Raw genomic sequence first — 91,046 nt, forward strand, 5'->3', positions numbered from 1 at the left:
CGGCGCCCACCACCCCGGCCGCCCCCCCCCCCCCCCCCCCCCCCCCCGGCCCCGCCCCCCCCCCCGCCCCCCCCCCCCCCCCCCCCGGGGCCCCCGGGGCCCCCCCCGGGGGCCCCCCTCCCCGCGGGTGCGGTGTCAGACCGCGATGACGGTGACCAGGGCGATCAGGCCGAGCATGGTGGGCGCGATGACCCACCAGCACCAGCGGACCCGGACCGGGCCGGCCGCGGCGGGGCGGGCGGCGTTGCGTTCGGCCATCTCCTGGAGGACGGCGGTGACCTGGTCGGACCAGGCCCGGGTGGGGTCGGGCGAGCCCTGGACGACCGGGTTGGTGCGCTTGGCCAGTCCCATGCCCAGGCCGGTCCGGGAGGCGTGCTCGGCGGCGCTGGGGCTCTGCGCCCGGGTGGCCCGCTTGCGCTGGCGCAGCGACACCGGCACCGCCCAGACCTGGTACTTCTTCCCGCCCGCGAGCAGTTCGACCGAGTACCCGGCGCGCAGCGCGTCCACCGAGGCCCACGGCGCGACGACGGTCCGCCACGGGTTGCGCACCACCAGCCGGTCGCGGCCGGCCCGCACGGCCGGGCGCAGGGTGTACGCGATCACCGGGAAGGCGAACACCGGCACCGCCGCGAGCGAGACGTACGGGGTCTTCCCGGTGCCGCTGGCCACCGCGTCGCCGACCAGCCAGGCCGCGACGACCAGCAGCAGCACTCCGGAGATCACACCGGGGACAGAGCGGTACACCCGGTCGGCGTACTCGGGCTCCCCGTCGGGGGCGGCGGGGCCCTGGTCGGGCTTGCCGTCGGAATCGGTCATGGCGTCGATTCTGCCCCATGCCCCCCACCTGCGGAGGTCTCGGTCCGGCCACGATGGGTCGGCGGTCTAGCGGTCGGCTACGCGCGTAGATATGCTGGTCTGGTGACTATGTCCACTGTTGCAGCCAATGCCCTCGGCGTTGCGGGCAGCGGCCTTCAGGACGTTGCGGCGTCCGAGGCCTCGCTCCGCCGCTTCCTGCACGGCCTGCCCGGCGTCGACCAGGTCGGCCTGGAGGCGCGCGCCGCCGCTCTCGGTACCCGCTCGATCAAGACCACGGCGAAGGCGTACGCCATCGACCTGGCGATCTCGATGATCGACCTGACCACGCTGGAGGGCGCGGACACGGTCGGCAAGGTGCGCGCGCTGTGCGCCAAGGGCAGGACCCCCGACCCGACCGACCCGACCACCCCCCGCGTCGCCGCCATCTGCGTCTACCCGGACATGGTCGCCACCGCCAAGGACGCCCTGAAGGGCACCGACATCCAGGTCGCCTCGGTCGCCACCGCCTTCCCGGCCGGCCGCGCCGCCCTGCCGGTCAAGCTCGCCGACACCGCCGACGCGGTGGCCGCGGGCGCCGACGAGATCGACATGGTGATCGACCGGGGCGCCTTCCTCTCCGGCCGCTACCTCGACGTCTTCAACGAGATCGTCGCCGTCAAGCAGGCGTGCAAGCGCCCCGACGGCAGCTCCGCCCACCTCAAGGTGATCTTCGAGACCGGCGAGCTCCAGACCTACGACAACGTCCGCCGGGTCTCCTGGCTGGCGATGCTGGCCGGCGCCGACTTCATCAAGACCTCCACCGGCAAGGTCGCCGTCAACGCGACCCCGCCGGTCACCCTGCTGATGCTGGAGGCGGTCCGCGACTTCCGCGCGGCCACCGACGTCCAGGTCGGCGTCAAGCCCGCCGGCGGGATCCGCACCACCAAGGACGCCATGAAGTACCTGGTGATGGTCAACGAGACCCTCGGCGACGACTGGCTGACCCCGCACTGGTTCCGCTTCGGCGCCTCCAGCCTGCTCAACGACCTGCTGATGCAGCGCCAGAAGCTGGCCACCGGCCGCTACTCCGGCCCCGACTACGTGACGGTGGACTGATCACCATGGCCAAGAAGAAGAACACCGAGGAGCCCGTGGCCGAGCCCGCCGGCGGCCTCTTCGCCTACGCCCCGGCCCCGGAGTCCCCGGCCGCCGCGGGTGACATCGCCACCTCCTACGGCCACTTCATCGGCGGCGAGTTCGTCGACTCCTCCGGCAACGAGGCCCTGAAGACGGTCAACCCGGCCACCGAGCAGGTGCTCGCCGAGTTCGCCCAGGGCACCGAGCAGGACGTGGACCGCGCGGTCGCCGCCGCCCGCAAGGCCTTCGCCGACTGGTCGGCGCTGCCGGGCAGCGAGCGCGCCAAGTACCTGTTCCGGATCGCCCGGATCATCCAGGAGCGCAGCCGCGAGCTGGCCGTGCTGGAGTCGATCGACAACGGCAAGCCGATCCGCGAGACCCGCGACGTCGACCTGCCGCTGGTCGCCGCGCACTTCTTCTACTACGCGGGCTGGGCGGACAAGCTGGACTTCGCCGGCTTCGGCCCGAACCCGAAGCCGCTGGGCGTGGCCGGCCAGGTCATCCCGTGGAACTTCCCGCTGCTGATGCTGGCGTGGAAGATCGCGCCCGCGCTGGCGACCGGCAACACGGTCGTCCTGAAGCCGGCCGAGACCACCCCGCTGACCGCGCTGCGCTTCGCCGAGATCTGCCGCCAGGCCGGTCTGCCGAAGGGCGTCGTCAACATCGTCACCGGTGACGGCCGCACCGGCGCCGCGCTGACCTCCCACCCGGACGTCAACAAGGTCGCCTTCACCGGCTCCACCCCGGTCGGCCGGGCGATCGCCAAGCAGCTGGCCGGCACCCGCAAGAAGCTCTCGCTGGAGCTGGGCGGCAAGGCCGCGAACATCGTCTTCGACGACGCGCCGATCGACCAGGCGGTCGAGGGCATCGTCAACGGCATCTTCTTCAACCAGGGCCACGTCTGCTGCGCGGGCTCGCGCCTGCTGGTCCAGGAGTCGGTCCAGGACGAGCTGCTGGACGCCCTGAAGCGCCGGATGGCCACCCTGCGGGTCGGCGACCCGCTGGACAAGAACACCGACATCGGCGCCATCAACTCGGCCGAGCAGCTGGCCCGGATCACCGCGCTGACCGACGCCGGCGAGGCCGAGGGCGCCGAGCGCTGGTCGCCGGCCTGCGAACTCCCGGGCACCGGCTTCTGGTTCAAGCCGACCCTGTTCACCGGCGTGAGCCAGGCCCACCGGATCGCCCAGGAGGAGATCTTCGGCCCGGTCCTGTCGGTGCTGACGTTCCGCACCCCCGCCGAGGCGGTCGAGAAGGCCAACAACACCCCGTACGGCCTCTCCGCCGGCATCTGGACGGAGAAGGGCTCGCGCATCCTCTGGATGGCGAACCAGCTCAGGGCCGGCGTGGTCTGGGCCAACACCTTCAACAAGTTCGACCCGACCTCGCCGTTCGGCGGCTACAAGGAGTCGGGCTACGGCCGCGAGGGTGGCCGCCACGGTCTGGAGGCCTATCTCGATGTCTGATGTCGCAACGCGTCTTGACGTCCTCAAGACCTACAAGCTGTACGTCGGCGGGAAGTTCCCGCGCTCCGAGAGCGGACGGGTGTACGAGGTGACCGACTCGAAGGGCGAGTGGCTCGCCAACGCCCCGCTGGGCACCCGCAAGGACACCCGCGACGCCGTCCTGGCCGCCCGCAAGGCGGTCAAGGGCTGGGCCGGCACCACCGCGTACAACCGCGGCCAGGTGCTGTACCGGGTGGCCGAGATGCTCCAGGGCCGCCGCGAGCAGTTCGCCGCCGAGGTGTCCGTCTCCGAGGGCGTCGGCCCGAAGAAGGCCGCCGCGCTGGTGGACGCCGCGATCGACCGCTGGGTCTGGTACGCGGGCTGGACCGACAAGGTCGCCCAGATCGCGGGCGGCGCCAACCCGGTCGCCGGGCCGTTCTTCAACCTCTCCACCCCGGAGCCGACCGGCGTGGTCGGGATCGTCGCCCCGCAGGCCGGCTACGGGCACTCGCTGCTCGGCCTGGTCTCGGTGATCGCCCCGGCGATCGCCACCGGCAACACGGTCGTGGTCGCGGCCGCCGCGGACGCCCCGCTGCCCGCGCTGTCGCTGGGCGAGGTGCTGGCCACCTCGGACGTCCCGGGCGGCGTGGTCAACATCATCTCGGGCCGGACCGCGGACATCGCCCCCACCCTGGCCTCGCACCAGGACGTCAACGCGCTGGACCTCACCGGGGCGATCGCCTCCGACGGCCCCGGCGCGCCGCAGGCGCTGGAGGCGGCCGCCGCGGATACCCTGAAGAGGGTGGTCCGTCCGGTGCTGGACCCGTTCGCCCAGGACTGGACCAATGCGCCCGGTACGGACCGGCTACTCTCGTTCCTGGAGACGAAGACGGTCTGGCACCCGATGGGGATCTGACCTCCGTCGCTCCGAGCGAACAACTCCACAGACTGGCCGTCCCCAGTGCCCTCACCCCCCAGGGCCCGGACGGTCATTGGACGGACCCGCGCCTCTCCCCCCCCTGGCGCGGGTCCGTCGCCCGTTCCGGCCCCCGCCGCCGGCGTTCCGTCGACTTTCGTCACTGCCCACCGCCGACTTTCGACGCTCCCGCACGCCCCGCCGGCCGGACCAGAATCACCGGAGACGGAAACGATCAAGGGGGACGGATGGGCGAGTTCATCGGCGAGCTGATGGCACTGTTCGCGGACGGCTTCTACCGCAGGTGGCACGTGGCCCGCACCACGCGGCGGCTGGCCGCCGGCCGCCCGGTCCGGGTGCCCTGCTCGGCCCGGCCCGAGCGGCGGACCGGGTACACCAACGGCAGCCTCCACATCACGCCCGGCGCCGACAGCGTGGCCCTGGTCTCCCGCGACGACGGACGCCTCGACCTGCCCGCCGGGGGCACCTTCCACGAGCCCGAGCCCGACACCTGGCACAGCCAGGACTGGGCCGCCACCGGCTACCTGCCGCCCGGCGCCGGGGAACTGGTCTACCTCCAGGTGGACAGCCGCTACCTGCCGATGGTGCACGTCGCCCTCGCCGACCCGCGGTCGCAGCGGACCGCCTGACGGCAGAAGACCCGTGCCGACCGGTTTCGGCAACCGGCCGGGATGCGTCAGACTGGTGTCCCGTGAGTGACTCCCCCATGAACCCCGCACCGGCCGCGCACGCCCGGGTGATCCTGCTCTCCGGGCCCTCCGGGTCGGGGAAGTCCTCGCTCGCCGAGCGCAGCGGCCTGCCGGTGCTCCAGCTCGACGACTTCTACAAGGACGGGGACGACCCGACCCTGCCGCGGCTGCCGGACGGCGCCGTCGACTGGGACTCCCCGCTGGCCTGGCACCGCGACCAGGCCGTCGCCGCGATCCGCGCCCTGCACGAGCACGGCCGCGCGGACGTCCCGGTGTACTCGATCCCGGACAACGGCCGGGTCGGCACCCGCGGCCTGGAGCTGGACGGGGCGGGCGCGTTCATCGCGGAGGGCATCTTCGCCGCCGAGATCACCGCCGAGTGCGCCGGACAGGGCCTGCTCGGCGACGCCCTGTGCCTGCGCAACGGCGCGCTCACCACGGCCTGGCGCCGGCTGCGCCGGGACGTCCGGGAGGGCCGCAAGTCGCTGCCGGTGCTGCTGCGCCGGGGCCTGCGGCTGATGCGGGCCGAGCGGTCCATCGTCGGCCGGCAGGTCGCGCTCGGCTCGTACGCGTGCGCCGGCCCGGAGGCCGAGCGGCGGATCCGCGCCGCGGCCCTGGCCACCGAGCTCTCCGCCGTCTGAGCCGACCGTCGGGGCCCGCGTCCGGAACCGCTTCCGAAACCGCGTCCGCGCCCGGCCCACGGCACGACGAAGGCCCGGTGCGTCTCCCCCGCACCGGGCCGTCGCCTTCCCCGAACGGTCCTCGGCTCCCCCACGGGCGTGCTCCCCCGAGCCGCTGCCCCCGGACCGTGACCGTCCGCTTCCCGTCCCCCGACGGGAGTCCTCTGTTACGCGACCAGCTCGCCGAACGCCCGGACGGTGTCGCCGGACTTGTTCAGGTGCTCGTCCTCGCGCAGCCGGCGCAGGGCGCGCCAGATGCTGCTCTTGACCGTACCGACGCTGATCCCCAGCACGTCGGCGATCTCCGGGTCGGTCTTGCCCTCGTAGTACCGCAGCACCAGCATGGTGCGCTGGTTCTCCGGCAGCTTCGCCAGCGCCTGCCAGAGCACGGTGCGCAGCTCGGTGCCGCCCATCGCGTCGGTGTCGCCGGCCGTCTCCGGCAGCTCCTCGGTCGGGTACTCGTTGACCTTGCGGCGCCGCCAGGCGGAGATGTGCAGGTTGGTCATGGTGCGGCGGAGGTACCCGCCGACCGCGGCCTTGTCGGTGATCCGGCCCCAGGCCCGGTACGTGCTGAAGAGCGCGCTCTGCAGCAGGTCCTCGGCCTCGTAGCGGTCACCGGTCAGGTGGTAGGCCGTGGCGTACAGGGAGGCGCGGCGCTCGCGCACGTACGCGGTGAACTCCGTGATGTGGTCCTCCGCGACGGCCGAGTGCTCCCCCTGCGCGCCTCCCTGTCCCGCCTCGGTGGTGCGCGCCGCCGCGGGGTTCAACCGCAGCAGCGTCGCACCGGCGGCCTCGCGACCGGTCGGCTCCCCCGAACCGACCGTCCGCAGACCGTTCCCCCCGGTCCCCCGGTTGCCCCCCGGGGCGTCCTTGCCCTCGACGCGGACGGGGAGGATCCCCCGCAGCGTGAGGGTGTTGGCGGAGTCGACCGAACTCCCCAGACGGCCGATCCCGTACAGCTCCCCCGTCCTGCCGCCGCCGCTCACCCGACGGGCGACAGGGTTTCCACCGGTGCTGTGCGCGCACCCCCGCACGGTCACGGCACCGGAGTTCTCGTCGGTCCTGACCTCGTACCGGGTCCGGTGGGACGCGGCTGACGAACGCGCGGTGCGGACAGCCGGGTTGGTCCGGGTCTGAAGCATGGCGTTCATCGTGCGCCCCCTGGGTCGGTACGAGCGGTTCCGGTAGCCGCCCTCCAGCCGGCCTTGCGGCCCGCTGTCCTGCGGCGACATGGAAAATCCTGCCCGCCGGTTGTGATGGCGCTGTCCGCCGACTGTCACAGGGGTGTCACAGGAGCGGGCCGAACGTCCCGGTCCGCCTCCCTCCGTAGCGGACGCCGGGGGCGCCCGTTCCGGTTCCCGGGGGGCCGGTGATCGGTCCGGGGGGTGATTCGGGGCTGCGGGTGGGCCAAAATGGGGCCGTGCCTTTCCTCCTACTGATCGAGGACGACGACGCCATCCGGACCGGCCTCGAACTCGCTCTCACCCGCCAGGGCCACCGCGTGGCCACCGCCGCCTCCGGCGAGGACGGTCTGAGGCTCTTCAAGGAGCAGCGACCCGACCTGATCGTGCTGGACGTGATGCTGCCCGGAATCGACGGCTTCGAGGTCTGCCGCCGGATCCGCCGCACCGACCAGCTGCCGATCATCCTGCTGACCGCCCGCTCCGACGACATCGACGTGGTGGTGGGTCTGGAGTCCGGAGCCGACGACTACGTGGTGAAGCCGGTCCAGCCCCGCGTGCTGGACGCCCGGATCCGCGCGGTGCTGCGGCGCGGCGAGCGGGAGAGCTCGGACTCCTCGGCCTACGGCAGCGTGGTGATCGACCGCGCGGCGATGACCGTCACGAAGGACGGACAGGACCTCCAGCTCACCCCGACCGAGCTGCGGCTGCTGCTGGAGCTCAGCCGCCGCCCCGGCCAGGCGCTCTCCCGCCAGCAGTTGCTGCGGCTGGTCTGGGAGCACGACTACCTCGGCGACTCCCGGCTGGTGGACGCCTGCGTGCAGCGGCTGCGGGCCAAGGTCGAGGACGTGCCGTCCGCGCCGACGCTGATCCGCACCGTCCGGGGGGTGGGCTACCGGCTGGACCCGCCGGCCTGATCCGAACGCCTCCCGACCAGCCTCCACCCGCCCCCCTTGAACTCCCGTATCACGACAGGCTCTTGTGACTGACCATCAGACGACTGCCCGGCGGTTCTCGACGGGCCGGTGGCGTCGGCTGCGCTCCCTGCGGGTGCGGCTGATCGCGGTGTTCGCGGCCGTCGCGCTGCTCGCCGCCGTCTCGGCCTCCGGCATCGCGTACTGGCTGAACCGCGACGCGGTGCTCAAGCGCGCCCAGGACACCGCGCTGAACGACTTCCGGGTGTCGCTCACCCGCAACGTCTCCGAGCTGCCGCTGAACGCGAGCTGCCAGGAGCTGGCCTCGCTGGCGTCCACCGTGGCCAGCTCCGGCCTGACCTACGACGTGGTGGTGGTCGACCCGGCGCACCCGGAGTGCACGGCCTCCTCCGACCCGGCGAACTTCACGCTCGCCGACGTCCCGACCGCCCTGCAGGCCACCGTCGCCAGGCCGCGCGAGGTCACCGAGAACAACCCGTTCCCGTACCACCTGTACTGGCAGCGGCAGAACCTGGGGGGCCGGCCGTTCGTGATCGGCGGCACCAAGGTGGTGCCGAGCGGCCCGACGGCGTACATGTTCAAGTCGCTGGAGAACGAGCGGGCCGACCTCAACACACTGGGCTGGTCGCTGGCCATCGCCACGCTGCTCGCGCTGATCGGCTCGGCGCTGCTCGCCCAGGCCGCCTCGGCGACCGTGCTGCGGCCGGTCAAGCGGCTCGGTGACGCCGCCCGGCGGCTCGGCGAGGGGCGCCTGGACACCCGGCTGGAGGTCGAGGGCTCGGACGAACTCGCCGACCTGGCGAGGACGTTCAACCGGGCCGCGGAGTCGCTGCACGAGCAGGTCGAGGAGCTGAGTGCGCGCGAGGCGCAGAGCCGGCGGTTCGTCGCCGACATGTCGCACGAGCTGCGCACCCCGCTGACCGCGATGACCGCCGTGACCGACATCCTGGAGGACGAGGCCGAGTCGCTGGACCCGATGATCGAGCCGGCCGTCCGGCTCGTGGTCAGCGAGACCCGGCGGCTGTCCGACCTGGTGGAGAACCTGATGGAGGTGACCCGCTTCGACGCCGGCACCGCCAAGCTGGTCGCCGACGAGGTGGACGTCGCCGACCTGATCATGTCCTGCATCGACGGGCGGGCCTGGTACGACGCGGTCGAACTGGACGCCCCGCGCGGCATCCTGGCGGTGGTCGACCCGCGCCGGCTCGACGTGGTCTTCGCCAACCTGATCGGCAACGCGCTGAAGCACGGCGGCTCGCCGGTGCGGGTCCGGGTCCGCCGGGACGGGGAGTCGGTCGTGGTCGAGGTCTCCGACAGCGGGCCCGGCATCCCGGAGGACGTGCTGCCGCACGTCTTCGACCGGTTCTACAAGGCGGACCGGGGGCGGGCGCGCTCGGAGGGCAGCGGTCTCGGCCTGTCGATCGCGATGGCCAACGCGCAGATACACGGGGGGACGATCACGGCGGCGAACGGGGAGGTCGGCGCGGTGTTCACCCTGACCCTGCCGCTGGCCCCGCCGCCTCCGCCGTCCGCGGGCGAGGCCGAGGGCGGCCCCGCCGGCGACGCCGCCGAGGACAAGGACGCCACGTGACCCCCCGCACCGACACCGCCGCCCCCCGCACCGTCCTGCGCCGCGGCGCGGGCGTGCTGCTGCTGCTCGCGCTGGCCTCCGGCTGCGGCATCCGGCCGACCGCCGTACCGGTCGACGCCGGCGCGCCCGCCAGCCGGACGGCCTGCCCGACCACCCCGCACATACCGCCGGCCCTGGCCACCCCGCCGGGACCGGCCCCGACCACGACGCCGGCCCGCGGCGGCAAGGCGGCCACGAGCCCGAGCCCGTCGCCCACCCCGGTGGCGCCGGGCAGTCCGCCGCCGGACAACGTGTTCGGCGCGGTGCCGACGGCCTCGCCCTGCAAGTAGGCCGCGGGGAAGGGGGCGGGAGGGGCGGCGGGGGCGCGTCCTGGAATGTTCACGCCCGGCGTGGAACCGACGTGGCGTCGGCCCACGTCCTTCCCCCCGTGCAGCGAGATGGCACCAGGACACGCGACGAGCGTTCCGGCGCGGGGACCGAGAGCAGCCCGGCGGCGGCCGTCCACCGTCCCCTGCGGTTGGCCGGGCTGGCGGGTCTCACCGGCCACCTGGCGCTGGTGCTCTGGCTGGTCCTGAGACCGCTGCCGGTGGCCTGGGTGTACGACGCCAACCTGACGCCGCTCGCCTCGCTCCGCTCCTCCAGCGGCTGGCAGGTGCTCGGCGAGCTCCTGCTGCTGGCCCCGCTCGGCGTCCTGCTGCCGCTGGCCGGCGGCCGGCTCCGGGCCCCCTGGCTGCCGTCCTTCCTGCGCACCACCGGCGTCTCCGCGCTGCTGGCGACCGCGCTGGAGTTCCTCTCCTCCTGGGCGCCCGGGCACGTCCTCAACGTGGACCACATCCTGTTCGCCGTCGCCGGCGTGGCCGTCGCCCACCTCGCGTTCGTCCCCGGCCTGCGGCTCCTGCTGCGGGACCGGCGGCCCCGGGCGCCCCGGCGGGCGGTGCGCTCCGTGCCGCCGGTGACCGCCGCCGGCTCCGTCCCGGCCGTCGGCTCCATCGCCGCCGTCGCGGCCGTCGCCTCCGTCACGGCCGTCGCACCCGCCGCCCGGCGGCGCGCCTACGCCGAGCCGACGCCGCCGACCGGCTGAGGCTCCCGGTCGCGGACCACCCGGCCGCCGACCTCGACCAGCCCGCCCGGGCGCGGACCGGCCAGCAGCCGCGACCCCCGCCCCTGGGTGACGGTCAGCGCCCGGCCGAGGCTCGCGGCCAGCAGCAGCGCGGCCGCGCCGGTGGCCTCGTCCTCGTCGATCCCGTCGCCCCGCCCGGGGAAGGCCCGGGCCCGTACGGTGCCGGCCGCCTCGTCCTGCCAGGCCCAGGCGTAGACCCACTCCCCCGGCGGCGGCACCTCCAGCGCCTCCACCTCGGCCGCCGAACCGTACTGCCGCAGCGTGCGCCCCGGGGCCCACTCCGGCCGGGCCGCGATCCGGGTCAGCCCGTCCTCGCGCCGCACCGCCACCTCTCCGGCGGCCGTGACCAGCCGGTCCACCCCGAGCAGCCAGGCGGCGCCCACGCACGGGTGGCCGGCGAACGGCAGGCGCACCGACGGGGCGTAGATGTCGATCTCGCCGCGCTCCGGATCGTCGACGAACACCGTCTCGCTGAAGCCGAGTCCGCGTGCGATCCGCTGCCGGTCCGCGCGCTCCGGCACGGCGGCGCCGTCGCGCACCACACCGAGCGCGTTCCCCTGGCTCCCGTCGGGCCCGCAAAAGACCCGCAGCACCTCAAACTCCGTCATTTCCCACCTCGTCGACTTCCGCTGCGGCACAGCGCAATGACACCGTGACGCAAAGACGGAGACGGATGTCGGCCGCCTCCAGTACTGTGCGCTCTCGTCCCCGAACGGTGCCCGCCGTTTTCGTCTTCCCCATCCCAGGAAAACTCCTTGAACAATCTCGACTTCAACGCCGAACCGCTCTTCTCCTGGTACGTCGTCGCACTGGCGGTCAGCGGCGTCATCATGGTGGTCCTCGGGGCCGTGGCCGGTGGGATGAAGGTCGGCCTGCGCATCCTCAACGTCGTCATCGGCCTCGCGTTCCTGGGGTACGCCTACTACCTGGCGTTCGTCTTCGAGGGCGGCACGTACACCATCTTCCTCAAGGTGTTCATCCTGCCGGTCCTGATGATCGTCGCCTCGGTGAAGGCGCTGGTCGAGCGCGGCAACGCCAAGCAGCAGCAGGCCGCCCAGGCGGCCGCCGCGTTCAACCCGCAGGCGCCGTTCAACCCCAACGCCCCGCAGGCGCCGTTCAACCCCAACGCCGCCCAGGCCCCGCAGGCACCGTTCAACCCCAACGCCCCGCAGGCGCCGTACGCCCCGCAGCCGGGCGCTCCCGTCCCGCCGCCGGCCGGTGCCCCCGTCCCGCCGGTCGCGCCGCCGGCCCCGCCGCAGGGCGCCGCGCCGTACCAGCCGGGTCCGCCGCCGCAGCCGGTCGCGGACAACCCGTACGCGCAGCCGCAGCCGCCGCAGCACCCGGTCGGCTGACCGCGCCGCACCGCCGTACGGCCGTCACCGAACCGACCGAGGCCCGCCCGTCCCCGCCACCCGGCGGGGACGGGCGGGCCTCGCCGTCCTCCGGGGTCAGTTCCCGGCGCCGCGCCGCACGCGGTCGCGGCGCCGCGCCACCACCAGGGTGCCGACGCCGAGGGCGATCGCGGCCGCACCGGTGATCGCCATCGGCTCCGCCGCCGTGCCGCCACCGGTGGAGGGCAGCCCGGGGTCGGCGGCCGGGGCCGCGACGGCGGCCGTCCGCACGCCGCCCACCGCCGGACTCGGCACCCCCGAGGAGGCCGCCGCGGGGCCGACCGGGGCGGTGGACGGCACCGCCGCCTCCGGGGCGGGGTCGGGGTCCGGGACGGCGCGAGCGGGCACCGCGGTGGCACGCGTCGCGGGCACGGTGATGAAGTCGGCCGCCGGGCCGTCCGCCTCGGCCGCGCTCTCGCCCGGCTCCGGCAGGGTGCCCGCGACGGCGACCAGGGACTCGAACAGGATCGGCGCGTCCTTGGTGAAGGCCAGCCGGAGGTCGACGGTGCGGCTCTCGCCCTTCGCCAGCGCGACGACGTCGGCGTTCCGGTCCCCGGTGCGCAGCCCGAAGTACAGCCAGGCCGGGTGCTCCGGGCTGCCGCCCGGGGTGGCCTCCCGCCACTGGCCGTCGGCGGTGCGGAACTCCAACACGACGGTCTGCGGGGGGAGTTCGTCCACCCCCTGGAACACCACCGCGGGCACCACCCGCAGGTCCCGGCCGCTCCGGTTGGTGAGGACCAGCCGGAACGGCTTCGCCTCCCCGCCCACCGTGAACGCGGTCGGCACACCGTCGAACCCGACCCGGGCGGTGGCCGCCGGGGCGGCCGGCGTGGCGCTCGGCGGAGTGCTCGGCGCCGCCGCCGGGGCGATGAGCAGATCCGGGTAGCCGCTGCCCGCCTCGGCGGCGCGCTGCTCCGGCGGCAGGGCCGGGTCCGAGACCACGGAGTTGAAGCCCGGCGCCACCCGCCCGGCCGGGGCGTCGGCGGTGACGGTGAGCCGCAGCCGGTAGCCGGCCTCGGCGCCGGCCGGCAGCGACAGCACGGCGGGCTGGTCGAGCGTCCAGAAGGCGCCGACGCCCCCCGCGTTCACCCTGGCGTCCAGCCACTGGGTGCCGCCGGGCGGCCGGTACTCCAGCCGGAAGTGGCCCTGCCCGACGCCGGCGCCGGTGTCGGCGACCACGAAGGCCGAGGAGGGGACGTCCAGCCGGTGGTCGGCGGTGTTCCGGAGCGTCGCGGTGAACTCCACCGGCGCGCCACCGGCCCGGACGGTGCCGGGAAGGCCGCTGAAGGTGATCGTGACCGGCGAGGGGCGGGACTGGGAGCCCGGGGCCGCCGCGACGGCCTCCGGCGCGGCGAGGACGGCCAGGGCCCCGGCGGCGGCCAGGCCGGAGGCCAGCGTGACGGCGGCGGTCGCGGTCAGGAATCTGCGATGCCGAATGTGCAATTCAACCCCACGAGAGAATTCGGGACAGAACCCATCAGGACGTGAAATCGCTTGCACGAGAGGTCGTTTCCACGACGAAGTCGGGCTCTTCCGTCCGCCCCCCGGCCGACCGCGATCGGCAGCATCCTACCGAGCCGCCTCCGGACGTCCGGACGGGCCCGGCCGGACGTCCGGCCCCCGGTCCTCAGGGTCACCCTGAGGAGGACCCCGACATTCGGCTACGACTCCCCGGTGACCCTTCGGGGCCCGGAATCACCTGCCGGACGGAGGACTGGGGGGCGGGTGGCGGCGGAGTATGGAAGCAGCCCGCCGGACCGGCCGGACCGGGCCGCCACCGTACGGAGAACTCATGAGCGCGCGCCTCGCCCGTCCCCGCCACAACCGCGTGATCGCCGGCGTCTGCGCCGGGATCGCCGAACGCTTCGGCCTGACCCCGTGGACCGTCCGGCTGATCTTCCTGCTCTCCTGCCTGCTGCCCGGCCCCCAGTTCCTCCTCTACCTGGCCCTCTGGCTGCTGCTCCCCCAGGAACCGTGAGCCCGGCGGCCCCGCGCACACGGCGACGGGCCGCCCACTCCCGGGGTCTCCGGGAGTGGGCGGCCCGTCGCCGTGCCGTGGGCTCCGGCTCAGCCGCCCAGGCCCGGGAGCAGGCCGGTCAGCCCGCCGATCGGGGTCTTGTCCAGTCCGGGGATGGACGGGACGGCGGCGCGCTGCTGGGTGACACCGGCCAGCGGGGTGTCACCGGCGGGGACGGCCTTGCCGACGCTCGGGGCGAGGGTGCCCAGGGTGTCGGTCACCTTGCCGGTGGCGGGCAGCTTGCCGGCGGTGTCGGTGACCGCACCGGTCACCGCCGGGTTCGTCAACACGCCGGTGGGCAGCCCGAGGCCGCCGGCCGCCTGGCCGTCAGCCGCGGACGCGGTACCGGCGCCGACCGCCGCGATGGCGATGCCGAGCGCCGCGGTGCCGGCGGCCTTGAGAGCCTGCTTCATGGTTGGTCCCCTTTGGGTCCTCGTCGGTGGCCGGGTTCACGCACGGGACCGGCGGACGTGCGACCGCCCGCCGCGACGTGTCGGCAATGACGGGCACACCGTAGTGAGCAGGTCGCGCGGCGACCAAAGGGCGTTCACTCACCCGAGTGAGTAGTCGGATGAACACCAACTCCCGTCCAGGAGAGCGGTGTTCATCCGACGGGCGGAGCGGGCGCACCGCCCCGGCGGCTCAGTTGCCGCCGGCACCCACGCTGAACAGCCACTCCGCCTTCAGCTCGGCGTAGCCCGGCTTGATCACGTCGTTGATCATCGCCAGCCGCTCGTCGAAGGGCAGGAACGCGGACTTCATGGCGTTCACCGTGAACCACTCCAGGTCGCCCAGGGTGTAGCCGAAGGCGTCCACCACGTGGCCGAACTCCCGGCTCATGCTGGTGCCGCTCATCAGCCGGTTGTCGGTGTTCACGGTGACCCGGAACTTCAGCCGGCTGAGCAGCCCGATCGGGTGCTCGGCGTACGAGGCGGCGGCGCCGGTCTGGATGTTGGAGGTCGGGCACATCTCCAGCGGGACGCGCTTGTCGCGCACGTACGCGGCCAGCCGGCCGAGCTCGACCGTGCCGTCCTCGCCCACCGTGATGTCGTCGACGATCCGCACGCCGTGGCCGAGCCGGTCGGCGCCGCAGCACTGCAGGGCCTCCCAGATCGACGGCAGGCCGAAGGCCTCGCCCGCGTGGATGGTGAAGTGGTTGTTCTCGCCCTTGAGGTAGTCGAAGGCGGCCTGGTGGCGGGTGGGCGGGTAGCCGGCCTCGGCACCGGCGATGTCGAAGCCGACCACGCCGCGGTCCCGGTAGCGGTTGGCCAGTTCGGCGATCTCGGTGGAGCGGGCGGCGTGCCGCATCGCGGTCAGCAGGGTGCCGACGCGGATCCGGTGGCCGGCCTCGCGGGCGTTGGCCTCGCCGAGGCGGAAGCCCTCCTGAACGGCCTCGACGACCTCGTCCAGGCTCAGTCCGGCCTCCAGGTGCTGCTCGGGGGCGTAGCGGACCTCGGCGTACACGACGCCGTCGGCGGCCAGGTCCTCGGCGCAGTCCGCGGCGACCTTGACCAGCGCCTCACGGGTCTGCATCACGGCGCAGGTGTGCGCGAAGGTCTCCAGGTAGCGGACCAGCGAGCCGGAGTCGGCGGCCTCGCGGAACCACTCGCCGAGCTCCTTGGGGTCGGTGGTGGGCAGGCCCTGGTAGCCGCAGGCGGCGGCCAGCTCGACCACGGTCTCCGGGCGCAGCCCGCCGTCCAGGTGGTCGTGCAGGAGGACCTTCGGCGCGCGGCGGATCTGGTCGGGGGTGGGGATGCGCGGGCCGGTGCCCGCGGTGGTGACGGGGATCTGCTGTTCCATTGCGGAAATATAGCCCCTACGCGCGTAGACCGACCACCGCGCGCACCGCCGGATGGTCCAAACCCGTCCCGGAATTCCACCGCCCGGTCCATACGATCCGCCAAAGCGCCGGCCGGCCCCGGCGAGGGCCTCAGTCGTGGTGCAGCAGCCGCCCGCGCCGGGACAGCACGAAGTCCCGGAACGCCCGCGCCGGCGGCGTCAGCGGCCGCCCCGCCGCCCAGGCCAGCCCGACCGCCCGCCGGGTGCGCGGCGCCGTCACCTCCAGCTCCACCACCCCCGGCCGCGCCACCAGGGCCGGCGGCAGCAGCGCCACCCCCAGCCCGGCCGCCACCAGTCCGCGCAGCGTCTCCGCCTCCTCCCCCTCGAACGCCAGCCGCGGGACGAACCCGGCCTGCGCGCAGAAGCCGTCCGTGATCACCCGCAGGCCGTACCCCTGCTCCAGCCCGACGAACGGCTCCTCGGCCACCTCCGCCAGCCGGATCCGCCGCCGCCCGGCCAGCCGGTGGTCCGCCGGGACGACCAGGTGCAGCCGCTGCTCGTCCAGCGGGCGGGCGGCGAACGCCTGGTCGTCCGGCAGCGGCGCGACCAGGCAGAGGTCCAACTCCCCGGCCCGCAGCCGCTCCAGCATCGCCGCGCCGTAGTCCTGCACCAGCTGGAAGCGCACCCGCGGGTGCTCCGCGCGGAAGCCGCGCAGCAGCGCCGGCACCGCGTCCGGCCCCATCGTGTGCAGGAACCCGAAGGCCACCAGGCCCCCCGCCGGGTCCGCCTCCGCCCGGGCCGCCGCCGCACCGCGCTCGACCTCGGCCAGCGCCCGCTCCACCGAGGCCAGCAGCAGCCGGCCCGCCCTGGTCAGCCGCACCGTACGGCCCTGACGGGCCAGCAGGTCCACCCCCAGCTCCTCCTCCAGCCGGGCCACCGCGCGCGACAGCGTCGGCTGCGGCACCCCGAGCAGCGCGGCCGCCCGGGTCACGTGCTCCAACCGGGCCACCGCGGCGAACTGCGCCAGCCTGGGCGCCAGCAGCACGGCCGGCTCCTCCGGCCCCAACTCGGCCTCCCGGTACCGCTGATCGCCGCCGTCCACCGGTTCCGGACCGGACATCCCGCCACCACCTCGACTCATACGCCAGTGCATCGATCATCCATGCTTCATGCATTGGACGCATCAAGCACGCCGGTCCTACGGTCGAGGACATGCAGCCCGCCAGTACCAGGGCATCCGTGCCCGCCCCGGATGCCCCCGCCACCGCCCCCTCCGCCGCCGCCCCCGGAGACGACCGCCACCGCCCCGGCGGGCGCGCCTTCCGCCGCGCCAACCTCGCCCTGTTCGCCGCCGGGGTCGCGACCTTCGTCCTGCTCTACTCCACCCAGGGCCTGCTGCCGGTCCTCTCGGCCGACCTCGACCTCACTCCCGGCCAGGCCAGCTGGACGGCCTCCGCCGCCACCCTCGGCCTCGCCCTCGGGCTGCTCCCGGCCAGCGCGCTCTCCGACCGGTACGGCCGAACCGCGGTGATGACCGCCTCCACCCTCGCCGCCTCCGTGCTCGCCCTCGCGCTGCCCTTCGCACCGGACCTCACCGCCCTCGTCGCCCTGCGGGCCCTCCAGGGCGCCGCCCTCGCCGGGCTCCCGGCCACCGCCATGGCCTACCTCGCCGAGGAGGTCCACCCCAGCGCGCTGCCCTCCGCGATGGGCCTGTACGTGGCCGGCAACAGCATCGGCGGGATGGGCGGCCGGCTGCTCTCCGGCTGGACCGCCGCCGGGCTCGGCTGGCGCTGGGGCCTCGCCGCCTCCGCCGTCCTCGCGCTGCTCGCCACCCTCGCCTTCCGGCTGCTGATCCCCGCCGCCCGGCACTTCACCCCGGCCCCGGTGGACGCCCGCGCGCTCGCCCGGACCGTCGGGCGGCACCTGCGCAACCCGCTGCTGGTGCGGCTGTACCTGCTCGGGATGCTGTTCATGGCGGTGTTCGGCGCGGTCTACAACACCGTCGGCTACCGGCTGATCGGCGCGCCGTTCCACCTGCCGGAGTCGGTCGCCGCCTCGATCTTCGTGGTCTACCTGGTCGGCACCGGCACCTCCGCCGCGGCCGGCCGGCTCTCCGGCCGCCTCGGCCGGCGCGGCGCCCTCTACGTCTCCATCGGCGTGACCGCGGCCGGCCTGCTGCTCTCCCTCGCCCAGTCCCTGGTCTGCGCCCTGCTCGGCCTGGTCCTGATCACCGCCGGCTTCTTCGCCGGCCACGCCACCGCCTCCTCCTCGGTGGGCCGCACCGCCACCGAGGGCCGCGCCCAGGCCTCCGCCCTCTACCTGATCGCCTACTACCTGGGCAACAGCCTGGGCGGCACCCTCGGCGCCGACGCCTACCACGCCACCGGCTGGCCCGGCGCCGCCACCGTCGGCCTCGCCGCCATGGCCCTCGCCGCCGCCGTCACCCTCTACGCCACCCGCCAGGCCCACGCGGCCCGGCGGACGGTCGCGGACGCTTGACAGCCACCGCCGATAAACTCCGGAACATGAGCATCGATCCTGCTGTGTACGCCCGGCTGCTCGAAATCGCGGATCAGCTGCCGAAGGTGCCGGGGATAGGGAAGATCGAGATCGCCGACGGCCAGATCGTCATGATGACGTCGCCCGTGAAGCGCCACGAACTCGCGGTGCTGCGCCTCTCCCGACAGCTCGACGCCCAGTTGTCGGCCACCCACCCGGGCCACATCGCGTACCACGGTGCGGATCTCCAGGACGCGGGGCTCGGCCGACTGCGCAACCCCGACCTGATGGTGTTCCCCGAGGCGACCCTGGAGGGCGAGCAGCGGGCGGTCCTGCCGCACGAGGTGCTGCTCGTCGTGGAGGTCGTCTCGAAGTCCAACCCCGAGAACGACTACCACGACAAGGTCCGCGACTACTCGGCGATGGGGATCCCGTTCTACCTGCTCGTCGATCCCCGCACGGGCACCGGAATCGTGCACTCGGAACCCGGTTACGAGGCCCGGGAGAAGTTCGTGTTCGGCGACCGGGTCGCCGTCGGTCCCTGGACTCTCGACACCAGCGGTCTGCTCACGTACGCCTGATCCGGCGTACGTGAGCAGACCTCGGGACCGTCAGGCGATGCGGTCCAGCACGATCGGGTTCGGGGTGAAGGCGGTGCCCGCCGGGGCGACCTCGATGCCGCCGGCCAGGGCCTCGACCGCGTAGTCGAAGCGCTCCGGGGTGTCGGTGTGCAGGGTCAGCAGGGGCTGGCCGGCCACCACCGTGTCGCCGGGCTTGGCGTGCATCTCGACGCCGGCGCCGGCCTGGACCGGGTCCTCCTTGCGGGCGCGGCCGGCGCCCAGGCGCCAGGCGCAGACGCCGACGGCGTAGGCGTCCAGCGCGGTGAGCACGCCGGAGGCGGGCGCCGGGATGACGTGCTGCTCGCGGGCGACCGGGAGCGGGGCGTCGACGTCGCCGCCCTGGGCGGCGATCATGCGGCGCCAGTGGTCCATCGCGGAGCCGTCCCGCAGCGCGTCCGCCGGGTCCTTGCCGTGCACGCCGGCCGCGGCGAGCATCTCGCGGGCGAGCGCCAGGGTCAGCTCCACGACGTCGGCCGGGCCGCCGCCCGCGAGCACCTCCAGGGACTCCCGGACCTCCAGCGCGTTGCCCGCGGTGAGGCCGAGCGGGGTGGACATGTCGGTGAGCAGGGCGACGGTGTTGACCCCGGCGGTGGTGCCCAGGCCGACCATGGTGCGGGCGAGCTCGCGGGCGTCGTCCAGGTTCTTCATGAACGCGCCGGAGCCGACCTTGACGTCCAGGACGAGCGCGCCGGTGCCCTCGGCGATCTTCTTGGACATGATCGAGGAGGCGATCAGCGGGATGGCCTCGACGGTGCCGGTGACGTCGCGCAGCGCGTACAGCTTCTTGTCGGCCGGCGCGAGGCCGTCGCCCGCGGCGCAGATGACCGCGCCGGCGTCGCGCAGCACGTCCATCATCTCCTCGTTGGAGAGCAGGGCGCGCCAGCCGGGGATGGACTCCAGCTTGTCCAGGGTGCCGCCGGTGTGGCCGAGGCCGCGGCCGGACAGCTGCGGGACGGCGGCGCCGCAGGCGGCGACCAGCGGGGCGAGCGGCAGGGTGATCTTGTCGCCGACGCCGCCGGTGGAGTGCTTGTCGCTGGTGGGCAGCGGCAGCGAGGAGAAGTCCATCCGGACGCCGGAGCGGATCATGGCGTCGGTCCAGCGGCTGATCTCGCGCGGCCCCATCCCGTTCAGCAGGATCGCCATCGCCAGGGCGGACATCTGCTCGTCGGCGACCTCGCCGCGGGTGTAGGCGTCGATGACCCAGTCGATCTGAGCGTCGCTCAGCTCTCCGCGGTCGCGCTTGGTCCTGATGACGGAGATGACGTCCATGCGTGCTCCAAGAGGGGTTTCAAAAAGCGTCAAAAGCGAAGAGTGCCGCGAGATGACCTGGTTCCGGCCCACTCGCGACACTCTACGCGCGTAACAGAAAAGGATGCTAGAGCCGCTCCGGCCCGAACGCGTCGGGCAGGACCTCGCTCATCGGCTTCACGCCCGAGGCCAGTTCGATCAGCAGCTCCGGCCCGCCGTGCTCGTACAGCAGCTGGCGGCAGCGCCCGCACGGCATCAGCAGGTCGCCGGCGCCGTCCACGCAGGTGAAGGCGACCAGCCGGCCGCCGCCGGAGGAGTGCAGCGCGGACACCAGCCCGCACTCGGCGCACAGCCCCAGCCCGTACGAGGCGTTCTCGACGTTGCAGCCGGTGACCACCCGGCCGTCGTCCACCAGCGCGGCCGCGCCGACCGGGAACCTGCTGTACGGCGCGTACGCGTGGCCCATCGCCTCGCGCGCCGCCGTCCGCAGCAGCTCCCAGTCGACCGGGCCGGCGGCCGGGGCCGTCACTTGCCCTGGCCCTTGCGGTAGATCTGGCCGTCCGCCTTCGGCATCCGCAGCCGTTGCGAGGCCAGCGAGAGCACCACCAGGGTGATCAGGTACGGCGTGGCGACGATCAGCGGGCGCTGCACCTGCTCGGTGAACGCGTACCAGCAGATCAGGCCCGCGGCCGCCGCGGTGGTGACCGCCGTCGAGACGTACTTGCGGCGGTACAGGTGCCAGAGCGCCAGCAGGACCATCGCGATGCCGACGATCAGGATCAGCACGTGCACCGACTCCGGGTCGCGCAGCTGGAGGCTGTCGGTGAAGCCGAACAGGCCGGCGCCCATGGCGAGGCCGCCGGGCATCCAGTTGCCGAAGATCATCGCGGCGAGGCCGATGAAGCCGCGGCCGGCCGTCTGGCCGTCCTTGTAGAAGTGCGCGGCGACCAGCGAGAGGTAGGCACCGCCGAGGCCCGCGAACGCGCCGGAGGCGACGACCGCGAGGTACTTGTACTTGTAGACGTTGACGCCCAGCGACTCGGCGGCGGTGGGGTTCTCACCGCAGGAGCGCAGCCGCAGGCCGAACACCGTGCGCCAGAGCGCGAAGTAGCTGACCACGATCAGCACGGCGGCGAGCACCACGACCACCGAGAGCTTGGTGACCATGCCGCCGAGCACCCCGGCGAGGTCCGAGACGAAGAACCAGTGGTGGCTCTCGATGTCCTTCAGCCCGGAGGACAGGCCCGGGATGGTGATGTACGGCAGCGGGTCCGCCGGCGGGGACTGGTTCTGGCCGGCGCCGGCCGAGACGTAGTCCTTGTAGTAGATCCGGTTGACGTACGCGCAGATGCCGGGGATCAGCAGGTTGATACCGACGCCGGAGACGATGTGGTCGACGCCGAAGGTGACGGTGACGACCGCGTGCAGCAGGCCGCCGAGCGCGCCGCCGGCCATGCCGGCCAGCAGGCCGACCCACGGGTTGACCAGGTAGCCCGCCCAGGCGCCGCAGAAGGTGCCGGCGACCATCATGCCTTCGAGACCGATGTTGACCACACCGGCCCGCTCGGACCAGAGGCCGCCGAGACCGGCCATGCCGATCGGCACGGCCGCGCCCAGCGCGGCGGTGACCTGCCCGGAGGAGGTCAGCGAGTGGTTGCCGGTGGCCAGGCCCACGGCGGAGAACAGGACCAGGGCGCCCGCGATCAGGAGCAGGACGACCGGCCAGGACAGCTTGCGCTTCTTCGCGGGCGCGCCCGGCGCCTTCGGACGAGCAGCGGTGGCGGTGCTCATGCCGACACCTCGCTTCGCTCGGCGCGTGCTTCGCACCACACGCGGTGCCTGATGGCTCGCTCGCTACGCTCGCTCACGACGCCACCTCCTTCTTCTCAGTGGCCGCGAGCTGGGCGGCGAGCTGGGCGCCGACCTTCTGCTGCTGGCGCTTCAGGCCGTAGCGGCGCACCAGCTCGTACGCGACGACGACGCAGATGACGATGGTGCCCTTCATGACGTCGACGATCTCGAACGGGAACTCGCCGTTCAGGGGCAGCGGGAGCACCGAGCCGGAGGCGTCCAGGAAGGCGAACAGCAGCGCCGCGAAGGCGATGCCGATCGGGCTGTTCCGGCCGAGCAGGGCGATCGAGATGCCCAGGAAGCCCAGGTTCTGCTGGAAGGTCTGGCCGAAGTAGTACGAGTTCTGCAGCAGTTCGGGCAGACCGATCAGACCGGCGATCGCACCGGAGACGATCATCGAGATGACGACCATCTTCTTGACGTTCACGCCGGACGCGGTCGCGGCGGACTCCGAGCGGCCGGTGGCCCGCAGGTCGAAGCCGAAGCGGGTGCGGGTCAGCACGAACTGGAAGACCACGCCGACCAGGACGGCGACGACCAGGAAGCCCCAGAGCTTTCCGCCGTCCGTCTCGATCGAGAAGAAGTGGCTGGACTCCGAGATCTTCTCGGTCTGGATCGAGTTGCTGGTGCCGCTCACCTTGGGCGCGAAGATGCCCGGGACGAGCAGCACGCCGACGATCGCGGTGGCGATCGCGTTCAGCATGATGGTCGAGATGACCTCGCTGACGCCGCGGTAGACCTTCAGCAGACCGGCGATGCTCGCGTACAGGCCACCGACCAGCATGGCGGTGATCAGCAGCAGCGGGATCTGGATGAAGGCCGGCAGGTCGAGCCGGCTGCCGACGAAGGCCGCGAACAGCGCCGCGACCTTGTACTGGCCCTCGACGCCGATGTTGAACAGATTCATCCGGAACCCGAACGCCGCGGCCGCGGCGGCCAGGTAGTACGTGGTGGTCCGGTTGATGATGTTCACCTGGCCGTCCGACTTGGTGGCGTACGTGATCATCACGTTCCACGCGTCGAACGGGTTCTTGCCCGAGGTCGCCAGCAGCACCGAGCAGATGGCGACGGAGAGCACGATCGCGAGCACCGGCGCCGCCAGCGCGAGCACGATCCGCTCGCCGCTGAACCGCTGCGCCAGGCCGGGCTTCGCGGCGGCGGGGTTGGGACTGGTCATGGGTTACTCCCCCGCCTGCGGGTCGTCGGCGGTGTCGGTGTGCGAGTGCTGGCCCTCGGCCTCGGTGCCCTCGGCGGCGACGGCCTGCGCCTCGGCGACGGCCTCCGGCTCGGACTCCAGGTGGCCGCTGGCGGCACCGGTCATCGCGGTGCCGAGGTCCTCGGCGGTGACGGTGGCCGGGTCGGCGTCGGCGACCAGGCGGCCGCGGTAGATCACCCGGATGGTGTCGGACAGGCCGATCAGTTCGTCCAGGTCCGCGGAGATCAGCAGGACGGCCAGGCCGGCCCGCTGGGCGACCCGGATGTGCTCCCAGATCTGCGCCTGCGCGCCGACGTCCACACCGCGGGTGGGGTGGGCGGCGATCAGCAGCTTGGGCTGGTGGCTCATCTCGCGGCCGATGATCAGCTTCTGCTGGTTGCCGCCGGAGAGCGAGGCCGCGGTGACCTCGATGCCGGGGGTGCGGACGTCGTACTCCTCGACGATCCGCTGGGTGTCCACCCGGGCAGCGGCCGGGTCGAGCAGCACGCCCTTGGAGTTGGGCGCCTCGGTGACGTGCCCGAGCATGCGGTTCTCCCAGAGCGGAGCCTCCAGCAGCAGGCCGTGCCGGTGGCGGTCCTCGGGGATGTAGCCGATGCCGGCCTCGCGGCGGGCCCGGGTCTGGACGCCGGAGAGGTCCTTGCCGTCCAGGGTGACGGTGCCGGCGTTCAGCGGCAGCATGCCCATCACGGCCTCGACCAGCTCGGCCTGGCCGTTGCCCTCGACACCGGCGATGCCGAGGATCTCGCCCTTGTGGATGCGCAGCGAGACGTCGTCCAGGACGACGCGCTCGACGCCCTCGGCGTCGGTCTTGGCGATCCGCAGGCCGTCGACGTCGAGCATCACGGCGTCGGTGACGGTCGACTCGCGGCTCTCCGGGGAGGGCAGCTCGGCGCCGACCATCAGCTCGGCGAGCTGGCGGGCGGTGACGGCCTTCGGGTCGGCGTCGCCGACCGTGGTGCCGCGCCGGATGACGCTGATCGCGTCGGCCACCGCGAGCACCTCGTGCAGCTTGTGCGAGATGAAGATGACGGTGACGCCCTCGGACTTGAGCTCGCGCAGGTTGTCGAACAGCGCGTCGACCTCCTGCGGCACGAGCACGGCCGTGGGCTCGTCGAGGATCAGGATCTTGGCGCCGCGGTACAGCACCTTGAGGATCTCGACGCGCTGGCGGTCGGCGACGCCGAGGTCCTCGACCAGGGCGTCCGGGCGCACGCCCAGGCCGTACTGGTCGGAGATCTCCTTGATCTTCGCCTTGGCCCTGGCGCCGATGCCGTGGATCTTCTCGCCGCCGAGGACGACGTTCTCCCACACCGTGAGGTTGTCGGCGAGCATGAAGTGCTGGTGCACCATGCCGATGCCGCGGGAGATGGCGTCGCCGGGGGTGTTGAACTCGCACAGCTCGCCGTTGATCGCGATGGTGCCCTCGTCCGGCTTCTGCATGCCGTAGAGGATCTTCATCAGCGTCGACTTGCCGGCGCCGTTCTCACCCATCAGGGCGTGCACGGTGCCGGTGCGGACGGTGAGGTTGATGTCGTGGTTGGCCACGACACCGGGGAAGCGCTTGGTGATGCCGCGCAGTTCGACGGCCAGTGTCGCCGTCCCCGCGCTGGGGGTGCCGTCCTCGCGCAGGGGGACGGGGTCGGATGCGGTGATGGCGATCTCCTGGTGGTCTGGAGGCGCGACGTTGCGCTCGGAGGGCCAAGGGGGAACGTGGGAGACGGAACGGGGCCCGGGGGTACGCGTTGAGCGCACCCTGCCGGGCCCCTCCCGTGAACTGTGTGGACGCGTCGCGCTGCCGGGCAGGCGGCAGGCGCCGCGGCGTCCGGGACGCGCGGTGCTTACTTGACCGGCGCGGTCGGGATGGTGGTGGCGCCGGACTTGATCGCGTCGGCGGCGGCCTTCAGCTTGTCCTGGATGTCGTCGATCTTGCCGCCGGTGGTGGCGAGCGAGACACCCTCGGCCTTCAGGTCGAACAGCTTGACGCCGGTCGGGCTCTGGCCCTGCTTGACCGACTGGATGTACGAGAACACCGCGGTGTCGACGTTCTTGACCATCGAGGTCAGGATGCTGTTCTTGTACTTCGCCAGGGCCGGCTGGCTGGCCTGGTCGGAGTCGACGCCGATGGCCAGCGCGCCCGACTTGTTGGCGACGGCCTCGATGGCACCGTTGCCGGAGGAACCGGCGGCGGTGTAGATGACGTCCGCGCCCTTGTCGAGCTGGCCCTGGGCGGCCTCCTTGCCCTTGTCGGGCGAGGCGAAGCCGGTGAAGTCCGGCGGGGTGGTCAGGTAGGTGGTCTCGACCGTGATGTTCGGGTCGACGGACTTCACACCCGCGGTGTAGCCGGCCTCGAACTTCTTGATCAGCTCGGACTGCACGCCGCCGATGAAGCCGACGTGCTTGGCCTTCGACTTGTTCGCGGCGGCGACGCCGGCCAGGTACGAGCCCTCCTGCTCGGCGAAGAGCAGCGAGGTGACGTTGGCCGGCTGGTCCTTGTCGTTCGAGTCGATGATCGCGAACTTGACGCCCGGGTTGTCCTTGGCGACCTTGTTGACCGCCTGCTGGTAGACGAAGCCGACCGCGACGATGGTCTTGTAGCCACCGTCGATCAGGTTCTTGAGGCGGGTCTCCTTGTCGGCCTCGGCCTCGCCCTGCTTGGCCTCGGCCTCGGTCACGGAGACGCCCAGCTCGGACTTGGCCTTGTCGAGGCCGCGGGCGGCGGAGTCGTTGAACGACTGGTCGCCGCGGCCGCCGATGTCGTAGGCCATGCCGACCTTGATCGAGCCGTCGCCCGAGCCGGAAGAGGAGGAGGTGTCGGTGCTCTTTGCGCCGCAAGCGGCGAGCGAGGCCATGCCCAGGGAACCCGAGAGCACAACCGCGGCGAGCTTCATTGAACGGCGCAAGGGGATATCTCCTTCTACACGCAACCGTTTGGCGTGGTCGGACGCCACCGTAACGCGCGTAGAACACGGTTGTGTTACGGGGTGCCGGAGCATTCGGGTTGTTATCAAACCGTGGTCTGATGCTCGCCCCGAGGCTCTGTCCCCTGCGCGGACGGTGGTCCGAGGTCGGTCCGGCCAGTCTACGGAACGGTTCCGGAACCCCCGGATCCGCGCGTTCCGCCCGTGTCGGCCGCACCGCCCCGGGTCCGTCGCCGGCCGTCGCCGCGCCGTCAGCTGCCGTCCGCCTCCAGGGCCAGCGCCGAGAACAGCTCCACGCCGATGCCGATCGACCGTTCGTCCACGTCGAAGCGGCCCTGGTGCAGGTCGCGGACGGTGGCGTCGCCGGGGGCGCGGACGCCCAGCCGGGCCAGGGCGCCCGGGGCGTGCTCCAGGTACCAGGAGAAGTCCTCGCCGCCCAGGCTCTGTTCGGTGCCCTCCACGACCACTGCGCCGTCCCGGCCGAAACGGTCGTTCATCACCTCGTCCAACCGGGCGACCGAGACCGCCTCGTTGACCACCGGCGGCACCCCGCGGTGGTAGTCCAGCGTCCACTTGGCCCGGTGGGTCTCGGCCAGCTTGGCGATCAGCTCGTGCAGCAGGTCCGGCGCCTCGCGCCAGCCGTCCAGCTCCAGGCAGCGGACGGTGCCCTCCAGCTCGGCGTGCTGCGGGATGACGTTGGCCGCGGAGCCGGAGGCGATCCGCCCCCAGACCAGGCTGACGCCCCAGCGCGGGTCCATCCGGCGGGCCAGTGCGCCCGGAAGGTCGGCGGCCGTCCGGGCGACGGCGGTGACCAGATCGGTGGTCAGGTGCGGACGGGCGGTGTGCCCGCCGGGGCCGTCCAGGTGGAGCACCAGGCGGTCGCAGGCCGAGGTGATCGCCCCGACCCGCAGGGCGATCCGGCCGACCTCCACCTTCGGGTCGCAGTGCACCGCGAAGATCCGCCCGACGCCCGTCATCCCGCCGGCCTTGATCACGTCCAGCGCGCCGCCCGGCATGACCTCCTCGGCGGGCTGGAACACCAGCCGGACGGGGCGGCGCAGTTCGCCGGTGCGGGCGGCCTCGGCCAGCACCAGGCCGGTGCCGAGCACCACCGAGGTGTGCACGTCGTGGCCGCAGGCGTGGGCCCGGCCGGGGACGGAGGAGCGGTACGGCACGTCGGTCTTGGCGTCGTCGATCGGCAGCGCGTCGATGTCGGCGCGGAAGGCCAGGAACTCCGTGCCCGGGGCGGTGCCGGGCGGGACGATGTCGACGAGCATGCCGGTGCCGCCGGGCAGCACCCGGGGTTCGAGGCCGGCCGCCACCAGCCGGTCGCGCAGCAGCCCGGTGGTTCGGAACTCCTGGCGGCCCAGCTCCGGGTGCCGGTGCAGATCACGGCGGAAGGCGATCAGCTCGGGCTCCAGCGCCCGTACCCGGTCGCGCAGATCGGCGGCGGGACGTGCGACGGCGAGAGTGGTGGCGCCCGACTGAGCGGGCTCAGGACGGTTCATCTCGCCAATCGTAGGCCTGTTGGGGGGATTTGGCCCGACTTCCGGAAAATTAGTCTCCGGATGGGTGCATACCGGCCGGACACGTGGGTATGACATCTTGTTTCAGCCGCCTTCCCCGGGTTGCGTGCCCTGTGCAACGATCCCTCCGGCCGGCGGTCACGGCCGCCACCGCCGGTACGGCACCGGCGGGTTGACGGCCGTTCAGCGCGAGGTCAGAAGCGCTCCACCGGGGCGTACGTCCCCCACACCCCGCGCAGCGCGTCGCACACCTCGCCGACGGTGGCCCGGGCGGCCAGCGCCTCCTTCATCGGGTACAGCACGTTCCCCGTCCCCTCGGCGGTGCGGCGCAGCGCGTCCAGCGTCCGGGTGACGGCGCCGGCCGAGCGCCCGGCCCGCAGCCGGGCCAGCCGCCGCGCCTGCCGCCGCTCGATCGCCGGGTCCACCCGCAGCGGCTGGTACGGCTCCTCCGTGTCCGACCGGAAGCGGTTGACGCCGACCACGACCCGCTCCCCGGAGTCGGTCTCCTGCTGGAACCGGTAGGCGGTGCGCTCGATCTCGCCCTTCTGGAACCCGCGCTCGATCGCGGCCACCGCGCCGCCCTGCTCCTCGACCCGGTCCATCAGCGCCCGCGCGGCGTCCTCCAGCTCGTCGGTGAGCGACTCCACGGCGTAGGAGCCGGCGAACGGGTCCACGGTGGCGGTCACGTCGGTCTCGTACGCGAGCACCTGCTGGGTGCGCAGGGCGAGCCGGGCGGCCTTCTCGGTGGGCAGCGCGATCGCCTCGTCGAATCCGTTGGTGTGCAGCGACTGGGTGCCGCCGAGCACCGCGGCGAGCGCCTGGACGGTGACCCGGGCCAGGTTGACCTCGGGCTGCTGGGCGGTGAGCTGCACTCCCGCGGTCTGGGTGTGGAAGCGCAGCATCTGCGAGCGCGGGTCCCGGGCGCCGAATCCGTCCCGCATGACCCTGGCCCAGATCCTGCGCGCAGCACGGAACTTGGCCACTTCCTCCAGCAGGGTCGTGCGGGCCACGAAGAAGAACGAGAGCCGGGGCGCGAAGTCGTCCACGGCCATCCCGGCGGCGAGCGCGGTACGGACGTAGGCGATGCCGTTGGCCAGGGTGAAGGCGACCTCCTGCGCGGGGTCGGCGCCGGCCTCGGCCATGTGGTAACCGGAGATGGAGATGGTGTTCCAGCGCGGGATCTCGGCCCGGCAGTACCGGAAGACGTCGGCGACCAGCCGCAGCGAGGGCTGCGGCGGGAAGATGTAGGTGCCGCGGGCGATGTACTCCTTCAGCACGTCGTTCTGGACCGTGCCGGTGAGCGCCGCCGGCGCCACCCCCTGGGCCTCGGCGACCAGCCGGTAGAGGAGCAGGAGCAGGGCGGCGGGCGCGTTGATGGTCATCGAGGTGGACACGTCGCCGAGCGGGATGCCGTCGAACAGCTCCGCCATGTCGTCGACGCTGTCCACGGCGACGCCCACCCTGCCGACCTCCCCGGCGGCGAGCGGCGCGTCCGAGTCGTAGCCCATCTGGGTGGGCAGGTCGAAGGCGACCGAGAGGCCGGTGCCGCCGCCGGCGATCAGCTGCCGGTATCGGGCGTTGGACTCGGCGGCGGTGCCGAAGCCCGCGTACTGGCGCATCGTCCAGGGGCGGCCGGTGTACATCGTCGGGTAGACGCCCCGGGTGTACGGGTACTCCCCCGGCCGTCCCAGCCGGGCGCCGGCGTCCCAGCCCGCCAGGGACTCGGGCCCGTACAGCGGCTCGATCCCGAAGCCCGACTCGGCGCGGCGCGGCTCGGCTGCCATGGGTGCCTCCTGCAACTGGGAGCGGGGTCCTCGCGGTGTCTCGCAATGTAGGGCCTGACCGGCCCGCCGGGGCGGCGACGCGGTTGAGATGATCGGGTGAACGACCGATGAGCCCCAGGGAGTGGCAATGACCGAGCAGAAGGTGGCCGTGGTCACCGGTGCCAGCAGCGGGATCGGCGCGGCGACCGCCCGCCGGCTGGCCGCCGAGGGTTTCGACGTGGTGCTGACCGCCCGCCGGACCGACCGCGTCGAGGCGCTGGCCAAGGAGATCGCCGACGGGGGCGGCTCCGCCCGGGCGGTCACCCTGGACGTCACCGACCGGGCCGCGGTGGACGCCTTCGCGGCCGCGGTGGGCCGGGTGGACGTCCTGGTGAACAACGCCGGCGGCGCGATCGGCGCCGAGACCGTCGAGCACGGCGACCCGGCCGACTGGCGGGCCATGTACGAGGTGAACGTGCTCGGCGTGCTGCACGTGACCCAGGCCCTGCTGCCGGCCCTGCGGGCCACCGGCGACGGCACGGTCCTGGTGCTCTCCTCGACCGCCGCGCTGGCCGCCTACGAGGGCGGCGGCGGGTACGTCGCCGCCAAGCACGCCGCGCACACCATCGCCGCCACGCTGCGGCTGGAGCTGTGCGGGGAGCCGATCCGGGTGATCGAGATCGCGCCCGGCATGGTGAAGTCCGAGGGCTTCGCGGTCACCCGCTTCCGCGGCGACGAGGAGAAGGCCGCCGCGGTCTACGCGGGCGTGGCCGAGCCGCTCACCTCGGAGGACGTCGCGGACACCGTGGCGTGGGCGGTCACCCGGCCCCCGCACGTGAACATCGACCTGCTGGTGGTCCGCCCCCGGGCGCAGGCCGCCAACCACAAGGTCCACCGCGGCTGAGCCGGGGGCCGTCCCGAGGGGCGGGCGACGACCGCGGGGAGGGCGCTGACGTGCAGGTGTCAACGTCACAACTTGATAGCTCGTCCGGATGAATTCGGCGCGCGCCCTCCCCAACTGATGACGGCTCAACTACCTTTGAGGCGCAGCCCGACCGGCGCCCGCGCGCCCCTCGGCAGCCCCTCTTCCACCCGCTCACCACCCCCCTTCACCGGCACCTTCCCGCCCTCACGAGGAGGACCCGCTGGCCAGCGACATCCCGTCACAGCGGCTCGACGTCAGAACAGAGCCGACCCTCCTCGGGTTGCACCGCTTCAACGAAGCGGACGCCGGCGCTGCCGAGGAGGCCCTGCTGGCCTGCTGCGGCAGCCACCGCTGGGCCCTGCGCCTCACCGCGCACCGGCCCTACCCCGACATCGAGTCCCTGCTGGCCGCCGCCAGCGAGGCCTCCTACGACCTCCGCCCGGCCGACCTCGCCGAGGCGCTGGCGGACGAGAGCTGGATGCCGCAGCCGCTGCTCGGCATGCGGGCTCCCGGCAGCCAGGCCGCCCACACCGCGCTGCGGGCGGCGCACGCCGCGTACGAGGCCCGGTTCGGGCACGTCTTCGTGGTCTGCCTGGAGCGGGTCGCCCCGGAGGAGATGCTCGACACCGTGCTCTCCTCCATCCGCACCCGGCTCGCCAACGACCCGGACGAGGAGCGGCTGATCGCGGCCGACGAACTCCGCCGGATCGCCCTCACCCGACTGGAGCACCTGGTCGCCACCCCCACAGAGGCCGCGGCGCACTGAGCCGCATCCGCACCCCGGCTTCACCCGTTCGAGTGACTCCACCTCTGAATCCGCTCGGACGGGTGAATCCGGGGCCCGCCGGAGCCGCACCGGCCCGAGTCCGCGACCGCCGCACCCCGCACCCTCCGGTGCGAGGCGTGAGCGCGCCCTCACCCACCGTGGCGACAATCGGTTCGGTTCCCGCCCCGCTAGGCCAGAAGTGCCTGATTGATCACACCTGGGGCCCCCGGAGGCGGTTCCAGAGAAGGCGTCGATAGGATGCTGGCGGCCGGTGGACCGTACCCGGCCGGGCTGACCGACACCGAAGCCGGCCGAGCCCCCAATCGCTTCCGGAGGGTTTTTCCGTGCCGGCTGGAACGCTGTACCGCGGCCGGGAAGGCATGTGGAGCTGGGTGGCTCATCGAGTCACCGGCGTCCTCATCTTCTTCTTCCTGTTCGCCCACGTCCTGGACACCGCCCTCGTGCGAGTGTCGCCGGAGTCCTACGACACCGTCATCCAGACGTACAAGACTCCGCTCGTGAACCTGATGGAGTACGGCCTGGTGGCCGCCATCCTGTTCCACGCCCTCAACGGCCTGCGCGTCGTCGCGGTGGACTTCTGGTCCAAGGGCCCGAAGTACCAGAAGCAGATGCTCTGGACCGTCGTCGGCGTCTGGGTCGTCATGATGGCCGGTTCCTTCTACGGGATCCTCCAGCACACGCTGATCTCCTGGTTCGGGAAGTGAGCCGAGACATGTCCACGGAAATCTCCGACGCCATCGTCGTCCCCTCGAAGCAGGCGCACACCGGCAAGGGACTGGGCACCGGCAACCCGGCCGACGCGTTCGTCATCGAGCCTCCGCGCAAGCGGACCAAGAAGACCCCGCGTCGCACCCGCACCAACTTCGAGATGCTGGCCTGGCTCTTCATGCGCCTGTCCGGCATCGTCCTGGTCGTGCTGATCCTCGGCCACCTGCTGATCATGCTGGTGCTCGACGGCGGCGTCTCCAAGATCGGTTTCGCCTTCGTGGCCGGCCGCTGGGCCTCGCCGTTCTGGCAGGGCTGGGACCTGCTGATGCTCTGGCTCGCCATGCTGCACGGCGCCAACGGCATGCGTCAGGTCATCAACGACTACGCCGAGAAGGACTCGACCCGGCTCTGGCTCAAGGGGCTCATGGGTACCGCCACGGTCTTCACCGTGCTGCTGGGCACCCTGGTGATCTTCACCTTCGACCCCAACATCTGAGCCGCGAGCACCATCGACCACCGGCAGAGGCCAGAGGCGAGTTAACCCCCCATGCAGATTCACCAGTACGACACCGTCATCGTCGGCGCCGGCGGCGCCGGCATGCGCGCGGCCATCGAGTCGACGCAGCGCAGCCGCACCGCCGTCCTGACCAAGCTCTACCCGACCCGGTCCCACACCGGCGCGGCCCAGGGCGGCATGTGCGCCGCCCTGGCCAACGTCGAGGAGGACAACTGGGAGTGGCACACCTTCGACACGGTCAAGGGTGGTGACTACCTGGTCGACCAGGACGCCGCCGAGATCATGTGCAAGGAGGCCATCGACGCCGTCCTCGACCTGGAGAAGATGGGTCTGCCCTTCTCCCGCACCGAGCAGGGCCGGATCGACCAGCGCCGCTTCGGCGGCCACTCCCGCAACCACGGCGAGGCCCCGGTCCGCCGCTCGTGCTACGCGGCCGACCGCACCGGCCACATGATCCTCCAGACGCTGTTCCAGAACTGCGTCAAGCACGGCGTCGAGTTCTTCAACGAGTTCTACGTCCTCGACCTGCTGATCAACGAGGGCAAGACGTCCGGCGTCGTCGCGTACGAGCTGGCCACCGGCGAGATCCACGTCTTCCAGGCCAAGTCGGTCGTGTTCGCCTCCGGCGGCACCGGCAAGTTCTTCAAGGTCTCCTCCAACGCCCACACCCTCACCGGTGACGGCCAGGCCCTGGTCTACCGCCGCGGCCTGCCGCTGGAGGACATGGAGTTCTTCCAGTTCCACCCGACGGGCATCTGGCGCATGGGCATCCTGCTCACCGAGGGCGCCCGCGGCGAGGGCGGCATCCTGCGCAACAAGGACGGCGAGCGCTTCATGGAGCGCTACGCCCCCGTCATGAAGGACCTCGCGTCCCGTGACGTCTGCTCCCGCGCGATCTACACCGAGATCCGCGAGGGTCGCGGCTGCGGTCCGGACGGCGACCACGTCTACCTGGACCTGACCCACCTGCCGCCGGAGCAGCTGGACGCCAAGCTGCCGGACATCACCGAGTTCGCGCGCACCTACCTCGGCATCGAGCCCTACACGGACCCGATCCCGATCCAGCCCACCGCGCACTACGCCATGGGCGGCATCCCGACCAACGTCGAGGGTGAGGTCCTGCGCAACAACACCGACGTGGTCCCGGGCCTGTACGCGGCCGGCGAGGTCGCCTGCGTGTCCGTGCACGGCGCCAACCGCCTGGGCACCAACTCGCTGCTGGACATCAACGTGTTCGGCCGTCGCGCGGGCATCGCCGCCGCCGACTACGCCAACGCGAACGACTTCGTCGAGCTGCCCGAGAACCCGGCCGAGAAGGTCCAGGCCCTGGTCGACGGCCTGCGCGAGTCCACCGGCACCGAGTCCGTGGCGCAGATCCGCAAGGAGCTGCAGGAGACCATGGACGCCAACGCGATGGTGTACCGCACCGGCGCCACCCTGAAGCAGGCGGTCGAGGACATCGCCGCGCTGAAGGAGCGCTACAAGAACGTGGCGATCCAGGACAAGGGCTTCCGGTACAACACGGACCTGCTGGAGGCCGTCGAGCTGGGCAACCTGCTCGACCTGGCCGAGGTGCTGGCGGTCTCCGCGCTCGCCCGCGAGGAGTCCCGCGGCGGCCACTACCGCGAGGACTTCCCGACGCGTGACGACGTGAAGTTCATGCAGCACACCATGGCGTACCAGGAGGTTGCCGAGGACGGCACCACCTCCATCCGCCTCGACTACAAGCCGGTCGTCACGACCCGCTACCAGCCGATGGAGCGTAAGTACTGATGAGCACTCCGACCGTGGAGAAGCACTCGGCCGCTCTGGACGCGGCCGAGGCGGGTGCCGTCCAGCTGATCACCGTCACCTTCCGGATCCGCCGGTTCAACCCGGAGGAGCACCCGGACCCGGTGTGGGTCGACTACCAGCTGGAGATGGACCCGAAGGAGCGCGTCCTGGACGCGCTCAACAAGATCAAGTGGGAGCAGGACGGCACCCTCACCTACCGCCGTTCCTGCGCGCACGGCATCTGCGGCTCCGACGCCATGCGGATCAACGGCCGCAACCGGCTGGCGTGCAAGACCCTGATCAAGGACGTCAACCCGGAGAAGCCGATCACGATCGAGGCCATCAAGGGCCTGACGGTCCTCAAGGACCTGGTCGTGGACATGGACCCGTTCTTCCAGGCGTACAAGGACGTCATGCCGTTCCTCATCACCAAGGGGAACGAGCCGACCCGCGAGCGCCTGCAGTCCGCCGAGGACCGCGAGCGCTTCGACGACACCACCAAGTGCATCCTGTGCGCCGCGTGCACGTCGTCCTGCCCGGTGTTCTGGAACGACGGCCAGTACTTCGGCCCGGCCGCCATCGTCAACGCGCACCGCTTCATCTTCGACTCGCGCGACGAGGGCGCCGAGCAGCGCCTGGAGATCCTCAACGACCGTGAGGGCGTGTGGCGCTGCCGCACCACCTTCAACTGCTCCGAGGCCTGCCCGCGCGGCATCGAGGTCACCAAGGCGATCCAGGAAGTGAAGCGGGCGCTGGTCACCCGCCGCTTCTGATCCCCGTCTGACGGCCCGAAGGCCCCCGGCCCGATCCACCGATCGGGCCGGGGGCCTTCGCCTTCCCGCCCGCCGGGTCAGTCGGCGGCCGGGGTGCGGCGGGTGGCGCGCAGGCCGCGGACGCCGACGGCGCCGACGGCGATGCCGAGCGCGAAGGAGGTGACGGCGAGGAGGAGGTGGACCCAGAAGAAGGCGGTGGGCCGGGAGTGGTCGCCGCCGGTGAAGGCCTGGCCGCCGGAGTCCTTCCAGAGGTTCTTGACGAAGGTCGTCCAGATGATGACCGACCAGACCCCGAAGGCGGTCAGGAACCAGGAGGTGCGGCGGCTGAGCTTCATGGGGGTTCCTCGGCGTGTGAAGACGGTGTGCGTCCCCAGTATGCGCGGCCTCCGATCGGCGTAGGGCGGGCCCCTCCTGCGGAGTGGACGGGCCACGGGGGGAGGGCGCGCGGAGCCGGGAGTGGGTACGGTCGGCTGGTGCCCACACCCCGTCACACGCTCGCGCGCCTGTGCGGCGCGCTCACCGCGGCCCTACCGGTACTGCTCGCCGCCCCGGCGGGCGCGGCCCCGCAGCAGCCGCCCCCGTCGGTCGCGATCGGCGGCGAGCGGCTCGGGCTCCCCGGGGTGCAGGTCGCCCCGATGGCGGGTGCCCCGCCACTGCCCACCGACCTCACCGGCCAGTCCTGGATAGTCTCCGACGCGGCGTCGGGAGAGGTGCTGGCGGCCAGCAACCCGCACCTGCGGCTGCCCCCGGCGAGCACCCTGAAGATCCTCTTCGCGGACACCGTGCTGCCCAAGTTCGACCGCGACGCGGTGCACCGGGTGGCCGACGAGGAGATCCAGGGGATCGGCCCCGGCAGCAGCCTGGTCGGCATCAAGGAGAACCTGGACTACCGGGTCGAGGACCTGTGGCGCGGGGTGTTCCTGAGCTCCGGCAACGACGCGGTGCACGTCCTGGCGCACATGAACGGCGGCGTCCAGCGGACCGTCGACGAGATGCAGGCGCGCGCCGACGCGCTCCAGGCGAGGGACACCAGGGTGGTCTCCCCGGACGGCTACGACATGGACGGCCAGGTCTCCTCGGCCTACGACCTCTCGCTGTTCGCCCGGGCCGGCCTGCGCAACGCGGACTTCCGGACGTACTGCGCCACCCGGGACGCGATGTTCCCGGGCGCCGTCGACCGGAACACCGGCCAGCGCGGCAGCTTCGGGATCGCCAACACCGACCGGCTGCTGGGCAGGTACCCGGGGCTGATCGGCGTGAAGAACGGCACCACCACCAACGCCGGCTCGACCTTCGTCGGCGCCGCCGAGCGCGACGGCCGCACCCTGCTGGTGACGGTGATGCACCCGGCCAACTACCAGAAGGTGTACGACGAGACGGCCGCCCTGCTGGACTGGGGCTTCGCCGCGGCCGGCAAGGTCCAGCCGGTCGGCAGGCTGGTCGACGAGCTCCCGCCCGGCGGTGCCGAGCCGACCGGCCAGGCCGGCGGCACCGGCGGCCCGCCCGCGCCGCCGCCGCACCCCTCGGCCACCGCCGCGCCGGCCCCCGCGGCCGCCTCGGCGCCCGCCGCGGCCGCCGACGGCGGCGGGCTCGGGCCCGGCGGCTGGTCGGCCGTGGCGTCGGCCGTGGTGCTGGCCGGGGCCGCGGCCGGGTACGGCGCCGTGGTGCTGCGGCGGCGCCGCTCCGCCGGCTGACCCACCGGTCGTCGGCGGGGTCCGGCCTCAGTCCGAGGGCCGGGCCCCGCCCTTCTCCCCCGTCGTCTCCACCCGCCCGGCCGCCGCCTCCGCCTTGTCGGCCGCCTCCAGCAGCGTCCGGCCGTGCGCCCTGGTCCGTTCCCGGGCGGCCACCGGGTCGGCCGTCGCGGTCCAGGCCACGCAGTACATCAGCAGCCGGGAGACGAAGTTGATCCACAGCAGCAGTGCCACCGGGGTGGCGAACGCCCCATACAGGCTCCGTCCGGCGACCGAACTCAGGTAGGAGGCGAGCAGGAGCTTCAGCAGTTCGAAGCCGACCGAGCCGATCAGCGCGCCCTGCACGAGGTCCCGGCGGCGCTGCTCGGTGATCCCCGGGAAGGGCGCCAGCAGGTAGGCGAAGAGCAGCATGTCGCACGCTATGGCGATCAGCACGCCCACCGCCGTCAGCAGGTAGCCGCTGCCCAGGCCGGCCGCGCCGGCGATCCGGCCGGCCAGCGTGGTCCCGACGGCGGAGACGCCCAGCGAGAACAGCGACACCAGGCCGAGGCCGGCCAGCACCACCACGTCCCAGGCCTTGCGCAGCACCGGGTTGCCGTCCTCCTGGGGCAGCTGCCACAGGTCGCGGATCGAGGTGCGCATGGTGTCCACCCAGCCGAGGCCGGAGACCAGCAGCAGCGCCCCGCCGACCAGTCCGACGGTGCCCGCGTTGGCCACCAGGGCGGGCAGGTCGAGCGCGTCCGAGATCCCCGGCAGCTGGTCGGAGATGTGCTCCTGCAGCTCGTGCACCCGGCTGTCGCTCAGCGCCGCGGCGGCGATCGCCAGGCCCACCGTGAGCAGCGGGAAGAGGGCGAGGAAGCCGAAGAAGGTGACGGCGCCGGCCAGCCGGTTGCCCCGGGCGGCGGAGAGGTACTCGTACACCCGGTACGGGCGGCTGCGCAGCACCCGGGCCACGAAGGGGCCGACGACCGGAAGTCGGGTCAGGAAGTCCACCCACCGGTTATACCGGCCTGTCCCCCGAATGGGCGTCAGGCGGGCCCAGGAGCCGGTCCGTCGGCCGCCGCGGCCCGGGAGCGCGGCGGGACGGGCAGGCTACCGCTTGACGAGCCGGCGGGCCTTGGCGAGGGCCCGGACGGCCTGGTAGGCGCCGTAGCGGCCGTGGCTGAGCAGCTCGGTGCGCACGCCGTCCACCCCGGCCGGCGGCCGGTAGCCGGCCGGCCGCAGCCGGGCGCAGTGCCCGGCGGCCCGGCGGAAGTACTCGCGGCGGTCGCCGGGCGGGACCCGGCCGGGCTTGGAGACCACGGTGTTGAGGTGGTGCAGCATCCGGCCGTAGACGACCGGGCGCCAGCGGTCCAGGTCGGGGCGGCCGTCGAGGAAGGCGAAGACCAGGTCGTACTGGGCGAACACGTCGAAGTGCTTGCGGCTGGCGGTGGCCAGGATGTTGCCGCCCTCCTGGCGCTGGCGGTAGTGCACGCCGACCTGGTCGAGCAGGGTGATCCGGGCGGCGGCGAGCAGCGCCGGGTACGTCCAGGGGGTGTCCTCGTAGTAGCCGGCCGGGAAGGCCAGCCGCTGCTCGGTGACGAACCCGCGGCGGTAGGCCTTGTTCCAGACGACCTGCAGCAGGTCGAGCAGGTCGGGGCGGGCGTCGAGGTCGAAGACGTCCGGGGAGGCGGCGCCGAAGACGTGCGCGGAGGCGGCCCGGGTGATCCGGCCGTCGGCGTAGGTGCGGGCGTAGTCGTAGACCAGGACGTCCGGTTCACCCGTGGCGGTGAGCCGCTCGTCGACGGCCTTCAGCAATCCGGGCGTCAGCGTGTCGTCGCTGTCGAGGAAGATCACGTAGTCCCCGGTGGCGACCTCCAGGCCGGCGTTGCGGGCCCGGCCGAGGCCGACGTTCTCCGGCAGGTGCAGCACCCGGATCCGGGCGTCGGCGGCGGCGGCCTCGTCCAGCATCGCGCCGCAGCGGTCCGGGGAGCGGTCGTCCACCGCGATCAGCTCGAAGTCCGGGCCGTCCTGGCAGAGCACCGATTCGAGGCACTCGGCGAGGTAGTCCTGGACCTGGTACACGGGGACGATCACGCTGAAACGGGACACGGCCCCAGCGTAGTGGCCCCCGGGCGGGCGAGGTCCCCGGAGGTAGGATCGGGGCGCACGTACGCACCGATCACAAGTGCGGCCAGGCCCCGTACGGGCTGCCACGCTCCTCCAGAGAAAGGCCTGCGTAGCCGATGGCTCCCCGCCTCTCCATCGTCGTCCCGATCTACAACGTCGAGCGCTACCTCGTCGAATGCCTCGACTCGATCGCCGCCCAGACCTTCACGGACTTCGAGTGCGTCATGGTCGACGACGGTTCGAAGGACGGCAGCGCGGCGCTCGCCGAGGCCTACGCGGCCGGGGACTCCCGGTTCCGGCTGGTCCGGCAGGTGAACAAGGGTCTCGGCGCGGCCCGCAACACCGGCATCCGGCACATCGACCCGGACTCCGAGTTCCTGTGCTTCGTGGACAGCGACGACTCGATGCCGCCGAGTGCGTACGAGCTGATGATCAACACGCTGGACGAGACCGGCTCGGACTTCTGCACCGGCAACGTGCTGCGCTTCCGCGCCGTGGGCTACTACCAGTCCGGCGGCCACCTGAAGCCGTTCAAGGAGACCAGGCTCAAGACCCACATCACCGAGATCCCGGCGCTGGTCACCGACCGCACCGCGTGGAACAAGGTGTACCGCCGCTCGTTCTTCGACGCGGCCGCCCTGCTCTACCCCGAGGGCATCCTGTACGAGGACGCCCCGGTCAGCGTGCCGCACCACTACCTGGCCAAGAGCGTGGACGTGCTCTCCGAGCCGATCTACCACTGGCGCGAGCGCGAGGTCGGCGAGATGTCGATCACCCAGATGCGCACCAACCCCAAGGGCCTGATCGACCGGGTCGCCTCGGTCGAGCTGGTCCGCGCCTGGCTGATGAAGCAGACCGAGCCGCGCTTCGCCGAGTACCTGCGCTCCTACGACGAGAACACCCTCGTCGAGGAGATCCCGATGTTCTTCTCCTCCCTCGTGGAGGGCGACAAGGACTACCGGGACGCCTACCTCCTGCACGTCGGCCGGCTGCTCCGGGCGATCGGCGCCGAGCGGGTCTCCCGGCTGCGCGCGCCGCTGCGGCTGAAGTACCACCTGACCCTGTCGGGCCGGATGGACGAGCTGGTCGAGCAGATCACGTACGAGCGCGAGAGCGGCGGCGGCGTCCAGGCCCGCGGTCTGCTGCGCCCGTACGCCGACTACCCGTTCCTGCGCGGCGGGCGCAGGAGCGTCCCGGCCGGGGTGCTCAAGCTGGACAACTCGCTGGTCATCCGCAGCCGGCTGTACGACAGCTCCTGGGAGGGCGGCAGGCTCCGGTTGACCGGGCACGCGTACCCGGAGCAGCTGGGCGCGGCCGGCAAGCACGACATGGTCCGCACCCTGGTGCTGCGCGAGACCAAGGGCCGCCGGGTCATCGCGGTGCCGATGCGGACGACGTACAGCCCCGAGGCCACCGCCAGCTGCCACCACGACCTGTACAGCTGCGACTGGTCCGGCTTCACCGTCGCCGTCGACCCGAGGAAGCTCCGGCACCGCGGCCAGTGGAAGGACGGCAACTGGCGCGTCCTGGTGGCCGGCGCGGGCAAGGGCGGGGTCTACAAGGGCCGGATCTCGGCCGGGTGGAGCGACAGCGCCCAGTTCCTCCCGTCGCACTGGGTCGAGCCGGACGTGCGGATCGTGCCGTGGGTCCGGGACAACTTCGTCTACCTCCGGGTGGAGACGGTCAAGGCCCGGGTGACCGGCCTGGCCGCGCACGGCGACCGGCTGGAGGTCTCGGGTGCGGCCCGCTCCGGCCCGAGCTTCGCCGGGGCGCGGCTGCGGCTCACCCACACCGAGTCGGACCGCCACGTGAGCTTCCCGCTGGAGCTGGGCACCCCGGTCGGCTCGCTCCAGCCGTTCACCGCGGCCTTCCCGGTCGCCGAGCTGACCGCCGTCCGCGAGGCCTGGGCCGAGCTGGACCCGCTGGCCGCCGAGCGCAGCCGCGACCACTGGGACGGCGCGCTGCTGCTGGCCGACGGCAGCACCGTCCCGCTGGCCTGGGACGACCGCAACGCGCCGGAGCGGCTGCACCTGGCGCTGAACCCGCAGGCCCCGGTCGCCGAGCGCCGGGCGCTCTACTCCAAGCCGTCCCCCGAGGGGCGCCTCCAGTTCACCGACCAGGTGCTCCAGCCGATGGTGGACGAGGTGTCCTCGCGCGGCGCCGACGGCTTCCTGCTCAGCGGCTCGTTCCCGCTGCCCGGCGCGCACCGCTGGGAGCTGGTGGTCCGTCACAAGTGGCGCGAGGAGGAGCACGCCTACCCGGTGGAGATCTCGGACGGCCGGTTCCGCACCGCGCTGCCCGCCGTCCCGACGGCCTCCTTCGCCGGCCGGGTGCCGCTCTCCCGGGGCACCTGGAACGTCGTCTTCCGGCCGGTCGGGGTGCCGGTGCCGGAACTGCCGGACGCCGCCGCGCTGGTGACCCCGGACTGCTTCGACGTCCTGCCGGTCGTGGTGGAGTCCCGCGGCAAGCGGATACTGCTGGAGCGGCGCAACCACGACGGGCTGTCGCTGGAGTCGGACTCGGTGCTGCTGCCCGAGGAGCGGGCCGGCTTCCGCCAGCGCCAGCTGCAGAGCGTGGACTACCCGGCCGCCCGCCGGCTGCCGGTGCGCGACACGGTGGTGTACCACACCGGCAAGTACGGCACGTACTCCGGCTCGCCGCGGGCGGTCCACGAGGAGCTGGTCCGCCGCGGCCTGCCACTGGAGCACCTGTGGGGCAACGACGACATGCAGGCCGAGCTGCCGCAGAGCGTGACCGCGCTCCGCTACCGCAGCCCGGAGTGGTACGAGGCGCTGGCCACCGCCAAGTACGTCGTGGCCAGCACCCATCTGCCCGACTTCTTCGTCCGCCGCCCCGACCAGGTGGTCCTCCAGACCTGGCACGGCACCCCGCTGAAGCAGATCGGCCTCGACTTCGAGAAGGTCTGGTTCACCGACTCCAAGTACCTCAAGAGCCTGGCCCGGGAGGTCCCGAACTGGAGCCTGCTGGTGGCCGGCAACCGCTGGTCGGCCCCGGTGCTGCGGCGCGCCTTCGACTTCAAGGGCGAGATCCTGGAGAGCGGTTCGCCGCGGAACGACCTGCTGTTCGCGGCCGACCGGGAGAAGACCGCCGAGCAGGTCCGGGAGCGGCTCGGCCTGCCCGAGGGCAAGAAGGTCGTGCTCTACGCGCCGACCTGGCGCGAGGACCGGCGCCGGCCGCAGGGCGGCTACCAGATCGACCTGCGGATCGACCTGGCGGCGGCCAGGGCCGCGCTCGGCGACGACCAGGTGCTGCTGGTGCGCCGGCACCACCTGATGTGCGGCCAGATCCCGGGCGCCGGCAACGGCTACGTCTGGGACGTCGGCAGCTACCCCGACATGGCGGAGCTGCTGCTGATCGCCGACGTCCTGGTGACGGACTACTCGGCGAGCGTGTTCGACTTCGCGGCGACCGGCAAGCCGATCGTGTTCTTCACCTACGACCTGGAGCACTACCGGGACAACCTGCGCGGCTTCAGCCTGAACTTCGAGGCGGAGGCGCCCGGCCCGATGCCGGCCACCTCCGAGGAGCTCGTCTCGGTGCTCGGCCGGCTGGACGAGGTCACCGAGGAGTACGCGGACCGGGCGGCCGCGTTCCGCGAGGCGTACTGCGACCTGGACGACGGCAAGGCCTCGGCCCGGGTGGTCGACGCGATGCTCCGCAAGGAATAGCCCCCGCGCGCGATCCGGAAGGCGCCCGGCACCCTCGGTGCCGGGCGCCCGCGCGTCTGCGGGCGCCGTGTGGGGGCCGGTCGGAGCGGGCCGAGCCCGCGCCGGGGCGGGACACCGGCGCCGGGTCACCGTTGCCGGGACACCGCCGCCGGGTCACGCTCGCCGGGTCACCCGAACGGGTAGCTCCGCCAGGGGCGCCAGACCTCGTCCGCGTCGAAGCGGGAGAGGCCGAAGCCCGGCACCGGGAAGTCCGCCCGGAAGCCGCGCGCCTGCTCGTACGCCTGGTCCAGCACGTCGTCGGACAGGCCGTGGGCGACCGTCACGTGCGGGTGGTACGGGAAGGCCAGCTCGCGGGCCAGCGGGCCGGAGCGGATGTCCGCCTCCAGCAGCCGGCACTCCTGCGCGCCCTCCTCGACCCGGACGTACACCACCGGGGAGACCGGGCGGAAGGTCCCGCCGCCGCGCAGCAGCATCCGGAACGGCCGGTGCGCGGCCGCCACCGCCGCCAGGTGCTCCTCGATCTTCGGCAGCAGCTCCGCGGGCACCTCGGTCGGCGGCAGCAGGGTGACGTGCGTGGGTATCGACCGGGCCAGCGGATCGCCGTGCCCGGCCCGGGCGTCCTGGATCGCCGCGCCGTACGGATCCGGGACGCTCACGGACACGCCGATGGTGACGACCTCGGGGAGGTCGCCACCACCGGGCAGGCGCGTGAGCGGAGTCACCGCTTGGCGGCCGGGAGGAAGCCGATCCGGTCGTACACCGTCTCCAGCGTCACCGACGCCACCGCACGGGCCTTGTCGGCGCCGATCGCCAGCACCCGGTCCAGCTCGGCCGGGTCGTCCAGGAACATCCGGGTGCGCTCCTGGAACGGCGTCACCCACTCGGTGAACAGCTCGGCCAGCTCGGTCTTCAGGGCGCCGTACATCCGGCCCTCGAAGTGCGCGACCAGCTGGTCGATCGTCTGGCCGCTGAGCGCGGAGTGGATGCGCAGCAGGTTGGAGACGCCGGCCTTCTCCTGCTCGTCGTAGGAGACGACGGTGCCGGTGTCGGTGACGGCGCTCTTGAACTTCTTGGCGCTGGCCTTCGGCTCGTCCAGCAGGCTCACCAGGCCCTTGGGCGAGGAGGCCGACTTGCTCATCTTCACGCCCGGGTCCTGGAGGTCCTGGATCTTCGCCGTCTCCTTGAGGATGTACGGCTTCGGGACGGTGAAGGTCGGGCTGTAGCGGGTGTTGAAGCGCTCGGCGATGTCGCGGGTGATCTCCACGTGCTGGCGCTGGTCCTCGCCGACCGGGACGGCGTCCGCCTGGTAGAGCAGGATGTCCGCGATCTGCAGGATCGGGTAGGTGAACAGGCCGACGGTGGTGCCCTCGGCACCGTACCGGGCGGACTTGTCCTTGAACTGCGTCATCCGGGAGGCCTCGCCGAAACCGGTGAGGCAGTTCATCACCCAGGCGAGCTGCGCGTGCTCGGGCACGTGCGACTGGACGAACAGCGTGCAGTCGTCCGGGTCCAGGCCGGCGCCGAGCAGCTGGGCGGCGGAGACCCTGGTGTTCTGGCGCAGCGTCGCCGGGTCCTGCGGCACCGTGATGGCGTGCAGGTCGACGACCATGTAGAAGGCGTCGTTGGCCTCCTGGAGGTCGACCCACTGGCGCACCGCGCCCAGGTAGTTGCCGAGGTGGAACGAGCCGGAGGTGGGCTGGATGCCGGAGAGCACCCGGGGACGGTCCTTGACCGGACCAGTGACCGCTGCGTTGACCATGCGGGCCATTGTTCCAGTTCCACCGCTCGCTCAGGAAACCTCCGCCCCCGCGGGGTCGGCCAGTGTGACCGCACTCACCCCCACCCGGGCGATCCGCCGGCCCTCGACCTTGGCCACCGTCAGCAGCACCCCGCCGCCGCCCTCGACCGGGACCCGCACCTGGTCGCCGTCCCGGGGCAGCCGGCCGAGGGCGGCGACCAGGCAGCCCGCCACCGTCTCGTACGGGCCCTCCGGCAGGGTGACGCCGGTCTCCTCGGTGAAGTCGCCGAGGTTGAGGAGACCGTCCAGCTCCATGCCGCCACCGGCCAGCCGACGGGTGGGGGCGGCCTCCGGGCGGTCGTACTCGTCCCGGATCTCGCCGATCACCTCCTCGACCAGGTCCTCCAGGGTGACGATCCCGGCGGTGCCGCCGTACTCGTCCACCACGATGGCCAGGTGGTGGCCCTCGCGGCGCATCTCGCCCATCGCCTCCAGCACCCGCTTGGTGCCGGGCAGCAGCTTGACCGGGCGGGCCAGGTCGCGGACCTTGGCGGCCTGCTCGCCGCGCGCGCCGTACAGGTCGCGGACGTGGACGAAACCGACCACCGCGTCGGCGCTGCCCTCGACCACCGGGTAGCGCGAGTGCGGCGAGGTGTCGGCCTGGTGCCGGACGGCGGCCAGCGGGCGCTCGGCGTCCAGGAAGGTCACCTCGGTGCGCGGGACCATCACCTCGCGCAGCTGGCGCTCCCCGGCGGCGAACACGTCGGCGATCAACGCCCGTTCGTCGCTTCCGAGTTCGGTGTTGGTGGCGACCAGGCCGCGCAGCTCCTCGGAGCTCATCGAGCCGCGGCCCGCCGTCGGGTCGCCGCCGAGCAGCCGGACCATCAGGTCGGTGGAGTGGCCGAGCAGCCAGATCGCCGGCCGCAGCACCACCGACATCACGTCCACCACCGGGGCGGCGACGACCGAGATCGACTCGGCGCGCTGCAGGCCGATCCGCTTGGGGGTCAGCTCGCCCAGCACCAGCGAGGCGTAACTGATCACCAGGGTGAGGCCGACCAGCGCCACCGCGTCGGACACGCCCTCGGAGAGCCCGGCCCGGACGAACAGCGGGGCGACCTTGCCGGACAGGGTGTCCGCGCCGAAGGCGGCGGACAGGAAGCCCATGCAGGTCACCCCGACCTGGACGGCGGCCAGGAAGCGGTTGGGGTCGGCGGCCAGGTGCGCGGCCCGCGCCGCGCGCCGGGTGCCGCGCCCCTCCAGCGCCCGGATCTGGCCCTCGCGCAGCGAGATCAGCGAGATCTCGGCGACGTTGAACAGCCCGCCCAGCAGGATGAAGACGAGGACGAGCGCGGCGTCCCCGAGTGTTTCGTTCACAGCGGGCCAGTGTAGGGCGGCCGGTACCCGCCGGCGCCGGACACGGCGGCGGGCCCGGAGGCCGGACGCGGCGGCGGCCCGCCGCTTCCGGGAGGGAAGCGGCGGGCCGCCGGTGGAGCCGTGCGGGGCGGGCTCAGATGAGGCCCAGCTCCTGGACCGCGTCGCGCTCCTCGGTCAGCTCCTTGACCGAGGCGTCGATGCGGGCGCGCGAGAAGTCGGAGATCTCCAGGCCCTGGACGATCTCGAACTTGCCGTCCTTGGTGGTGACCGGGAAGGACGAGATCAGGCCCGCCGGAACGCCGTACGAGCCGTCGGAGACGACGCCCATGGAGGTCCAGTCGCCCTCGGCGGTGCCGTTGACCCAGGTGTGGACGTGGTCGATGGCGGCGTTGGCGGCCGAGGCGGCCGAGGAGGCGCCACGGGCCTCGATGATGGCGGCGCCGCGCTTGGCGACGGTCGGGATGAAGTCGTTCTCCAGCCAGGCCTGGTCGGCGCCGACGGCCTCGAAGGCCGGCTTGCCGGCGATCTCGGCCTGGAAGATGTCCGGGTACTGGGTGGCGGAGTGGTTGCCCCAGATGGTGACGCGCTTGATGTCGGAGACCAGGGCGCCGGTCTTGGCGGACAGCTGGCCGACGGCGCGGTTGTGGTCCAGGCGGGTCATCGCGGTGAAGCGCTCGGCCGGGACGTCCGGGGCGTTGCGCTGGGCGATCAGGGCGTTGGTGTTGGCCGGGTTGCCGACGACCAGGACCTTGATGTCGTCCGCGGCGTGGTCGTTGATGGCCTTGCCCTGCGGGCCGAAGATGCCGCCGTTGGCCTGGAGCAGGTCGCCGCGCTCCATGCCCGCGGTGCGCGGACGGGCGCCGACCAGCAGCGCGACGTTGGCGCCGTCGAAGGCCTCGTTCGGGTTGTCGGTGATCGTGATGTCGCGCAGCAGCGGGAAGGCGCAGTCGACGAGCTCCATGGCGGTGCCCTCGGCGGCCTTCAGGCCCTGCGGGATCTCCAGGAGGCGCAGGTTCACCGGCACGTCGGCACCGAGCAGGTGGCCCGAGGCGATGCGGAAGAGCAGCGCGTAGCCGATCTGGCCGGCCGCTCCGGTGATGGTGACGTTGACGGGGGTGCGGGTCATTTCTACCTTCTCCAGCAAATCGCCAGGCGCCCCAGGCACACCGGCACTGGAGCCAGGATGATCTCTCTCGACGTCGAGAGACCGGCGTCAGGTTATCGCAAAGGGAAGCGTACGCCGGGTGTCCCGGCGTGGCTGATGCGTCACAGAAGAAAGGCGGCCCCCGCCCCGGCCCTGGGTTTCCATGGGCCGGGCGGGGGCCGCCTCGGACGTCGGGTCAGTGCCTGGGCCGGCCCATCAGCTGGCCGATGTTGTCGAGCAGCGGGATCTGCACCCACGGGTTCGGCTGCGCCACCAGGGTCAGCAGCACGATCGAGATGCCCAGGAAGCTCAGCACGATCACGTCCGTGAAGCGGCTGCGCACCGCCAGCATCCCGACCTCGGGCAGCACCAGCCGCAGCACCGCGCCGAGCAGCACGCCGCCGCCGAGGATCAGCAGCCCGTACTTGAAACCGTCCTTGAAGTCGGCGAACCAGGTGACCGCGAGGCCGGCGCCGACGACCAGCAGGACCAGCGTGATCGGCCACTGCCGCACCGGCAGGGCGTGAGCGCGCCCGAGGGCCGCGGCCGAGCCCTCGGGGGGCAGGGTGCCGGTGGTCCTGACCGGCCTGCGGCGGGTCCGTGCCGGTCGCGGTTCAGTCATGCTCGCCGTCCCTGGGGTGTCAGATGCCGGCGCGGCGCTCGGCCGCCTCGACGATGTTGTTGAGCAGCATCGCGCGGGTCATCGGGCCCACGCCGCCGGGGTTCGGGGAGATCCAGCCGGCCACCTCGGCCACGCCCGGGTGCACGTCGCCGACGATCTTGCCCTCGCTGCGGCTGACGCCCACGTCCAGCACCGCCGCGCCCGGCTTGACGTCCTCCGGCTTGACCAGGTGCGGCACGCCGGCGGCGGCCACGATGATGTCGGCCTTGCGCAGGTGGGCGCCGAGGTCCCGGGTGCCGGTGTGACACAGGGTGACGGTGGCGTTCTCGCTGCGGCGGGTCAGCAGCAGGCCGATCGAGCGGCCGACGGTGATGCCGCGGCCGACCACGACCACCTCGGCGCCGTCGATCTCGACGTCGTGGCGGCGCAGCAGCTCGACGATGCCGAGCGGGGTGCACGGCAGCGGGCCCTCGATGCCCAGGGCGAGCCGGCCGAGCGAGGTCGGGTGCAGGCCGTCGGCGTCCTTGTCCGGGTCCATCAGCTCCAGGACCGGGTTCTGGTCCAGGCCCTTGGGCAGCGGCAGCTGGACGATGTAGCCGGTGCAGGACGGGTCGGCGTTGAGCTCGCGGACGACGTTCTCGACGTCCTCCTGGGTGGCGGTGGCGGGCAGCTCGCGCTGGATCGAGGCGATGCCGACCTCGGCGCAGTCCTTGTGCTTCCCGTTCACGTACCAGCGGCTGCCCGGGTCGTCGCCGACCAGGACGGTGCCGAGGCCGGGCGTGACGCCCTTCGCCTTGAGGGCCGCCACGCGGGCGGCGAGTTCGGACTTGATCGCGGCGGCGGTGGCCTTGCCATCGAGAATCTGGGCAGTCATGACCCCATTCTCCCGGATCGCGGGGAGACTCCGTACCGAGGGCGTCCGACGGCTCCGGCGGCCCCGGGCGAGCCGACGGGCGGGTGGACGAACGGGTGGACCGCCGGGTGAACGGACGGACACGAAGGTCCGCCGCACGTTGCGGTTGCGCCACAGTCTTGACGCGGCGCGCGGAACCGGCTGGACAGGGCGCCGTCGTCCGGATGACGATAAGCGCGCATTCCCGCCGCGATACCGGCCCGGTGACGGGCCGACGGACCCCGCGGCGGGCGTACCCGGGGGAAAGAGCCAGTGAGCCGACCACAGCAGAACGAGCCGTCCGACCGCGCGGGCACCGTCCGCCCCGCGCCGCACCCGTCGGCCGCCTCGCGCCACTGATGCTCACCACGCTGCCGAGCCGCGGCGCCCGTCACCGCCGCCGGGCCGTCACCCCGCTCCGCTGACGTCCCCTTCGGCCGGTGAACCGACTCACCGACCGGCACCGGACCGTCCGTGTCCCGTCCCCGCGTCCCCGTAACCGCCCGGAGGCATACATGAGTTACCCGCCCGACCCGAACAACCCGTACGGCCAGCCGCCGGCCGCCCCGGGCTACGGCTACCCGCAGCAGGCCCCGCCGCCGGCCGCCGCGTACGGCTACCCGCAGCAGGCCCCGGCCTACGGGTACGCGCCGGTGGCCCCGCCGACCATGCCGGGCCTGGTGACGACCGCCCGCGTGCTGCTGTTCATCGTCGGCGGCGTGCAGACGCTCGCCGCGATCGCCTACATGATCATCGGTGCGGCCGCCAAGGACGTCACCAACGCCGGCCGGGCCGCGACCAACGACAACCCGATCACCGCGCTGGGCGACGCCGCCGCCGGTGTCCTGATCGTCGTCGCCGTGGTGTTCGGCCTGTTCGCCGCGCTCTCCATCACGCTGGGCGCGAAGTTCGGCAAGGGCGGCAACGCCGTCCGCGTCACCACCATCGTGTACGGCTCGCTCGGCGGCCTGGTCGGCCTGCTGATCCTGCTCGGCGCCATCTCCGGCGGCACCGCCGTCGGCCTGGTGATGGCCCTGCTCTGGCTGGCGGTCAGCATCATCTGGATCACCGCCATGTGCGTCCAGGACGGCGTCAACTGGTTCAACCGGCCGCGGTACTGACCGGCCCGCACGACAGAGCGGCCCGGCTCCCTCCTCGGAGGGGGCCGGGCCGCTCTGTCATGCCGTCACGCCGTGGGCGGGATCAGTGGAAGAAGTGCCGCGCGCCGGTGAAGTACATGGTCACGCCGGCCTCGGCGGCCGCCGCGACGACCTCCTCGTCCCGGATCGAGCCACCGGGCTGGACGATCGCCCTGACGCCGGCCGCGATCAGGATCGCCGGGCCGTCCGCGAACGGGAAGAAGGCGTCCGAGGCCGCGTAGGCGCCCTTGGCGCGCTCGCCGGCCCGCTCGACCGCGAGCTTGCAGGAGTCCACCCGGTTGACCTGGCCCATGCCGACGCCGACCGAGGCGCCGTTCTTGGCCAGCAGGATCGCGTTGGACTTGACGGCCCGGCAGGCCCGCCAGGCGAACGCCAGCTCGGCCAGCTCGGCCGCGGACAGCGCCTCACCGGTGGCGAGGGTCCAGTTCGCCGGGTCGTCGCCCTCGGCGTGCACCCGGTCGGCGTCCTGGAGCAGCACGCCGCCGGAGACCGGGCGCACCTCCCGGCGGTTGGCCGGGGCCTCGGGGGCGAGCAGCACCCGCAGGTTCTTCTTGCGGGTGAGCACCTCCAGGGCGCCCTCCTCGTAGCCGGGGGCCACGACGACCTCGGTGAAGATCGGGGCGATCTGCTCGGCCAGCGCGACGGTGACCGGGCGGTTGACGGCGATCACGCCGCCGTACGCGGAGACCGGGTCGCACTCGTGCGCCTTGCGGTGCGCCTCGGCGACGTCGGCGCCGGTCGCGATGCCGCACGGGTTGGCGTGCTTGATGATCGCGACGGCCGGCTCGGCGTGGTCGTAGGCGGCGCGCCGGGCGGCGTCGGTGTCGACGTAGTTGTTGTACGACATCTCCTTGCCGTGCAGCTGCCGCGCGCCGGCCAGGCCGCCGGTTCCGTCGCTGTACAGCGCGGCGCCCTGGTGCGGGTTCTCGCCGTAGCGCAGCACGTTCTGCCGCTCCCAGGTCGAGCCGAGGAACTCGGGGAACCGCTCGTCGCTGGGCGCGTAGCCGTCCTCGAACCAGGAGGCGACGGCCACGTCGTAGGCGGCGGTGTGGGCGAACGCGGCACCGGCCAGGCGCTTGCGGGTGGCCAGGTCGAAGCCGCCCTCCCGGGCCGCCTTCAGCACGTCGCCGTAGCGGGCCGGGTCGACCACCACGGCCACCGAGGGGTGGTTCTTGGCGGCGGCGCGGACCATGCTCGGGCCGCCGATGTCGATCTGCTCGACGCACTCGTCCGGGGTGGCGCCGGAGGCGACGGTGGCCTTGAACGGGTAGAGGTTCACCACGACCAGGTCGAAGGGCTCGACGCCCAGCTCGGCCAGCTGCGCGCGGTGCGACTCCAGCCGCAGGTCGGCCAGCACGCCGGCGTGCACGCGGGGGTGCAGCGTCTTCACGCGCCCGTCCAGGCACTCCGGGAAACCGGTCAGCTCGGAGACCTCGGTCACCGGGACGCCGGCGGCGGCGATCCGGCCGGCGGTGGAGCCGGTGGAGACGATGGCGACCCCGGCGGCGTGCAGGCCCTGGGCCAGCTCCTCCAGACCGGTCTTGTCGTACACGCTGATCAGCGCGCGACGGATCGGACGAACGTTCTCCGAAACGGGCGTGGTGGAGCTGGCACTCATGCTCCCACCTCGCTGCGCTCGGCGGGCGCTGCGCGCCAGGCACCTTCCTCGATGACTCGTTCGCTGCGCTCACTCATGTGCCGGAATCCATACCTTTCGGTCCTCGATGCGGTGACCCTCGCGGGCCAGCCGGCCCACGACGTCGACGAGCAGCTTGCGCTCGACAGTCTTGATGCGCTCGTGCAGCGCGTCGCCGCCATCGGCGTGGTCGGCGTCGACGACCTCGACGACGCCCTGCGCGATGATCGGCCCGGTGTCCACGCCGGCGTCGACCAGGTGGACGGTGCAGCCGGTGACCTTCACCCCGTACGCGAGCGCGTCGGTGACGCCGTGGGCGCCGGGGAAGGCGGGCAGCAGTGCGGGGTGGGTGTTGACGATCCGCCCGGCGAAGGCGGCGATGAACTCGGGGCCGAGGATCTTCATGAAACCGGCCGTGACCACCAGGTCCGGCTGGTACTCGGCGGTGGAGGCGGTCAGCGCGCGGTCCCAGGCGGCCCGGTCGGGGAAGTCCTTCACCCGGTGGACGAAGGTCGGCAGGCCGGCCTTCCCGGCGCGCTCCAGGCCGACGATCCCGTCCCGGTCCGCGCCCACGGCGAGGATCTCGGCGCCGTACGCCGGATCGGCCGCGGCGTCGATCAGCGCCTGCAGGTTGGTGCCGGAACCGGAGACCAGCACCACCAGGCGGGCCGGTCCGGGCGTACGGGGCGGGAAGTGCTGGGCGGGGGCGGCGGCCACTGCGCGTCTCTCCGTAGGTCGGGCGCCGTCCGCTGGTACGTCCACCGGCGGTGGGGCCACTACGAACGGCAGGTCGAGCGAGGGGGAACTCCGGGAAAACCCGCCGCGACGCGGGCCCGGGGAACCTCTGTGGGCTGCTGACCGTCACCACGATAACGGCTGGTCGGACGGCCTCCGCACCCTCCCGGCGGCGCTACGCGCGTAGTTGAGACGGGGATCTCCTCCGGCCCGCCGCACCGCAGTCGCCCGGCCCGCGGCGGCCCACCGGCGGTCGCGCACCGGCCCCGCGGCACGGGCCGCCGGTGGGCCGGCGGACGGCTGCGGGATCATTGGGGGCGCGGGAGACCGCTCCGACGCGAGAACCTCCGAACGAGCCCCGACCGAGAAGGAATGGCTGAACCCATGAGCAGCGGCGACGACACCGGCGAGCGCAACCCCTTCACACCGCCGCCGGCGGATGCCCCGGACCAGCCGTGGCAGCCGCGCAGCCCCTGGGGCGGCGGGGGCCACGGCTCCGACGGGCAGGGCGGCCAGGACGGGCAGGGCGGCCAGGACGGCCGAGGCGGCTCCGACGGGCAGGGCGGCCGGCGCCCCCAGCTGCCGCCGCCGTGGGGCCCCGGCGGCGACGGCCGCCCCGGCCAGCGGCCGCCGGCCCCGCAGCCGCCCCGGCTCGACCTCGCCGATCCGGCCCACCGCAAGGCCCGCAACGCCGCGCTGGCCGGGCCGTTCGCCCTGGTCTGCCTGTTCGCGGGGTTCCACTGGATCGCCCTGCTGGTCGGGGTGCTCGGCATCGTCTGGGGCGTCGGCGCGCTGCGCGCCCGGCGGACCGGTCCGGCCGCCGCCGCGGTCGCCGGACCGGGCGGCCCGGTGCCGGTGGCCCCGGCGTCGAACCCGCTCACCCCGGCCGCGCTCGCCGGCATCCTCACCGGTGCGATGACCGTCGTGGTCGCCACCTCGGTGATCGGCCTCGGGTACCACTACCGCGACTACGTCACCTGCGTCCAGGACTCGCTGACCAGCGTCGGCGCCCAGAACTGCGACCGGTACGCGCCGCAGTGGTACGTGGACTTCACCGGGAACGCCGAGTAGTCGGACCTCCGGATCCGCTCGGCCGGGTCCGGTCAGGCGTCCGGGTCCGGTCAGGCGTCCAGGTCCACGCGGTCGACCGGGTCCACGCGCTCGACCGGGTCCCGGTCATCGGGGCCGGGGCCGCCGGCGCTCCTCGTGCCCGGCGCGGAGAGGCGCAGCACCAGGGCGTACGTACGGGCGCGCAGCCTCAGCGCACCCCGGCGGGCCCGCCGCGCGAGCCGGGCGGACACGCCCCCGCCGTCCGCCGGGCCCAGCGTGCGGTACCGGACCAGCAGCGCGCCCGGAACGGCGACCAGCGCGATCCAGCCCGCCGCCACCGGGCCCGTCCACGGCACCGGCCCCACCCAGGCCAGCCGCTCCCCCGCCAGCGCCCCGCCGGAGAGCCAGCCCAGCACCGCCGCCCCGGCCCCGACCGTCAGCGCCGCCGCCAGCGCGGCCACCGCCGTCGCCGCCGCCGGCCAGGGCCGGGGGCGCTCGCCGGCCCCGGCCACGGCGGGCCGCCGCCCCGCCGCCGCGCGGCCCAGCAGCACCGCCGGCACCACACCGGCCAGCAGCGGCAGCGCCGACACCGCGAGCCGCCAGCCGCCCGGGCCGTCCGCCGGCAGCAGGGCGAACAGCGGGAACTCGGGCACCGGGCCCAGCGCCGTACCGGTCGGCGCCACCACCGTCCCGGTGCCCACCGCGAAGCCCGGACCCAGCGCGTACGCGGCGCCCCACAGCACCGCGTTCGGCAGCACGGCCAGCGCGAGCAGCAGCAGTCCCACCACCGCGGCGGGACCGCCGCCCAGCAGCGCCGTCCCGCGCCCGCCGCCGGCCACCGCGTCCAGCACCGCCGAGCACGCCACCAGCAGGCCGCCCGCCGCGACCAGCCCGGCCCCGCCCGCCAGCGCCGCGGCCCGTACCACCGGCGCGCCGTCGGCCGGGCGGCAGCGCGGGGGGAGGCGGTCCAGCGGGGAGTCGGCCGGCAGGTCGAGGGCGGTCACCGAGCGGGCCCCGGCGGCCGTCGCCAGTCCCGCCACCAGCGCCACCACCAGGACGTCCAGCAGCACCCGGCTGCGGAACGGCCCGGCTCCCGCGCAGTGCAGCGCCACCCCGACGGCCACCGCACAGTAGCCCGCCCACACCGCCACCGGACCGCCCCAGCGCGAACGCAGCCCGCGCCGCGCCGCCACCCCGGCGGCTGCCCGGTGGAGCCGGACCACGGCCAGGGCGCCGAGCAGCAGCGGAGTGACGGTCAGCGGGGCGTCCGCCGGCCCGCGCAGCACCGGCGCGCCGTGCGCGAGCAGCCAGAGCACTCCCGCCAACCGGGTGACAGCGGCCGCGCCGTCGTCCGCGTACGGCGACACCACCCAGCACCCGAGCACCGGCGCCCCGACCACCGCGAGGCCGACCAGCGCCGTCCGCACTCCCGCCAACAGGTCGGCCAGCGCGGGGCGTACGCCCAATTCACCGGGTGACTCCAGGATCGGACGGCCCATCAGCTGCGTCATGGGCCACATGGTGCCAAGGCGACTCGCCATGCTCCGTGAAGCGCCAAACCGCCGCCGTGTCCCAGATTATTGGCTTATGCGCATTTTCAGACCTTGCCCCCAAGCCGCCGGCGCCCCGGCCCGGAGCGTCTGATGACCACGCCACCCACCGCCGACTCCCCCACCCCGGAGCGCCACCGCAAGCCGGCCCGCGCCGACACCGACGCGGGTCGGCTGCTGCGGAAACTGACCCCCCGTGAGGCCCAGACCCTGGCCCACCTCGCGGCCGGCCACGACCTCCCCCGCACCGCCGCCGCCCTCGGGGTCACCCCCACCACCGTCCGCAGCTACCTCCAGCGCGCCCTGCGCAAGCTCGGCGCCCGCACCGAGGCGGAAGCCCTCGCCCTGCTGGCCGGCGCACTGCCGCACCCCCCGGGCCCAGGCCCGACCGGGCAACCGGTGAGCTTCGCCGGTCGCAACCCGGCCGATCTGGGACCGGCCTCGGCAGCCGGCCCGGGACCGGCCCCGGCAGCCGACCGCGCGCGGCCAGGACCCACGCCGGGCGGGGAAGCGGACGGCAAGCGGCGCCGCTCCCGAACCGGGAGGCCGTCGCCCGGCCCGAAGGGCGCCGCCCCCGAGCGCGCGCAGGAGGAGTGCACGCCCGAGGCCCGGGCGGCAGGCGCCGCCACCGGGCCGGCGCGCCCGGCCGCACCGGCGACGCCCGACGGCCTGCGCCGGCCGTCCGACCCGGGCCGCGAACCGGCACCTCCGACGGCCCCCGGTCGGCCCGGCGGCCCGCCTGCCGCCGGGCCGGCCCGGGCCGGGGACGTCCGGAGCGGGGACGTCCGAGCCGCGAACGCAGGGCCGGCGACCGCCGCGACCGCATCCGGCGACCCCGGCCGTACACGGCAGGCCGAGCGGGAGGGACGCGCCGCCGACCCCGCGCCCGGGGCAGGCCACGTCGACACGCCGCACCGGGCCCCGACCGCGCCGGAAGCGGCCGGAGCGCGGCCGCCCGACCGGGCCGGGAAGGCGGAGCAGGAGGAGCACGCCGCCGCCCCCTCCCCCGCGGCCCGCGTCCGGTCCCCGGCCGAGCCCGCCGTCGGCCCCGGGTGGGCGGCGCTGGCCGCCGCCGCTCCCGCGGACGCGGACGACGACCTCGACACGGAGCCCCCGGCCGCCCCGGCGATGGACTTCGAGGAGCTGTACGAGACCGCGCACACCCGGCTGGTGCAGCAGATGTTCCTGCTGACCGCCTGCCGCCACCGGGCGGTGCACTGCGTGCGGCGGGCGTTCGGGGAGGCCCGGCGGCACTGGGAGGCGGTGGCCGGTTCGGGGAGCCCGGAGGGGTGGGTCCGGGTGCGGGCCTGCGAGCTGGCGCTGTCCCCGTGGCACCGGGGCGGGCCCCGGCGCTCGCACGCGTGGGGGTTGCCGCACCGGCGGATCAAGGTGCGGCCGGCCGACGAGGCCCAGGCGGTGCTGCCGGACCACGACCGGCTGACCGACCGGGACCGGGCGCTGCTGAAGGCCCTCAGGAGGCTGTCCCGGCCGCAGCGCCGGGCGCTGGTGCTGCACGACGGGCTGGGGCTGCCGGCCGCGGCGGTCGCGGTGGAGGTGGAGTCCACCCTGGCGGCGGCCGAGGGGCGGGTGTGGGCCGCCCGGACGGCGCTGGCGCGGTGGGTGCCGGATCTGGTCGGGCCGGATCCGGCGGCCCCCGGCTTCGCGGACGGGCTGAGCGGGCTGATGCACCGGGCCGCGGTGCGCGGCTGCCCGGAGCCGCACCGGATGCCGGTTCCGGCGCTGCGGGCCCGGCACCGGCTCCGGACGGCGAGCCGGACGGGCGCGGCGGCGCTGCTGACGGTCGCGGTGGGCGGGGCCACGCTGGCCACCCTGGCGGGGGTGCGCCCGGCGGAGCTGTTCCGGCCGGTCGCCCCGCCGGCGCCCGCGCTGTGCCTGCCCGCCGACGGGGCGGGTGCGGAGCCGGGCGTGCCGCTGGTGCCCGGCGGCACGCCGAGCGGCGTCACCAGCATCTGGTGCAGCCCGGCGCCCGGTCTGGAGGCCGTCCTGGTGGCACCGCGGGCGCAGGCGGTCGCGCGCTGGGAGCTGCCGTCGGCGGGCCGGGGCGCCGCTCCGCCGCCGCAGGGCCCGGCGGTCTGCCGGCTGTGGTCGCCGCAGCCGTGCACGACGGGGCCGACGGGGCCCTGAGCCGCAACGGCGAGCGCCCCCGCCCGGGAAGGGCGGGGGCGCTCGTCACGCGCGGGGCGGGATCAGCCCTGGGCGGCGATGATCTCGCGGGCCAGGCGGGCGGTCTCGGACGGCGTCTTGCCGACCTTGACACCGGCGGCCTCGAGGGCCTCCTTCTTCGCCTGGGCGGTGCCCGAGGAGCCGGAGACGATGGCGCCGGCGTGGCCCATGGTCTTGCCCTCGGGGGCGGTGAAGCCCGCGACGTAGCCGACGACCGGCTTGGTCACGTTCGCCTTGATGAAGTCCGCGGCACGCTCCTCGGCGTCGCCACCGATCTCACCGATCATGACGATGAGCTCGGTCTCCGGGTCCTCCTGGAAGGCCTTGAGCGCGTCGATGTGGGTGGTGCCGATGACCGGGTCGCCACCGATGCCGACGGCCGAGGTGAAGCCGATGTCCCGCAGCTCGTACATGAGCTGGTAGGTCAGGGTGCCGGACTTCGAGACCAGGCCGATCTTGCCGGCCTTGGTGATGTCGGCCGGGATGATGCCGGCGTTCGACTGTCCGGGGCTGATCAGGCCGGGGCAGTTCGGGCCGATGATGCGGGTCTTGTTGCCCTTGGCACCGGCGTGCGCCCAGAAGGCGGCGGTGTCGTGCACCGGGACGCCCTCGGTGATGACGACGGCCAGCGGGATCTCGGCGTCGATGGCCTCGACGACGGCGGCCTTGGTGAAGGCCGGCGGCACGAAGAGGACGGAGACGTCGGCGCCGGTCTCCTTCATGGCCTCGGCGACGGAGCCGAAGACCGGGATCTCGGTGCCGTCGACGTCGACCGTGGTGCCGGCCTTGCGCGGGTTCACGCCGCCGACGATCCGGGTGCCCGAGGCGAGCATGCGGCGGGTGTGCTTCATGCCCTCGGCGCCGGTCATGCCCTGGACGATGACCTTGCTGTCCTTGGTAAGGAAGATAGCCATGGTGTTAAGTCCCCTTCCTTACTTGTTGGCCAGCTCGGCGGCGCGGTCAGCGGCGCCGTCCATGGTGTCCACGCGCTGGACCAGCGGGTGGTTGGCGTCGTCGAGGATCTTGCGACCCAGCTCCGCGTTGTTGCCGTCCAGACGGACGACCAGCGGCTTGGTGACGTTCTCGCCCTTGCCCTCGAGGAGCGCCAGGGCCTGCACGATGCCGTTGGCGACCGCGTCGCACGCGGTGATGCCGCCGAAGACGTTGACGAAGACCGACTTGACGTCGGGGTCGCCCAGGATGATCTCCAGGCCGTTCGCCATCACCTCGGCGGAGGCGCCGCCACCGATGTCGAGGAAGTTGGCGGGCTTGACGCCGCCGTGGTTCTCACCGGCGTAGGCGACCACGTCGAGGGTGCTCATGACGAGGCCCGCGCCGTTGCCGATGATGCCGACCTGGCCGTCGAGCTTGACGTAGTTCAGGCCCTTGGCCTTGGCGGCCGCCTCGAGCGGGTTGGCCGCGGCCTTGTCCTCGAGCGCCTCGTGCTCCGGCTGGCGGAACTCGGCGTTCTCGTCCAGGGAGACCTTGCCGTCGAGCGCGATGATCTTGCCCTCGCCGGACTTGATCAGCGGGTTGACCTCGACGAGGAGGGCGTCCTCCTTGATGAAGACGGTCCACAGCTTCTGGAGGACCTCGGCGACCTGGTCGGCGACCTCGGCCGGGAACTTCGCCGCGGCGACGATCTCGGCGGCCTTCTCCGGGGTGCAGCCCTCGTTGGCGTCGACCGGGATCTTGGCGAGCGCGTCGGGGTTCTGCTCGGCGACGACCTCGATCTCCACGCCGCCCTCGACGCTGGCCATGGCCAGGAAGGTGCGGTTGGTGCGGTCCAGCAGGAACGAGACGTAGTACTCGTCCTTGATGTCCGCGGTCTGGGCCAGCATCACCTTGTGAACGGTGTGGCCCTTGATGTCCATGCCGAGGATCTGCTCGGCCTTGGCGACGGCGTCCGCCGGGTCGGCGGCGAGCTTGACGCCGCCGGCCTTGCCTCGGCCGCCCACCTTCACCTGAGCCTTGACGACGGCGCGGCCGCCGAAGCGCTCCGCGATGGCGGCAGCGTCTGCGGCGGTCTCGATGACATCGCCGTCAAGCACGGGCACGCCGTGCTTGGCGAAGAGGTCCCTCGCCTGGTACTCGAACAGGTCCACGTGTTTGTCCTTGTTCGTGGTCGCGGATTGTGTCTCTACGAGCGTGCCACGGCAGGATCTTCGCTGCGGGTCGTCGGGGCGGTGCGGGTACGCAGAGGTACGGCCTTGCGGCCCACACAGCCACGGGCGCACACGTCAATCAACACGCGCGTCACGTCCGTCTGGCAGGTTATCCCCGTGGGACGGGCCTGTTCCGCCCGGGGCCTGCCCGGCATGGGTGAGAACCGTCACAGAATGCCCGGCGGGACGGGGTCGGCGGCCGGTCCACCGATCGAGCGGATTGACGCGTTCGGGTGAACGCCTCACCCGCCCTGCGGCGGGACCGGGATCGGGCGCTTCTCGATGGCCGCGGCCATGATCTCCGGGAACGCGTCCGGGGTGCAGGCGAAGGCCGGCGCGCCGAGCGAGGCCAGGGCGGCGGCGTGCGCGTGGTCGTACGCCGGGGCCCCCTCGTCGGAGAGCGCGAGCAGGGCGATGAACTGGACGCCGGCCGCCTTCATCGCGGCGACCCGCTTGAGCATGCCGTCCCGGATGCCGCCCTCGTACAGGTCGCTGATCAGCACCACGACGGTCTCGGACGGCCGGGTGATCTTCGACTGGCAGTAGGCGAGCGCGCGGTTGATGTCGGTGCCGCCGCCGAGCTGGGTGGCGAACAGGACGTCGACCGGGTCGGTGAGCTGTTCGGTGAGGTCGACCACCGAGGTGTCGAAGACGACCAGCCGGGTGTCCAGGGTGCGCATCGAGGCGAGCACCGCGCCGAACACCGCCGAGTGGACGACCGAGGGCGCCATCGAGCCGGACTGGTCGATGCAGAGGATGACGTCCTTCTTCACCGCGCGCTGGGCGCGGGCGTAGCCGACCAGCCGCTCCGGGACGACGGTGCCGTGCTCGGGCAGGTAGTTCTTCAGGTTGGCCCGGATGGTGCGGTCCCAGTCGATGTCGCGGTGGCGGGGACGGTTGACCTTGGCGCTGCGGTCGAGGGCGCCGCCGAGGGTGGCCCGGGTGCGGTCGGCGAGCCGGCGCTCCAGGTCCGCGACCACCTTGCCGACCACCGCCCGGGCGGTCTCCCGGGTGGTCTCGGGCAGCGCGTGCTTGAGCGAGAGCAGGGTGCCGACCAGGTGCACGTCCGGCTCGACGGCCTCCAGCATCTCCGGCTCCAGCAGCAGCCGGTCCAGGCCGAGCCGGCTGATCGCGTCCTGCTGCATCAGCTGCACGACGGTGGACGGGAAGTACTCGCGGATGTCGCCCAGCCAGCGGGCCACCTGCGGGGCCGAGCCGCCCAGCCCGGCGCTGCGGCGGCCGCCGCGGCCGGGCCGGGCGCCCTCGTCGGGGGCGCCGCGGTAGAGCGCGGCGAGGGCGCCGTCCATCGCGGCGTCACGGCCGCGCAGGGTGCAGCCGGTGCCGTCGGCCTCGCCGCCGAGCACCAGCCGCCAGCGGCGCAGCCGTTCGTCGGTCGTGGGCGCTGCCATCTCGTCCTCCTCCTTCAGCGGGTCCTGCGGCGGGGCAGGCGTTCGGTGCGGTGCGGGCCGCGGCGGGGTGTCACTGCGGCGGTGCCGGGTGCCGGGTGCCGGGTGCCGGGTGTCAGGTGTCGCGGCCGGCGGCCTGCCGGGGGATCCTCGGCCGGATGCCGAGCAGCAGGGCCACCACCGGGACGGCGGCGTCGGCGCGGGCCCGGTCCAGTTCACCGGCCTCGGACCGGGCGGCCGGGGGCTCGCCGAGCGGGCCGGCCGCGACCCGGCCGCCGATGGTGGTGCGCACGCCCGCCTCCAGCCCGGCAAAGGTGCGGCGCAGCAGCGGCAGCACGTCGGTGAAGACCTCGCCGCTCACTCCGGTCAGCCACTCGTCCAGCAGGGCGAGCAGCCTCGGGTCGTGCAGCAGCAGGGCGCCGCCGCCGGTCAGGAAGCCCTCGACCCAACCGGCCGCGTCCGCCGGGGCGCTGGCGACGGAGAGCACCAGCCGGAGCCGTCGTCCCGCCTCCTCGGAGTCGAGCCGGCCGTCGTCCAGCAGCAGCCGTACGGCCCGGCCGCGCAGCAGCCCGGGGGCGCCGGTGGCCGGTCCGCCGGCCGGTTCGCGGCGGGCCAGCGAGCCCAGGGCGGCGGCCCAGCGGTCGGCCAGGCCGGCCAGGCCGTCGGGGTCGGGCGCGGTGCCGGGGTCGGGGTCGGCGGTGGTGGTCTCGGTGGCGGGACCGGCGGCCAGCAGGCCGATCGCGCCGTGCACCTCGTCGAGGCGGCCGCGCATCGCCGCCGCGCTGTCCGCGTCCAGGCCGACGCAGGCGGGCGGCAGCCCGACGCAGATCCGCTCGGCCAGGCCCGAGGCGGCCTCGGCGAGCGCGCCGTGGTCGGTGCCGCGCACGTCGCCGTAGCGCAGCGCGCGGACCAGCGCCGGCAGCGCGCCGGCGAGGTGGGCGACGTCGGTGTCCAGGGCCGCGCAGTCGGCGAGCACCCGCATCACCGCGGGCAGCGCGCCGGACAGCCCGGCCAGCAGGCAGGTCTCCACCAGGCCGGTCAGCTCGGCGAGCTCCTCGGCGGCGCGCGCGGTGCCGACGGCCTTGTTGGCCGCCGCCTCCTCGACCGTGGTGCCCCACTGGGCGGCCTCGGCGATCCGCACCGCGAACTCGGGCTGCCAGCAGAGCCGCCAGCTCTCCCGGAACGTCCCGGTCGAGTTCACCGAGGAGCGCGCGGGCACGCCCCAGTCCACGCCCAGCAGCCGCAGCCGGTGCAGCAGCCGGGAGCGGGCCGCGTCGGTGTCCTTGCGCAGGTCGAGGTCGACGTCCTTCGGCGCGGCCTCGGGCTTGAGCCGCAGCGAGCGCTGCAGCCGGGTCAGGTCGCGCTGGAGCGGCACCGCCGGTGCGGCGTCCGGGACCTCGCCGAGCGCGTCGCCGACCACCAGGCGGTCCCGGACCAGCTCCAGGGCGACGTCGGAGCCCTCGCAGAGCACCGCGCGCACGGCGTCCAAGGTCTCGGTCAGCCCGGCGAGCGGGCGGCCGCGCAGCACGGCCAGGCTCTCGGCGAGCCGGACCGCCTCGATCACGTGCGCGGAGGAGACCGGGTGGTCCTCGGCGCGCAGCAGCTCGGCGGCCCGGGTGAGCCAGCGCGGCACCGGGTCCCCGTCGGTGGTGAACAGGTGGTGGTACCAGCCGGGCGACTGCACGCCCGCGCCGTAGCCGGTCGTCTGGGAGAGCCGGCGGTGCGTCCACGGCACCCAGGTGATGTCCGTGCGCACCTTCTTCGGCAGCCCGGCGAGCAGCGCCCGGTCGTGGGCGACGGTGGGCATCGTCTCCAGCGCGGGGACGTGGAAGGCCCCGCAGACCACGGCGATCCGCTGGTGCCCGGCGCGGCGGGCGGCGCGGATCTGCTGGCGCATGTACGCCTCGCGCAGCTGGTCCCGGCGGGACTCGCCGAGGCCCTCGGCGCGCAGCGCGGCCATCGCCTCGGCGACGGCGGCGAACGGCGCCAGCGCGTCGCCGCCGGGCGCGCGGTGCTCGACCACGTCCTCCCACCAGCGCTCCGCGTCGTCGTGCCCGGCCGCATCGGCGAGCAGCGCCAGCGGGTCGGCGACCGGCCCGGCGCCGTCCTCCCCGGCGCCCTCGGCGGCGGCGTCCTCCGGAGCCGGCGCGAAGCCGTACCCGGCGGGCAGGTCGATGAAGCGGACCGGCAGGTCGTGCTCCACGGCGTGCCGGATCGCCACCCACTCCGGGGAGAACTCGGCGTACGGCCAGAAGGCCGCCCGGGCCGGGTCGTCCACCGCGTGGGCGAGCAGCGCCACCGGCGGGACCAGGTCCTTCTCGGCTGCCAGGCGGACGATGCCGTCGGCCTCCGGCGGGCCCTCGATCAGCACCGCGTCCGGCCGCCACCGCGCCAGCGCGGCGGCCACCGCCCGGGCCGAGCCGGGGCCGTGGTGGCGGATGCCGAGGAGGGCGACCTCGGCGCTCATGCTCCCACCTCGCTTCGTTCGGCGGGCGCTTCGCGCAGCCCGCACCTCCTGACGGTCCGCACGCTCCGCCCGCTCACGATGCCGTCACCTCGCGGGCGGCGCGGTAGAAGTCCTTCCAGCCGTCGCGCTCGCGCACCACCCCTTCGACGTACTCGCGCCAGACCGCACGGTCCGCCACCGGGTCGCGGACGACGGCGCCGAGGATGCCGACCGTCACGTCCCCGGCGCGCAGCACGCCGTCGCCGAAGTGGGTGGCCAGGGCGAGGCCGTTGGTCACCACCGAGATCGCCTCGGCGGTGGAGAGGGTGCCGCTCGGGGTCTTGACCTTCGTCCGGCCGTCCACCGTGATCCCGGCCCGCAGCTCGCGGAAGACGGTGACCACCCGCCTGATCTCCTCGGCTCCGCCCGGGAGTTCGGGCAGCTCCAGGGAGCGGCCGAGCTGGTTGACCCGGCGGGTGACGATGTCGACCTCCTCGTCCAGCGAGGACGGCAGCGGCAGCACGACGGTGTTGAAGCGGCGGCGCAGCGCGCTGGACAGCTCGTTGACGCCGCGGTCGCGGTCGTTGGCGGTGGCGATCACGTTGAAGCCGCGCACCGCCTGGGTCTCGGTGCCCAACTCCGGTATCGGGAGCGTCTTCTCGGACAGGATGGTGATCAGGCTGTCCTGCACGTCGGCCGGGATTCGGGTGAGCTCCTCGACCCGGGCGATCCTGCCCTCGGCCATCGCCCGCATCAGCGGCGAGGGCACCAGGGCGTCCTGGCTGGGCCCGTGGGTCAGCAGCTGGGCGTAGTTCCAGCCGTACCGGACGGCCTCCTCGGGGGTGCCGGCGGTGCCCTGCACCAGCATCGTGGAGTCGCCGCTGATCGCCGCGGCGAGGTGCTCGGACACCCAGGTCTTCGCGGTGCCGGGCACACCGAGCAGCAGCAGCGCGCGGTCCGTCGCCAGGGTCGTCACGGCGACCTCGACGACCCGGCGCGGGCCGATGTACTTGGGGGTGATCCGGGTGCCGTCGGGCAGTTCGCCGCCGAGCAGGTACGTCGCCACGGCCCACGGCGAGAGCTTCCAGCGCTCGGGGCGCGGACGGTCGTCCTGCGCGGCCAACGCGGCCAGTTCACCGGCGAAGGCGTCCTCGGCGTGCTGCCGCAGAACGTCTGTCATGGGGGCTCCTTCGGGTCGGCCGCCGGGCACACGGGTGCCCTGGACGGCAGGGTGATCGCGGGGGGAGCCAGGTCGGCGTCCCGGCCTGTGGGAACCACCCTGCACCGAGCCACTGACATCCGCCGCCGCCCCGGCGGGGCTCCGGACGGCCCGTCAGCCGCTGTCAGTGGGGCCGCCTACGGTCGGTCGCATGGAGGAACGCTGGAGCACCGAACACGTCCTGTCCCTGGCACCTGACGCCGCCTCGCAGAAGGCGGCGGGCAAGCTCTCCGCGCCCGCGCCGTGGTCCGGCACCGGCACCGACGGCACCGTGCTGTGGGGCGAGTGCAAGGGCAGCGGCCGCACGCCGTACCGCACCGCGATCGAGCTCGCCACGCCCGCCTACCAGTGCAGCTGCCCCAGCCGGAAGTTCCCGTGCAAGCACGCGCTCGGGCTCCTCCTGCTGTGGAGCGGCACCCCTCAGGCCGTCCCGGCCGGCGAGCCCGCCGACTGGGTGGCCGAGTGGCTCACGTCCCGCCGGGACCGCGCCGAGAAGCGCGCGAAGGAGTCGCTCGACCCGGAGGCGGCCCGGCGCCGGGCGGAGAAGCGCGGCGCCCGGGTCGCGGCCGGGGCCGCCGAACTGCGGCTGCGGCTGGCGGACCGGGTCCGGCACGGCCTGGCCGACCAGTCCACCGCCGGGCCCTGGGAGGAGGTCGCCGCCCGGATGGTCGACGCGCAGGCCCCCGGCCTGGCCACCCGGGTCCGCGAGCTGGACGCGCTGCCGCAGGAGCGGCTGCTGGAGGAGTACGCGATGCTGCACCTGCTCGCCACCGCCGCCACCCGGACGGACGAGCTGCCGGCCGAGCTGGCCGCCACCGTCCGCACCCGGGTCGGCTACACCTTGGAGGCCACCGAGGTGCTGGCCGGCCCCACCGTCCGCGACCGCTGGCTGGTGCTCGGCAGCCGGGACACCACCGACGAGCGGCTCGTCACCCGCCGGATCTGGCTGCGCGGCGCCAAGACCGGCCGCCCGGCACTGCTGCTCTCCTTCGGCCGCACCGGCCAGGCGCCCGCCCTCGCCCTGCCCACCGGCCACCTGCTGGAGGCCGACCTCGCGTACCACCCCGGCGCCCACCCGCTGCGCGCCACCCTCGGCGAGCGCTACGGCGCCCCCGAGCCGGGCCCCGCCGACCCGCCCGCCGGGCTCACCGTCGCCGAGGCGGTGGCCGGCTACGGCACGGCCGTCGCCGACGACCCGTGGCTGGAGAGCCGCCCGACCGTGCTCGACGGCGTCGTCCCGGTGCACGCCCCGGACGGCTGGTTCCTGACGGACGGCCACCACACCGTGCCGGTCCGCACCTCGTCCGTCCCGGAGGCCTCGCTGTGGCGGCTGGCCGCGGTCTCCACCGGCCGCCCGCTGACGGCCTTCGGCGAGTACGGCCACCAGGGCTTCGCCCCGGTCACGGCCTGGGCCGCCGGCCGACGCCCGGTCGGCCTCACCAACGCTTAGGAGAACCCGGCATGACGATCACCCAGGACCCGTGGGAGACGCTGCACACCACCGCCCTGCTCGGCACCGACCGCCGCCCGCTCCCGGCCACCGCCCTGCCGTTCGCCGACGCCGTGGACCAGGGCGATCCGGCCACCGCCCTGCTGGAGCTGGCCGCGCTGGCCACCGTCCGCCGCCGGGCCGGCGCGCTGCCCGTACCGGCCACCGAGCCGCCCGGCCCGCCCGCGGCCGAGGACCCGCGGCCGGAGCTTCCCGAGCCGGCCGCCCGCCGGCTGGCCGTCCTGCTCTCGGGCCGGACCGGCAGCGGCGGCGGCACCCTGGCCAACCTGGCCGAGCTGCTGCCGCAGTGGCTCGACACCGCCCGGGAGCGCGGCCTGCGCCCGCCCGCCGCGCTGGTACCCGGCCTGCTCGACGCCGCCCGGGCCCGCAGCGAACTGCGGCCCGACGCCGTGGCGTTGGCCGGTCCGCTGGGCCGCTGGCTGGCCGAGCGGAACCCCGACTGGCGGTTCGTGCTGCGCACCGCCACCGCCGAGCCGCCGCGGCAGCCCACGGACGACCGGCTCTGGCACGAGGGCCTGTTCGCCGAGCGGGTCACCCACCTCACGCTGCTGCGCCGCCGCGACCCGGCGGCCGGCCTGGAGCTGCTGCGCGGCACCTGGTCCACCGAGCGCGCCGAGGACCGCCTGCTCTTCCTGGACGCCCTCCAGGACGGTCTCTCCGCCGCCGACGAACCCTTCCTGGAGGCCGCCCTCGGCGACCGCAGCAAGAACGTCCGGGCCACCGCCGCCGAGCTGCTCTCCACCCTGCCCGGCTCGGCGCTGGCCCGCCGGATGGCCGAACGGGCGCGGGCCGCCGTCCGGCTCGCCGACACCGGCACCCACCTGCTGGTCACCCCGCCCGCCGAGTGCGACGCGCAGATGCAGCGCGACGGGATCGCGCCCAAGTCGCCCACCGGGCGCGGCGAACGGGCCTGGTGGTTCGGCGAGGTGGTGGCCGCCGCGCCGCTGTCGCTGTGGCCGCGGAGCACCGGGCTGACGCCCGAACAGCTGCTCGCCCTGCGGGTCGGCGACAGCATCGACGAGACCACCAGCAGCTGGGCCGACGACCTGCGGGAGGCCTGGGCGCGGGCCGCCGTCCGCCAGCAGGACGCCGACTGGGCCCGGGCGCTGCTCGGCCCGGCACCCGTCGCCGAGCGCGGTGCGCGGGCCCGCTCGCCGCGCACCACCGGCGCCCCGGCCAAGCTGCTGGCCGTCCTGCCGCCGGAGGAACGGGCGGTCTGGACGGCCGCCTTCATCCGGGTGCACGGGCTGGGCGAGGCCTTCCAGCTGCTCGGCGCCTGCGCCACGCCGTGGACGCCGCCGCTGTCCACCGCCGTGGTGGCCGCGCTGGCCCGGGCGGCGGCCTCCGGGGCGTACCCGTGGAGCCACAGCGGGGTGCTCGGGATGACGGAGCGCGCGCTCGCCCCGGAGACGGCCGCCGCGGTGGAGGAGCTGGCCGCCGGGGCCGCTCCGGACTCCGCCTGGTCCGAGACCTTCGCCCGGCTGGCCGGCACCCTGCGCTTCCGGGCGGCGATGCTCGCGGAGCTGGCGGGCTGAGCCCGCGGCTCCCGCACGCCCCCGGAACGCCCCTGGAACGACGGAGCGGGCCGGCCCCGGGAAGGGCCGGCCCGCTCGACGCGCCGTGGTTCAGCCGGCCCGCAGGTTCGACTCGACCCAGGCGACCACGTCCCGGGTCGGCGTGCCCGGGGTGAAGATGTCCGCGACGCCCAGCGCCTTGAGCTCGGCGATGTCCTCGTCCGGGATGATCCCGCCGCAGAAGACCTTGATGTCCTCCGCGTCGCGCTCCTTCAGCAGCTCCAGCACCCGCGCGCACAGCGTCATGTGGGCACCGGAGAGGATCGACAGCCCGATGCCGTCGGCGTCCTCCTGGATCGCGGTGTCGACGACCTGCTCGGGCGTCTGGTGCAGTCCGGTGTAGATGACCTCCATACCGGCGTCGCGCAGGGCGCGCGCGATGACCTTGGCACCACGGTCGTGACCGTCGAGCCCGGGCTTGGCGACCACCACACGGATCGGCCCCGACACACTCATGACTGCCTCCTGGACGTCGTCGTCCACCATCCGACCGGGCCTCGTGGGCCGCCGGCGCGGTTAACGGTCAATAACCAACCTGAGGGGAGGTTAGCGCCACCGGGCCCGGTTGACCGTGCCGTCCCCGAAGAGGAGGGCAAAGTCACAGCTCCAGGCCTTGCTACCAGCGGGTATACCCGTCCTTCCCGCAACCTCCGCACAGACCCCCCGGCCGACCCCTTGACATCCGGGGGTCTTTCCGGGGCGTCGGCCTTGGAGCTACAGTCACGGCTGTTTTCCCTCGTCCGACGACGTCCGAGGCCCACCGAGGAGGCAGCCCCCGATGGCTCCCGATGCAGCCGCCCGTCCGACCCGCGCGGAGCTGCGCCTCGCCGCCCGCGAACAGTCCCGCGCCCAGCGCCGCGGCGCCGCCAGGGCGGCCACCCGGACGGCGCTGCTGCGGGTCGCACTGCCGTCGATGGCCGCGCTCGGAGTGGCCGCGGCGGCCGCGGTCACCGTGCAGGGGGAGGCCGACCAGCAGCGCGCCCAGGCCGCCGGACGGGCCCCGCAGTCCGCGGTGGAGGCCGACCCGGGCACCACGACCGCACAGGCGGCCGCCGCTCAGGCGGTCGCGGCCGGCGCACCGGCCCAGGCCTCCCGCGGCGACGCCCGCCAGCCGCTGGCCGGCGCCCAGCCCACCGAGGCCCCGACCACGCAGCCCACCGCCGAACCGGCGCCCGAGCCGGTCAGGCCCGAGGTGGTCATGCCGGTCGCCCGGCACGGCCTCGGCGAACTGTTCGGCGAGGCCGGCACCCGCTGGGCCAACCGGCACACCGGCATCGACTTCCCGGTGGACGGCGGTTCCGAGGTCTACGCCGTGACCGACGGCACCGTCCGCACCCAGTGGAACCCGTTCTACGGCTACATGACGATCCTCAGGATGCCCGACGGCACCGAGGCCTGGTACTGCCACCTGCGGGCGTACAAGGTCCGCAAGGGCCCGGTGAAGCAGGGCGACGTGATCGCCTTCGTCGGCAGCAGCGGCAACAGCACCGGCCCGCACCTGCACTTCGAGATCCGGCCGCAGGGCAGCGGACCGATCGACCCGCTGCCCTGGTTCCTCTCCCACGGGCTGGACCCGCGCTGAGCCGCCCTGCGGCCCCGCGCCGAGCCGCCGGGCCCTACAGCTTCTCGACCGGCGCGTAGCGCAGCAGCAGCTGCTTGCGTCCCTCGGTGCCGAAGTCGACGGTGGCCTGCGCCCGGTCGCCGGCGCCCGTGACCGCCACCACCGTGCCCAGCCCGAAGCTGTCGTGGGTGACCCGGTCGCCGACCGCGAGCGAGGCGACCTCGCGCTCCACCACCTGGCCGCCGCGCCGCACCGACTGCCCCCAGCCGGCCTTCGGCGACGCCGACGACGAGGAGCGCGAACTCCCGCCCCCGGACGAGGACTTGCCCCAGGACGAGCCCGAGGAGTAGCCGCGCTGGACCGGCGCCTGCGCCGCCCCGGTGCGCTTCCACTCCACCAGCGCCTCCGGGATCTCCTCCAGGAACCGGGAGGCCGGGTTGTAGGCCGGCTGCCCCCACGCGCTGCGCAGCACCGAGCGGGTCAGGTACAGCCGCTCGCGGGCCCGGGTGAGCCCGACGTACGCGAGCCGGCGCTCCTCCTCCAGCTCCTTGACCTGGTTGAGCGCCCGCATGTGCGGGAAGATCCCGTCCTCCATGCCGGTCAGGAAGACCACCGGGAACTCCAGGCCCTTGGCGGTGTGCAGGGTCATCATCGTGATGACGCCCTGCCCGTCCTCGTCCTCGTCCGGGATCTGGTCCGAGTCGGCGACCAGCGCGACCCGCTCCAGGAAGTCGGCCAGCGAGCCGACCGGCGGGGTGCCCTCCTCCCCGGCGTCCGGCCGCTCGCCCGGGTCCTGCTCGTACTCCAGGGCGACGGAGGCCAGCTCCTGGAGGTTCTCCACCCGGGTCTCGTCCTGCGGGTCGGTGGAGGCCTGGAGCTCGGCCAGGTAGCCGGTCTCCTCCAGGACGGCCTCCAGCACCGCCGCCGGGCCCGCGCCCGACTCGACGACCTGGCGCAGCCCGGCCATCAGGGTGTTGAACTTCTTGACGGCGTTGGCCGAGCGCGCGGCCATCCCGTACGCCTCGTCCACCCGGACCAGCGCCTGGGCGAAGGAGATCCGCTCCCGCGCGGCCAGCGCGTCGATCATCGCCTCGGCCCGCTCGCCGATGCCGCGCTTGGGCACGTTGAGGATCCGGCGCAGCGGCACGGTGTCCTCCGGGTTGGAGAGCACCCGCAGGTACGCCAGGACGTCCCGGACCTCCTTGCGCTCGTAGAAGCGCACCCCGCCGACCACCTTGTACGGCAGGCCGACCCGGATGAACACCTCCTCGAACACCCGGGACTGGGCGTTGGTCCGGTAGAAGATCGCGACGTCGCCGGGCTTGGCCTCGCCCTTGTCGGTGAGCCGGTCGATCTCGTCGGCGATGAACTGGGCCTCGCCGTGCTCGTCGTCCGCGACGTAGCCGATGACCTTCTCGCCGTGCTCGCCGGCCGTCCACAGCTTCTTCTCGCGGCGGTTGGCGTTGCGCTCGATGACGGCGTTGGCGGCGCTCAGGATGGTCTGGGTGGAGCGGTAGTTCTGCTCCAGCAGGATCGTGGTCGCGTTCGGGTAGTCCTCCTCGAACTGGAGGATGTTGCGGATGGTCGCGCCGCGGAAGGCGTAGATCGACTGGTCCGCGTCACCGACCACGCACAGCTCTGCGGGCGGCACCTCGGCGAGCCGCCCGGCCGCCGGGTTCACGAAGTCCCCGTCCGCGGTGCGCTTCGGCGCGGCCGCGACGGAGCCCCCGCTCAGCTCCCGGACCAGCATGTACTGGGCGTGGTTGGTGTCCTGGTACTCGTCGACCAGGATGTGCCGGAACCGGCGCCGGTAGTGCTCGGCGACGTCGGGGAAGGCCTGCAGCAGGTTCACCGTCGTCATGATGATGTCGTCGAAGTCCAGCGCGTTGGCCTCGCGCAGCCGCCGCTGGTAGAGCGCGTACGCCTCGGCGAGCTTCTTCTCCATCGGGTTGGCGGCCTGGTCGGCGAAGGTCTCCTCGTCGATCAGCTCGTTCTTGAGGTTGCTGATCTTCGCCGTGAAGGACTTCGGCGGGAACTGCTTCGGGTCCAGGTCGAGGTCCCGGCAGACCAGCGACATCAGCCGCTGCGAGTCGGCCGAGTCGTAGATCGAGAAGCTGGAGGTGAAGCCCAGCTGCTTGGACTCGCGGCGCAGGATGCGCACGCAGGCGCTGTGGAAGGTGGAGACCCACATCGCCCGGGCGCGCGGGCCGACCAGCGCCTCGACGCGCTCGCGCATCTCGCCGGCCGCCTTGTTGGTGAAGGTGATCGCCAGGACCTCCCCCGGCTGCACCCCGCGGGCGCCCAGCAGGTAGGCGATCCGGTGGGTCAGCACCCGGGTCTTGCCGGAGCCGGCGCCGGCCACGATCAGCAGCGGCGAGCCCGCGTGCAGCACCGCCTCCCGCTGCGGGTCGTTCATCCCCTCCAGCAGCTGCGCCGGATCGATCACCGTACGGGCGGCGCCGTTGCGGTACCAGGCGTCCCGCTCCGCCTCGGCGGCGTGGTCGGTGTGGAACAGCCCGTCCGGGATGGCCTCCTCGTACGCGTCGTACGGGACCTCCTCCTCGTACGGCGGGGGCTCCTCGTCGGCGGGAGCGGCGGGCTGCTTCGACCCGGCGGCGGGTGCCTCGAAACCGGGGAGCGGAAGGTCGTCAAAGAGGCTACTCATGGCACATCGAGTCTATGGCCACCCACCGACAAGCCCGTCCGCCCCGGGAGATCCCGGGGCGGACGGGCCCGGACCGCGGGCGCGGGCTCAGACCAGGCGGCGGGCGGTGGCCCAGCGGGTCAGCTCGTGGCGGTTGCTCAGCTGGAGCTTGCGCAGGACGGCGGAGACGTGGCTCTCGACGGTCTTCACCGAGATGAAGAGCTGCTTGGCGATCTCCTTGTAGGCGTAGCCGCGGGCGATCAGGCGCAGCACCTCGCGCTCGCGCTGGGTGAGGCGGTCCAGGTCCTCGTCCACCGGCGGGGTGTCGGTGGCGGCGAAGGCGTCCAGCACGAAGCCGGCCAGCCGGGGCGAGAACACCGCGTCGCCGTCGGCGATCCGGAACACCGCGTTCACCAGGTCGGTGCCGGTGATGGTCTTGGTGACGTAGCCGCGCGCGCCGCCGCGGATGACGCCGATGACGTCCTCGGCGGCGTCCGACACCGACAGCGCCAGGAACTTCACCCCTCCCTGCTCGCCCATCAGCCCGGCCGAGCGGCGCAGCACCTCGACGCCGCCGCCGCCCGGCAAGTGGACGTCGAGCAGCACCACGTCCGGCCTGGTCTCGGCGACCACGCGGACCGCCGAGTCCACGTCGTCGGCCTCGCCGACCACGTCGATGCCGGTCACCTCGGTGCGGCCGATCTCGGCCCTGACCCCCGTCCGGAACATCCGGTGGTCGTCGACCAGCACGACCCGCGCAGTACGCTCCGGAGCTGCCTCAGTCATCAGTTCTCTCCATCTCCAGCTCGACCTCGGTGCCGCCGCCCGCAGCCGGCCGCACCCGAGCGGTGCCGCCGTTGCGCTTCATCCGGCCGATGATCGACTCCCGTACGCCCATCCGGTCCTCGGGCACCGTGTCGGGATCGAAGCCGGGGCCGTGGTCGCGCACGAACACCGACACCGTCCTCCCCTCGACCTCGGCGTAGACCTGGACCGGTCCCCCGCCACCGTACTTGGCCGCGTTGACGGTCGCCTCCCTCGCGGCCTGCATCTGCGCCGCGATCCCCTCGTCCATCGGGCAGTCGCCGACGATCACCAGCTCGACCTGGACGCCGTGCCGGTCCTCGACCTCGGCGACGGCGGCCCGCAGGGTCTCCGCCATGGTGTCCGGCGCGGCCTCGGCGGCGGCCTCCGGGCGGTACAGCCACAGCCGCAGCTCGCGCTCCTGCGAGCGGGCCAGCCGCAGCACCTCCTTGGGGTCCTCGGCCCGGCGCTGGATCAGGGTCAGGGTGTGCAGCACGGAGTCGTGGATGTGGGCGGCGATCTCGGCCCGCTCCTGGGCGCGGATGCGGGCGGTGCGCTCGGCCCCGAGGTCCTGCCAGAGCCGCAGGCCGTACGGGCCGAGCAGCACCAGCACGCCGGCCAGCACCGCGAGCGAGGCCTCGATCACCGAGCCGAGCGTGGAGCCGCTGCCCTGCATGGCGAGCAGCGCGATGGTGCCGGCCACCGCGAGCAGCACGCCCGCGCCGACCCTGGTGTAGGCGCCGCGCCGCTTCTCGCCCTCCTCGATGCCGAACCAGCGCTGCCAGCGCGAGTCGTCGGCCTGCCGCCAGACCAGCGCCACGCCGACGCCGATCGCCAGCAGCGGCCAGGTGTACGGCTTGGCGGTCTGCCAGCCGAGCACGTTGAGCAGGGCGATCAGGCCGATCACCGTCATCACCAGGGCGGCGAGCTGGCCGATGCCGCCCTGCCCGCCCTTGCCGGTCGCCTCCTCGCCCTCGGCGGGCGCGGCCACCGGCTCGCCCTGGAGGGTGTGCTGGAGCAGCCGGCGCATCCGGCCCACCCAGCCGCCGCTCTCGCCGCCCTTGCTCAGCAGGCCGCCCTGGAGCCCGGGCGTCGCCGGGACGAACACCCCGTTGAGGTACACCCACTGGGCGCCGCCGCGCTGCGAGGGCTCGCCGATGCCGATCGGCACCACGAACCAGAACGCGGCGTACAGCAGCGCGCCGATCCCCTGGGCGAAGAACAGCACGACGAAGGCCAGCCGCACCCATCGCACCGGCAGCCCGAGGTGCACCGCCAGGCCGTGCGCGACGCCGCCCAGCATCCGCCCCTGCGGGCTGCGGTAGAGCCGCCGGTAGGGCGGCCGCCCGCCGTCGGGCGTGCTCGGGTCGGCGCCGGCCGACGGCGCGGTGTCGGGGGCGATGGATCGGGGATCGGTACCGGGGGCTGCCACGCCACCGATGGTTCCACGCGGGCGCCCGCGGGCGCATCAGGGTGTGTCCCCATCCCGTATCAGGGACAAGTCAGGGTACGGACAGGGGTCGACCCGGTTGGGCCGGGCCGTCCCCTGCCGGAAGGATGGTGTCCATGACCGAGGACCCCCGCATCGAGGAGGCCGGGCCCGCCGCCCCGCCGGAACCGGATCGCCCGCCACTGACCCGGGCCGAGCACCACCGCGTGGTGGCCGGCGTCTGCGGCGGCCTCGGCCGGCACCTGGACATCGACCCGGTGGTCTTCCGGATCGTCACGGTGGTGCTCTGCCTCTCCGGCGGCCTCGGGCTGTTCCTGTACGGCCTGGCCTGGCTGATCGTCCCGACCGACGACGACGCCAAGGGCCGCGGCGGGCGCACCGAGCTCCAGCGGGTGCTCACCGGGCGGGTGGACGGCCAGTCGGTCGGCGCGGTGCTGCTGACCGTGATCGGCACCGGGGTGTTCTTCTCCTCGATGGGCGACGGGGACCAGATGTTCCCGCTGCTGCTGCTCGCCGCCCTGGTCTTCCTGGCGGTGCGCTACGACCCGGAGCGCCGCCGGGGGCGCGGGCGGGGGCGCGAGCGCCGCCACGGCGGCCCGTACGACCGCCACTTCCCCGACGGCGAGGGCACCGGCGGCTCCGGGATCACCGGCGGCACCGGGGCCTACCGCTGGCCGCGGCCGGAGCAGGCCGAGTCGGCCGGGAAGGCCCCCGCCGACGGCCCTGCCCCCGGCGCCGGCGGCTACCTGTGGGACCCGCGCCACCCCGAGCGCAACCCGTACGGCAGCGCCGCCCCGGGCACCCCGACGCCGCCGTACGGCACTCCCACCCCGCCGTACGGCACCCCCACCCCGCCGTTCGGCACCCCGGTGCCGCCGGTCGGCGCCCCGGCCCAGCCCTGGTGGCGGCGCACCGACCTGCCGGAGGGCGACCCGCTGCGCAAGGAGCGCGCGGAGCGCCGTCCCGAACCCGCCGCCGTCCGGCGCCCCCGGGAGCGCTCGGCGCTCGGCTTCTTCGGCTTCCTGCTGGCGGTCGGCGCGGGCACCGCGGTGTGGACCACCTCCGCCGGCCACCACGACCCCACCGTCCGCGGCGCGACGGTGCTGGCCTCCGCGCTGCTGGTGGTGGGCCTGACGCTGCTGGTCGGCGCGAAGTTCGGCCGGGCCCGCCGGCTGGCGGTGACCGGGCTGCTGCTCACCCTGGCGCTGGCCTTCGTCGGCCACTCGCCGGACTCCGTGCGCGACGCGGTCGGCGACCGCGAGTGGACCGTCACCTCGGCGACGGACCTGCACGACCGGTACAACCTGGGCGCCGGGACGATCAGGCTGGACCTCTCCGCGGTCGACCCGGCCGGGGCCACCCTGGCCACCAAGGCCGACCTCGGCACCGGCGACATGACCGTCACCGTGCCGGACGACGTGACGGTGAACCTGGTGGTCCGGGTCGGCCTGGGCAACGTCACCGTGCCCGGTGACCGCAGCGACAGCACCGGGCGGCACACCTACCTGATCGGCCCTGCCAACGGGCAGCCGGCCAAGGGCACCCTCAATCTCGAACTCGGAATCGGGCTCGGCAACATCAAGGTGGTCCAGCAGTGAGGAAGCACCGGCTCGACCTGTTCTCGCTGATCGCGGGCGCGCTGTTCACCGTGATCGCGGTGCTCTACCTGGTCGCGGCGCTCAACGACCAGTCGGTGAACGGGCGGATCGTCATCCCGGTCACCTTCATCGTGCTCGGCGTCGGCGGCCTGGCCGGCGCGGTCGCGGCGGTGGCCCGGCGCGGTCGGCCCGACCGCGAGGAGTGACCCCGCCGACGGCCCCCGCCACGGCCCCCCGGGCCCTCAGATCTGCTGGGGGCCCAGGGTCAGCTGGTCCCCGTCCTTGCGGACGGCGTACCTGGGCAGCGGCTTGACCGCCGGCCCGTTGACCACCGCACCGGTCGCGGCGTCGAAGCGGGAGCCGTGGCAGGGGCAGTACAGCTGGCCGTTCTTCGGCGCGTCCACGGCGCAGCCGGAGTGGGTGCACACCGCGGAGAAGGCGCAGTACTGGCCGGCCTTGGGCTGGACGATGTAGACGGCGTCCCCGGTGGCCGGGTCCTTGACCTGGGCCGAGCCGCCGACCGGCACGCTCGCGGCGGGCACCGTGGGAGCCTGCGCCGGGGCGGCGGAGACCGGGGCGGCCGACTGCTCGGGAGCGGCGGACCGGTCCCGGCCGAACGTGCGGGTCAGCGAGCCGGCCAGCAGCCCGGCCCCGCCGATCGCGACGGCCGCGATCCCGCCGTCCACCAGGGCCCGGCGCCTGACGTGGTCCTCGCCGAGCCCGCGCGCGCGGTCCCGCCCGGCCCGGCGGGCCAGGTAGCCGTCCACCGACAGGTACGGCGTGCCGGCCAGCACCAGCGGGGTCCAGGCCATCAGGTAGGCCAGGTCGTTGCCGAGGTAGTACGGCGCGACGCTCCAGCTCACGGTCAGCCACAGGCTGAGGCTGAGCAGCGCGCCGCCGAGCGCGGCGGCCCGGCCCCAGAGGCCGAGCAGGGTGCCGAGGCCGACCGCCAGCTCGCCGAAGGCGACGGCGAGGGCGAACAGGGTCGGGTGGTCGAGGGCGGGGCCGAGCAGGAAGGAGATCGGGCTGCCGCCCGCCTTGGCCGCCTGGGTCTGCGAGACGAAGGAGGCCGGGTCGCCCGCCCCGGCCAGGAAGTGGGCGTCGGAGAGCTTGTCGAGGGCGGCGTAGACGAACGTGACGCCGAGGAAGAGCCGCAGTGGCAGCAGCGCGTGCCCGGACGCGAGCGCCCGCCACCGCGCCACCCGGTCGGCCCGACCGGCCGCTCCCCCACCGGCCGGCACCGAGTTGCTGGCCTCCGACATCCCTCACACCTTCCCTCGCCGCCTGCCACTCCCTGACAGGTCCGGTCCGCATTCTGCCCGCTCCCGACCGCTTTCGGTGGGACGTCCCTCCCGGAGAGCGGCACCCGCACCGCAAACGGCCGCGCCGTCGCTCCCTCCAGTACGGGAACGACGGCGCGGCCGTTCAGGCACCGGCCTCAGGGCATCCCGCCCCGGCGGCCGGCGGGAGTGCTCACTCCCACTCGATGGTGCCCGGCGGCTTGCTGGTGACGTCGACGACGACGCGGTTCACGTCGCGGACCTCGTTGGTGATCCGGGTGGAGATCTTCGCCAGCACGTCGTACGGCAGGCGCGACCAGTCGGCGGTCATGGCGTCCTCGGACGAGACCGGGCGCAGCACGATCGGGTGGCCGTAGGTGCGGCCGTCGCCCTGCACGCCCACGCTGCGGACGTCGGCGAGCAGCACGACCGGGCACTGCCAGATCTCGCGGTCCAGGCCGGCCGCGGTCAGCTCCTCGCGGGCGATCGCGTCGGCGTCGCGAAGCAGGTCCAGGCGCTCCTTGGTGACCTCGCCGACGATCCGGATGCCCAGGCCCGGGCCCGGGAACGGCTGGCGCTGGACGATCTCCTCCGGCAGGCCCAGCTCCTGGCCGACCATCCGGACCTCGTCCTTGAACAGCTTGCGCAGCGGCTCGACCAGCTGGAACTGGAGGTCCTCGGGCAGGCCGCCGACGTTGTGGTGGGACTTGATGTTGGCGGTGCCGGTGCCGCCGCCGGACTCCACCACGTCCGGGTACAGGGTGCCCTGGACCAGGAAGTCGACCGACTCGCCGTGCTCGCCGGCCTCGGCGATGATCTCGGCCTGGGCCTGCTCGAAGACCCGGATGAACTCACGGCCGATGATCTTGCGCTTCTCCTCGGGGTCGGTGACCCCCTTCAGCGCGTTCAGGAAGCGCTCGGAGGCGTCGACGACCTTCAGCTGGACGCCGGTGGCGGCCACGAAGTCCTTCTCGACCTGCTCGGTCTCACCCTTGCGCATCAGGCCGTGGTCGACGTAGACGCAGGTCAGCCGGTCGCCGATGGCCTTGTTGACCAGGGCGGCCGCGACCGCGGAGTCCACGCCGCCGGACAGGCCGCAGATCGCGCGCTTGTCGCCGACCTGCTCGCGGATCAGGGCGATCTGCTCGTCGACCACGCTGCCGGTGGTCCAGGTCGGGGCGATGCCGGCGCCGCGGTAGAGGAAGTGCTCCAGGATCAGCTGGCCGTGGTCGGAGTGCAGCACCTCGGGGTGGTACTGGACGCCGTACAGCCGGGCCTCGTCGTTCTCGAAGGCCGCGACCGGGACCAGGTCGGTGGAGGCGGTGACCTCGAAGCCCTCCGGGGCGGCGGAGCAGGCGTCGCCGTGCGACATCCACACCGAGTGCTGCGCCGGGACGCCCTCGAAGAGGGTGGAGCCGGAGCGGGAGACGGTCAGCGGGGTGCGGCCGTACTCGCGGGCGCCGTTGTTGTCGACGGTGCCGCCGAGGCTCTTGGCCATCAGCTGGAAGCCGTAGCACATGCCGAAGACCGGGACACCGGCCTCGAAGATCGCGCGGTCGATCTGCGGCGCGCCCTCTTCGTAGACCGACGACGGGCCGCCGGAGAGGATGATCGCCTTGGGGTTCTTGGCGAGCATCTCGGCGACCGGCATGCTGCTCGGCACGATCTCGCTGTAGACCCGCGCCTCACGCACCCGACGGGCGATGAGCTGGGCGTACTGGGCGCCGAAGTCGACCACCAGGACGGGGTCGTTGTCCGGCGCGGACTGGACGGGAATTGCAGAGGACACAGACGGCCTTCCGGCAGCGGTATCGAGGTGTCGCGCGGGCCCGCTTCCCCGGCGGGGGCTGCGGCCGCGGACGGTGTGGGGTGTCTGGACACCGATTCTACCGGGCTGTCCGGTTTCACTCGTCTGCCCGTCCAACGAACCGTGACCGGGCGGGGCCGCGGTTCGTTGCTTCTGACGAACGTACGGCCGCGCCGCGTCCGCCAGACGCGCCGCCCGCCCCCGCGGGGGCACCGCCGTACGGCAGCAGGACCACGCGTGGAGTTCCACCCAGTCCACCGGCGCACGTGGTGCCGCCGCCCGGCCCGCCGGGCGCGCGGCTCCGTGGGACCGTGCGCGGGTGCCGCGGCCGGCCAGCAGGGGACAGCGACCCCGGCCGCGACTGGGCCGAGAGGTGGGACGGCCGGAATCCGGGGACGCCCGGGCCGGCCGTCGCACCCCCGGTCCGATCCGGTGCGCGCCCGGGCGCACGCCCCCCTTCCGCACCGCGCCGCTACGCGCGTCCCCGTGCGCCGCCACCACCCGAGCCACTACGCACCGTGATCATCGATGGCGGTCCCGGCAGGAATTGCTCTGTGCCGAACTGCGCCGAACCGGTTGCAGAGCGAGCCCCTCGTCCAGCACGATGCTCCTTGTAAGCGGTTCTCCCGGCGCCTCACGGCTCGCCGAGGAGGCCCGCCAAGGGCGTTCTCCGCAGCCGCGCCGCAAGGAGGCGGCAGCGGTCGTCAGTTCACGCTCCGTGAGCACGGGACCGGCGCAGACCTGCGCGCCGGCCCACCGCACACGGGCCTGCGCGCCCCGCGCGGCCGGCCACCCACGCCGGAGCCGCACGGCGCACCCCGAAGCCAACCGACACGACGGCGCTCCTCCCCCGGCGCCGTCACCCCAGCACCGGCGCGGCCCTGACGCCGAGTGCTGAACGACAAAGGGCCCCGTTCCCCCGCGGGGCCCTTTGCCCTGTCCGGGCCGCTCGGCTCGGGAGCGCTCCGGCTCAGGAGCGCTCCGGCTCAGGGGTGCTCGCGCCAGACGCTCGGGTCGACCGGCTCCTCGGCCGGGCGCGGCGGCACCGGCGCCCCGTCGGCCGGGGCGGGCGGCGAGGAGGGCGCGGACGGCGCGGACGGCGCCTCGTGCGAGGCGAGCACCTCGCTCACCCCGCTCCCGGCGGCGTACGGCGCGTCCTGCGGACCGGCGGCCTGGGGCGGCACCCCGGCCCCCGGCACCGGGCCGCCCTGCTGCGCCGGGACACCGTACGAAGGCGTCGCGTACGGCACCTCCGGCGGGTACGGCACGGCGCCCCCGCCCGGCGCGAACGGGGACTCGGCGTACGGCACGGCGCCGCCCGGCGCGCCCTCGCCCCGGCCGCGGACGGCCGCCAGCAGCGCCGGCACCAGCAGCACGCCGGCCAGCGCCCAGACCGCGTTGGCCACCAGCACGGTCAGGAACACCAGCCCGACCGAGGACTCCTGGGAGAACTCCATCCGCTTGGCCTCGTCGGCCCAGCCGGTCATGGAGCTGGTCTCCACCAGCACCGCCCCGGAGACCGTCATCAGCAGGGTGAGCGCCCCGGCGTACAGGGCCGCCAGCCGCAACCGGTCGGTGGCGTCCAGGCGCCGCCGGTACGCCGTCCAGCCGAGCACGCCCGCCGCGACGAGCGCCGCGAGGCCGGCCCAGCGCCAGTCGGCGCTGACGTCCCGCAGGTCGAAGAAGGAGAACTCGGTGTCGCTGCCGCGGTCCCGCCACGAGGACTCGCCGTCGCCGGACAGGTTGGTGTGCGACCGCAGGCTCGCCCCCGAGCCGAAGCCGAGCAGGCCGAGGCCCAGGTTGGGCAGGAAGGCCAGCGAGACCCCGGTCAGCGCACCGCTGTCGCTGGTCGCCGCGACCAGCACGAAGGCCGCCACCGAGGACAGCCCCACCGAGATCGCGAGCGCCTGGCCGGCGGTCAGCGCGGCCACCGCCCAGCCGCGCACCGCCCGGCTGCGCCAGGCGGCCCAACGCAGCGCGTCGGTGCCGTACACCAGGAAGGCCAGCAGGGCGGCCGCCACGGCGGTCCAGGCGACCGCCTCCAGCCAGCCGGAGTCCGCGGTGATCAGCGACTGCGCCGACTTCCGGCCGGAGCCGGGGTAGTCCGCCCTGACCCGGCGGCCGTCCGGATTCCAGTCCGTACCGCCGACCAGGCCGAGCACCAGGCTCACCGCCGCGAGGACGGCCGCGGTGCGCACCGCCTCGGCGGCGGCCCGGCCCCGGGTCAGCTGGCCCTCCACCGCCCTGCGCCGGCGCAGCCCGGCCCGCAGGCCGAGCCAGAGCGCCAGGCACCACAGGGCGGTGACGGTCATCGGCAGCACCCGGACGGACTCCGTCCAGCCGGCCGTGCCCCGGCTCGCCGAGCTCTCGAAGCCGATCCGGAACGGCGCGCCGAGCGCGTTCAGGGTCATCGACAGCATCGCGAGGAAGCGCTCGCCGAAGCCGGGGGCCTCGAACCGGTACTGGTACTGGTAGTCGCTCGGGATCGCCGCGACCAGCGCCACGGCCAGCAGGACGAGGGTCGGTGCGACGGCCGCCCTGGCCGCCGGGCGCCAGTCCGCGGCGGTCAGCAGGCGCTGGAACCCGGGCTGCCGGTCGTACTGCTGCCCGGCTCCCCAGCTGGCCAGCGCGGGCGGCGCCACGGCCGGCGCGTACCCCGGCCGCGGCCCGTACCCGGGCGGCGGGACGGGCGGAGCCGCACCCGGCGGGGGCGGCGGGACGGGCGGAGCGGCGGCCGGCGGGGGCGGCGGCGCGAACGGCCGACCGCACGACCCGCAGGTGGAGGCCCCCTCCTCCGAAGTCGCCCCGCACGACGTGCAGTCGGCCATGGCCCGCATTCCCCCCGCTCGACGAGTCCCTGGGCGCCCCAGGGAGCCCGTTTATCCCATCGGACCCGAACGGATGTCAACCGGGAAAGGGGACAGGCCGGTTGGGCCTCCGGAGCGGGTCAGCCGCGCTTCTTCGGGACCTCCGGGACGGGCAGCAGCGGCAGTCGCAGCGCGCCGAACGCGCCCTCGGGCACGGCCGGCCGCGCCGGGGCCACCGCGGCGACCCGCCGGTACTCCTCGCCCTGGGCCGGGCGCTGGTCCGCCTCGCCCTTGTTCGGCCACATCGACATGGCGCGCTCGGCCTGGGCGGTGATGGTGAGCGAGGGGTTGACGCCCAGGTTGGCGGAGACGGCCGAGCCGTCCACCACGCTGATCCCGGGGTAGCCGTACAGCCGGTGGTACGGGTCCACCACGCCGGTCTCGGGGGCGTCGCCGATCGGGCAGCCGCCCAGGAAGTGCGCCGTCATCGGGATGTCGAAGATCTCGCCGACGGTGCTGCCCGGGAAGCCGTTGATCTCGTCGGCCAGCGCCTGGGCGCCCTTCTCGGCGGCCGGGATCCAGGTCGGGTTGGGCTCGCCGTGGCCCTGGGAGGAGGTGAGCCGGGCCCTGCCGAGCGGCCCCTTCCTCAGCGAGACGGTGATCGAGTTGTCCAGCGACTGCATCACCAGGCCGATGATCGTCTTCTCGGACCAGCGGCGCTGGTTCATCGAGCGGGCGAAGGTCACCGGGTGGAGCGCCGAGTTGGCCAGGTAGCGCAGCCAGCGCGGGACCGCCCCGCCGCCCCGGACCTGGGCGATGGACAGCGCGCCCATCGCGTTGGAGCCCTTGCCGTAGCGGACCGGCTCGATGTGGGTGTTGGCGTCCGGGTGGATCGAGGAGGTGATCGCCACGCCCTTGGTGAAGTCCGCCCTGGTGCCGTAACGCCGGTCGGTGGTCTGCGCGCCCACCAGCGCCTCGGAGTTGGTGCGGGTCAGCTCGCCCAGCCGCTGCGAGATCCGGGGCAGGTGGCCGCCGTCGCGCATCCGGTGCAGCAGCGACTGGGTGCCGTAGGTGCCGGCCGCCACGACCACCCGGGCCGCGGTGATCGTCCGCGCGCCCGCCTTCACCCGGTCCGTCCTCGACCGGGAGTCGGTGCGGCGCACGTCCACCGCGTAGCCGTCGCCGTACTCGCGGATCCGGGCCACCGTGGTCAGCGGGTGGATCTCCGCGCCGCCCCGCTCCGCCAGGTGGAGGTAGTTCTCGGTGAGCATGTTCTTGGCGCCGTGCCGGCAGCCGGTCATGCACTCGCCGCACTCCACGCAGGCCTTGCGGGCCGGGCCGGCGCCGCCGAAGTACGGGTCGGCCACCTCGCCGCCGGGGGCCGCCTTGGCGCTGCCGTCGGTGTCCCCGCCGTCGCCGAAGAAGACCCCGACCGGCGCCATGTGGAAGGTGTCACCGACGCCCATCCGCTCGGCGGCCGCCTTGAGGTGGACGTCGGAGGGGGTGAGGGTCGGGTTGAGCCGGACCCCGAGCATCCGCTGCGCCTGGTCGTAGAACGGCGCCAGCTCCTGCTGCCAGTCGGTGATGTGGCGCCACTGGCGGTCCTCGAAGAAGGCCTTCGGCGGCACGTACAGGGTGTTGGCGTAGTTCAATGAGCCGCCGCCGACCCCGGCGCCGGCCAGGATCAGCACGTTGGCCAGCAGGTGGATGCGCTGGATGCCGTACAGCCCGAGCTGCGGCGCCCACAGGTAGTTCGGCAGGTCCCAGGAGTTCCGGGGCAGTTCGTCCCGGTCGAAGCGCCGCCCGGCCTCCAGGACGGCGACCCGGTAGCCCTTCTCGGTCAGCCGCAGGGCCGCGACCGAACCGCCGAAGCCGGAGCCGACCACCACCACGTCGTAGTCGAACTCCGCCGCACCGCCGGACTGCACCATCTGCCACCGCTCCTTCGCCGGGTGAACCTGCCTGTGGGTACCGCGCACCGGGCCCCGGCGGACGCGCGGGGCCCGCGTGCCTCCGGGGCCTGCCTCCGTCCGCGGCCACGGACCTTCGGGGCCTACTTGAAGCGCAGCGCCTTGAGCGCCCGCAGCCCGCCGGTCATCACGGCGGCGAACTGCCTGTCGTCCAGCCCGAACGAGGGCGCGATCGGCATCAGCCGCTGGGTCGCGATGGTCTGCGCCTCGGTGAAGCGCAGGATGCCCTCCGCGCCGTGCCGGCGGCCGAGCCCGGAGTCGCCCATGCCGCCCATCGGCGAGCCGACCGAGCCGTACGCGGCGGCGTACGCCTCGTTGACGTTGACCGTGCCGGTGCGCAGCCGGGCCGCGACCGCCCGGCCGCGCCGCTGGTCCCTGGTCCAGACGCTGGAGTTCAGGCCGTACGGCGTGGAGTTGGCGGCGGCCACCGCCTCCTCGTCGGTGTCGAAGCGGTAGAGGGAGACGACCGGGCCGAAGGTCTCCTCGGCGCAGACCGCCATGTCCGGGGTGACGCCGTCGAGGATGGTCGGCTCGAAGAAGAACGGGCCGAGGTCCGGCCGGGCGCGCCCGCCGGCCACCACGGTGGCGCCCGCCTTGACCGCCTCGTCCACGTGCCGGGTGGTGGTCTCCAGCTGGCGGGCGGAGACCAGCGAGCCCATGTCCGCGCCGTACGCGAGACCGCCGCCGAGGCGCAGCGCCCGGGTGCGGGCGGCGAAGCGCTCCAGGAACTCGTCGGCCACCGAGCGGTGCACCAGCAGCCGCTCGATCGAGATGCACAGCTGCCCGGCGGAGGAGAAGCAGGCCCGTACGGCGCCCGCGGCGGCCGCGTCGAGGTCGGCGTCGGCGAGCACCAGCATGGCGTTCTTGCCGCCGAGTTCGAGCGAGGCGCCGACCAGTCGGGCGGCGGCGCGCTGGGCGACGTCGCGGCCGGTGCGGGTGGAGCCGGTGAACGAGACGTAGTCGGCGTGCTCCACCACGGCGGGGCCGATCACCGGGCCGTCGCCGATCACGATCTGCCACAGGTCGGCCGGGAGCCCGGCCTCGACCAGCAGCTCGCGGGCCCACAGCGCGGTCAGCGCGGTCTGGGTGTCGGGCTTGTTGACCACCGCGTTGCCGGCCACGAAGGCGGGCAGGGCGTCGCCGACGGACAGCTCCAGCGGGTAGTTCCACGGCGAGATGTGGCCGACCACGCCCTTGGGGCGGCGGGCCTCGACGGCGCGGGTGAGCACCGGCAGCGCGCCGCCGTGCCGCTTGTCCCTGAGGTACGCGTGCGCGGCCCGCCCGTAGTGCCGGGCGGCCATGGCGACGGCCAGCACCTCCTCGAAGGCGTGCAGCCGGGCCTTGCCGGTCTCCGCCTGGACGAGGTCCAGCACCTCGTCCTGCCGCCTGAGCAGCAGGTCGTGGAAGCGCAGCAGGACGGAGGCCCGGCGGCGCACCGGCAGCGCGGCCCAGGCCGCCTGGGCGCGGCGGGCCAGCTGGAAGGCGACCTCGACGTCGGCCGGGGTGGACTGCGGCAGACTGGCCAGCCGTTCGCCGGTCAGCGGGGCGGCGGTCTCCACCAGGTCGGGCTCGCCGGTGGCGGTGACGCCGGCGGCCAGCCTGGCGACCAGGGACGGCGGGACGGCCGCGGCGACCGTCCGGCCCCCGCCGGGGGCCGCCGGATTGCCGGTGCCGGGGTGTTCGGTGGCCACTGCATCTGCTGTGAGGTCCGACATACGGCGCAGCCTAGGCGCTCGGCGGCCGGTCCGGTACCCGTCGGTAACAAGAATCTGCCGCAGTCGGGCGAAAGCGGGCGCTCCGCCCGCCCCGGTCAGCGGGTCGGGGTGAAGTTGTTGAGCACCGCGTAGAAGCGCTGCTCGGCCTCGTTCCACTCGTTGCCCTTCTCCGGGCTGGACGAGTAGATCGCGTAGCTGGTGCCGTCCTGGCTGATGAACTCGGTCTCGATCGCGCGCCGGCGGCCGCCCTCCTTGGCCAGGTAGCTGAACTCCCAGACCGCCGCCTCCTGGCCCTTCACCGCCGTGCCGGCCATCCGGTGCTGCTTGTAGTCCTTGAGCGACTTGGAGACGTTGCCCTCCATCTGCCGCATGTGGTCCAGCGGCTTGACCGACTGGCCGACGGTGACGGCGAACTGGAGGTAGTGCACCTTGCCGTCGGGGCTGTAGAAGATCTGGTTGTCCCCCGCGCTGATCCGCTGCCAGGACGGGGTCCCGTTCGGCAGCGGGAAGCGGAAGCCGGCCGGGTCGTCGACCCAGTGGTAGCCGCTGGGCGGCGCCACCGCCGGGGTGGCGTCGCTGGTGGGCTCGGGGCCGGTGGACTCGGCGGCCGTCGGCGTCGGGTCCACCGGGCCGTCGCCGCCGACCATGTGCCGGGTGACGAGGAAGGTGCCGGCGGCGGCCAGCAGGCCGACGGCCACCGCGATGCCGACGATCTTCAGCAGGTTGCGGCGCTTGGCCGGACCGCGCGCGGGCGTGACGGAGTGCGGCACCGGCGCGACGGGCCCGGTGTACGCCATCGCCGCGGCCTGCGCGCCCCCGGCGGTGTCCGGTCCGACGGGGACGACGGGGACGGCGGGCGCGGCGGTTTTCGGCTCGGTCGGCTCCTCGGAGCCCTCGACCGGCTCCGCCGCGGACGCCCGGCCCTCACTGCGGTCCACCACCGGCACCGACTGGGTGGGCGTGCGCACCGACGCGACCGACTTCAGGCCCATCGTGTGCCCGGCCTGCACCTCGGCCAGCATCCGGGCCGCCTCGTCCGCGGTGGGCCGCTCGGCCGGGTCCTTGGCCATCAGCGCGGCCAGCACCGGCCCCAGCGGCCCGGCCCGCCGCGACTCCGGCAGCGGCTCGTCGACCACCGCGGCGAGCGTGGTGATCGGCGAGTCCCGCCGGAACGGCGACTGGCCCTCGACCGCCGCGTACAGCGTCGCCCCGAGGCCCCACAGGTCGGAGGCCGGCCCGGGCCGCTCGCCCTGGGCTCGCTCCGGCGCCAGGTAGTCCGGCGAGCCGACCAGGTCGCCGGGCCGGGTCAGCTCGGTCGAGCCCTCGTACTTCGCGATGCCGAAGTCCAGCAGCACCACCCGCCCGGTACCGCGCTCCAGCAGCACGTTGGCCGGCTTCACGTCCCGGTGCAGCACGCCCAGCTGGTGGCCGCGGTGCAGCGCGGCCAGCACCTGGCTGCCGACCTCGGCGGCGGCGCGCGGCTGCAGGGTGCCGTCCTGGCTGATCACGTCGGCCAGCGAGCGGCCGTCGACCAGCTCCATCACGATCCAGGGCCGGCCGTCCTGCTCCAGCACGTCGTGCACGGTGATCACGCCGGGGTGCTTGATCCGCGCGGCCGCGCTGGCCTCGCGCTTCATCCGGGCGTGCAGGATCTGGAGGTCCTCCTCGGGCAGGTGGTTGACGGTCAGCTCCTTGACCGCGACCTCGCGGTCGAGCATCCGGTCCCAGGCCCGCCAGACAGTGCCCATGCCGCCGCGGCCGAGCCGCTCGCCGAGCTCGTACCGCCCGGCCAGCAACCGCTCCGCCTCGGCCGACTCCGGCCGGTCCTGCACGCCCATCTGCGCCCGCTCCCCCACACATTCCGCCTGCCGTCACCGCGACGGAGGGCCTGGTGCAGACCACTGTTCGAACAAATCCCACGCACACATTAGGCGCACCCTGCCTCCCCGGGTAATCTCGCCCGCTCCCCGGACCGGCAGGCCGGAACCCCGGCGGGCCGTCAGCCTGCGAACAGGACCACCGCGGCGATTCCCAGCGCGAGCAGCACGAACACTCCAGCCACCAACAGCGGGCCCAACAGGGCGGGGGGTATCCGGGGCGGCTTCGCCCCGTTCCCCGCCCCGGAGTCCCCGCCGCTCCCGCCCTTCCGGGCACTCCTCCCGGCCCTCCCGCCGCGCGGGCGCGGCACCAACGGCGCCTCCGGCTTCAGCACCGGGACCCCCGCCGCCCGCTCCTCGTCGACCGGCTCCGGCGCCCCCGCCAGCAGCGCCGCCAGCTCGCCGCGGACCGCCTCCGCCGTCGGCCGCAGCACCGGGTCGGGCCGCAACAGCCGCTCCACCAGCGGCGCGAGCGGCCCGCACACCACCGCGGGTTCGCGCCGCCCGTCCCGTACGGCCGTCACCAGCTCCGGCACGTCCCGCTCCGGGTACGGCGCACGGCCGGTGACCAACCGCTGCAGCAGCACCCCGAGCGCCCAGCAGTCGCCCGCCGGGCCGCCGTCCAAGGGCCAGCGCTCCGCCACCGGCCCGACCAGGGTGGCCCGCACCTCGTACCGGCGCCGCCCGCCCGGCCCGCCGAGCTCCTCGGCCAGCGCCTCCTCCGCCACCCCGGCGAGCAGCCCGCCGAGCATCGCCGCACCGTCCTCGCAGACCAGCACCGACTCCGCGGTCAGGGCGCCGTGGGTCAGCCCGGCCGCGTGCAGCGCCCGCAGCGCGCCGGCCAGGTCCGCCGCCAGCTCGGCCGCCCGGTACGGCGGCAGCGGCCCCTCGGCGAGCAGCTCGGCCACCGTCCGCCCGGCCGGCCGCTCCTCCACCGTCCACAACAGCTCGCCCTCGACGAACGCGCCGACCCCGCGCAGCAGCCTCGGGTGCGCGACCGGCGCGGCCGAACCGACCGCCGCCACCCTCCGCACCAACCGGTCCGCCTGCGCCGCGGCGGCCTCCTCCGGGTCCTGACCCGACGACAGCACCCCCGGCAGCTCCAGGGCGCTCAGCAGCACCGATTCGCCGGTCCGCTCGTCCACCGCGTGGGCGCGCAGCGGTCCAGGACGGTCCGTCAGCCGGTACCGCCCCGCCAGCAACTGCCCGGGGGCGCCTCGCATGCCAGTTCCTCTCGCTCTCCGAGCAGCCTACTGAGCGGCTCCCTTAGGCTCGATCCCATGGACTGGACCGATCTGATCGACACCGCCTTCGAGGCGTCCGGAAACAGCGGCAAGGCCAACCAGGCCGAGGCCCTCCGCACCGTCGAGGGAACCATCATCGACGGTGAGAAGCCGGTCGCCTCGACCGCCGGGCGCCACCCCGACCACTTCCGCAAGGGCATGCTCGTACTGACCACCCATCGGCTGCTCTTCCTGAAGGACGGGAAGCCTCCGGTACCGGTTCCGCTCGCCGCCGTCACCGACGTCACCGTGACCCGCACCAAGCTCAACGGCGAAGTGCTCCTGGTGGTGGCGCTCACCGGCTCGCACCGCTTCGAGGACGTGGTCAAGGCCGACTTCTTCGCCGAACAGCTCCGGACCGCCGCCCGCACCGCCCGCAACGCCCCGAAGGCCGTACCCGCCGCCCCGGCCGAGGCCGCCACCGGCGACCAGCTCATCGGCCAGCTCGAACGGCTGGCCGCCCTGCGCGCCTCCGGCGCCCTCACCGAAGACGAGTTCACCCGCGCCAAGCAACGCCTGATCGGTTAGGGCGCCGGCTGGAAACTGTTGAAGACGACGTCCCGGACGGGGGCCTGGGCGGCCCACTCGGCGTCCGGGACGATCCAGTAGATCGAGTACCCGTACTTGGCCGGAGTCCCGGTCACGAAGCCGCGGTTGAGCGAGTGCATCCTGGGCGTGCCGTTGGTCCACTCCCAGTCCGCCGCGTTGCTCCACTGCCGGTAGGTGATCGCCGCCAGGTTCAGCCGCTGGTAGTTGCTGACCTGACCGCGGACGTTCGGCTCCGACTCCTGCCAGTCCGCGACCGCGCTCGCCCCGGGCGACGTGGTCCACTCGATCCGCAGCTGGCTGCCGTCGGCCGCGTTCTTGAAGATCCGCCGGTTGGCGTCCGACCCGGCCGGCTGCAGGCCGTCCGGGAGCAGGACCGAGAAGCCGCTCGGGTCCTTGTACTCGTGGTAGCCGGCCGGCACGGCGGCCGGCGCGGGCGGCGCCGGGGTCTGCACGGGAGCCGGAGTCTGCACCGGCGCCGGGGTCTGCACGGGAGCCGCGGGCGCACCGGCGGACTGCACCGGCGCGTCCGGCACCGCCGCCGGGTCACCGGTCGGCTGGGCGGGCGCCGGCGCCGGCGGCGCCGCCGCACTCGGGCTCGACACCGGCTCCGGCTGCGTACTGGCCGTCACCGGCCCGGTGGCACCCGCGCTCCGGGTGGCCCCGCCGCCCGGACCGCCGTCCCCGCCGACCGCCTGGACCACCGCCACCACGCCCGCGATCAGCAGCAGCACCACGATCACGGTGGCGATGGCCAGCCGCCGCCGGCCGGTGCGCGGATCGGCCCCGGCCGCCTGGGTCGCGCCCATCGTCCACTCGCTGGTGACCGGCCGGATCGACTCCGCCTCCGGCTCCCCCGACGGCTTCCCGGCCGGCTCCCCGCCCTGGGCCCGACTACCGACCCGGACCGTCCCCAGCAGCCCGCCCACGGCCCGCTTGCGGCCGTCCTCGGCCTGCTCCGGCTCCACCGCCGCCGCCTTCGCCGGCTCGGCCTCCGGCTCCGCCGCGGCCGCCTTCTTCACCGGCACCGCGTGCTCGGTGGTCGACTCGGCCCGGGCGGTCGACTCCGCGACCACCCGCTTGAGCATCGACCGGGTCTGCGAGGCGTCCAGCCGCTCGGCCGGGTCCTTCGCCAGCAGCCCCTCGATCACCGGCAGCAGCGGCCCGGCGTTCACCGGCGCGACCAGGTCCTCGGTCATCACCGCGGTCAGCGTGGCCAACGCCGAGCCCCGGTCGTACGGCGGCCGGCCCTCGACCATGGCGTACAGCGTGCCGCCCAGCGACCACAGGTCGGCCGGCGGCCCGGGCTTCTGCCCGCGGGCCCGCTCCGGCGAGATGTACGAGGGGGCGCCGACCAGCATCCCGGTCGAGGTGACCGAGGCGTCGCCCTCCACGCTGGCGATGCCGAAGTCGGTGAGCACCACCCGGCCGTCCTCGCCGATCAGCACGTTGGACGGCTTGACGTCCCGGTGCAGGATCCCCAGCGCGTGCGCCGCGCTGAGCACGCCCAGCACGTCCAGCGCGATCTCCGCCGCCCGGGCGGGCTCCAGCGGCCCGTCCTCCCGCACCACGTCGGCCAGCGAGCGGGACTCGACCAGCTCCATCACGATCCACGGCCGGTCGTCCTCGTCGACCACGTCGAAGACCGTCACCGCCGAGTTGTGCCGGATCCGCGCGGTGGCCTTGGCCTCGCGCAGCGTCCGGGTGATCAGCCGGTGCTTCTCCTCCTCGTCGACGCTGGCGTTCATCCGCAGTTCCTTGACCGCGACGGTCCGGCCCAGCATCTCGTCCTCGGCGCGCCAGACCGTGCCCATGCCGCCGCGCCCGAGCACGCCGTTCAGGCGGTAGCGGCCGGCCAGGAGGCGGCCGGTGGAACCCTGCGCCTGGGTCATTCGGAACGTTCCCCCATGTGCTGCCGGCGGTCGTGGTGACGGCGCGTCGGCCCGACCTGGGTCCCGAACGCCCAAGCCTCCATCATCCCCTGTCCCGAGGGCCCTCGACCACCCGGCCCCCGCCCCAACCTGGGACGGACCTGAACGGATGCGGCGCTCCGTGCCCGATCTGTGATCGAAAACTCGCCAAGATCTGTCCGGGTCACTGCTACCGTTCGGCAGCTCATCGTCTTTCCGGGGGGATTCGACGCCCATGACCGCACCGATACCGGGCACTGACGGCCCGTCGCCCCGGCCGCGCACCGCCCAGCACTACTCGGTCGCACCTCCCCCGGCCGCCCCTGAGGGCTACGTCGCCCCCGGCATGCCCGGCGCGGTCACCGGCTTCGACCCCACCGAACCCGAGCCCCGGCCCGCCCCCCGCCACCGCACCGCCCTGGCCGTCACCCTGGCCCTGCTCGCCATGCTCCTCAGCGGCCTCGCCTACGGCAGCGCCCCCCTGCGCGCCGCCGACAGCCTCGGCTGGCTGGCCATCGCCCCCGCCGGCCTGGTCGCCCTCCCCCTGGGCCGCCTGGGCGGCCCCGGCCGCCTCCTCCCCCCACTCGGCGCCCTCCTCGCCGCCGGCGCCCTCCTCCTCGGCCAACTGATCGAACACCTCCGCCGCCTCCACACCGAAGGCCCCACCCCCCACGGCCTCCTCCACGAAACCCTCACCACCTGGCGCGCCGACCTACGCCCCCTCGACGCCGCCTTCTACGCCATCGCCCTCATCGGCGGCTTCCTCCTCACCCGCCGCACCGCCACCCGCACCTGACCCACCCACACACACCTCCACACCCCCACCCCCCAACACCCCAGCGGACACGCAGGCCGAAAGCCCGCGCGCCCGCAACACCCAACACCCAACACCCCCCAGCCCCCGCCCCCAGCAGGCATCCCCCACCTCCCCACCCCCCAGCAGGCATCCCCTACCTCCCCCACCCACCCACCCCCTCCCCACCCCAGCGAGAGGGACGCGCTGCGGAAGGGGGCGGCGCAGGGGGTGGGTGCGGAGAGGGGCGTGACGGGTGATTTTCAGACTGCCAACGCTCCCC

At 73.9% G+C, this 91,046-nt stretch carries 75 protein-coding genes; 31 read left to right on the forward strand and 44 right to left on the reverse strand.

What is annotated here, in order from left to right; translation table 11 throughout:
* Positions 1 to 135: 135 nt before the first annotated feature.
* Positions 136 to 816 carry a PH domain-containing protein gene (locus ACIQI7_RS32815; protein ID WP_401117173.1) on the reverse strand — a complete coding sequence of 227 codons (681 nt, stop codon included), beginning with the start codon at positions 814 to 816 and terminating at the stop codon, positions 136 to 138.
* A 108-nt stretch (positions 817 to 924) separates the two neighbouring features.
* Here ACIQI7_RS32815 and deoC point away from each other — a divergent pair, with 108 nt between their 5' ends.
* The 5 genes from deoC (at position 925) to ACIQI7_RS32840 (ending at position 5,644) form a co-directional block, all read left to right on the forward strand.
* Positions 925 to 1,911, forward strand: coding sequence for a deoxyribose-phosphate aldolase (gene deoC / locus ACIQI7_RS32820; protein ID WP_401117175.1), 987 nt, complete (start codon positions 925 to 927; stop codon positions 1,909 to 1,911).
* Positions 1,912 to 1,916: 5 nt separating this feature from the next.
* Positions 1,917 to 3,398 carry an aldehyde dehydrogenase family protein gene (locus ACIQI7_RS32825; protein ID WP_401117177.1) on the forward strand — a complete coding sequence of 494 codons (1,482 nt, stop codon included), beginning with the start codon at positions 1,917 to 1,919 and terminating at the stop codon, positions 3,396 to 3,398.
* Complete coding sequence (locus ACIQI7_RS32830) at positions 3,391 to 4,293, forward strand: aldehyde dehydrogenase family protein (RefSeq protein WP_387756521.1); 903 nt, start codon at positions 3,391 to 3,393, stop codon at positions 4,291 to 4,293. The genes ACIQI7_RS32825 and ACIQI7_RS32830 overlap by 8 nt, the downstream gene beginning before the upstream one ends.
* Before the next feature lie 248 nt (positions 4,294 to 4,541).
* A complete protein-coding gene (locus tag ACIQI7_RS32835) occupies positions 4,542 to 4,943 on the forward strand; it encodes a hypothetical protein (protein ID WP_401117180.1) in 402 nt (133 codons plus the stop codon).
* A gap of 62 nt (positions 4,944 to 5,005) precedes the next feature.
* Positions 5,006 to 5,644, forward strand: coding sequence for an ATP-binding protein (locus tag ACIQI7_RS32840; RefSeq protein ID WP_387756517.1), 639 nt, complete (start codon positions 5,006 to 5,008; stop codon positions 5,642 to 5,644).
* Positions 5,645 to 5,850: 206 nt separating this feature from the next.
* Here ACIQI7_RS32840 and ACIQI7_RS32845 read toward each other — a convergent pair whose 3' ends face one another.
* Positions 5,851 to 6,723, reverse strand: coding sequence for a SigE family RNA polymerase sigma factor (locus tag ACIQI7_RS32845; protein ID WP_387756611.1), 873 nt, complete (start codon positions 6,721 to 6,723; stop codon positions 5,851 to 5,853).
* A gap of 380 nt (positions 6,724 to 7,103) precedes the next feature.
* Here ACIQI7_RS32845 and ACIQI7_RS32850 point away from each other — a divergent pair, with 380 nt between their 5' ends.
* The 4 genes from ACIQI7_RS32850 to ACIQI7_RS32865 all read left to right on the forward strand — a co-directional run bounded on the left by ACIQI7_RS32850 (position 7,104) and on the right by ACIQI7_RS32865 (position 10,471).
* Positions 7,104 to 7,781 carry a response regulator transcription factor gene (locus ACIQI7_RS32850; protein ID WP_030257458.1) on the forward strand — a complete coding sequence of 226 codons (678 nt, stop codon included), beginning with the start codon at positions 7,104 to 7,106 and terminating at the stop codon, positions 7,779 to 7,781.
* Positions 7,782 to 7,845: 64 nt separating this feature from the next.
* Entirely contained in the window at positions 7,846 to 9,390 is a 1,545-nt protein-coding gene (locus ACIQI7_RS32855) for an ATP-binding protein (protein ID WP_401117182.1), read from the forward strand.
* Entirely contained in the window at positions 9,387 to 9,719 is a 333-nt protein-coding gene (locus tag ACIQI7_RS32860; RefSeq protein ID WP_401117184.1) for a hypothetical protein, read from the forward strand. Before ACIQI7_RS32855 ends, ACIQI7_RS32860 begins: the two co-directional genes overlap by 4 nt.
* A gap of 98 nt (positions 9,720 to 9,817) precedes the next feature.
* Positions 9,818 to 10,471 (forward strand): VanZ family protein, encoded by a 654-nt coding sequence (locus ACIQI7_RS32865; RefSeq protein WP_401117186.1) that lies wholly within the window; start codon positions 9,818 to 9,820, stop codon positions 10,469 to 10,471.
* Here the strand turns inward: ACIQI7_RS32865 and ACIQI7_RS32870 are convergent.
* Complete coding sequence (locus ACIQI7_RS32870; protein ID WP_401117188.1) at positions 10,441 to 11,118, reverse strand: PhzF family phenazine biosynthesis protein; 678 nt, start codon at positions 11,116 to 11,118, stop codon at positions 10,441 to 10,443. The two genes, ACIQI7_RS32865 and ACIQI7_RS32870, sit on opposite strands and share 31 nt — an antisense overlap.
* Positions 11,119 to 11,265: 147 nt before the next feature.
* Here ACIQI7_RS32870 and ACIQI7_RS32875 point away from each other — a divergent pair, with 147 nt between their 5' ends.
* Positions 11,266 to 11,862, forward strand: a complete 597-nt coding sequence (locus ACIQI7_RS32875) for a hypothetical protein (protein ID WP_401117190.1) — start codon at positions 11,266 to 11,268, stop codon at positions 11,860 to 11,862.
* 96 nt (positions 11,863 to 11,958) lie between these two features.
* Here the strand turns inward: ACIQI7_RS32875 and ACIQI7_RS32880 are convergent, their stop codons facing one another.
* Positions 11,959 to 13,344 carry a hypothetical protein gene (locus ACIQI7_RS32880; RefSeq protein WP_401117192.1) on the reverse strand — a complete coding sequence of 462 codons (1,386 nt, stop codon included), beginning with the start codon at positions 13,342 to 13,344 and terminating at the stop codon, positions 11,959 to 11,961.
* Between the two features lie 349 nt (positions 13,345 to 13,693).
* Between ACIQI7_RS32880 and ACIQI7_RS32885 the strand changes: the two genes are divergently transcribed.
* On the forward strand, positions 13,694 to 13,879 hold the full coding sequence (locus ACIQI7_RS32885) for a PspC domain-containing protein (RefSeq protein WP_355267409.1): 186 nt from the start codon (positions 13,694 to 13,696) through the stop codon (positions 13,877 to 13,879).
* A gap of 89 nt (positions 13,880 to 13,968) precedes the next feature.
* On the opposite strand, the gene ACIQI7_RS32890 is transcribed toward ACIQI7_RS32885, so the two are convergent.
* From ACIQI7_RS32890 to ACIQI7_RS32900, 3 genes are all read right to left on the reverse strand, one after another.
* Complete coding sequence (locus ACIQI7_RS32890; RefSeq protein WP_387756503.1) at positions 13,969 to 14,331, reverse strand: hypothetical protein; 363 nt, start codon at positions 14,329 to 14,331, stop codon at positions 13,969 to 13,971.
* 229 nt (positions 14,332 to 14,560) lie between these two features.
* On the reverse strand, positions 14,561 to 15,718 hold the full coding sequence (locus ACIQI7_RS32895; RefSeq protein ID WP_401117195.1) for an adenosine deaminase: 1,158 nt from the start codon (positions 15,716 to 15,718) through the stop codon (positions 14,561 to 14,563).
* A 130-nt stretch (positions 15,719 to 15,848) separates the two neighbouring features.
* Entirely contained in the window at positions 15,849 to 16,817 is a 969-nt protein-coding gene (locus ACIQI7_RS32900; protein ID WP_401117198.1) for a LysR family transcriptional regulator, read from the reverse strand.
* 92 nt (positions 16,818 to 16,909) lie between these two features.
* Between ACIQI7_RS32900 and ACIQI7_RS32905 the strand changes: the two genes are divergently transcribed.
* Positions 16,910 to 18,196, forward strand: a complete 1,287-nt coding sequence (locus ACIQI7_RS32905) for an MFS transporter (protein ID WP_401117200.1) — start codon at positions 16,910 to 16,912, stop codon at positions 18,194 to 18,196.
* Between the two features lie 26 nt (positions 18,197 to 18,222).
* Entirely contained in the window at positions 18,223 to 18,777 is a 555-nt protein-coding gene (locus ACIQI7_RS32910) for a Uma2 family endonuclease (protein ID WP_401117202.1), read from the forward strand.
* Positions 18,778 to 18,807: 30 nt separating this feature from the next.
* Here ACIQI7_RS32910 and ACIQI7_RS32915 read toward each other — a convergent pair whose 3' ends face one another.
* From ACIQI7_RS32915 to ACIQI7_RS32950, 8 genes are all read right to left on the reverse strand, one after another.
* Positions 18,808 to 20,085, reverse strand: coding sequence for a thymidine phosphorylase (locus ACIQI7_RS32915; RefSeq protein WP_387756493.1), 1,278 nt, complete (start codon positions 20,083 to 20,085; stop codon positions 18,808 to 18,810).
* 106 nt (positions 20,086 to 20,191) lie between these two features.
* A complete protein-coding gene (locus ACIQI7_RS32920; RefSeq protein WP_387756491.1) occupies positions 20,192 to 20,593 on the reverse strand; it encodes a cytidine deaminase in 402 nt (133 codons plus the stop codon).
* Positions 20,590 to 21,855, reverse strand: a complete 1,266-nt coding sequence (locus tag ACIQI7_RS32925; RefSeq protein ID WP_401117205.1) for an ABC transporter permease — start codon at positions 21,853 to 21,855, stop codon at positions 20,590 to 20,592. The genes ACIQI7_RS32920 and ACIQI7_RS32925 overlap by 4 nt, the downstream gene beginning before the upstream one ends.
* A 73-nt stretch (positions 21,856 to 21,928) precedes the next feature.
* Complete coding sequence (locus ACIQI7_RS32930; protein ID WP_401117207.1) at positions 21,929 to 23,092, reverse strand: ABC transporter permease; 1,164 nt, start codon at positions 23,090 to 23,092, stop codon at positions 21,929 to 21,931.
* Between the two features lie 3 nt (positions 23,093 to 23,095).
* On the reverse strand, positions 23,096 to 24,622 hold the full coding sequence (locus ACIQI7_RS32935) for an ABC transporter ATP-binding protein (RefSeq protein WP_401117295.1): 1,527 nt from the start codon (positions 24,620 to 24,622) through the stop codon (positions 23,096 to 23,098).
* Between the two features lie 347 nt (positions 24,623 to 24,969).
* Positions 24,970 to 26,031 (reverse strand): BMP family protein, encoded by a 1,062-nt coding sequence (locus ACIQI7_RS32940; RefSeq protein ID WP_401117209.1) that lies wholly within the window; start codon positions 26,029 to 26,031, stop codon positions 24,970 to 24,972.
* Positions 26,032 to 26,300: 269 nt separating this feature from the next.
* On the reverse strand, positions 26,301 to 27,557 hold the full coding sequence (locus ACIQI7_RS32945) for an amidohydrolase (protein ID WP_401117211.1): 1,257 nt from the start codon (positions 27,555 to 27,557) through the stop codon (positions 26,301 to 26,303).
* Positions 27,558 to 27,769: 212 nt separating this feature from the next.
* Positions 27,770 to 29,359: a methylmalonyl-CoA mutase gene (locus ACIQI7_RS32950; RefSeq protein WP_401117213.1), complete on the reverse strand. Its 1,590-nt coding sequence runs from the start codon at positions 29,357 to 29,359 to the stop codon at positions 27,770 to 27,772.
* 127 nt (positions 29,360 to 29,486) lie between these two features.
* Here ACIQI7_RS32950 and ACIQI7_RS32955 point away from each other — a divergent pair, with 127 nt between their 5' ends.
* From ACIQI7_RS32955 to ACIQI7_RS32980, 6 genes are all read left to right on the forward strand, one after another.
* A complete protein-coding gene (locus ACIQI7_RS32955; protein ID WP_401117215.1) occupies positions 29,487 to 30,242 on the forward strand; it encodes an SDR family oxidoreductase in 756 nt (251 codons plus the stop codon).
* 241 nt (positions 30,243 to 30,483) lie between these two features.
* Positions 30,484 to 31,029, forward strand: a complete 546-nt coding sequence (locus ACIQI7_RS32960) for a 2-oxo-4-hydroxy-4-carboxy-5-ureidoimidazoline decarboxylase (protein ID WP_401117297.1) — start codon at positions 30,484 to 30,486, stop codon at positions 31,027 to 31,029.
* 344 nt (positions 31,030 to 31,373) lie between these two features.
* On the forward strand, positions 31,374 to 31,754 hold the full coding sequence (gene sdhC, locus ACIQI7_RS32965) for a succinate dehydrogenase, cytochrome b556 subunit (RefSeq protein WP_387756477.1): 381 nt from the start codon (positions 31,374 to 31,376) through the stop codon (positions 31,752 to 31,754).
* Between the two features lie 8 nt (positions 31,755 to 31,762).
* A complete protein-coding gene (sdhD, locus tag ACIQI7_RS32970) occupies positions 31,763 to 32,254 on the forward strand; it encodes a succinate dehydrogenase, hydrophobic membrane anchor protein (protein ID WP_316523753.1) in 492 nt (163 codons plus the stop codon).
* A gap of 51 nt (positions 32,255 to 32,305) precedes the next feature.
* Positions 32,306 to 34,048, forward strand: coding sequence for a succinate dehydrogenase flavoprotein subunit (gene sdhA, locus ACIQI7_RS32975; RefSeq protein WP_401117218.1), 1,743 nt, complete (start codon positions 32,306 to 32,308; stop codon positions 34,046 to 34,048).
* The gene (locus ACIQI7_RS32980; RefSeq protein WP_401117220.1) at positions 34,048 to 34,821 is read left to right on the forward strand and encodes a succinate dehydrogenase iron-sulfur subunit; all 774 of its coding nucleotides are present in this window, start codon (positions 34,048 to 34,050) and stop codon (positions 34,819 to 34,821) included. The genes sdhA and ACIQI7_RS32980 overlap by 1 nt, the downstream gene beginning before the upstream one ends.
* Positions 34,822 to 34,898: 77 nt before the next feature.
* Here the strand turns inward: ACIQI7_RS32980 and ACIQI7_RS32985 are convergent, their stop codons facing one another.
* A complete protein-coding gene (locus tag ACIQI7_RS32985; protein ID WP_401117222.1) occupies positions 34,899 to 35,156 on the reverse strand; it encodes an SCO4848 family membrane protein in 258 nt (85 codons plus the stop codon).
* 138 nt (positions 35,157 to 35,294) lie between these two features.
* Between ACIQI7_RS32985 and ACIQI7_RS32990 the strand changes: the two genes are divergently transcribed.
* Positions 35,295 to 36,515, forward strand: a complete 1,221-nt coding sequence (locus tag ACIQI7_RS32990) for a D-alanyl-D-alanine carboxypeptidase family protein (protein WP_401117224.1) — start codon at positions 35,295 to 35,297, stop codon at positions 36,513 to 36,515.
* A gap of 27 nt (positions 36,516 to 36,542) precedes the next feature.
* Here ACIQI7_RS32990 and ACIQI7_RS32995 read toward each other — a convergent pair whose 3' ends face one another.
* The gene (locus ACIQI7_RS32995; RefSeq protein ID WP_401117226.1) at positions 36,543 to 37,505 is read right to left on the reverse strand and encodes a YihY/virulence factor BrkB family protein; all 963 of its coding nucleotides are present in this window, start codon (positions 37,503 to 37,505) and stop codon (positions 36,543 to 36,545) included.
* A 99-nt stretch (positions 37,506 to 37,604) separates the two neighbouring features.
* Positions 37,605 to 38,603 carry a glycosyltransferase family 2 protein gene (locus tag ACIQI7_RS33000; protein ID WP_401117228.1) on the reverse strand — a complete coding sequence of 333 codons (999 nt, stop codon included), beginning with the start codon at positions 38,601 to 38,603 and terminating at the stop codon, positions 37,605 to 37,607.
* 134 nt (positions 38,604 to 38,737) lie between these two features.
* Here ACIQI7_RS33000 and ACIQI7_RS33005 point away from each other — a divergent pair, with 134 nt between their 5' ends.
* On the forward strand, positions 38,738 to 42,310 hold the full coding sequence (locus tag ACIQI7_RS33005) for a CDP-glycerol glycerophosphotransferase family protein (protein ID WP_401117230.1): 3,573 nt from the start codon (positions 38,738 to 38,740) through the stop codon (positions 42,308 to 42,310).
* A gap of 167 nt (positions 42,311 to 42,477) precedes the next feature.
* On the opposite strand, the gene ACIQI7_RS33010 is transcribed toward ACIQI7_RS33005, so the two are convergent.
* From ACIQI7_RS33010 to ACIQI7_RS33035, 6 genes are all read right to left on the reverse strand, one after another.
* Positions 42,478 to 42,966: a 2'-5' RNA ligase family protein gene (locus ACIQI7_RS33010; RefSeq protein ID WP_387756460.1), complete on the reverse strand. Its 489-nt coding sequence runs from the start codon at positions 42,964 to 42,966 to the stop codon at positions 42,478 to 42,480.
* A gap of 62 nt (positions 42,967 to 43,028) precedes the next feature.
* Positions 43,029 to 44,024, reverse strand: coding sequence for a tryptophan--tRNA ligase (trpS, locus tag ACIQI7_RS33015; protein WP_401117299.1), 996 nt, complete (start codon positions 44,022 to 44,024; stop codon positions 43,029 to 43,031).
* Positions 44,025 to 44,099: 75 nt separating this feature from the next.
* Complete coding sequence (locus ACIQI7_RS33020) at positions 44,100 to 45,425, reverse strand: hemolysin family protein (RefSeq protein ID WP_387756458.1); 1,326 nt, start codon at positions 45,423 to 45,425, stop codon at positions 44,100 to 44,102.
* Between the two features lie 133 nt (positions 45,426 to 45,558).
* On the reverse strand, positions 45,559 to 46,551 hold the full coding sequence (locus ACIQI7_RS33025) for a malate dehydrogenase (protein ID WP_401117233.1): 993 nt from the start codon (positions 46,549 to 46,551) through the stop codon (positions 45,559 to 45,561).
* A gap of 214 nt (positions 46,552 to 46,765) precedes the next feature.
* The gene (locus tag ACIQI7_RS33030) at positions 46,766 to 47,191 is read right to left on the reverse strand and encodes a DUF3017 domain-containing protein (protein WP_387756454.1); all 426 of its coding nucleotides are present in this window, start codon (positions 47,189 to 47,191) and stop codon (positions 46,766 to 46,768) included.
* A gap of 19 nt (positions 47,192 to 47,210) precedes the next feature.
* Positions 47,211 to 48,065, reverse strand: coding sequence for a bifunctional methylenetetrahydrofolate dehydrogenase/methenyltetrahydrofolate cyclohydrolase (locus ACIQI7_RS33035; protein WP_359819675.1), 855 nt, complete (start codon positions 48,063 to 48,065; stop codon positions 47,211 to 47,213).
* A 533-nt stretch (positions 48,066 to 48,598) separates the two neighbouring features.
* Between ACIQI7_RS33035 and ACIQI7_RS33040 the strand changes: the two genes are divergently transcribed.
* Positions 48,599 to 49,204 (forward strand): hypothetical protein, encoded by a 606-nt coding sequence (locus ACIQI7_RS33040; RefSeq protein ID WP_387756451.1) that lies wholly within the window; start codon positions 48,599 to 48,601, stop codon positions 49,202 to 49,204.
* Between the two features lie 82 nt (positions 49,205 to 49,286).
* On the opposite strand, the gene purH is transcribed toward ACIQI7_RS33040, so the two are convergent.
* Both purH and purN read right to left on the reverse strand, forming a co-directional pair.
* Positions 49,287 to 50,861: a bifunctional phosphoribosylaminoimidazolecarboxamide formyltransferase/IMP cyclohydrolase gene (gene purH, locus ACIQI7_RS33045; RefSeq protein ID WP_401117236.1), complete on the reverse strand. Its 1,575-nt coding sequence runs from the start codon at positions 50,859 to 50,861 to the stop codon at positions 49,287 to 49,289.
* Between the two features lie 69 nt (positions 50,862 to 50,930).
* Positions 50,931 to 51,596 carry a phosphoribosylglycinamide formyltransferase gene (gene purN / locus ACIQI7_RS33050; RefSeq protein ID WP_401117238.1) on the reverse strand — a complete coding sequence of 222 codons (666 nt, stop codon included), beginning with the start codon at positions 51,594 to 51,596 and terminating at the stop codon, positions 50,931 to 50,933.
* A gap of 402 nt (positions 51,597 to 51,998) precedes the next feature.
* Here purN and ACIQI7_RS33055 point away from each other — a divergent pair, with 402 nt between their 5' ends.
* Positions 51,999 to 52,685: a hypothetical protein gene (locus ACIQI7_RS33055; RefSeq protein ID WP_401117240.1), complete on the forward strand. Its 687-nt coding sequence runs from the start codon at positions 51,999 to 52,001 to the stop codon at positions 52,683 to 52,685.
* Between the two features lie 50 nt (positions 52,686 to 52,735).
* Here the strand turns inward: ACIQI7_RS33055 and ACIQI7_RS33060 are convergent, their stop codons facing one another.
* Positions 52,736 to 54,175, reverse strand: coding sequence for a DUF6350 family protein (locus ACIQI7_RS33060; protein ID WP_401117242.1), 1,440 nt, complete (start codon positions 54,173 to 54,175; stop codon positions 52,736 to 52,738).
* Positions 54,176 to 54,307: 132 nt separating this feature from the next.
* On the opposite strand from ACIQI7_RS33060, the gene ACIQI7_RS33065 reads away from it, so the two are divergent.
* A complete protein-coding gene (locus tag ACIQI7_RS33065) occupies positions 54,308 to 56,359 on the forward strand; it encodes a sigma factor-like helix-turn-helix DNA-binding protein (protein WP_401117244.1) in 2,052 nt (683 codons plus the stop codon).
* Between the two features lie 62 nt (positions 56,360 to 56,421).
* Here ACIQI7_RS33065 and sucD read toward each other — a convergent pair whose 3' ends face one another.
* From sucD to ACIQI7_RS33090, 5 genes are all read right to left on the reverse strand, one after another.
* On the reverse strand, positions 56,422 to 57,312 hold the full coding sequence (gene sucD, locus ACIQI7_RS33070; RefSeq protein ID WP_387756439.1) for a succinate--CoA ligase subunit alpha: 891 nt from the start codon (positions 57,310 to 57,312) through the stop codon (positions 56,422 to 56,424).
* Positions 57,313 to 57,330: 18 nt separating this feature from the next.
* Positions 57,331 to 58,503: an ADP-forming succinate--CoA ligase subunit beta gene (gene sucC / locus ACIQI7_RS33075; protein WP_387756437.1), complete on the reverse strand. Its 1,173-nt coding sequence runs from the start codon at positions 58,501 to 58,503 to the stop codon at positions 57,331 to 57,333.
* A 302-nt stretch (positions 58,504 to 58,805) separates the two neighbouring features.
* Positions 58,806 to 59,972 carry a VWA domain-containing protein gene (locus ACIQI7_RS33080; RefSeq protein ID WP_401117247.1) on the reverse strand — a complete coding sequence of 389 codons (1,167 nt, stop codon included), beginning with the start codon at positions 59,970 to 59,972 and terminating at the stop codon, positions 58,806 to 58,808.
* A 112-nt stretch (positions 59,973 to 60,084) separates the two neighbouring features.
* Positions 60,085 to 62,436 (reverse strand): DUF5682 family protein, encoded by a 2,352-nt coding sequence (locus ACIQI7_RS33085; protein ID WP_401117249.1) that lies wholly within the window; start codon positions 62,434 to 62,436, stop codon positions 60,085 to 60,087.
* 73 nt (positions 62,437 to 62,509) lie between these two features.
* Positions 62,510 to 63,595, reverse strand: a complete 1,086-nt coding sequence (locus ACIQI7_RS33090; RefSeq protein WP_401117251.1) for an AAA family ATPase — start codon at positions 63,593 to 63,595, stop codon at positions 62,510 to 62,512.
* Positions 63,596 to 63,785: 190 nt separating this feature from the next.
* Between ACIQI7_RS33090 and ACIQI7_RS33095 the strand changes: the two genes are divergently transcribed.
* Positions 63,786 to 65,084 (forward strand): SWIM zinc finger family protein, encoded by a 1,299-nt coding sequence (locus ACIQI7_RS33095; RefSeq protein WP_401117253.1) that lies wholly within the window; start codon positions 63,786 to 63,788, stop codon positions 65,082 to 65,084.
* Between the two features lie 11 nt (positions 65,085 to 65,095).
* Positions 65,096 to 66,679 (forward strand): DUF5691 domain-containing protein, encoded by a 1,584-nt coding sequence (locus tag ACIQI7_RS33100; protein WP_401117255.1) that lies wholly within the window; start codon positions 65,096 to 65,098, stop codon positions 66,677 to 66,679.
* 90 nt (positions 66,680 to 66,769) lie between these two features.
* Here the strand turns inward: ACIQI7_RS33100 and ACIQI7_RS33105 are convergent, their stop codons facing one another.
* A complete protein-coding gene (locus ACIQI7_RS33105) occupies positions 66,770 to 67,174 on the reverse strand; it encodes a cobalamin B12-binding domain-containing protein (RefSeq protein ID WP_049660544.1) in 405 nt (134 codons plus the stop codon).
* 322 nt (positions 67,175 to 67,496) lie between these two features.
* Between ACIQI7_RS33105 and ACIQI7_RS33110 the strand changes: the two genes are divergently transcribed.
* Positions 67,497 to 68,300, forward strand: a complete 804-nt coding sequence (locus ACIQI7_RS33110) for a M23 family metallopeptidase (RefSeq protein WP_401117257.1) — start codon at positions 67,497 to 67,499, stop codon at positions 68,298 to 68,300.
* Positions 68,301 to 68,334: 34 nt separating this feature from the next.
* Here the strand turns inward: ACIQI7_RS33110 and pcrA are convergent, their stop codons facing one another.
* The 3 genes from pcrA to ACIQI7_RS33125 form a co-directional block, all read right to left on the reverse strand.
* On the reverse strand, positions 68,335 to 70,944 hold the full coding sequence (gene pcrA, locus ACIQI7_RS33115; RefSeq protein ID WP_401117259.1) for a DNA helicase PcrA: 2,610 nt from the start codon (positions 70,942 to 70,944) through the stop codon (positions 68,335 to 68,337).
* An 87-nt stretch (positions 70,945 to 71,031) separates the two neighbouring features.
* Positions 71,032 to 71,709, reverse strand: a complete 678-nt coding sequence (locus ACIQI7_RS33120) for a response regulator transcription factor (RefSeq protein ID WP_097237526.1) — start codon at positions 71,707 to 71,709, stop codon at positions 71,032 to 71,034.
* Positions 71,702 to 73,159, reverse strand: a complete 1,458-nt coding sequence (locus tag ACIQI7_RS33125; RefSeq protein WP_401117262.1) for a PspC domain-containing protein — start codon at positions 73,157 to 73,159, stop codon at positions 71,702 to 71,704. Before ACIQI7_RS33125 ends, ACIQI7_RS33120 begins: the two co-directional genes overlap by 8 nt.
* A gap of 134 nt (positions 73,160 to 73,293) precedes the next feature.
* On the opposite strand from ACIQI7_RS33125, the gene ACIQI7_RS33130 reads away from it, so the two are divergent.
* Both ACIQI7_RS33130 and ACIQI7_RS33135 read left to right on the forward strand, forming a co-directional pair.
* Positions 73,294 to 74,775, forward strand: coding sequence for a PspC domain-containing protein (locus tag ACIQI7_RS33130; RefSeq protein WP_401117264.1), 1,482 nt, complete (start codon positions 73,294 to 73,296; stop codon positions 74,773 to 74,775).
* Positions 74,772 to 74,981, forward strand: a complete 210-nt coding sequence (locus ACIQI7_RS33135; protein ID WP_049661234.1) for a hypothetical protein — start codon at positions 74,772 to 74,774, stop codon at positions 74,979 to 74,981. The genes ACIQI7_RS33130 and ACIQI7_RS33135 overlap by 4 nt, the downstream gene beginning before the upstream one ends.
* A 36-nt stretch (positions 74,982 to 75,017) precedes the next feature.
* On the opposite strand, the gene ACIQI7_RS33140 is transcribed toward ACIQI7_RS33135, so the two are convergent.
* The 7 genes from ACIQI7_RS33140 to ACIQI7_RS33170 form a co-directional block, all read right to left on the reverse strand.
* Positions 75,018 to 76,037, reverse strand: coding sequence for a ubiquinol-cytochrome c reductase iron-sulfur subunit (locus ACIQI7_RS33140; RefSeq protein WP_401117266.1), 1,020 nt, complete (start codon positions 76,035 to 76,037; stop codon positions 75,018 to 75,020).
* Positions 76,038 to 76,248: 211 nt separating this feature from the next.
* Entirely contained in the window at positions 76,249 to 77,844 is a 1,596-nt protein-coding gene (gene guaA, locus ACIQI7_RS33145) for a glutamine-hydrolyzing GMP synthase (RefSeq protein WP_401117268.1), read from the reverse strand.
* A 1,004-nt stretch (positions 77,845 to 78,848) separates the two neighbouring features.
* On the reverse strand, positions 78,849 to 80,504 hold the full coding sequence (locus tag ACIQI7_RS33150) for a hypothetical protein (protein WP_401117270.1): 1,656 nt from the start codon (positions 80,502 to 80,504) through the stop codon (positions 78,849 to 78,851).
* Between the two features lie 305 nt (positions 80,505 to 80,809).
* Positions 80,810 to 82,600 (reverse strand): GMC oxidoreductase, encoded by a 1,791-nt coding sequence (locus ACIQI7_RS33155; RefSeq protein ID WP_401117272.1) that lies wholly within the window; start codon positions 82,598 to 82,600, stop codon positions 80,810 to 80,812.
* A gap of 122 nt (positions 82,601 to 82,722) precedes the next feature.
* A complete protein-coding gene (locus ACIQI7_RS33160) occupies positions 82,723 to 84,354 on the reverse strand; it encodes a succinic semialdehyde dehydrogenase (protein ID WP_401117274.1) in 1,632 nt (543 codons plus the stop codon).
* 95 nt (positions 84,355 to 84,449) lie between these two features.
* A complete protein-coding gene (locus tag ACIQI7_RS33165) occupies positions 84,450 to 86,192 on the reverse strand; it encodes a serine/threonine-protein kinase (RefSeq protein ID WP_401117277.1) in 1,743 nt (580 codons plus the stop codon).
* A 161-nt stretch (positions 86,193 to 86,353) separates the two neighbouring features.
* Positions 86,354 to 87,454: a protein kinase gene (locus ACIQI7_RS33170; RefSeq protein WP_401117279.1), complete on the reverse strand. Its 1,101-nt coding sequence runs from the start codon at positions 87,452 to 87,454 to the stop codon at positions 86,354 to 86,356.
* Positions 87,455 to 87,511: 57 nt separating this feature from the next.
* Here ACIQI7_RS33170 and ACIQI7_RS33175 point away from each other — a divergent pair, with 57 nt between their 5' ends.
* Complete coding sequence (locus tag ACIQI7_RS33175) at positions 87,512 to 88,042, forward strand: SHOCT domain-containing protein (protein ID WP_401117281.1); 531 nt, start codon at positions 87,512 to 87,514, stop codon at positions 88,040 to 88,042.
* Here ACIQI7_RS33175 and ACIQI7_RS33180 read toward each other — a convergent pair.
* A complete protein-coding gene (locus ACIQI7_RS33180; protein ID WP_401117283.1) occupies positions 88,039 to 89,952 on the reverse strand; it encodes a serine/threonine-protein kinase in 1,914 nt (637 codons plus the stop codon). The two genes, ACIQI7_RS33175 and ACIQI7_RS33180, sit on opposite strands and share 4 nt — an antisense overlap.
* A 253-nt stretch (positions 89,953 to 90,205) precedes the next feature.
* On the opposite strand from ACIQI7_RS33180, the gene ACIQI7_RS33185 reads away from it, so the two are divergent.
* Positions 90,206 to 90,766, forward strand: a complete 561-nt coding sequence (locus tag ACIQI7_RS33185) for a hypothetical protein (RefSeq protein WP_401117285.1) — start codon at positions 90,206 to 90,208, stop codon at positions 90,764 to 90,766.
* Positions 90,767 to 91,046 lie beyond the last annotated feature (280 nt).

Source organism: Kitasatospora sp. NPDC092039, assembly GCF_044756065.1.
In the GTDB taxonomy this organism is placed as follows: Bacteria; Actinomycetota; Actinomycetes; order Streptomycetales; family Streptomycetaceae; genus Kitasatospora.

Coding starts and splice junctions, on each gene's coding strand:
- ACIQI7_RS32815 (WP_401117173.1), bottom strand. CDS start 816: ATGACCGATTCCGACGGCAAGCCCGACCAGGGCCCCGCCGCCCCCGAC.
- deoC (WP_401117175.1), top strand. CDS start 925: ATGTCCACTGTTGCAGCCAATGCCCTCGGCGTTGCGGGCAGCGGCCTT.
- ACIQI7_RS32825 (WP_401117177.1), top strand. CDS start 1,917: ATGGCCAAGAAGAAGAACACCGAGGAGCCCGTGGCCGAGCCCGCCGGC.
- ACIQI7_RS32830 (WP_387756521.1), top strand. CDS start 3,391: ATGTCTGATGTCGCAACGCGTCTTGACGTCCTCAAGACCTACAAGCTG.
- ACIQI7_RS32835 (WP_401117180.1), top strand. CDS start 4,542: ATGGGCGAGTTCATCGGCGAGCTGATGGCACTGTTCGCGGACGGCTTC.
- ACIQI7_RS32870 (WP_401117188.1), bottom strand. CDS start 11,118: ATGACGGAGTTTGAGGTGCTGCGGGTCTTTTGCGGGCCCGACGGGAGC.
- ACIQI7_RS32885 (WP_355267409.1), top strand. CDS start 13,694: ATGAGCGCGCGCCTCGCCCGTCCCCGCCACAACCGCGTGATCGCCGGC.
- ACIQI7_RS32890 (WP_387756503.1), bottom strand. CDS start 14,331: ATGAAGCAGGCTCTCAAGGCCGCCGGCACCGCGGCGCTCGGCATCGCC.
- ACIQI7_RS32895 (WP_401117195.1), bottom strand. CDS start 15,718: ATGGAACAGCAGATCCCCGTCACCACCGCGGGCACCGGCCCGCGCATC.
- ACIQI7_RS32900 (WP_401117198.1), bottom strand. CDS start 16,817: ATGTCCGGTCCGGAACCGGTGGACGGCGGCGATCAGCGGTACCGGGAG.
- ACIQI7_RS32905 (WP_401117200.1), top strand. CDS start 16,910: ATGCAGCCCGCCAGTACCAGGGCATCCGTGCCCGCCCCGGATGCCCCC.
- ACIQI7_RS32910 (WP_401117202.1), top strand. CDS start 18,223: ATGAGCATCGATCCTGCTGTGTACGCCCGGCTGCTCGAAATCGCGGAT.
- ACIQI7_RS32915 (WP_387756493.1), bottom strand. CDS start 20,085: ATGGACGTCATCTCCGTCATCAGGACCAAGCGCGACCGCGGAGAGCTG.
- ACIQI7_RS32925 (WP_401117205.1), bottom strand. CDS start 21,855: ATGAGCACCGCCACCGCTGCTCGTCCGAAGGCGCCGGGCGCGCCCGCG.
- ACIQI7_RS32930 (WP_401117207.1), bottom strand. CDS start 23,092: ATGACCAGTCCCAACCCCGCCGCCGCGAAGCCCGGCCTGGCGCAGCGG.
- ACIQI7_RS32935 (WP_401117295.1), bottom strand. CDS start 24,622: ATGGGTGAGAACGGCGCCGGCAAGTCGACGCTGATGAAGATCCTCTAC.
- ACIQI7_RS32945 (WP_401117211.1), bottom strand. CDS start 27,557: ATGAACCGTCCTGAGCCCGCTCAGTCGGGCGCCACCACTCTCGCCGTC.
- ACIQI7_RS32950 (WP_401117213.1), bottom strand. CDS start 29,359: ATGGCAGCCGAGCCGCGCCGCGCCGAGTCGGGCTTCGGGATCGAGCCG.
- ACIQI7_RS32955 (WP_401117215.1), top strand. CDS start 29,487: ATGACCGAGCAGAAGGTGGCCGTGGTCACCGGTGCCAGCAGCGGGATC.
- sdhD (WP_316523753.1), top strand. CDS start 31,763: ATGTCCACGGAAATCTCCGACGCCATCGTCGTCCCCTCGAAGCAGGCG.
- sdhA (WP_401117218.1), top strand. CDS start 32,306: ATGCAGATTCACCAGTACGACACCGTCATCGTCGGCGCCGGCGGCGCC.
- ACIQI7_RS32980 (WP_401117220.1), top strand. CDS start 34,048: ATGAGCACTCCGACCGTGGAGAAGCACTCGGCCGCTCTGGACGCGGCC.
- ACIQI7_RS32985 (WP_401117222.1), bottom strand. CDS start 35,156: ATGAAGCTCAGCCGCCGCACCTCCTGGTTCCTGACCGCCTTCGGGGTC.
- ACIQI7_RS33005 (WP_401117230.1), top strand. CDS start 38,738: ATGGCTCCCCGCCTCTCCATCGTCGTCCCGATCTACAACGTCGAGCGC.
- ACIQI7_RS33025 (WP_401117233.1), bottom strand. CDS start 46,551: ATGACCCGCACCCCCGTCAACGTCACCATCACCGGAGCGGCCGGCCAG.
- ACIQI7_RS33030 (WP_387756454.1), bottom strand. CDS start 47,191: ATGACTGAACCGCGACCGGCACGGACCCGCCGCAGGCCGGTCAGGACC.
- ACIQI7_RS33035 (WP_359819675.1), bottom strand. CDS start 48,065: ATGACTGCCCAGATTCTCGATGGCAAGGCCACCGCCGCCGCGATCAAG.
- ACIQI7_RS33040 (WP_387756451.1), top strand. CDS start 48,599: ATGAGTTACCCGCCCGACCCGAACAACCCGTACGGCCAGCCGCCGGCC.
- purH (WP_401117236.1), bottom strand. CDS start 50,861: ATGAGTGCCAGCTCCACCACGCCCGTTTCGGAGAACGTTCGTCCGATC.
- ACIQI7_RS33055 (WP_401117240.1), top strand. CDS start 51,999: ATGAGCAGCGGCGACGACACCGGCGAGCGCAACCCCTTCACACCGCCG.
- ACIQI7_RS33060 (WP_401117242.1), bottom strand. CDS start 54,175: ATGACGCAGCTGATGGGCCGTCCGATCCTGGAGTCACCCGGTGAATTG.
- ACIQI7_RS33065 (WP_401117244.1), top strand. CDS start 54,308: ATGACCACGCCACCCACCGCCGACTCCCCCACCCCGGAGCGCCACCGC.
- sucD (WP_387756439.1), bottom strand. CDS start 57,312: ATGGCTATCTTCCTTACCAAGGACAGCAAGGTCATCGTCCAGGGCATG.
- ACIQI7_RS33080 (WP_401117247.1), bottom strand. CDS start 59,972: ATGGCAGCGCCCACGACCGACGAACGGCTGCGCCGCTGGCGGCTGGTG.
- ACIQI7_RS33085 (WP_401117249.1), bottom strand. CDS start 62,436: ATGAGCGCCGAGGTCGCCCTCCTCGGCATCCGCCACCACGGCCCCGGC.
- ACIQI7_RS33090 (WP_401117251.1), bottom strand. CDS start 63,595: ATGACAGACGTTCTGCGGCAGCACGCCGAGGACGCCTTCGCCGGTGAA.
- ACIQI7_RS33095 (WP_401117253.1), top strand. CDS start 63,786: ATGGAGGAACGCTGGAGCACCGAACACGTCCTGTCCCTGGCACCTGAC.
- ACIQI7_RS33100 (WP_401117255.1), top strand. CDS start 65,096: ATGACGATCACCCAGGACCCGTGGGAGACGCTGCACACCACCGCCCTG.
- ACIQI7_RS33105 (WP_049660544.1), bottom strand. CDS start 67,174: ATGAGTGTGTCGGGGCCGATCCGTGTGGTGGTCGCCAAGCCCGGGCTC.
- ACIQI7_RS33110 (WP_401117257.1), top strand. CDS start 67,497: ATGGCTCCCGATGCAGCCGCCCGTCCGACCCGCGCGGAGCTGCGCCTC.
- pcrA (WP_401117259.1), bottom strand. CDS start 70,944: ATGAGTAGCCTCTTTGACGACCTTCCGCTCCCCGGTTTCGAGGCACCC.
- ACIQI7_RS33120 (WP_097237526.1), bottom strand. CDS start 71,709: ATGACTGAGGCAGCTCCGGAGCGTACTGCGCGGGTCGTGCTGGTCGAC.
- ACIQI7_RS33130 (WP_401117264.1), top strand. CDS start 73,294: ATGACCGAGGACCCCCGCATCGAGGAGGCCGGGCCCGCCGCCCCGCCG.
- ACIQI7_RS33140 (WP_401117266.1), bottom strand. CDS start 76,037: ATGTCGGAGGCCAGCAACTCGGTGCCGGCCGGTGGGGGAGCGGCCGGT.
- ACIQI7_RS33155 (WP_401117272.1), bottom strand. CDS start 82,600: ATGGTGCAGTCCGGCGGTGCGGCGGAGTTCGACTACGACGTGGTGGTG.
- ACIQI7_RS33160 (WP_401117274.1), bottom strand. CDS start 84,354: ATGTCGGACCTCACAGCAGATGCAGTGGCCACCGAACACCCCGGCACC.
- ACIQI7_RS33165 (WP_401117277.1), bottom strand. CDS start 86,192: ATGGGCGTGCAGGACCGGCCGGAGTCGGCCGAGGCGGAGCGGTTGCTG.
- ACIQI7_RS33170 (WP_401117279.1), bottom strand. CDS start 87,454: ATGCGAGGCGCCCCCGGGCAGTTGCTGGCGGGGCGGTACCGGCTGACG.
- ACIQI7_RS33175 (WP_401117281.1), top strand. CDS start 87,512: ATGGACTGGACCGATCTGATCGACACCGCCTTCGAGGCGTCCGGAAAC.
- ACIQI7_RS33180 (WP_401117283.1), bottom strand. CDS start 89,952: ATGACCCAGGCGCAGGGTTCCACCGGCCGCCTCCTGGCCGGCCGCTAC.
- ACIQI7_RS33185 (WP_401117285.1), top strand. CDS start 90,206: ATGACCGCACCGATACCGGGCACTGACGGCCCGTCGCCCCGGCCGCGC.